Annotated in this window: 103 protein-coding genes and 1 tRNA gene (2 of these 104 only partly in view); 70 read left to right on the top strand and 34 right to left on the bottom strand. The window is 56.1% G+C overall.

The genetic code is table 11. The features are described from left to right. A protein-coding gene (gene mnmC / locus ACQG19_RS17520) for a bifunctional tRNA (5-methylaminomethyl-2-thiouridine)(34)-methyltransferase MnmD/FAD-dependent 5-carboxymethylaminomethyl-2-thiouridine(34) oxidoreductase MnmC (protein ID WP_246931964.1) crosses the window boundary here: on the bottom strand, positions 1 to 1,422 show its 5' portion. It extends 576 nt beyond the left edge of the window; the window shows 1,422 of its 1,998 coding nt (coding positions 1–1,422); the start codon lies at positions 1,420 to 1,422; its stop codon lies off the left edge, out of view. 158 nt (positions 1,423 to 1,580) lie between these two features. Here mnmC and fabB point away from each other — a divergent pair, with 158 nt between their 5' ends. Both fabB and ACQG19_RS17510 read left to right on the top strand, forming a co-directional pair. Further along, complete coding sequence (gene fabB / locus ACQG19_RS17515; protein ID WP_013098145.1) at positions 1,581 to 2,798, top strand: beta-ketoacyl-ACP synthase I; 1,218 nt, start codon at positions 1,581 to 1,583, stop codon at positions 2,796 to 2,798. Positions 2,799 to 2,866: 68 nt separating this feature from the next. Next, positions 2,867 to 4,045 carry an MFS transporter gene (locus tag ACQG19_RS17510; protein ID WP_013098144.1) on the top strand — a complete coding sequence of 393 codons (1,179 nt, stop codon included), beginning with the start codon at positions 2,867 to 2,869 and terminating at the stop codon, positions 4,043 to 4,045. A 90-nt stretch (positions 4,046 to 4,135) separates the two neighbouring features. On the opposite strand, the gene flk is transcribed toward ACQG19_RS17510, so the two are convergent. Then, positions 4,136 to 5,140 (bottom strand): flagella biosynthesis regulator Flk, encoded by a 1,005-nt coding sequence (gene flk, locus ACQG19_RS17505; protein ID WP_222168732.1) that lies wholly within the window; start codon positions 5,138 to 5,140, stop codon positions 4,136 to 4,138. 113 nt (positions 5,141 to 5,253) lie between these two features. Here flk and pdxB point away from each other — a divergent pair, with 113 nt between their 5' ends. The 15 genes from pdxB to hisP all read left to right on the top strand — a co-directional run bounded on the left by pdxB (position 5,254) and on the right by hisP (position 19,322). Further along, positions 5,254 to 6,390, top strand: coding sequence for a 4-phosphoerythronate dehydrogenase PdxB (gene pdxB, locus ACQG19_RS17500; RefSeq protein ID WP_047352184.1), 1,137 nt, complete (start codon positions 5,254 to 5,256; stop codon positions 6,388 to 6,390). 67 nt (positions 6,391 to 6,457) lie between these two features. Further along, a complete protein-coding gene (locus ACQG19_RS17495) occupies positions 6,458 to 7,471 on the top strand; it encodes an aspartate-semialdehyde dehydrogenase (RefSeq protein ID WP_222168733.1) in 1,014 nt (337 codons plus the stop codon). Then, positions 7,471 to 8,283, top strand: a complete 813-nt coding sequence (gene truA / locus ACQG19_RS17490) for a tRNA pseudouridine(38-40) synthase TruA (RefSeq protein WP_130626360.1) — start codon at positions 7,471 to 7,473, stop codon at positions 8,281 to 8,283. Before ACQG19_RS17495 ends, truA begins: the two co-directional genes overlap by 1 nt. 28 nt (positions 8,284 to 8,311) lie before the next feature. Continuing rightward, a complete protein-coding gene (locus ACQG19_RS17485; RefSeq protein WP_013098139.1) occupies positions 8,312 to 8,971 on the top strand; it encodes a DedA family protein in 660 nt (219 codons plus the stop codon). A gap of 154 nt (positions 8,972 to 9,125) precedes the next feature. After that, a complete protein-coding gene (accD, locus tag ACQG19_RS17480) occupies positions 9,126 to 10,031 on the top strand; it encodes an acetyl-CoA carboxylase, carboxyltransferase subunit beta (RefSeq protein WP_013098138.1) in 906 nt (301 codons plus the stop codon). A gap of 70 nt (positions 10,032 to 10,101) precedes the next feature. After that, positions 10,102 to 11,370, top strand: a complete 1,269-nt coding sequence (folC, locus tag ACQG19_RS17475) for a bifunctional tetrahydrofolate synthase/dihydrofolate synthase (RefSeq protein ID WP_114518873.1) — start codon at positions 10,102 to 10,104, stop codon at positions 11,368 to 11,370. Next, complete coding sequence (dedD, locus tag ACQG19_RS17470) at positions 11,360 to 12,055, top strand: cell division protein DedD (protein WP_014832787.1); 696 nt, start codon at positions 11,360 to 11,362, stop codon at positions 12,053 to 12,055. The genes folC and dedD overlap by 11 nt, the downstream gene beginning before the upstream one ends. A 213-nt stretch (positions 12,056 to 12,268) precedes the next feature. Continuing rightward, positions 12,269 to 12,757, top strand: coding sequence for a colicin V production protein (gene cvpA, locus ACQG19_RS17465; protein ID WP_013098135.1), 489 nt, complete (start codon positions 12,269 to 12,271; stop codon positions 12,755 to 12,757). Between the two features lie 36 nt (positions 12,758 to 12,793). After that, positions 12,794 to 14,311: an amidophosphoribosyltransferase gene (gene purF / locus ACQG19_RS17460; RefSeq protein ID WP_014832786.1), complete on the top strand. Its 1,518-nt coding sequence runs from the start codon at positions 12,794 to 12,796 to the stop codon at positions 14,309 to 14,311. 90 nt (positions 14,312 to 14,401) lie between these two features. Continuing rightward, positions 14,402 to 14,971, top strand: a complete 570-nt coding sequence (locus tag ACQG19_RS17455; protein ID WP_020690624.1) for a UbiX family flavin prenyltransferase — start codon at positions 14,402 to 14,404, stop codon at positions 14,969 to 14,971. A 290-nt stretch (positions 14,972 to 15,261) separates the two neighbouring features. Continuing rightward, a complete protein-coding gene (gene argT, locus ACQG19_RS17450) occupies positions 15,262 to 16,044 on the top strand; it encodes a lysine/arginine/ornithine ABC transporter substrate-binding protein ArgT (RefSeq protein ID WP_246931962.1) in 783 nt (260 codons plus the stop codon). A gap of 226 nt (positions 16,045 to 16,270) precedes the next feature. Then, positions 16,271 to 17,053 (top strand): histidine ABC transporter substrate-binding protein HisJ, encoded by a 783-nt coding sequence (gene hisJ / locus ACQG19_RS17445; protein ID WP_008502592.1) that lies wholly within the window; start codon positions 16,271 to 16,273, stop codon positions 17,051 to 17,053. A gap of 87 nt (positions 17,054 to 17,140) precedes the next feature. Continuing rightward, positions 17,141 to 17,827, top strand: coding sequence for a histidine ABC transporter permease HisQ (locus ACQG19_RS17440; protein ID WP_013098131.1), 687 nt, complete (start codon positions 17,141 to 17,143; stop codon positions 17,825 to 17,827). Beyond that, complete coding sequence (locus tag ACQG19_RS17435; protein ID WP_246931960.1) at positions 17,824 to 18,540, top strand: ABC transporter permease; 717 nt, start codon at positions 17,824 to 17,826, stop codon at positions 18,538 to 18,540. The genes ACQG19_RS17440 and ACQG19_RS17435 overlap by 4 nt, the downstream gene beginning before the upstream one ends. An 8-nt stretch (positions 18,541 to 18,548) precedes the next feature. After that, complete coding sequence (gene hisP / locus ACQG19_RS17430) at positions 18,549 to 19,322, top strand: histidine ABC transporter ATP-binding protein HisP (protein WP_020690627.1); 774 nt, start codon at positions 18,549 to 18,551, stop codon at positions 19,320 to 19,322. 125 nt (positions 19,323 to 19,447) lie between these two features. Here hisP and ACQG19_RS17425 read toward each other — a convergent pair whose 3' ends face one another. From ACQG19_RS17425 to yfcG, 4 genes are all read right to left on the bottom strand, one after another. Then, complete coding sequence (locus ACQG19_RS17425) at positions 19,448 to 19,957, bottom strand: GNAT family N-acetyltransferase (RefSeq protein ID WP_013098129.1); 510 nt, start codon at positions 19,955 to 19,957, stop codon at positions 19,448 to 19,450. Between the two features lie 44 nt (positions 19,958 to 20,001). Beyond that, entirely contained in the window at positions 20,002 to 20,895 is an 894-nt protein-coding gene (locus ACQG19_RS17420; protein ID WP_038984394.1) for a TIGR01777 family oxidoreductase, read from the bottom strand. Positions 20,896 to 20,908: 13 nt separating this feature from the next. Next, positions 20,909 to 21,277 (bottom strand): dihydroneopterin triphosphate 2'-epimerase, encoded by a 369-nt coding sequence (gene folX / locus ACQG19_RS17415; RefSeq protein ID WP_013098127.1) that lies wholly within the window; start codon positions 21,275 to 21,277, stop codon positions 20,909 to 20,911. 75 nt (positions 21,278 to 21,352) lie between these two features. After that, positions 21,353 to 21,982: a GSH-dependent disulfide bond oxidoreductase gene (yfcG, locus tag ACQG19_RS17410; RefSeq protein WP_023621684.1), complete on the bottom strand. Its 630-nt coding sequence runs from the start codon at positions 21,980 to 21,982 to the stop codon at positions 21,353 to 21,355. 140 nt (positions 21,983 to 22,122) lie between these two features. Here yfcG and yfcF point away from each other — a divergent pair, with 140 nt between their 5' ends. The 3 genes from yfcF to yfcD are packed head-to-tail and all read left to right on the top strand — an operon-like array spanning position 22,123 to position 23,985. Continuing rightward, positions 22,123 to 22,767: a glutathione transferase gene (yfcF, locus tag ACQG19_RS17405; RefSeq protein WP_013098125.1), complete on the top strand. Its 645-nt coding sequence runs from the start codon at positions 22,123 to 22,125 to the stop codon at positions 22,765 to 22,767. Positions 22,768 to 22,823: 56 nt separating this feature from the next. Further along, positions 22,824 to 23,375, top strand: a complete 552-nt coding sequence (yfcE, locus tag ACQG19_RS17400; protein WP_045903393.1) for a phosphodiesterase — start codon at positions 22,824 to 22,826, stop codon at positions 23,373 to 23,375. A gap of 55 nt (positions 23,376 to 23,430) precedes the next feature. Next, complete coding sequence (yfcD, locus tag ACQG19_RS17395) at positions 23,431 to 23,985, top strand: NUDIX hydrolase YfcD (RefSeq protein ID WP_013098123.1); 555 nt, start codon at positions 23,431 to 23,433, stop codon at positions 23,983 to 23,985. A gap of 3 nt (positions 23,986 to 23,988) precedes the next feature. Here the strand turns inward: yfcD and ACQG19_RS17390 are convergent, their stop codons facing one another. Further along, complete coding sequence (locus ACQG19_RS17390; protein WP_013098122.1) at positions 23,989 to 25,008, bottom strand: LacI family DNA-binding transcriptional regulator; 1,020 nt, start codon at positions 25,006 to 25,008, stop codon at positions 23,989 to 23,991. A 235-nt stretch (positions 25,009 to 25,243) separates the two neighbouring features. On the opposite strand from ACQG19_RS17390, the gene ACQG19_RS17385 reads away from it, so the two are divergent. The 5 genes from ACQG19_RS17385 (at position 25,244) to ACQG19_RS17365 (ending at position 29,226) form a co-directional block, all read left to right on the top strand. After that, entirely contained in the window at positions 25,244 to 25,687 is a 444-nt protein-coding gene (locus ACQG19_RS17385) for a PTS sugar transporter subunit IIA (protein ID WP_040022368.1), read from the top strand. 80 nt (positions 25,688 to 25,767) lie between these two features. After that, on the top strand, positions 25,768 to 26,040 hold the full coding sequence (locus tag ACQG19_RS17380) for a PTS sugar transporter subunit IIB (protein ID WP_013098120.1): 273 nt from the start codon (positions 25,768 to 25,770) through the stop codon (positions 26,038 to 26,040). 21 nt (positions 26,041 to 26,061) lie between these two features. Further along, the gene (locus tag ACQG19_RS17375) at positions 26,062 to 27,453 is read left to right on the top strand and encodes a PTS ascorbate transporter subunit IIC (RefSeq protein WP_023622509.1); all 1,392 of its coding nucleotides are present in this window, start codon (positions 26,062 to 26,064) and stop codon (positions 27,451 to 27,453) included. Next, the gene (locus ACQG19_RS17370) at positions 27,450 to 28,280 is read left to right on the top strand and encodes a transketolase (RefSeq protein ID WP_029881737.1); all 831 of its coding nucleotides are present in this window, start codon (positions 27,450 to 27,452) and stop codon (positions 28,278 to 28,280) included. Before ACQG19_RS17375 ends, ACQG19_RS17370 begins: the two co-directional genes overlap by 4 nt. Then, complete coding sequence (locus ACQG19_RS17365) at positions 28,273 to 29,226, top strand: transketolase family protein (protein ID WP_013098117.1); 954 nt, start codon at positions 28,273 to 28,275, stop codon at positions 29,224 to 29,226. The genes ACQG19_RS17370 and ACQG19_RS17365 overlap by 8 nt, the downstream gene beginning before the upstream one ends. Before the next feature lie 110 nt (positions 29,227 to 29,336). On the opposite strand, the gene pta is transcribed toward ACQG19_RS17365, so the two are convergent. Then, positions 29,337 to 31,478: a phosphate acetyltransferase gene (gene pta / locus ACQG19_RS17360; protein WP_013098116.1), complete on the bottom strand. Its 2,142-nt coding sequence runs from the start codon at positions 31,476 to 31,478 to the stop codon at positions 29,337 to 29,339. A 76-nt stretch (positions 31,479 to 31,554) separates the two neighbouring features. Next, a complete protein-coding gene (gene ackA / locus ACQG19_RS17355; RefSeq protein WP_013098115.1) occupies positions 31,555 to 32,757 on the bottom strand; it encodes an acetate kinase in 1,203 nt (400 codons plus the stop codon). 336 nt (positions 32,758 to 33,093) lie between these two features. Here ackA and yfbV point away from each other — a divergent pair, with 336 nt between their 5' ends. From yfbV to ACQG19_RS17335, 4 genes are all read left to right on the top strand, one after another. After that, complete coding sequence (gene yfbV / locus ACQG19_RS17350) at positions 33,094 to 33,549, top strand: terminus macrodomain insulation protein YfbV (protein WP_013098114.1); 456 nt, start codon at positions 33,094 to 33,096, stop codon at positions 33,547 to 33,549. A gap of 92 nt (positions 33,550 to 33,641) precedes the next feature. After that, on the top strand, positions 33,642 to 34,136 hold the full coding sequence (locus ACQG19_RS17345) for a YfbU family protein (protein WP_013098113.1): 495 nt from the start codon (positions 33,642 to 33,644) through the stop codon (positions 34,134 to 34,136). An 11-nt stretch (positions 34,137 to 34,147) separates the two neighbouring features. Further along, a complete protein-coding gene (locus tag ACQG19_RS17340) occupies positions 34,148 to 34,807 on the top strand; it encodes a sugar phosphatase (RefSeq protein WP_023621503.1) in 660 nt (219 codons plus the stop codon). A gap of 75 nt (positions 34,808 to 34,882) precedes the next feature. Next, a complete protein-coding gene (locus tag ACQG19_RS17335; RefSeq protein ID WP_013098111.1) occupies positions 34,883 to 36,715 on the top strand; it encodes an SLC13 family permease in 1,833 nt (610 codons plus the stop codon). 53 nt (positions 36,716 to 36,768) lie between these two features. On the opposite strand, the gene yfbR is transcribed toward ACQG19_RS17335, so the two are convergent. Both yfbR and alaA read right to left on the bottom strand, forming a co-directional pair. Next, entirely contained in the window at positions 36,769 to 37,368 is a 600-nt protein-coding gene (yfbR, locus tag ACQG19_RS17330) for a 5'-deoxynucleotidase (protein ID WP_013098110.1), read from the bottom strand. Between the two features lie 117 nt (positions 37,369 to 37,485). Beyond that, a complete protein-coding gene (alaA, locus tag ACQG19_RS17325) occupies positions 37,486 to 38,700 on the bottom strand; it encodes an alanine transaminase AlaA (RefSeq protein WP_013098109.1) in 1,215 nt (404 codons plus the stop codon). A gap of 946 nt (positions 38,701 to 39,646) precedes the next feature. Between alaA and lrhA the strand changes: the two genes are divergently transcribed. The 14 genes from lrhA (at position 39,647) to nuoN (ending at position 56,155) form a co-directional block, all read left to right on the top strand. Next, entirely contained in the window at positions 39,647 to 40,585 is a 939-nt protein-coding gene (gene lrhA, locus ACQG19_RS17320; protein WP_028028060.1) for a transcriptional regulator LrhA, read from the top strand. 630 nt (positions 40,586 to 41,215) lie between these two features. Then, positions 41,216 to 41,656, top strand: coding sequence for an NADH-quinone oxidoreductase subunit NuoA (gene nuoA, locus ACQG19_RS17315; protein WP_014171000.1), 441 nt, complete (start codon positions 41,216 to 41,218; stop codon positions 41,654 to 41,656). A 15-nt stretch (positions 41,657 to 41,671) separates the two neighbouring features. Continuing rightward, entirely contained in the window at positions 41,672 to 42,346 is a 675-nt protein-coding gene (gene nuoB, locus ACQG19_RS17310) for an NADH-quinone oxidoreductase subunit NuoB (RefSeq protein WP_003861482.1), read from the top strand. A gap of 89 nt (positions 42,347 to 42,435) precedes the next feature. Next, complete coding sequence (gene nuoC, locus ACQG19_RS17305; RefSeq protein WP_013098106.1) at positions 42,436 to 44,238, top strand: NADH-quinone oxidoreductase subunit C/D; 1,803 nt, start codon at positions 42,436 to 42,438, stop codon at positions 44,236 to 44,238. A gap of 2 nt (positions 44,239 to 44,240) precedes the next feature. Further along, the gene (gene nuoE, locus ACQG19_RS17300) at positions 44,241 to 44,741 is read left to right on the top strand and encodes an NADH-quinone oxidoreductase subunit NuoE (RefSeq protein WP_003861486.1); all 501 of its coding nucleotides are present in this window, start codon (positions 44,241 to 44,243) and stop codon (positions 44,739 to 44,741) included. After that, positions 44,738 to 46,075, top strand: coding sequence for an NADH-quinone oxidoreductase subunit NuoF (gene nuoF / locus ACQG19_RS17295; protein ID WP_003861487.1), 1,338 nt, complete (start codon positions 44,738 to 44,740; stop codon positions 46,073 to 46,075). Before nuoE ends, nuoF begins: the two co-directional genes overlap by 4 nt. 54 nt (positions 46,076 to 46,129) lie before the next feature. Next, the gene (gene nuoG, locus ACQG19_RS17290; RefSeq protein ID WP_023621514.1) at positions 46,130 to 48,853 is read left to right on the top strand and encodes an NADH-quinone oxidoreductase subunit NuoG; all 2,724 of its coding nucleotides are present in this window, start codon (positions 46,130 to 46,132) and stop codon (positions 48,851 to 48,853) included. Continuing rightward, entirely contained in the window at positions 48,850 to 49,827 is a 978-nt protein-coding gene (gene nuoH / locus ACQG19_RS17285; RefSeq protein WP_246931958.1) for an NADH-quinone oxidoreductase subunit NuoH, read from the top strand. Before nuoG ends, nuoH begins: the two co-directional genes overlap by 4 nt. Positions 49,828 to 49,840: 13 nt before the next feature. Continuing rightward, on the top strand, positions 49,841 to 50,383 hold the full coding sequence (gene nuoI / locus ACQG19_RS17280; protein WP_003861491.1) for an NADH-quinone oxidoreductase subunit NuoI: 543 nt from the start codon (positions 49,841 to 49,843) through the stop codon (positions 50,381 to 50,383). A gap of 10 nt (positions 50,384 to 50,393) precedes the next feature. Further along, positions 50,394 to 50,948 (top strand): NADH-quinone oxidoreductase subunit J, encoded by a 555-nt coding sequence (gene nuoJ / locus ACQG19_RS17275; protein WP_008500212.1) that lies wholly within the window; start codon positions 50,394 to 50,396, stop codon positions 50,946 to 50,948. Then, a complete protein-coding gene (gene nuoK / locus ACQG19_RS17270; RefSeq protein ID WP_003861496.1) occupies positions 50,945 to 51,247 on the top strand; it encodes an NADH-quinone oxidoreductase subunit NuoK in 303 nt (100 codons plus the stop codon). Before nuoJ ends, nuoK begins: the two co-directional genes overlap by 4 nt. After that, positions 51,244 to 53,085 carry an NADH-quinone oxidoreductase subunit L gene (nuoL, locus tag ACQG19_RS17265; protein WP_014832758.1) on the top strand — a complete coding sequence of 614 codons (1,842 nt, stop codon included), beginning with the start codon at positions 51,244 to 51,246 and terminating at the stop codon, positions 53,083 to 53,085. The genes nuoK and nuoL overlap by 4 nt, the downstream gene beginning before the upstream one ends. A 76-nt stretch (positions 53,086 to 53,161) precedes the next feature. Beyond that, positions 53,162 to 54,691: an NADH-quinone oxidoreductase subunit M gene (nuoM, locus tag ACQG19_RS17260; protein WP_222168737.1), complete on the top strand. Its 1,530-nt coding sequence runs from the start codon at positions 53,162 to 53,164 to the stop codon at positions 54,689 to 54,691. Between the two features lie 6 nt (positions 54,692 to 54,697). Further along, positions 54,698 to 56,155 carry an NADH-quinone oxidoreductase subunit NuoN gene (gene nuoN, locus ACQG19_RS17255; protein WP_014832756.1) on the top strand — a complete coding sequence of 486 codons (1,458 nt, stop codon included), beginning with the start codon at positions 54,698 to 54,700 and terminating at the stop codon, positions 56,153 to 56,155. A gap of 92 nt (positions 56,156 to 56,247) precedes the next feature. Here the strand turns inward: nuoN and ACQG19_RS17250 are convergent, their stop codons facing one another. Continuing rightward, the gene (locus ACQG19_RS17250; RefSeq protein WP_013098100.1) at positions 56,248 to 57,252 is read right to left on the bottom strand and encodes a chemotaxis protein; all 1,005 of its coding nucleotides are present in this window, start codon (positions 57,250 to 57,252) and stop codon (positions 56,248 to 56,250) included. Positions 57,253 to 57,316: 64 nt separating this feature from the next. Further along, entirely contained in the window at positions 57,317 to 58,234 is a 918-nt protein-coding gene (gene rbn / locus ACQG19_RS17245; RefSeq protein ID WP_100168257.1) for a ribonuclease BN, read from the bottom strand. 70 nt (positions 58,235 to 58,304) lie between these two features. On the opposite strand from rbn, the gene ACQG19_RS17240 reads away from it, so the two are divergent. The 8 genes from ACQG19_RS17240 (at position 58,305) to menE (ending at position 66,225) form a co-directional block, all read left to right on the top strand. After that, positions 58,305 to 58,766: a GNAT family N-acetyltransferase gene (locus ACQG19_RS17240; protein ID WP_038983959.1), complete on the top strand. Its 462-nt coding sequence runs from the start codon at positions 58,305 to 58,307 to the stop codon at positions 58,764 to 58,766. 53 nt (positions 58,767 to 58,819) lie between these two features. Next, a complete protein-coding gene (gene elaB / locus ACQG19_RS17235) occupies positions 58,820 to 59,125 on the top strand; it encodes a stress response protein ElaB (RefSeq protein ID WP_028028061.1) in 306 nt (101 codons plus the stop codon). A 95-nt stretch (positions 59,126 to 59,220) separates the two neighbouring features. Further along, positions 59,221 to 60,516: an isochorismate synthase MenF gene (menF, locus tag ACQG19_RS17230; protein ID WP_013098096.1), complete on the top strand. Its 1,296-nt coding sequence runs from the start codon at positions 59,221 to 59,223 to the stop codon at positions 60,514 to 60,516. Between the two features lie 88 nt (positions 60,517 to 60,604). Then, complete coding sequence (menD, locus tag ACQG19_RS17225; protein WP_058678194.1) at positions 60,605 to 62,275, top strand: 2-succinyl-5-enolpyruvyl-6-hydroxy-3-cyclohexene-1-carboxylic-acid synthase; 1,671 nt, start codon at positions 60,605 to 60,607, stop codon at positions 62,273 to 62,275. Continuing rightward, entirely contained in the window at positions 62,272 to 63,048 is a 777-nt protein-coding gene (menH, locus tag ACQG19_RS17220) for a 2-succinyl-6-hydroxy-2,4-cyclohexadiene-1-carboxylate synthase (protein ID WP_048972298.1), read from the top strand. The genes menD and menH overlap by 4 nt, the downstream gene beginning before the upstream one ends. Next, entirely contained in the window at positions 63,045 to 63,902 is an 858-nt protein-coding gene (menB, locus tag ACQG19_RS17215) for a 1,4-dihydroxy-2-naphthoyl-CoA synthase (RefSeq protein ID WP_013098093.1), read from the top strand. The genes menH and menB overlap by 4 nt, the downstream gene beginning before the upstream one ends. Then, on the top strand, positions 63,902 to 64,867 hold the full coding sequence (gene menC / locus ACQG19_RS17210) for an o-succinylbenzoate synthase (protein WP_058678193.1): 966 nt from the start codon (positions 63,902 to 63,904) through the stop codon (positions 64,865 to 64,867). Before menB ends, menC begins: the two co-directional genes overlap by 1 nt. After that, the gene (gene menE / locus ACQG19_RS17205) at positions 64,864 to 66,225 is read left to right on the top strand and encodes an o-succinylbenzoate--CoA ligase (protein WP_058678192.1); all 1,362 of its coding nucleotides are present in this window, start codon (positions 64,864 to 64,866) and stop codon (positions 66,223 to 66,225) included. Before menC ends, menE begins: the two co-directional genes overlap by 4 nt. Here the strand turns inward: menE and ACQG19_RS17200 are convergent, their stop codons facing one another. From ACQG19_RS17200 to ACQG19_RS17190, 3 genes are read right to left on the bottom strand one after another with little or no spacing between them, the layout of a single operon-like run. Beyond that, positions 66,226 to 67,737, bottom strand: coding sequence for a tripartite tricarboxylate transporter permease (locus ACQG19_RS17200; protein WP_013098090.1), 1,512 nt, complete (start codon positions 67,735 to 67,737; stop codon positions 66,226 to 66,228). Positions 67,738 to 67,748: 11 nt separating this feature from the next. Next, positions 67,749 to 68,180 carry a tripartite tricarboxylate transporter TctB family protein gene (locus tag ACQG19_RS17195; protein WP_013098089.1) on the bottom strand — a complete coding sequence of 144 codons (432 nt, stop codon included), beginning with the start codon at positions 68,178 to 68,180 and terminating at the stop codon, positions 67,749 to 67,751. 11 nt (positions 68,181 to 68,191) lie between these two features. Next, positions 68,192 to 69,172: a Bug family tripartite tricarboxylate transporter substrate binding protein gene (locus ACQG19_RS17190; RefSeq protein WP_029881726.1), complete on the bottom strand. Its 981-nt coding sequence runs from the start codon at positions 69,170 to 69,172 to the stop codon at positions 68,192 to 68,194. 141 nt (positions 69,173 to 69,313) lie between these two features. Between ACQG19_RS17190 and tctD the strand changes: the two genes are divergently transcribed. The 4 genes from tctD to ACQG19_RS17170 all read left to right on the top strand — a co-directional run bounded on the left by tctD (position 69,314) and on the right by ACQG19_RS17170 (position 73,349). Next, entirely contained in the window at positions 69,314 to 69,988 is a 675-nt protein-coding gene (tctD, locus tag ACQG19_RS17185; RefSeq protein WP_013098025.1) for a transcriptional regulator TctD, read from the top strand. Then, a complete protein-coding gene (locus ACQG19_RS17180) occupies positions 69,975 to 71,384 on the top strand; it encodes a sensor histidine kinase (protein ID WP_029881725.1) in 1,410 nt (469 codons plus the stop codon). Before tctD ends, ACQG19_RS17180 begins: the two co-directional genes overlap by 14 nt. 132 nt (positions 71,385 to 71,516) lie before the next feature. After that, positions 71,517 to 72,056: a YfaZ family outer membrane protein gene (locus ACQG19_RS17175; protein WP_013098023.1), complete on the top strand. Its 540-nt coding sequence runs from the start codon at positions 71,517 to 71,519 to the stop codon at positions 72,054 to 72,056. Between the two features lie 93 nt (positions 72,057 to 72,149). Next, positions 72,150 to 73,349: a nicotinamide mononucleotide deamidase-related protein YfaY gene (locus ACQG19_RS17170; protein WP_020690657.1), complete on the top strand. Its 1,200-nt coding sequence runs from the start codon at positions 72,150 to 72,152 to the stop codon at positions 73,347 to 73,349. 32 nt (positions 73,350 to 73,381) lie between these two features. Here the strand turns inward: ACQG19_RS17170 and glpC are convergent, their stop codons facing one another. Genes glpC through glpA form a run of 3 tightly spaced genes read right to left on the bottom strand, consistent with a single transcriptional unit; the run spans position 73,382 to position 77,404 of the window. Beyond that, positions 73,382 to 74,572, bottom strand: a complete 1,191-nt coding sequence (glpC, locus tag ACQG19_RS17165) for an anaerobic glycerol-3-phosphate dehydrogenase subunit GlpC (protein ID WP_222168738.1) — start codon at positions 74,570 to 74,572, stop codon at positions 73,382 to 73,384. After that, positions 74,569 to 75,786 carry a glycerol-3-phosphate dehydrogenase subunit GlpB gene (glpB, locus tag ACQG19_RS17160; protein ID WP_222168739.1) on the bottom strand — a complete coding sequence of 406 codons (1,218 nt, stop codon included), beginning with the start codon at positions 75,784 to 75,786 and terminating at the stop codon, positions 74,569 to 74,571. The genes glpC and glpB overlap by 4 nt, the downstream gene beginning before the upstream one ends. Further along, positions 75,776 to 77,404 (bottom strand): anaerobic glycerol-3-phosphate dehydrogenase subunit A, encoded by a 1,629-nt coding sequence (glpA, locus tag ACQG19_RS17155; protein WP_246932199.1) that lies wholly within the window; start codon positions 77,402 to 77,404, stop codon positions 75,776 to 75,778. Before glpA ends, glpB begins: the two co-directional genes overlap by 11 nt. 255 nt (positions 77,405 to 77,659) lie before the next feature. On the opposite strand from glpA, the gene glpT reads away from it, so the two are divergent. Next, positions 77,660 to 79,012, top strand: a complete 1,353-nt coding sequence (glpT, locus tag ACQG19_RS17150) for a glycerol-3-phosphate transporter (protein ID WP_013098018.1) — start codon at positions 77,660 to 77,662, stop codon at positions 79,010 to 79,012. An 11-nt stretch (positions 79,013 to 79,023) separates the two neighbouring features. After that, positions 79,024 to 80,082, top strand: a complete 1,059-nt coding sequence (gene glpQ, locus ACQG19_RS17145) for a glycerophosphodiester phosphodiesterase (RefSeq protein ID WP_023621542.1) — start codon at positions 79,024 to 79,026, stop codon at positions 80,080 to 80,082. Between the two features lie 103 nt (positions 80,083 to 80,185). On the opposite strand, the gene yfaE is transcribed toward glpQ, so the two are convergent. The 4 genes from yfaE to ubiG form a co-directional block, all read right to left on the bottom strand. Next, the gene (yfaE, locus tag ACQG19_RS17140) at positions 80,186 to 80,440 is read right to left on the bottom strand and encodes a class I ribonucleotide reductase maintenance protein YfaE (RefSeq protein ID WP_014832737.1); all 255 of its coding nucleotides are present in this window, start codon (positions 80,438 to 80,440) and stop codon (positions 80,186 to 80,188) included. After that, on the bottom strand, positions 80,440 to 81,570 hold the full coding sequence (nrdB, locus tag ACQG19_RS17135) for a class Ia ribonucleoside-diphosphate reductase subunit beta (RefSeq protein WP_161657594.1): 1,131 nt from the start codon (positions 81,568 to 81,570) through the stop codon (positions 80,440 to 80,442). The genes yfaE and nrdB overlap by 1 nt, the downstream gene beginning before the upstream one ends. Before the next feature lie 107 nt (positions 81,571 to 81,677). Continuing rightward, positions 81,678 to 83,963: a class 1a ribonucleoside-diphosphate reductase subunit alpha gene (nrdA, locus tag ACQG19_RS17130; protein ID WP_246932201.1), complete on the bottom strand. Its 2,286-nt coding sequence runs from the start codon at positions 83,961 to 83,963 to the stop codon at positions 81,678 to 81,680. 348 nt (positions 83,964 to 84,311) lie between these two features. Next, complete coding sequence (gene ubiG / locus ACQG19_RS17125; RefSeq protein ID WP_013098010.1) at positions 84,312 to 85,040, bottom strand: bifunctional 2-polyprenyl-6-hydroxyphenol methylase/3-demethylubiquinol 3-O-methyltransferase UbiG; 729 nt, start codon at positions 85,038 to 85,040, stop codon at positions 84,312 to 84,314. A 146-nt stretch (positions 85,041 to 85,186) separates the two neighbouring features. On the opposite strand from ubiG, the gene gyrA reads away from it, so the two are divergent. Both gyrA and rcsC read left to right on the top strand, forming a co-directional pair. Then, a complete protein-coding gene (gene gyrA / locus ACQG19_RS17120; RefSeq protein WP_013098009.1) occupies positions 85,187 to 87,823 on the top strand; it encodes a DNA topoisomerase (ATP-hydrolyzing) subunit A in 2,637 nt (878 codons plus the stop codon). 135 nt (positions 87,824 to 87,958) lie between these two features. Next, positions 87,959 to 90,805, top strand: coding sequence for a two-component system sensor histidine kinase RcsC (rcsC, locus tag ACQG19_RS17115; RefSeq protein WP_227160152.1), 2,847 nt, complete (start codon positions 87,959 to 87,961; stop codon positions 90,803 to 90,805). A gap of 88 nt (positions 90,806 to 90,893) precedes the next feature. Here the strand turns inward: rcsC and rcsB are convergent, their stop codons facing one another. Next, positions 90,894 to 91,544 (bottom strand): response regulator transcription factor RcsB, encoded by a 651-nt coding sequence (rcsB, locus tag ACQG19_RS17110; protein WP_003859405.1) that lies wholly within the window; start codon positions 91,542 to 91,544, stop codon positions 90,894 to 90,896. Between the two features lie 16 nt (positions 91,545 to 91,560). Beyond that, positions 91,561 to 94,233, bottom strand: coding sequence for a phosphotransferase RcsD (gene rcsD / locus ACQG19_RS17105; RefSeq protein WP_350362805.1), 2,673 nt, complete (start codon positions 94,231 to 94,233; stop codon positions 91,561 to 91,563). A gap of 742 nt (positions 94,234 to 94,975) precedes the next feature. Between rcsD and ACQG19_RS17100 the strand changes: the two genes are divergently transcribed. From ACQG19_RS17100 to mgtE, 6 genes are all read left to right on the top strand, one after another. Beyond that, positions 94,976 to 96,091, top strand: coding sequence for a porin OmpC (locus tag ACQG19_RS17100; protein ID WP_023619744.1), 1,116 nt, complete (start codon positions 94,976 to 94,978; stop codon positions 96,089 to 96,091). Between the two features lie 115 nt (positions 96,092 to 96,206). Further along, positions 96,207 to 97,262 carry an FAD:protein FMN transferase ApbE gene (apbE, locus tag ACQG19_RS17095; protein WP_102752057.1) on the top strand — a complete coding sequence of 352 codons (1,056 nt, stop codon included), beginning with the start codon at positions 96,207 to 96,209 and terminating at the stop codon, positions 97,260 to 97,262. 72 nt (positions 97,263 to 97,334) lie between these two features. Further along, entirely contained in the window at positions 97,335 to 98,393 is a 1,059-nt protein-coding gene (gene ada / locus ACQG19_RS17090) for a bifunctional DNA-binding transcriptional regulator/O6-methylguanine-DNA methyltransferase Ada (RefSeq protein WP_246932240.1), read from the top strand. Then, positions 98,393 to 99,049, top strand: a complete 657-nt coding sequence (gene alkB, locus ACQG19_RS17085; RefSeq protein WP_045903369.1) for a DNA oxidative demethylase AlkB — start codon at positions 98,393 to 98,395, stop codon at positions 99,047 to 99,049. The genes ada and alkB overlap by 1 nt, the downstream gene beginning before the upstream one ends. Positions 99,050 to 99,118: 69 nt before the next feature. Continuing rightward, positions 99,119 to 100,762, top strand: coding sequence for a multidrug ABC transporter permease/ATP-binding protein (locus ACQG19_RS17080; protein WP_029883099.1), 1,644 nt, complete (start codon positions 99,119 to 99,121; stop codon positions 100,760 to 100,762). Between the two features lie 148 nt (positions 100,763 to 100,910). Further along, positions 100,911 to 102,347 (top strand): magnesium transporter, encoded by a 1,437-nt coding sequence (mgtE, locus tag ACQG19_RS17075; protein ID WP_426725965.1) that lies wholly within the window; start codon positions 100,911 to 100,913, stop codon positions 102,345 to 102,347. Here the strand turns inward: mgtE and ACQG19_RS17070 are convergent. Next, complete coding sequence (locus ACQG19_RS17070) at positions 102,310 to 103,599, bottom strand: SulP family inorganic anion transporter (protein WP_020690674.1); 1,290 nt, start codon at positions 103,597 to 103,599, stop codon at positions 102,310 to 102,312. The genes mgtE and ACQG19_RS17070 overlap by 38 nt on opposite strands. A 188-nt stretch (positions 103,600 to 103,787) precedes the next feature. On the opposite strand from ACQG19_RS17070, the gene mqo reads away from it, so the two are divergent. After that, positions 103,788 to 105,437 carry a malate dehydrogenase (quinone) gene (mqo, locus tag ACQG19_RS17065; protein ID WP_058651749.1) on the top strand — a complete coding sequence of 550 codons (1,650 nt, stop codon included), beginning with the start codon at positions 103,788 to 103,790 and terminating at the stop codon, positions 105,435 to 105,437. A gap of 135 nt (positions 105,438 to 105,572) precedes the next feature. On the opposite strand, the gene eco is transcribed toward mqo, so the two are convergent. Continuing rightward, entirely contained in the window at positions 105,573 to 106,082 is a 510-nt protein-coding gene (gene eco / locus ACQG19_RS17060; protein WP_029883097.1) for a serine protease inhibitor ecotin, read from the bottom strand. 202 nt (positions 106,083 to 106,284) lie between these two features. On the opposite strand from eco, the gene ACQG19_RS17055 reads away from it, so the two are divergent. Further along, positions 106,285 to 106,545 (top strand): DUF2534 family protein, encoded by a 261-nt coding sequence (locus tag ACQG19_RS17055; protein WP_013097997.1) that lies wholly within the window; start codon positions 106,285 to 106,287, stop codon positions 106,543 to 106,545. Between the two features lie 90 nt (positions 106,546 to 106,635). Here ACQG19_RS17055 and ACQG19_RS17050 read toward each other — a convergent pair. The 3 genes from ACQG19_RS17050 to ACQG19_RS17040 all read right to left on the bottom strand — a co-directional run bounded on the left by ACQG19_RS17050 (position 106,636) and on the right by ACQG19_RS17040 (position 108,792). After that, positions 106,636 to 106,712: transfer RNA gene (locus ACQG19_RS17050), tRNA-Pro, on the bottom strand. 72 nt (positions 106,713 to 106,784) lie between these two features. Next, positions 106,785 to 108,545 (bottom strand): LPS biosynthesis-modulating metalloenzyme YejM, encoded by a 1,761-nt coding sequence (gene yejM / locus ACQG19_RS17045; RefSeq protein WP_029883096.1) that lies wholly within the window; start codon positions 108,543 to 108,545, stop codon positions 106,785 to 106,787. A gap of 19 nt (positions 108,546 to 108,564) precedes the next feature. Next, positions 108,565 to 108,792 (bottom strand): YejL family protein, encoded by a 228-nt coding sequence (locus ACQG19_RS17040; protein WP_001135586.1) that lies wholly within the window; start codon positions 108,790 to 108,792, stop codon positions 108,565 to 108,567. Between the two features lie 134 nt (positions 108,793 to 108,926). Here ACQG19_RS17040 and yejK point away from each other — a divergent pair, with 134 nt between their 5' ends. Then, positions 108,927 to 109,934, top strand: coding sequence for a nucleoid-associated protein YejK (gene yejK / locus ACQG19_RS17035; protein WP_013097995.1), 1,008 nt, complete (start codon positions 108,927 to 108,929; stop codon positions 109,932 to 109,934). A gap of 52 nt (positions 109,935 to 109,986) precedes the next feature. On the opposite strand, the gene rplY is transcribed toward yejK, so the two are convergent. From rplY to ACQG19_RS17015, 4 genes are all read right to left on the bottom strand, one after another. Next, complete coding sequence (gene rplY, locus ACQG19_RS17030) at positions 109,987 to 110,271, bottom strand: 50S ribosomal protein L25 (protein ID WP_013097994.1); 285 nt, start codon at positions 110,269 to 110,271, stop codon at positions 109,987 to 109,989. 118 nt (positions 110,272 to 110,389) lie between these two features. After that, positions 110,390 to 111,262, bottom strand: a complete 873-nt coding sequence (locus ACQG19_RS17025) for an alpha/beta fold hydrolase (protein ID WP_246932205.1) — start codon at positions 111,260 to 111,262, stop codon at positions 110,390 to 110,392. A 52-nt stretch (positions 111,263 to 111,314) separates the two neighbouring features. Further along, entirely contained in the window at positions 111,315 to 111,908 is a 594-nt protein-coding gene (locus ACQG19_RS17020) for a TetR/AcrR family transcriptional regulator (protein ID WP_013097992.1), read from the bottom strand. Between the two features lie 71 nt (positions 111,909 to 111,979). Then, positions 111,980 to 113,737 carry a DEAD/DEAH box helicase gene (locus ACQG19_RS17015; protein WP_246932207.1) on the bottom strand — a complete coding sequence of 586 codons (1,758 nt, stop codon included), beginning with the start codon at positions 113,735 to 113,737 and terminating at the stop codon, positions 111,980 to 111,982. 151 nt (positions 113,738 to 113,888) lie between these two features. On the opposite strand from ACQG19_RS17015, the gene rsuA reads away from it, so the two are divergent. Next, positions 113,889 to 114,596 (top strand): 16S rRNA pseudouridine(516) synthase RsuA, encoded by a 708-nt coding sequence (gene rsuA / locus ACQG19_RS17010; protein ID WP_013097990.1) that lies wholly within the window; start codon positions 113,889 to 113,891, stop codon positions 114,594 to 114,596. Between the two features lie 15 nt (positions 114,597 to 114,611). Beyond that, positions 114,612 to 115,343, top strand: the 5' portion of a protein-coding gene (locus ACQG19_RS17005; RefSeq protein WP_013097989.1) for a Bcr/CflA family multidrug efflux MFS transporter. 465 nt of this gene lie beyond the right edge of the window; only the first 732 of its 1,197 coding nucleotides appear in the window; it begins with the start codon at positions 114,612 to 114,614; its stop codon lies beyond the right edge, outside the window.

Below are 115,343 nucleotides of genomic sequence, written 5' to 3'. Positions count from 1 at the left end.
GGGCAATGTCTCTGTCTGGACAAACTGATTGATGTGATGTCCGTTTGCCAGCACAACGCTGGCATGCGTGGCCTCTTTGCCATCGGCAAAGCGCAGGGTCCAGTGGGTTTTCCGGCTAAGCGATGCAACCTTATGAGCATAATGCACCGTCAGCCCGCGTGACTGTGCCAGGGTAATCGCCGCAGTGGTCAGTTCGGCAGGGCACAGCCAGCCGCCGAGCGGATACTGAATACCGCCGCAGCCCGTCTCAACGCCGGTGGTGTCTGTCACCGTTTTCGCACTTACCGCGCGGGCAATCTCTTCCGGCAGGCCCAGCGACAGCATCTGCGCGATTTTTTGCTGGCTCTTTTCATCCCAGCCGAGCTGCGTCACGCCGCACCAGTCATGATCGAACGCCACCGGAAGGGTGTCGTATACGCGACGGGCAAAGGTAAAGGCCGCGGGGAAAAACTGGAACAGCGCCGGGTCGTGCGCGCTTAAAAGCGGATAAAGGGCTCCCTGACGGTTGCCGGAGGCGCCGTTTGCCGGAGCCGGGTCAGCACAGTAGAGCGTCACCTCCCAGCCACGGTGTAAAAGCGCGAGCGAAAGCAGTGCGCTGGCAATCCCTCCGCCGATTATCGCCACCTCACGGGAGGCGCTGGCGCGGCGTGCAAACCAGGGCGCCCGGGCGGGGATCGCCAGCGTCTGCTCCATCGTCCCGACCAGCATGTCGCGCTTGCGGCCAAACCCTTTGGTTTTTCGCATCGTAAAGCCTGCTTCCTGTAAGCCGCGGCGGACAAACCCCGCCGAGGTAAAGGTCGCGAGCGTTGCGCCAGGCCGCGCCAGACGCGCCATGGCGCTAAACAGATGCTGACTCCACATCTCCGGGTTTTTGGCTGGCGCAAACCCGTCAAGGAACCACGCGTCCACCTTCTGGTTCATCGAATCATCAAGCTTATCGGTCAGTTCGTTGATATCGCCGAGCCATAAGTCCAGCGTGACGCGTCCACCGTCCAGCAGCAGACGATGGCAACCGCCGATGGCGGGCGGCCACTGCGCCTGAAGTTGTTCAGCCCACGGGGCAAGCTCCGGCCAGCGCTGGTGCGCCAGGTGCAGGTCGTGCGCGGTGAGTGGAAATTTTTCGAAACTGATGAAATGTAATCTTTGTAGCGTAGCCTCAGGATGGGCAGCGTGAAACTGGTCGAAAGCCTGCCAGAGGGTCAAAAAATTCAGGCCGGTACCGAACCCGCTCTCTGCGACGACAAACAGACTGCGCGGATGGGCGGGAAAGCGTGCGCTGAGCTGATTTCCGTCGAGGAAAACATAGCGGGTTTCTTCCAGTCCGTTATCATTAGAAAAATAGACGTCATCAAAATCTCGGGAAACAGGTGTACCCTCAGCGTTGAATTCGAGGTTGGCGGGTTGTATAGCGTTTTGTTTCACGTAAGTTACTCGTCTGACAGGCAGTGGCACGATCTTAACGATGTGAGTCCATCGGTGCAAATTTCCGCAGAAAATGTCTGATCGGACTTGTTCGGCGTACAAGTGTACGCTATTGTGCGACTCGAAACTTACTATAGTGCGACTTACAGAGGTATTGAATGAAACGTGCAGTGATTACTGGCCTGGGCATTGTTTCCAGCATCGGTAATAACCAGCAGGAAGTCCTGGCATCTCTGCGTGAAGGACGCTCCGGGATCACTTTCTCTGAAGAGTTTAAAGATTCAGGTATGCGTAGCCACGTATGGGGTAACGTCAAACTGGACACCACCGGTTTGATTGACCGTAAAGTGGTTCGTTTCATGAACGATGCCTCTATTTATGCTTATCTCTCCATGCAGGAAGCGATCAAAGATTCTGGCCTGAGCGAAGAGGTTTACCAGAACAACCCGCGCGTGGGTCTGATTGCCGGTTCCGGTGGTTCATCCAAAGCGCAGGTATTCGGTGCTGACGCCATGCGTAGCCCGCGTGGTCTGAAAGCAGTAGGTCCGTACGTGGTAACCAAAGCCATGGGGTCTGCGGTTTCCGCGTGCCTGGCAACCCCATTCAAAATTCACGGTGTGAACTACTCCATCAGCTCTGCATGTGCGACGTCCGCACACTGCATCGGTAATGCTGTTGAGCAGATCCAACTGGGTAAACAGGACATCGTATTTGCTGGCGGCGGTGAAGAGCTGGGCTGGGAAATGGCCTGTGAATTCGACGCGATGGGTGCCCTGTCTACTAAATACAATGAAACTCCGGCTAAAGCATCCCGTACCTATGATGCGCACCGTGACGGTTTTGTTATCGCAGGCGGCGGCGGTATGGTTGTGGTTGAAGAGCTGGAACACGCTCTGGCACGTGGCGCGCACATCTACGCTGAGATCGTGGGCTACGGTGCCACGTCTGACGGCGCTGACATGGTTGCTCCATCCGGCGAAGGCGCGGTGCGCTGCATGAAGATGGCGATGCACGGCGTTGATACTCCAATCGACTACCTGAACTCCCACGGGACTTCTACGCCGGTAGGCGATGTGAAAGAACTGGGTGCGATCCGTGAAGTCTTCGGCGACAACAGCCCGGCAATCTCCGCGACCAAAGCCATGACCGGTCACTCTCTGGGTGCAGCTGGCGTGCAGGAAGCAATCTACTCTCTGCTGATGCTGGAAAATGGCTTTATCGCGCCAAGCATCAACATCGAAGAGATGGACGAGCAGGCAGCGGGCCTGAACATCGTGACCGAAACCACCGAACGTGAGCTGACGACCGTAATGTCCAACAGCTTCGGTTTTGGCGGCACCAACGCCACGCTGGTCATGCGCAAGCTGAAAGCGTAAGCGTTTGAAGGTATAGTAGAAGGGAGCCGCGAGGCTCCCTTTTTTTATGCCTGAACACGGAGTTACGCATGAAGGCCGTTATCCCTGAGAAGAGTACCCCTTCCGGGAACCTTTCCCTTTTCCGTATCGCCTTTGCGGTATTTCTGACCTACATGACCGTTGGCCTGCCGCTGCCTGTTATCCCGCTGTTTGTTCACCAGGAGCTGGGCTACGGCAATACCCTGGTTGGCATCGCCGTGGGTATTCAGTTTTTAGCTACCGTATTAACCCGCGGCTACGCCGGGCGTCTGGCGGACCAGCACGGTGCCAAACGCTCAGCGCTGCAGGGCATGTTTGCCTGCGGGCTGGCGGGCGCAGCGTGGCTGCTTGCCGCGCTTCTGCCGGTCGACGCGGCGTATAAATTTGCCCTGCTGGTGGTGGGACGTTTGATTCTCGGCTTTGGTGAAAGCCAGCTGCTGACCGGCACCCTGACCTGGGGAATGGGGCTGGTAGGCCCTGCGCGCTCGGGCAAGGTGATGTCCTGGAACGGTATGGCTATCTATGGCGCACTCGCGGCAGGTGCGCCGCTGGGGCTGTTGATCCACAGCCAGTTCGGTTTTGCCGCGCTGGCGGCCACCACCATGCTGTTACCGCTGCTGGCATGGGCATTTAACGGCTCGGTGCGCAAAGTACCTGCCCATAAAGGTGAGCGTCCTTCCCTGTGGAGCGTAATAGGTCAAATCTGGCAGCCGGGGCTGGGGCTGGCGCTACAGGGCGTGGGCTTCGCGGTGATTGGGACATTCGTTTCGCTGTACTTTATGAGCCGCGGCTGGGCGATGGCGGGCTTTACGCTAACCGCCTTTGGTGGCGCGTTTGTCCTGATGCGCGTGCTGTTCGGCTGGATGCCGGATCGCTTTGGTGGCGTGAAGGTGGCCGTGGCGTCGCTGGTGATTGAAACCCTCGGTTTGCTGCTGCTGTGGTATGCCCCTGTGGCCTCCGTTGCCCTTCTCGGAGCGGCACTGACCGGCTGCGGCTGTTCCCTGATCTTCCCGGCGCTGGGGGTTGAGGTGGTAAAACGCGTCGCGCCACAGGTGCGCGGTACGGCGTTGGGCGGTTATGCGGCGTTTCAGGACATCTCATACGGTGTCACCGGACCGCTGGCGGGGCTCCTGGCCACGTCGTTTGGTTATCCCTCTGTCTTCCTTGCGGGAGCCGTTTCAGCCGTTGTTGGGATCGTGGTGACGCTGGTGGCGTTTCGCAGGTCTTGAGCCGTTGTTGCCGGGTGGCGGCTTCGCCTTACCCGGCCTACCGTTCGGGTCGTTGTAGGCCCGGTAAGCGCAGCGCCACCGGGCAAAACATCAGGCAACGAGCCAGAAAATCGCGAGTGCAATCAGTAACGCAATAAACAGTAATCCCGGACGCGCAGAGAGGGTTCTGAAGGTCTCCACCACCGGCGCAAACAGCGGGCTATAGATCGGTTGAATATCCCTGACTTCCGGCACGCCGCCTTCGCGCTCGGCGCGGCGAATAAAGATCTGATTCAGCAAATCTTGCACCTGCGCGGTGGTCAGTACCGTTTGCGGCGTGGCCTGCCAGGTCTGCTGGGCGTAATCCCGAATCACCTCAAATTCATGCAGCTCCAGCGGCTGCTTCAGTGCCGCCTGTAGCGTATGCAGGGTAGGGGTACTTTGGGTGCTCAGCGTCTGGCGAGCCTGTAGCCAGGTGACCAGATGCGTAAACTGTTTGGCCGGGATCAGCTCGCCCGCTTTCACGCCGGAAAGCTCGAGCATCGACTGCCAGATAAGCTTTGTTGATTCGCCGGTGGCGGCGGCCAGCCTGGTCACCATCTGATTCAACGTATTGTGTTCAGCAGGCAGCAGCGGACGCTCGGTTGACGGACGCTGTTGCGGTTGCGGGATGGTCAGCTGATTGGTTTGCAGCAGCGTCAGCACGGTTTTCAGCTGCTCTGGCGTTAGCTGGCTCAGGGCGGTCTGGCCAAACTGCTGTCGAATGAAATCACTGACTGCCTGACGGTTGTTGCCCTGGCTCAACAACTCGGTCAGTTGTGAAACTATCTGGCGAGTGGTGTGATTTTGCTGTGCGGTGGTAATACGCTGATTCAGATTTTGCTCGGCCGCAGGGAAGTGGCGCGACTGCAACGGTGCATCGTTGCGGACGCCTAAATCATGCTTTACCCCGGCCCAGACTTCCGCATTTTGCTGTGAAGTGAGCGCGATCAGGCGCGTGATCAGGCGCTCCAGCACGGTGCGCTGTTGCGTGGAAAGCGGTTGTTCACCTGCAACGTTTGGCGTGACAGGGCCTTCACCCGGAGGGCGTGGTGGCGTACCTGAAATAGGCTGCATCGTCAAAAATCCTTAAAGTCAAAACTCAGCGTAAACCCGGCATGCATATATGCCTGGCGGCCAGATTATGGCACACTTGGCAGGTTTTCTTCCTCTCAAACAGGTACTCAGACGTGAAAATCCTCGTTGATGAAAATATGCCTTACGCCCGCGAGCTCTTTAGCCGCCTTGGTAATGTTAAGGCTGTCCCTGGTCGACCCATTCCGGTAAACGAGCTGGATGATGCCGATGCCCTGATGGTGCGCTCGGTGACCAAAGTAAATGAGGCGTTGCTCTCCGGCAAAGCGATTAAATTCGTCGGAACCGCAACGGCCGGGACGGATCATGTGGATGACAAATGGCTTACGCAGGCGGGGATCGGGTTTTCCGCCGCGCCTGGCTGTAACGCCATTGCGGTAGTGGAATACGTTTTCTCTTCTCTGCTGATGCTGGCAGAGCGCGACGGTTTTGCGCTGAAAGACCGCACCGTAGGCATTGTCGGGGTGGGCAACGTGGGAGGACGCCTGCAAAAACGCCTTGAGGCGTTAGGCATTCGCACCCTGCTGTGTGATCCGCCGCGTAAAGACAACGGTGATGAAGGCGACTTCCGCCCCCTGGATGAGCTGGTTGAAGCATGTGACGTCATCACCTTCCATACGCCCCTCTTCAAAGAGGGGGCCTATAAGACGCTCCATCTTGCTGACGAGGCGCTGATCCGTCGTCTGAAGGCTGGCACTATTCTGATAAATGCCTGTCGTGGCCCGGTCGTCGATAACGCCGCGTTGCTGAAATGTCTGGAAGAGGGGCAGGATCTCAGCGTGGTGCTGGACGTCTGGGAGCCGGAGCCCGATCTCAACGTTGCCCTGCTGAACAAGGTCGACGTTGCAACCGCGCATATAGCGGGTTACACGCTCGAAGGAAAGGCCCGTGGCACCACCCAGGTCTTTGAGGCCTATAGCGCCTTTATTGGCCGTCCGCAGCAGGTGGCGCTGGACACTTTACTCCCCGCGCCTGAATTTGGCCGCATTACCCTGCATGGCCCGCTCGATCAGGCAACGCTGAAAAGGCTGGTTCATTTGGTGTATGATGTGCGCCGCGATGATGCGCTGCTGCGTAAAGTGGCGGGGATCCCGGGGGAGTTTGACAAGCTGCGCAAGAATTACGTTGAGCGCCGTGAATGGTCTTCTCTGTATGTGATGTGCGATGACGCGTCGGCGGCAGCGCTGCTGCATAAACTGGGTTTTAACGCCGTTCATCACCCGGCGCATTAATGTCTTCTTAACGCTCCCTGTTGGATACTCCGACAGGGACGCTTTTTTATTTCTGGAGTAAACCACCATGTCTGAAGGCTGGAACATTGCCATTTTAGGTGCCACGGGTGCCGTGGGTGAAGCCCTGCTCGAAACCCTTGCTGAGCGTCAGTTCCCGGTGGGTGATATCTATGCACTGGCGCGCACTGACAGCGCCGGTGAGCATCTGCGTTTTGGCGGCAAATCCGTCATGGTTCAGGATGCCGCCGAATTCGACTGGACGCAGGCGCAGCTGGCCTTTTTTGCGGCAGGTGCTGAAGCCACCGCGTCGTACATTGAAGACGCGACGAATTCTGGCTGTCTGGTGATCGACCTGAGCGGCCTGTTCTCGATGGAGCCGGATGTCCCGCTGGTGGTGCCGGACGTGAACCCGTTTGTCCTGGCCGACTACCGTAACCGCAATATCATTGCGGTTCCCAATAGCCTGACCAGCCAACTGCTGACCGCTCTTAAACCTTTAATCGACGATGGCGGTCTGTCGCGTATCACCGTGACCAGCCTGCTTTCCGCTTCTGCGCAAGGCAAAAAGGCCCTCGACGCGCTGGCCGGACAGAGTGCGAAGCTCCTGAACGGCATCCCGATTGACGAAGACGATTTCTTCGGCCGTCAGCTGGCATTCAATATGCTGCCGCTGCTGCCGGATCGTGAAGGCTCCGTGCGTGAAGAGCGCCGTATCGTCGACGAAGCGCGCAAAATTCTGCAGGACGAGGGGCTGATGATCTCCGCAAACGTCGTGCAGTCGCCGGTCTTTTACGGTCATGCGCAGATGGTAGGTTTCGAAGCCCTGCGTCCGCTGGCCGCAGAAGAAGCGCGTGATGCGTTCGGCCGCGGTGAAGACATTGTGCTCTCCGAAGAGAGTGAATTCCCGACGCAGGTTGGCGATGCCACCGGCAGCGCACACCTCTCGGTGGGCTGCGTACGGAATGATTACGGTATGCCGGAGCAGGTTCAATTCTGGTCCGTAGCCGATAACGTGCGCTTCGGCGGCGCGCTGATGGCGGTCAAAATCGCTGAAAAACTGGTGCAGGAGTATCTGTACTGATGTCAGACGTGGAACAAAAGCCGGTTCATAAAGTCGCCCTCGGTATCGAGTACGACGGCAGTAGATATTATGGCTGGCAGCGTCAAAATGAGGTGCGCAGTGTCCAGGAAAAACTGGAGAAAGCGCTCTCTCAGGTGGCGAACGAACCGATTAACGTCCTGTGTGCAGGACGCACTGACGCCGGTGTCCACGGAACGGGGCAGGTGGTTCACTTTGAAACCACCGCCGTGCGCAAGGACGCTGCCTGGACGTTGGGTGTAAATGCGAATTTACCTGGTGACATTGCGGTGCGCTGGGTGAAAGCTGTGCCGGATGATTTTCATGCGCGTTTCAGCGCCACTGCGCGCCGTTATCGCTATGTCATCTACAATCAGCGTCTTCGTCCGGCGGTGTTAAGCCAGGGCGTGACGCATTTTTATGAACCGCTGGATGCAGAACGTATGCATCGTGCGGCGCAGTGTCTGATTGGTGAAAATGACTTTACCTCGTTTCGTGCGGTGCAGTGTCAGTCCCGCACGCCGTGGCGTAACGTCATGCACATAAACGTCAGCCGTTTTGGCGCGTATGTGGTGGTGGATATCAAAGCCAATGCCTTTGTACATCATATGGTGCGGAATATTGTGGGCAGCCTGATGGAAGTGGGCGCCGGACACCAGCCGGAGAGCTGGATTGCAGAACTGCTGGCAGCGAAGGACAGAACGCTTGCGGCAGCAACGGCGAAAGCGGAAGGGCTGTATCTGGTCTCGGTGGACTATCCGGACCGGTTTGACCTGCCAAAACCGCCAATGGGCCCGCTGTTTCTGGCGGACTAAACAAAGGTGCAATTAAGGCTTAGACAATATGGACGTAATACGTTTTCTGATTGATTTCATTCTGCATATTGATGTTCACCTGGCGGAGCTGGTCGCGCAGTATGGCGTCTGGGTGTATGCCATTCTGTTCCTCATTCTGTTCTGTGAAACCGGTCTGGTAGTCACGCCATTTCTGCCGGGGGATTCGCTGCTGTTCGTCGCGGGGGCGTTATCTGCGCTGCCTGGCAACGATTTGAATGTGCACATAATGGTGGTGCTGATGGTGATCGCCGCAATTGTCGGTGACGCGGTCAACTACACCATTGGACGGGTCTTCGGTGAGCGCTTATTCAGCAATCCGGACTCAAAAATTTTCCGTCGTAGCTATTTAGATAAAACCCACGCGTTTTATGAGCGCCACGGTGGAAAAACCATTATCCTTGCGCGTTTTGTGCCTATTGTGCGTACATTTGCGCCATTTGTGGCGGGAATGGGGCACATGTCCTATCGTCATTTTGCGGCATACAACGTCATTGGCGCGCTGCTGTGGGTGCTGCTCTTTACCTATGCAGGCTACCTGTTTGGCGATCTCCCTGTAGTTCAGGAAAACCTTAAGTTACTGATTGTAGCGATTATTGTGCTTTCTGTTTTACCGGGTGTTATCGAAATCATTCGTCACAAGCGCGCGGCAGCAAAGCAAGCGAAGTAAATGCACGCAGGCGGTTCGACCACTTTTTTATCCAAAGTTTCGGGCTGTTATGTTTTAATGTGCAACATTCATGGTCTGTTGGAGGCAAAAATGGCATTATTCGCCTCTTACAGCAAAACTGGCATACGACCAGGTTCAGGCAGAAAGGTTATCAATGAGCTGGATTGAACGAATTAAAAGCAACATTACCCCAACGCGTAAAGCGAGCATTCCTGAAGGGGTATGGACGAAGTGTGATAGCTGTGGTCAGGTTCTGTATCGCGCAGAACTGGAACGCAATCTTGAGGTGTGTCCGAAGTGTGACCACCACATGCGCATGACGGCGCGTAATCGCCTGCACAGCCTGCTGGACGAAGGTTCTCTGGTAGAACTGGGTAGCGAGCTTGAGCCAAAAGATGTGCTCAAGTTCCGTGATTCCAAAAAATATAAAGATCGCCTGGCCTCTGCACAGAAAGAGACCGGCGAGAAAGACGCGCTGGTCGTGATGAAAGGCACCCTGCACGAGATGCCGGTAGTGGCCGCCGCGTTTGAGTTCTCCTTCATGGGTGGCTCAATGGGTTCCGTGGTCGGTGCGCGCTTTGTGCGTGCTGTTGAGCAGGCACTGGAAGACAACTGCCCGCTGATCTGCTTCTCCGCCTCTGGCGGTGCACGTATGCAAGAAGCGCTGATGTCCCTGATGCAGATGGCGAAAACCTCTGCTGCGCTGGCTAAAATGCAGGAGCGCGGTCTGCCGTACATCTCTGTACTGACCGACCCAACCATGGGTGGCGTTTCTGCAAGCTTTGCGATGCTGGGCGATCTGAACATCGCTGAGCCAAAAGCGCTGATCGGCTTTGCTGGTCCTCGCGTTATCGAGCAGACCGTACGTGAAAAACTGCCGCCGGGCTTCCAGCGCAGTGAGTTCCTCATTGAGAAAGGCGCGATTGACATGATCGTCCGCCGCCCGGAAATGCGCCTGAAACTGGCGAGCATCCTGGCGAAGCTGATGAATCTGCCGGCGCCGAACCCGGATGAGCCGCGCGAAGGCGTGGTAGTACCGGATCAGGAACCCGAGGCCTGATAACTGAAAAGGGCAGGGCCGGTTGGCGCTGCCCTTTTGCTTTATAAACTGTTAATGACAACCGGGCATCATGGAAAATAAAAGCATTCCCCAAGCCACGTCGCCCCTGGCCACGTGGCTTTCTTATCTGGAAAACCTGCACAGTAAAACCATTGATATGGGGCTTGAACGCGTAAGCCAGGTTGCTGCGCGTCTCGATGTGCTGAAACCTGCGCCGTTTGTTTTTACCGTCGCCGGAACCAACGGTAAAGGCACCACCTGCCGTACGCTTGAAGCTGTCCTGATGGCTGCCGGTTACAAGGTTGGTGTCTACAGCTCTCCGCACCTGGTACGTTATACCGAGCGGGTTCGCATGCAAAACAGCGAACTGCCAGAGTCTGCGCATACGGCGTCGTTCGCAGAAATTGAAGCGGCGCGCGGTGAGATTTCATTAACCTATTTCGAATACGGCACTCTGTCGGCGCTGTGGCTGTTTAAACAGGCGCAGCTGGACGTGGTGATTCTGGAAGTGGGCCTCGGCGGGCGTCTGGATGCCACCAATATGGTGGATGCCGATGTGGCGGTGGTCACCAGCATTGCCCTGGATCATACCGACTGGCTCGGCCCCGATCGCGAAAGTATTGGCCGTGAGAAGGCCGGTATTTTCCGCACGAATAAGCCCGCGGTGGTTGGCGAGCCGGATATGCCGCACACCATTGCCGACGTGGCGAAAGAGAAGGGCGCTCACCTGCTGCGCCGGGGTGTGGACTGGCAGTATGAGGTTCAGAACAACGGCTGGCGCTATCGCGATGCGCAGGGAACGCTGGAGAATCTGCCCCTGCCGCAGGTACCGCAACCTAATGCCGCCACCGCCCTGGCGGCACTGCGCGCAAGCGGGCTGGCGGTGAGCGAACAGGCCATCCGCGACGGTATTCAGAATGCGATTCTGCCCGGGCGTTTTCAGATTGTCAGCGACGCTCCGCGGCTGATACTGGATGTCGCACATAACCCGCATGCTGCGGCGTATCTCGCCGCGCGTCTCAAATCGTTACCAAAAACCGGGCGCGTGCTGGCGGTTATCGGTATGCTTCATGATAAAGATATCGGCGGTACGCTGGCCTGCATGGAGAGTGTGGTCGATAGCTGGTATTGTGCTCCTCTGGAGGGGCCGCGCGGTGCGACGGCCGAGCAGTTGCTGGAACATCTCGGCAAAGGCGCAATCTACAATAGCGTGGCTCAGGCCTGGCAAGCTGCGATGGCGGATGCTAAACCAGAAGATACCGTGCTGGTGTGTGGTTCGTTCCACACGGTGGCACATGTCATGGAAGTGATGGACGCGGGGAGAACCGGTGGCGAGTAAGTTTCAGAACCGTTTAACAGGAACCATTGTGCTGGTCGCGCTCGGGGTGATTATCCTCCCGGGTCTGCTCGACGGGCAGAAAAAGCATTACCAGGATGAATTTGCAGCCATTCCGCTGGTGCCGAAGCCGGGCGATCGCGACGAACCGGATATGCTGCCTGCGGCGACCCAGGCGCTGCCTGCTCAGCCGCCGGAAGGGGCGGCTGAAGAAGTGCGTGCCGGGGATGCGGCCGCGCCGTCCCTCGATCCGTCTCGTCTGGCGGCGAATAACAACATCGAAATCGATCCGGTGCCGGTAGAGCAGCCGAAGCCGGTTGAAAAACCGAAGCCGGTGGAAAAAACACAGCCGAAACCGCAGCGGGATAAAGCAGCAGAACAGCTGGCCGCGGCTTCAGAGACGCCGCCTGCGGCAAAACCGGCCCAGCAAGAGGCTGCACCGACGGGTAAAGCCTACGTTGTGCAGTTGGGTGCGCTGAAAAATGCCGATAAGGTCAATGAGGTAGTGGGTAAGCTGCGCAGTGCGGGTTATCGCGTTTACACTTCACCTTCCACGCCGGTGCAGGGTAAAATCACCCGTATCCTTGTGGGGCCAGAAGCGTCTAAGGATAAGCTCAAAGGCTCGCTCGGTGAGCTGAAGCAGATCTCTGGCCTGAGCGGTGTGGTGATGAACTACAGCGCGAACTGATAAGGTTCCCCTCACCCCGGCCCTCTTCCCAAAGGGGTGAGGGTGAGGGGGAGTGGCAGACGTCCAAAGAGACGTAATAAGCCAACGGCGTTGAACATTTTTTCAGCGCCTTTTTTATTTACGCGCGGGAAGGAAATCCCTACGCAAACGTTTTCTTTTTCTGTTAGAATTCGCCCCGAACTGGATGACAGGGCGTTAAATCGTGGGACACATATGGTCTGGATTGATTACGCCATCATTGCGGTGATTGGTTTTTCCTGTCTGGTTAGCCTGATCCGTGGCTTTGTTCGTGAAGCGTTATCGCTGGTGACTTGGGGTTGTGCTTTCTTTGTTGCCAGTCATTACTACACTTACCTGTCTGTCTGGTTCACGGGCTTTGAAGATGAACTGGTCCGAAATGGAATCGCCATCGCGGTGCTGTTTATCGCGACGCTGATTGTCGGCGCTATCGTAAATTACGTGATAGGTCAGCTGGTCGAGAAAACCGGTCTGTCAGGAACGGACAGGGTGCTCGGGATCTGTTTCGGGGCATTACGAGGCGTGCTGATTGTGGCCGCGATACTGTTCTTCCTGGATACCTTTACCGGGTTTTCCAAAAGTGAAGACTGGCAGAAATCGCAGCTCATTCCAGAGTTCAGCTTCATCATCAGGTGGTTCTTTGACTATCTGCAAAGCTCGTCGAGTTTCTTGCCCAGAGTGTAACCCGCTCTGAGATGTGGCTTAACGAGGAAAAGACGAATGTGCGGTATTGTCGGTATCGCCGGTTTCATGCCGGTAAACCAGTCGATTTATGACGCGTTAACGGTGCTTCAGCACCGTGGGCAGGATGCTGCGGGTATCATCACCATTGATGCAAACAACTGCTTCCGTTTACGTAAGGCGAATGGCCTGGTAAACGATGTGTTTGAAGCCCGCCATATGCAGCGTCTGCAAGGTAATATGGGGATCGGTCACGTTCGTTATCCTACTGCTGGCAGTTCCAGCGCCTCTGAGGCACAGCCTTTCTACGTCAACTCACCGTATGGCATCACGCTTGCTCACAACGGCAACCTGACCAACGCGCATGAGCTGCGTAAAAAGCTGTTTGAAGAGAAACGTCGCCACATTAACACCACCTCTGATTCAGAAATCCTGCTCAACGTGTTCGCGAGCGAGCTGGATAACTTCCGCCACTATCCGCTGGAAGCAGACAATATTTTTGCCGCCGTTGCTGCGACAAACCGCCAGATCCGCGGTGCCTACGCCTGCGTGGCGATGATTATCGGTCACGGAATGGTCGCTTTCCGCGATCCAAACGGTATCCGCCCGCTGGTGCTCGGTAAGCGTGACCTGGGTGATGGTCGTACCGAATATATGGTTGCCTCTGAAAGCGTGGCGCTGGACACCCTGGGCTTCGAATTCCTGCGTGATGTAGCCCCTGGCGAAGCGGTCTATATCACTGAGAAGGGCCAGCTGTTTACCCGCCAGTGTGCAGACAACCCGGTCAGCAACCCGTGCCTGTTCGAATACGTGTATTTCGCCCGTCCGGACTCGTTTATCGATAAGATCTCCGTCTACAGCGCCCGCGTGAATATGGGTACCAAGCTGGGTGAGAAGATTGCCCGCGAGTGGGACGATCTGGACATCGACGTGGTCATTCCTATCCCGGAAACGTCCTGCGATATCGCGCTGGAAATCGCCCGCATTCTGGATAAGCCATACCGTCAGGGCTTCGTGAAGAACCGCTACGTTGGCCGTACCTTTATCATGCCGGGTCAGCAGCTGCGCCGTAAGTCCGTGCGTCGTAAACTGAACGCTAACCGCGCTGAGTTCCGCGACAAGAACGTGCTGCTGGTGGATGACTCCATTGTGCGTGGCACCACCTCAGAGCAGATTATCGAGATGGCGCGTGAAGCCGGTGCGAAGAAAGTGTATCTGGCCTCTGCGGCACCGGAGATTCGCTTCCCGAACGTGTATGGCATTGATATGCCTACCGCGAACGAGCTGATTGCCCACGGCCGTGAAGTGGACGAGATTCGCCAGATCATCGGTGCCGATGGCCTGATTTTCCAGGATCTGAACGATCTTATCGACGCGGTGCGCGCCGAGAACCCGGATATTCAGCAGTTTGAATGTTCCGTGTTTAACGGGGTTTACGTCACCAAAGATGTTGATCAGCAGTATCTGGACTATCTCGATTCACTGCGCAACGACGATGCGAAAGCCGTCCAGCTGCAAAACGATCTCGAAAGCTTAGAGATGCACAACGAAGGTTAATTGTGCAGGCAAGTGAGGGCCTTCGCCCTCACTTGCAACTCCCCGCAAAATCCTGCACAGTCTGCCCTGAAATCAGTAAGGGCGAAAATCATGAAACGACTCATTGTTGGGCTTAGCGGCGCCAGTGGCGCGATCTACGGCGTGCGTCTGTTGCAGGTGCTGCGTGACGTGGCGGAAGTTGAAACCCATCTGGTGATGAGCCAGGCGGCGCGTCAGACCCTCTCCCTCGAAACCGATCTCTCGCTGCGCGATGTCCAGGCGCTGGCGGATGTGGTACACGATGCCCGCGATATCGCTGCCAGCATCTCCTCCGGCTCGTTTAAAACCGCGGGCATGGTGATATTGCCCTGTTCAATAAAGACCCTATCCGGCATCGTGAACAGCTATACCGACACGCTGGTGACGCGTGCGGCGGACGTGGTGCTGAAGGAGCGTCGTCCTCTGGTGCTTTGCGTGCGCGAAACGCCGCTGCATCTGGGGCATCTGCGTTTAATGACCCAGGCCGCTGAACTGGGCGCGGTGATCATGCCGCCGGTGCCGGCGTTTTATCATCGTCCGGCCTCGCTCGATGACGTGATTAATCAGACAGTGAACCGCGTGCTGGATCAGTTTGATATCGACCTGCCCGAAGACCTCTTCACCCGCTGGCAGGGCGCCTGATTCTGTGCACAAACAGCGTGCATGAACAGAGACGATGCCCTGTTTCAGGGCAAAATTGCAACGGCGATCATATCCTCGACATTTAATTCGTTTTTTCCCTTTTTCTCTTTCCGGTTCGTTCGGCAGACCTGCTATCTTTCACCATTAAGGCAATATCGCAACGTTTTATTAACATATTTAACGCCGAAGTTTTGACCCGACGGCAATGTGGCATAAGACCTGCAAGAGAAGCCTGCAACACAACACACAACACAATACATAATAAAATCACGGTACTTGAGGGTAAATGTATGAAGAAGACGGTTCTGGCTCTGTCTTTGCTGGTGGGGTTAAGTGCAGCCGCAGGTAGCTATGCAGCGCTTCCACAGACAGTGCGTATCGGTACAGACGCAACCTACGCGCCATTCTCTTCCAAGGATGCGAAAGGCGATTTCGTAGGGTTTGATATCGATCTGGGTAATCAGATGTGCAAACGCATTGCGGTGAAATGCACATGGGTGGGCAGCGACTTTGACGCGTTAATTCCGTCGCTGAAAGCCAAGAAAATCGACGCCATTATCTCTTCTCTTTCCATCACCGAAAAACGTCAGCAGGAGATTGCCTTCTCTGACAAGCTCTACGCCGCGGATTCCCGTCTGATTGCGGCAAAAGGCTCCCCCATTCAGCCAACCATTGACTCCCTGAAAGGTAAGCATGTCGGCGTGCTGCAGGGGTCGACTCAGGAAGGTTATGCCAATGCAAACTGGCGTGAGAAGGGCGTTGACGTGGTGGCTTACCAGAACCAGGATCTGATTTATTCTGACCTGGCGGCCGGTCGTCTGGATGCGGCATTCCAGGATGAGGTTGCCGCAAGTGAAGGCTTCCTGAAACAGCCGGCAGGTAAAGACTACGCCTTTGCTGGCCCGTCCGTGAAAGACAAAAAATACTTTGGTGACGGCACCGGTATTGGCCTGCGTAAAGATGATACCGAGCTGAAAGCCGCCTTCGACAAAGCGTTTGCAGAACTGCGCAAAGACGGTACCTACGACAAACTGGCGAAGAAATACTTCGACTTCAACGTCTACGGTGATTGATACTCGATGATTGTGCACTGTTCTGGTGCATTGCGGGTGTGATTGATCCAATATGGTGCGTTTCGTGCACCGTATTGGATCGCTGTGTGCATACTTACGCATTTATCATGCAAAAAATCTCGCCTGAAAGGCATTAATCTTTGCCTGATGGCGTGGATTGATGGCACATTAGCACCACCCCGTCGTCGTAAAAATCACGTAAGAAGACAGTTTGTTGAGGACAGATATGAAAAAACTCGTGTTGTCGTTATCTCTGGTGCTGGCCTTTTCCAGCGCTACCGCGGCGTTCGCAGCAATTCCGCAGAAAATTCGTATTGGTACCGACCCTACCTATGCCCCGTTCGAATCTAAGAATTCGAAGGGTGAACTGGTCGGTTTTGACATTGATCTGGCCAATGAGCTGTGCAAACGCATCAAAGCGCAGTGTACCTACGTTGAGAACCCGCTGGATGCGCTGATCCCTTCGCTGAAAGCAAAAAAAATCGACGTTATCATGTCCTCACTTTCCATCACTGAAAAACGTCAGCAGGAGATTGCCTTCACCGACAAACTCTATGCGGCAGATTCTCGTCTGGTGGTGGCTAAATCGTCTGACATCCAGCCAACCCTCGAATCACTGAAGGGCAAACGCGTGGGCGTGCTGCAGGGCACTACCCAGGAAACCTACGGTAATGAACACTGGGCACCGAAGGGGATTGAAATCGTCTCTTATCAGGGCCAGGAAAATATCTACGCTGATCTGACGGCAGGCCGTATCGACGCCGCTTTCCAGGATGAAGTCGCTGCGAGCGAAGGCTTCCTGAAGACGCCGGTAGGTAAAGATTACAAATTTGGCGGTCCATCCATTAAAGATGTGAAGTTGTTTGGTGTCGGCACCGGTATGGGTCTGCGTAAAGAAGACAACGAGCTGCGCGAAGCGCTGAACAAAGCGTTTGCTGAAATGCGCGCTGATGGCACGTACGACAAACTGGCGAAAAAGTACTTCGATTTTAATGTTTACGGCGGCTAATCGCCCCGTCAAATAACGTGCGGCCCCTCCCGCTCAGGGAGGGGATAAGACACGGTCCATCACTCACGATACGACAGGGCTCGCGGTATGCTGTACGGATTTTCTGGCGTTATTTTACAGGGCGCGCTTGTCACCCTTGAGCTGGCTATCAGCTCCGTGGTGCTGGCGGTGCTGATAGGTCTGGCAGGCGCAGGGGCGAAGCTTTCGGCTAACAAACCGCTGGCGCTGATTTTTGAAGGTTATACCACGCTGATTCGCGGCGTTCCCGATCTGGTGCTGATGCTGCTTATCTTTTACGGGCTGCAGATCGCGCTTAACAGCGTGACGGACGCCATGGGAATGGGGCAGATCGATATCGACCCGATGGTGGCCGGTATTATCACTCTCGGTTTTATCTACGGCGCGTACTTTACCGAAACTTTCCGCGGCGCTTATATGGCGGTACCGAAAGGACACATAGAAGCGGCGACCGCCTACGGTTTTACCTCCTCCCAGACGTTTCGCCGGATTATGTTCCCGGCCATGATGCGCTACGCGCTTCCGGGCATTGGCAACAACTGGCAGGTTATCCTCAAGGCCACGGCGCTGGTCTCTCTGCTGGGTCTGGAAGATGTGGTTAAGGCCACGCAGCTTGCCGGTAAAAGTACCTGGGAGCCGTTCTACTTTGCGGTGGTGTGTGGCGTGATCTATCTGGTCTTTACGACCGTCTCCAATGGTGTGCTGCTTCTGCTCGAACGTCGCTACTCCGTGGGTGTGAAGAGGGCTGACCTGTGATTGAGATTATTCAGGAATACTGGAAATCGCTGCTGTGGACGGACGGCTATCGCTTCACCGGCGTGGCCATTACGCTGTGGCTGCTGATCTCTTCGGTGGTGATGGGTGGCATTCTGTCGGTGTTTCTTGCCATTGGCCGCGTGTCGAACAATAAATTTATTCAGTTCCCGATCTGGCTGTTTACCTACGTATTCCGTGGTACACCACTTTACGTACAGCTGCTGGTGTTCTATTCGGGCATGTATACGCTGGAGATTGTGAAAGGCACCGAGATGCTGAACGCCTTCTTCCGCAGCGGCCTGAACTGTACGGTGCTGGCGTTGACGCTCAACACCTGCGCCTACACCACCGAGATTTTCGCCGGGGCCATCCGCTCCGTTCCTTACGGAGAAATCGAAGCGGCGCGCGCTTACGGTTTCTCGTCGGTGAAACTGTACCGTTGCATTATTCTACCCTCGGCGCTGCGTATCGCATTGCCAGCCTACAGTAACGAAGTGATTTTAATGCTCCACTCCACCGCGCTGGCCTTTACCGCCACGGTGCCGGACCTGCTTAAAATCGCCCGCGATATTAACTCTGCGACCTATCAGCCGTTTACCGCGTTTGGCATTGCGGCAGTGCTCTATTTGATTATTTCATACGTCCTGATTAGCCTGTTCCGTAAGGCAGAAAAGCGCTGGTTGCAGCATATAAAACCCTCTTCGACGCACTGAGAATGATGATGGCTGAGAACAAATTAAACGTAATTGATTTGCACAAACGCTACGGCGAACATGAAGTGCTGAAAGGGGTGTCGCTGCAGGCAAATGCAGGCGACGTGATCAGTATTATCGGATCATCCGGCTCGGGGAAAAGTACCTTCCTGCGCTGCATCAACTTCCTCGAAAAGCCGAGTGAAGGCTCAATTGTGGTGAGCGGGCAGAATATCAATCTGACCCGGGATAAAGACGGCCAGCTTAAGGTGGCAGATAAGAACCAGCTGCGCCTGCTGCGCACGCGGCTGACAATGGTGTTCCAGCACTTCAACCTCTGGAGCCACATGACGGTGCTGGAGAACGTGATGGAAGCGCCGGTTCAGGTGCTGGGTTTAAGCAAGCAGGAGGCCCGTGAGCGCGCGGTGAAATACCTGGCGAAAGTGGGTATCGATGAGCGACAGCAGATAAAGTACCCGGTGCATCTCTCTGGTGGTCAGCAGCAGCGTGTCTCTATCGCCCGTGCGCTGGCGATGGAGCCTGAAGTATTGCTGTTCGACGAACCGACCTCAGCACTTGACCCGGAACTGGTTGGTGAAGTACTGCGCATCATGCAGAAGCTGGCCGAAGAGGGTAAAACCATGGTTGTGGTAACGCACGAGATGGGCTTTGCCCGCAACGTCTCGAACCACGTGATCTTCCTGCATCAGGGAAAAATCGAAGAGCAGGGGCATCCGGATGAGGTGCTGGCGAATCCGCAAAGCCCGCGTTTGCAGCAGTTCCTGAAGGGCTCTTTGAAGTAAGTTTTGCCTCCTCTCCCCGTGGGAGAGGGCCGCGGTGCAGCCCAATCGCCCGGTGGCGCTTCGCTTACCGGGCCTACAGGCTGGGTTTTCTCCCTCTCCTGTGGGAGAGGGCCGGGGTGAGGGCATCAGACCGCACCGCACTCCAGCCGATACACCCAGTCGTCATACCGTACGCCGTCAATCTCGTACGCCTTCTCCAGCACCTGCGTACGCACAAACCCCGCTTTCTCCAGTACCCGCACCGACCCGCCGTTGTCCGCCAGCACGTAGGCGTTAATCGCTTTCACGCCGGTCTGGTTAAACGCATATTCACATACCGCGCGCAACGCCTCACTGGCGATACCTTTCCCCTGCGCGGCAGGCACAACCGTATAGCCAATATCAGCCTCTTCACGATTCTCTGGGCTGATCTGCAGGCCGATATCGCCCAGCGGCGTGTCATCATCATGAAAACGAATCACAAAAACGTGCGCCGCCGTTAAGCGCGCAGCAAATACGCGCCGGGTCTCTTTTTCCGGCGCGATGGCGGCCATGTAACGCATGATATTGCGATCTTCCCGCAACGAGCGGAAGAAGGCCCAGTCAGTGGGTTCGAAAGGGGTGAGGTGAAGCCGGGGTGTGGTGATGGTTGCCATAGTTACGCCATTTCATCGGGACATGGCATACAAATGTAACATATTCACCCCACCACATCCCTCAACGCCTCTTCTAAGTCATACCAGCGAAACGCAAACCCGGCCGCTTCCAGCCGTTTAGGCAGCGCGCGCTGCCCGCCCAGCGCCAGCACGGACGCTTCACCCATCATCAGGCGAATCACGGTTGCGGGCACGCGCAAAATCGCCGGGCGATGCAGAGCATGACCCAGCGCGTGGGCAAACTGCTCGTTACGCACCGGGTACGGCGCAACCATATTGAACGGCCCACGCAGATCGTTATCCAGCAGCCAGAGAATACCGTTGACCATATCGTCGATGTGGATCCACGGCAGATACTGACGACCATTACCGATGGGGCCGCCCAGTCCGAGCCGGAACGGAGGAAGCATCTTCGCCAGAATGCCGCCTTTCGGCGCGAGAACGACGCCGGTACGCAGCAGGCACACGCGGGTATTATCGCTCTGGGCAGCACAGGCAATACGTTCCCACTGGGCGCAGAGCTTATGGGTAAACTCGTTGTGCGGCGGCTCTTCTTCGGTCACGACCACCTCACCGAGATCGCCGTAATAGCCTACCGCAGAACCGGAAATCAGTACCGATGGCGGGGTATGGCTGTTACGGATGAGCTCGACCAGCTTTTCGGTGATGTTCCAGCGGCTGCTGCATAACAGCTGTTTTTGCTCTTCCGTCCAGCGTTTGTCGGCGATAGGTTCACCGGCCAGGTTGATGACGGCGTCAAAACCGTCCAGATTCTGCCGGTCAGCCAGATTTTTCCAGATGTCGATACCGGCACCCAGCACCTGGCGCGCTTTCTCAGGGCTGCGCGTTACCACGGTAATGTCGTGATGTAACGCCTGCAGGCGCGCAATGAGATGACGGCCAATCAGGCCTGTACCGCCGGTCAGCAGAATCTTCATACAACCTCCAGGTTTACGCCCGGCGCTGCCAGCTTAACGTCATGGAGACGGAGTCGGCATAACGCAGGGCGTGAAGTTTATCGATCTCTACTTCAGCATAAGTGACCCAGTGATGTTCGCGTGCGATGTCGAGCACATCCTGAGTTAATTTTTCCAGCAGAGAGAAGCGGTTATTTTCCACGTACTGAATGATGCTTTTCGTAATCGTGCGATAGTTCAGCGCGTCATTGATATCTTCACTGCCTCTCGCTTTGTCTGCCGGATAGTGGATAACCACATTAATCACGATATCCTGACGGTTGGCGATCTCCTCGTCTTTGATACCGATAAAAGTACGTAAGCGTAAATTTTTTATACGAATAATAGCGTCATGCTGCGACATTGCAGGTCTTCTCCGTGTCAGTATTTCCTCCCCATAATACATGAGAGCCTGACACGCGCCCAACCGGGCGCAGGCCTAAATCTCCTGGATTTTTTTCATCGCACGCTCGGTCGCCGGGCGGGTGCGGATACGTTCAAACCAGTTGTTAACCGCCGGGTAAGAGGCTAAATCAATACGGTGACGTTCATGGGTATTGACCCACGGCCAGCAGGCGATATCGGCGATACTGTAATGATCGCCCCCGAGCCACGGTGATTTTTCCAGACGACGGTTCAGTACGCCGTACAGCCGCTGCGTTTCCACCTGATAGCGCTCTATCGCATACGGGATGGGTTGTGGCGCGTAAGCGGTAAAGTGGTGGTTCTGCCCCAGCATCGGGCCCAGGCCGCTTGTCTGCCAGAACAGCCACTGTAGCGTGTGGTGACGCTCGCGCAGTTCCCCGCTCAGCAGTTTGCCGGTTTTCTCCGCCAGATAGAGCAAAATCTCCCCCGATTCAAACAGGCTCAACGGTTTGCCGCCATCAGCTGGCAGGTTATCGATGATGGCCGGGATTTTGTTGTTCGGTGAGATGGCCAGAAAGAGAGGCCTGAACTGATCGCCTTTGCTGATATCCACGCGGATGATCCTGTATTCCAGCTCGGCTTCTTCAAGAAAGAGGGTGATCTTATGGCCGTTTGGAGTAGGGGCGTAATAAAGGTCGATCATTCTCAACTCCTGTCAGTGTGAAGTGTAATGCCATGACCAATCAGTATAGGTGGTTGTGCAAAATCGTGAGTTTTCATCAAGTGACAGCGGCGTAAAGAGACTATATGTTGAGGGAATACCGATCAGCCGATGAGGATGTTATGAACCAGCCTGTAATCACGTTGTGGTCCGATGCCCAATTCTTTTCACCCTATGTCATGAGCGTGTACGTGGCGCTGGCGGAAAAAGGGCTGTCATTTAGCCTGAAAACCGTTGATCTGGACGGCGGTGAACACCTGAAACCGCAGTGGCAGGGTTACGATCTGACCCGGCGCGTGCCGGTACTGGACATTGATGGCTTCGCGCTGAGTGAATCGTCGGCGATCGATGAATACCTGGAAGATCGGTTCGCACCACCAGAGTGGGAGCGTATTTATCCTCACGATCTGCAAAAGCGGGCCCGGGCACGGCAAATCCAGGCGTGGCTACGCAGCGATTTGGTGCCGATTCGCGTTGAACGCTCCACGGATGTGGTATTTGCGGGTGTGAAAAAGCCCGCCCTGAGTACTGAGGGGGCGCAGAGCGCGCAAAAGCTGATTGACACCGCCACCTCGCTGCTGGCCCACGGTAACCCGAACCTGTTTGGCGAATGGTGTATTGCCGATACCGACCTGGCGCTGATGCTGAACCGCTTGATCCTTAACGGCGATGACGTCCCCCAGCTGCTGGTGGATTACGCCACTTTCCAGTGGCAACGTGCGTCGGTGCAGCGCTATGTGGCACTCTCCGCTAAGCGCGTCGGCTGATAAGCCCTGGCGCTTAAGGTATGATAAGGGCAGTCTGTTTTTCTGAGGAGTGACTGATGAAACTGATGTTTGCGTCGGATATCCATGGATCGCTGCCCGCGACCGAGCGCGTTCTTTCCCTGTTCGCACAAATTGGGGCGCAGTGGCTGGTTATTCTGGGTGACGTGTTGAACCATGGTCCACGTAACGCATTGCCGGAAGGCTATGCCCCTGCGCAGGTGGTGGAAAAACTCAACCCGTATGCCTCGCGCATTATCGCCGTGCGCGGTAACTGCGACAGCGAAGTGGATCAGATGCTGCTGCACTTCCCCATGACCGCTCCGTGGCAACAGGTGCTGCTGGAAAAATGCCGTCTGTTCCTCACACATGGTCATCTTTTTAGCCCGGATAATCTCCCGGCGCTGGCCGCTGGCGATGTCCTGGTTTACGGCCATACTCATATTCCGGTAGCAGAAAAACGCGGGGAGATTTATCACTTCAACCCAGGTTCGGTCAGCATCCCGAAAGGCGGATACCCGGCGAGCTATGGCATGCTTGATGAGCATACGTTAAGCGTTATCGCACTTAATGATCAGCAAGTTATTGCACAGGTAGCGATTAATCCGTAAGTTACACCTCAACTGTAAACGCGCCGTAAGAGCGCTTAGACGAGAAGGTTTCCCGATGGTGGAGCAGAGTCATTTGGCAAGTACAGAGTGGGTTGACATTGTCAACGAAGAGAATGAAGTGATCGCGCAGGCCAGCCGCGAACAAATGCGCGCTGAACGCCTGCGTCATCGTGCGACGTATATTGTTGTTCATGACGGCATGGGCAAAATTTTGGTTCAACGCCGCACGGACACCAAAGATTTTCTCCCTGGTATGCTGGATGCCACTGCGGGCGGTGTCGTTCAGGCGGATGAGGTCCTGCTGGATTCCGCACGCCGTGAAGCGGAAGAAGAGTTAGGCATTGCGGGCGTACCGTTTGCCGAGCATGGACAGTTCTATTTTGAAGACGAACATTGCCGTGTCTGGGGCGGGCTGTTTAGCTGCGTTTCCCACGGGCCGTTCGCCCTGCAGGAAGAAGAAGTAAGCGAAGTGAGCTGGATGACGCCGGAAGAGATCACCGCGCGTTGTGACGAGTTCACGCCGGATTCGTTAAAAGCACTGGCGCTGTGGATGACCCGCAACGCCAAAAACGAATCGACTAAATCTGAGAAAGAAGAAGAGGCCGAATAAGCTTTAGCAGCTCTCCCTCAGACACAGACTGGATGCGATGGGTTTCTGATCGCGCCAGTCTCCGTCATTCAGACGTTCCAACAATGCACGTCCCGCTTCAATACCAATCTTACGATGGGGTACTGCCATCGTCGTCAGCGGCGGCTGACAGACACGGCTGACGTCGCTGTCGCCAAACCCGACCACGGCCAGATCGTCCGGCACCTTGATACGCCTGCGCTGGCACTCGTACAGCGCGCCACAGGCCAGTTCATCTGAGACGCAAACCAGCGCATCCAGCTCCGGCCACGCCAGCAGAAATTCAGGAAGTTGTGCGGCCCCCGTTGAAAAGCTCGGCGGCATGGCGGCGTTAATCACCCGGTTAGGCGACATATGGTGGCGCAGCATCGCTTTGTACCAGCCCTGCAAATGCTGCTGGAAAATCCACTGCTCCTGGTTGGCACACAGCAGGCCGATGTTCTGGTAGCCGCGTTTGATGACCATTTCCGTAAGTTCATACATGGCCGCGACGTTATCAATCCCGATATTCATATCGATAGGATCGGCGCGCATGGCGCCCATCTCCATCACCGGAATCGAGGCGTTTTTTAGCCAGTGACGCACGGTGTCAGTATGTTCGACGCTGAGCAATATCGCTGCGGCGATATTTGACGCCAGCAGCGTTTCCAGCAATTTCTCTTCCTGTTCAAGACGATGCTGGGATTCGGCCAGCATGATCTGATAGCCGGCGGGCTGTAACACCTGCTGGAGCCCGGCGAACATTTCGGAACAACCGGCTTCGGAAAGATTGGGGACGACCATCGCAATCGTCCATGACGAGGCCGAAGCCAGCGCACTGGCTGCAAGATTGGGCATATAGCCTAACTCTTGTACCGCGGCTTCTATTTTTTCTCGCAGTTTATCGGAAACCTGTTCAGGCGTGCGGAGAGCACGGGACACGGTCATTGTGCCCACACCGGCAAGCTGTGCGACATCGGCAAGTGTCACTTTACCGGTACTGCGCCGTTTTCGGGTTAGAGACATACACCTTCCTGCTGACAGGACGCCACTCATTTCATCCTTCGCTTCACGTGACAGGCAGTATACGCCTTAAATCCCTTTTTTTGCTGTGATTTCGCGCCAGGATGTTAATTTGATAGCGCTATCACACTTCTGAATGTTAGATCTTGGTAGCGCTATCTTTGTGATCCCGATCGCAGCCAATTCGTTATGCGTTGAATAAAGTTTGTTCATCTTTAGCGCGATGTCGGGAGGGAAAATGCTCAAAAAGTGGATATATGATACAACCATCACGCTGCAGGATAGCGTTGAGAGTTGGCCGCAGGCGCTGGAGATATGCGCGAAACCGTTGCTGGAGCTGCAGGTCATTGCGCCGGGATACGTAACGGCCATCATTGAGCAGCACCACACTTTAGGACCCTATTATGTGCTGGCACCAGGGCTGGCCATGCCGCATGCGCGGCCGGAAGAGGGGGCAAAAGGACTGGGCCTCTCATTATTAAAACTCAGGAAGGGCGTTTCATTCGGTGCAGGCGAATTTGATCCCGTCGATGTGATCGTTATGCTGGCGGCACCGGATAAACACAGCCATATCGAAATGATCTCCGCGCTGGCTGAATTATTTTCAAGCGATGAGGATATGGCAGAATTACATCAGGCGAATACCCTGGAGGAAATAAAAAAGATAATCGACCGCTTCTGATTTAATTATTTAATCCGACTCGTCACACACATTACGCGCAAGCGTGATGGGACATACTCTACGCAAAAAAGGGGACAACAATGAAAATCATGGCTATATGCGGTTCTGGCCTGGGCAGTAGTTTTATGGTCGAAATGAATATTAAAAAAGTGCTTAAGAAGCTGGACATTGACGCCGAGGTTGAGCACTCCGATCTCTCTTCAGCCACGCCCGGTGCGGCCGATCTTTTCGTGATGGCGAAAGATATTGCCTCCAGCGCCAGCGTGCCGGAAAACCAGTTGGTGGTGATCAACAACATCATCGATATCAACGAACTTGAAGCGCAGCTGCGTGCCTGGTTCGAAAGACAATAACCCTGATAAGGCGAGGTGGATATGTTTATCCTTGAAACGCTGAATTTCGTTGTCGATATTTTAAAAGTCCCTTCCGTGCTGGTAGGCCTGATTGCCTTAATTGGTCTCGTTGCGCAGAAAAAAGCCTTTTCTGACGTTGTAAAAGGGACCATTAAAACTATTCTCGGGTTTATTGTGCTGGGCGGTGGCGCCACCGTGCTGGTGGGGTCTTTAAATCCATTAGGCGGTATGTTTGAACACGCCTTTAATATTCAGGGCATTATTCCCAATAATGAAGCGATTGTTTCCATTGCGCTGGAAAAATATGGGGCCTCGACTGCGCTGATTATGGCGTTTGGGATGGTGGCCAATATTCTCGTCGCCCGCTTTACCCGTCTGAAGTATATCTTCCTGACCGGACACCACACGTTCTACATGGCGTGCATGATTGGGGTGATCCTCACGGTTGCGGGCTTTGAAGGGGTAGGTCTGGTCTTTACGGGGTCGCTGATCCTCGGGCTGGTCATGGCCTTCTTCCCGGCGATTGCGCAGCGTTACATGAAGCGCATTACCGGCAACGATGATATTGCTTTCGGCCATTTCGGCACCCTGGGCTACGTGCTGTCCGGCTGGATTGGCAGTAAGGTCGGCAAAGGTTCACGTTCAACCGAAGAGATGAACCTGCCGAAGAACCTGAGCTTCCTGCGTGACAGCTCGATCTCCATCTCTCTGACCATGATGATTATCTACCTGATCATGGCGGTGAGCGCCGGGCGTGAATACGTCGAGGCGACCTTCAGCGGCGGTCAGAACTACCTGGTCTACGCCATTATCATGGCAATCACCTTCGCCGCAGGGGTGTTCATCATCCTGCAGGGTGTACGCCTGATTCTGGCAGAAATCGTCCCGGCCTTTACCGGCTTCTCAGAAAAACTGGTGCCCAATGCGCGTCCGGCCCTGGACTGCCCGGTGGTCTATCCGTATGCGCCCAACGCGGTGCTGATTGGCTTCCTGTTCAGCTTCCTCGGGGGAATTGTGGGGTTAATTATCTGCGGCCAGTTTAACTGGGTGCTGATCCTGCCGGGCGTGGTGCCGCACTTCTTCACCGGCGCAACCGCGGGCGTGTTTGGTAACGCCACCGGTGGACGTCGCGGGGCAATGATTGGCGCCTTTGCCAACGGGCTCTTAATCACCTTCCTGCCGGTGCTGCTGCTGCCTGTACTGGGAGCCATTGGCTTTGCCAATACCACTTTCTCGGACGCTGATTTCGGCGCCGTCGGGATTGTGCTTGGCAACCTGGCGCGCTTCCTGTCACCGCTGGCCATCACCGGGCTTGTCGTTGCGTTGTTCGCGCTGCTGGTGGCGTACAACGTGTTCGCGAAAAACAAATCTGCGGGTGGTAATGCGCAGGAAAACACCGGAGCCAAATCATGAATGAGAATGAGATAACCGAACTCGCGCGTCAAATTCGACTCGAGACCCTGAAATCGCTGACGCAGCTGGGATTTGGTCACTACGGCGGCAGTATGTCGGTCGTCGAAACCCTGGCCGTACTGTACGGCGCGGTAATGAAAATTGACCCGGCAGACCCGGACTGGCCAGAACGAGACTACTTTGTTCTGTCGAAGGGCCATGCGGGACCGGCCCTGTACAGTACGCTGGCGATTAAGGGCTATTTCCCGATGGAAGAGCTGAGCACGCTTAACCAGAACGGCACACGCCTGCCAAGCCATCCGGACCGGCTAAAAACACGCGGTGTGGATGCCACGACCGGTTCGCTTGGCCAGGGGATCTCCATCGCGGGCGGCATGGCGCTGTCGCATAAGCTGGCCGGGCGGTCAAATCGGGTCTTTTGCATCGTCGGTGACGGCGAGCTGAACGAAGGGCAGTGCTGGGAAGCGTTCCAGTTTATTGCCCACCATCGTCTTAACAACCTGACGGTGTTTGTGGACTGGAATAAACAACAGCTTGATGGCGAGCTGGATGAGATCATCTGCGCGTTCGATCTGGAAGGGAAATTCCGCGCCTTTGGTTTTGACGTGGTGACGGTGAAAGGAGATGACATCCCGGCACTGCTGAAGGTCACTGCACCGGTTCCGCCAGCGGATGCGCGTCCGCGGGTGGTGATCCTCGACAGCATCAAAGGACAGGGAGTGGCGTATCTGGAACAGCTGGGTAACTCGCACCATCTGCGATTGACCCCGGAGAGCAAAGCGGCCCTCGACGAGGCGATCCGCCAGCTGGAGGTAACTCATGATTAAAGTTGCACCTGCAGGACAGAAAGATGCCATAGAGATGCGTAAGATCTACGCGGGCTTTGTGGCAAAACAGATTGAAGCCGGGAGCGAGATCATCGCCCTGGAAGCGGATCTGATGAGCTCAATGGCGATGGACGGCGTGGCGCGCGATTATCCGCAACATGTGATCAACTGCGGCATTATGGAGGCCAACGTGATCGGTACCGCGGCCGGGCTGTCACTCACCGGCCGCAAGCCGTTTGTTCATACTTTTACCGCCTTTGCCAGCCGTCGCTGCTTCGACCAGCTGTTTATGTCCCTGGACTACCAGCGTAATAACGTGAAGGTGATTGCCTCGGATGCGGGCGTGACGGCCTGCCACAACGGCGGGACGCATATGTCGTTCGAGGATATGGGCATTGTGCGCGGTCTGGCGCATTCGGTAGTGCTGGAGGTGACCGACGCGGTGATGTTTGAAGACATACTGCGCCAGCTTATCGACCTCGACGGGTTCTACTGGGTACGTACTATCCGTAAGCAGGCGCCAAGCGTGTATGCCCCGGGTTCAACGTTTACCATCGGCAAAGGCAATGTGCTGCGCGAAGGAAGCGACATTACCCTGATTGCAAACGGCATTATGGTGGCCGAAGCACTGGAAGCGGCCCGTCAGCTTGAGCAGGAGGGCGTTAGCGCGGCAGTGATAGACATGTTTACCCTGAAGCCCATCGACCGGATGCTGGTGAAAAACTACGCCGAGAAAACCGGGCGGATCGTGACCTGCGAAAACCATAGCATTCACAACGGGCTGGGCTCGGCGGTGGCGGAAGTGCTGGTGGAGACCTGCCCGGTGCCGATGCGTCGGGTGGGGGTGAAGGAGCGTTACGGCCAGGTAGGGACGCAGGACTTCCTGCAGAAGGAGTATGGCCTGACGGCGCATGACATTGTTTCAGCGGCGCGAGAGCTGCTGTAAATAAAAAAGGCGACCCGTGAGTGGTCGCCTTTCTTGCCGGATGGCGCTTCGCTTATCCGGCCTACAAAACCGTAGGCCCGGTAAGCGTTAGCGCCACCGGGCTTTTTTACTTACTGCTGCTGCGAAGACTGGATCGCCGTCAGCGCGATGGTGTAGACGATATCGTCTACCAGCGCGCCACGGGACAGGTCGTTCACAGGTTTGCGCATACCCTGCAGCATTGGCCCGATGGAGATCAGGTCTGCTGAACGCTGTACCGCTTTGTAGGTGGTGTTACCGGTGTTCAGATCCGGGAAGATGAACACGGTAGCGCGACCTGCAACCGGGGAGTTTGGCGCTTTGGATTTCGCAACGTCAGCCATAACTGCGGCATCGTACTGCAGCGGGCCGTCGATCATCAGATCAGGGCGTTTTTCCTGTGCAATACGGGTCGCTTCACGCACTTTCTCTACGTCGCTACCTGCACCAGAGGTACCGGTGGAGTAGGAGAGCATCGCGACGCGTGGTTCGATACCGAAGGCAATCGCGGAGTCCGCGGACTGGATTGCTATTTCAGCCAGCTGCTCTGCAGTTGGATCCGGGTTGATCGCACAGTCGCCGTAAACGTAAACCTGTTCAGGCAGCAGCATGAAGAACACGGAGGAAACCAGAGAGCTGCCTGGAGCCGTTTTGATCAGCTGCAGCGGTGGACGGATGGTGTTCGCGGTAGTGTGAACCGCACCGGATACCAGGCCGTCAACTTCGTCCTGCTCCAGCATCAGCGTACCCAGCACCACGTTGTCTTCCAGCTGCTCACGCGCAACGGCTTCGGTCATGCCTTTGTTCTTACGCAGTTCGACCAGACGGGCAACGTAGCTTTCGCGAACCACTTCTGGATCAACGATTTCGATGCCAGCACCCAGCTCAACGCCCTGGGATGCCGCAACGCGGTTAATCTCATCCGGGTTACCCAGCAGCACACAGGTCGCGATGCCGCGCTCTGCACAGATAGCTGCCGCTTTCACGGTACGTGGTTCGTCGCCTTCTGGCAGAACAACACGTTTGCCCGCTTTACGCGCCAGCTCGGTCAGCTGGTAACGGAAGGCCGGAGGAGACAGACGACGGCTGCGCTCGGAGGTCGCGGTCAGGGATTCGATCCAGTCTGCGTTGATGTAGCTTGCAACGTATTCCTGAACTTTCTCGATACGCTCGTGGTCATCAACCGGCACTTCCAGGTTGAAGCTCTGCAGGCTCAGGGAGGTCTGCCAGGTGTTGGTATTAACCATGAATACCGGCAGGCCAGTCGCGAACGCGCGTTCGCACAGTTTGCTGACGCGTGGATCCATCTCGTAAGCACCGGTCAGCAGGATAGCACCGATTTCTACGCCATTCATCGCGGCCAGGCAGGCAGCAACCAGCACGTCTGGACGATCTGCGGAGGTCACCAGCAGGGAACCTGCACGGAAGTGCTCCAGCATGTGCGGAATGCTGCGGGCGCAGAAGGTCACGGATTTCACGCGGCGGGTATTGATGTCGCCTTCGTTGATCACGGTGGCGTTCAGGTGGCGCGCCATATCGATGGCACGGGTGGCAATCAGATCGAAGCTCCACGGCACCGCGCCCAGAACCGGCAGCGGGCTGGATTCCTGCAGTTTAGCCGGGTCAACTTTAATGACTTTCGCTTTGGAAGAGTCGTCGAAGATCTCGGACAGGTCAGGACGCGTACGGCCCTGCTCATCCACAGGCGCATTCAGTTTGTTGACGATTACGCCCGTGATGTTGGTGTTTTTAGTACCACCGAAGCTGCTGCGGGTCAGTTCGATACGCTCTTTAAGCTGCTCTGGGGTATCTGTGCCCTGAGACATCACAAAGACGATCTCGGCGTTCAGGGTTTTCGCAATTTCGAAGTTCAGCGACTGGGCAAACTGGTGTTTGCGGGTCGGAACCAGGCCTTCAACCAGCACCACTTCCGCGTCTTTTGTATTGGCGTGGTAGTTGGCGATGATCTCTTCCATCAGCACGTCTTTCTGGTTGCTGGAGAGCAGAGATTCAACGTGGTTCATCTTCAGCGGTTCGGCCGCTGGCAGATTGGAGTTCTTACGAACGATGGTGGTGGTCTGGTCTGGCGCATCGCCACCGGCACGTGGCTGGGCGATTGGCTTAAAGACGCTCAGACGAACGCCTTTGCGTTCCATAGCACGGATCACGCCAAGGCTGACGCTGGTCAGGCCGACGCTGGTTCCGGTAGGGATCAGCATAATAGTACGGGACACGGTTTATCCTCTTTCGTTACCGCCTGATTGTGGCGGGTGACAAAACAGCACCGCCAGCAGAGCTGGCGGTGTGGAATCAAGCAGTCAGACGGTGCGCGTCTTGCGCGATGACCAGCTCTTCGTTTGTTGGGATAACGAGAGCAGGGCGGGTGCCTTCTTTGTTGATGAAGCCAGACTTGCCGAAGCGGGCAGCCAGGTTACGCTCGTGATCAACCTCAAAGCCCAGAACGCCCAGTTTGCCCAGGGACAGTTCGCGAACCATTGCCGCGTTCTCACCGATACCACCGGTGAAGACAACAGCGTCAAGACGGCCATCCATCAGCGCAGTGTAAGAGCCGATGTATTTCGCCAGACGGTGGCAGTAAACGTCCATTGCACGTTTAGCGTCTTCTTTCTCTGCGTAGTTGTCTTCAACGTAACGGCAGTCGCTGGTGACTTCGGTCAGACCCAGCAGGCCAGACTCTTTGGTCAGCATTTTGTTGATCTGGTCAACGCTCATGCCCAGGGTGTCGTGCAGGTGGAAGATGATCGCCGGGTCGATGTCACCGGAACGCGTACCCATCACCAGACCTTCCAGCGGGGTCAGACCCATGGAGGTATCAACACATTTACCGTTGCGGATTGCAGAAACAGAACCACCGTTGCCCAGGTGGCAGGTGATGATGTTCACTTCTTCAACCGGTTTGTTCAGCACTTTTGCCGCTTCCTGAGTCACATAGAAGTGGCTGGTGCCGTGCGCGCCATAGCGACGAACACCGTGCTCTTTGTAGAGGCTGTATGGCAGGGCATAGAGGTAAGACTCTTCCGGCATGGTCTGATGGAACGCGGTGTCAAACACGGCCACGTTTTTGTCTTTCAGATTCGGGAAGGATTTCAGCGCTTCAGCGATACCGATCAGGTGCGCCGGGTTGTGCAGCGGTGCAAAAGATGCAGAGTCTTTGATGCCCTGGATAACAGAGTCGTCAATCACGACGGAACTGGTGTATTTCTCGCCACCATGGACGATACGGTGACCAATCGCAGTCAGCTGAGCAGACAGTTCTGGTTTTTGTGCCAGAATAGTGTTAACGATAAAGTTCAGCGCTTCACTGTGAGCGGCGCCTGCACCTAAAGCCGCTTCTTGTTTGCTGCCGTCCATCTTCCACTTGATACGTGCTTCAGGCAGATGGAAACATTCGGCCAAACCAGAGAGGTACTCGTCACCGTTGAGCGCATCGATGATGGCGAATTTCAGTGAGGAGCTACCGCAGTTCAGAACCAGTACTAACTTACTCGACATGGAAGTACCTATAATTGATACGTGGCTAAAAAAACGTCAAAGAGTCTAAAAGCGTAACGCATGCTGACCCAGACATTTATGATTAACATCATGCCAAACGAACATTCTGGCAGGATGGAAGAAATACCTATGATTTTAAGCCATTTTGAACATTTTTCAGACAATGGCATAATATGCGATAATTTGACGAGTTAACGATTCTCGTCTACGGCCCTATCAGGCTGGCACAGGATACCCGATACGGGGTAGTGATGACAAAATATTTTGAACGTTGTCATAGCTTGTTGTGGTTTTGCACGAAAATTTTAATTTTTATATGTGAAGTTGAGGTATGCCATGTCGACACCTGAGATCCCGTCCGTGAATTTTTTTAGTCTGTTTCGTCGGGGACAGCATTACGCGAAGACGTGGCCGATGGAAAAACGCCTTGCGCCCATGTTCATTGAGAATCGCACAATCCGCGCCACGCGCTACGCGATTCGCTTCATGCCTCCTGTCGCTATTTTTACCCTCTGCTGGCAAATTGCGCTGGGCGGACAGCTCGGCCCTGCCGTGGCGACGGCGCTTTTTGCGTTGAGCCTGCCGATGCAGGGGCTGTGGTGGTTAGGTAAGCGTTCAATCACACCTCTGCCGCCTTCTGTTTTACACTGGTTTTATGACGTTCGCGGGAAACTGGAAGAAGCCGGTCAGGCACTCGCTCCGGTTGAAGGCAAGCCCGATTATCAGGCGCTGGCTGACACGCTTAAGCGAGCTTTTAAGCAACTTGATAAAACATTCCTCGATGATTTGTGATTGATCATCGAAACGACTAATAAAAGAAGGCACAGTAACACACCGTTACCGTGTCTTTTTTTTCAAGTGCCATGCGCTACAGGAGTCGAAAGATGGAAATGACCCATGCTCAACGTCTGATTTTGTCCAACCAGTACAAAATGATGACTATGCTTGATCCCGATAACGCTGAGCGCTACAGCCGCCTGCAGACCATCGTCGAACGCGGCTTTGGTTTGCAGATGCGTGAACTGGACCGCGAGTTTGGCGAGCTGAAAGAAGAAACCTGCCGCATCGTGATCGACATTATGGAGATGTACCACGCGCTTCACGTGTCCTGGACCAACCTGAAAGATCAGCAGTCCATTGACGAGCGCCGCGTCACTTTCTTAGGCTTTGATGCCGCAACGGAAGCGCGCTATCTGAGCTATGTCCGCTTTATGGTGAATACAGAAGGGCGTTATACGCACTTTGATGCTGGCACCCACGGCTTTAACGCGCAGACCCCTATGTGGGAAAAATACCAGCGCATGCTGAGCGCATGGCACGCCTGCCCGCGCCAGTACCACTTAAGCAGCAACGAAATTCAACAAATCATTAATGCCTGACGGAGGTGCGTGTGCAGTGTAGAGGTTTTCTGTTTGATCTGGACGGTACGCTGGTGGATTCGCTACCGGTTGTAGAGCGTTCATGGTGCCATTGGGCGGACAGACATGGCATCGACCATCAGGACGTGCTGAATTTTATCCACGGCAAACAGGCCATAACCTCGCTCCGCCATTTTCTGGCGGGACGCTCTGAGGACGAAATTCAGGCAGAGTTTAAATATCTGGAACACATTGAAGCCACCGATACGGACGGCATTACTGCGTTACCCGGTGCTCGTGAACTGCTTGAGCATTTGAATGAAGCGCAAATTCCGTGGGCCATTGTCACCTCCGGCTCGGTTCCCGTGGCTCACGCTCGTCATAAGGCGGCGGGTTTACCCACGCCGGACGTGTTCATTACCGCTGAGCGCGTGAAACGCGGCAAACCGGAGCCTGATGCCTTTTTGCTGGGTGCAGAACTGCTGGGCATCCCCCCGGCGGAGTGCGTGGTGGTGGAAGATGCGGCAGCGGGTGTGCTGGCCGGGTTGAACGCTGGCAGCCACGTTATCGCCGTCAACGTACCGGCCGATTCTCCCCGGCTGGACGAGGCGGACTTTGTGCTCAATACGCTGACCGCGCTTGATATCGCTAAGGCGCCAGACGGTATTGTAACCGTCTCGCTAAAAGTGTAATCCCATGATTTAGCCCCACGCTGCTGGGGCTTTTTTATGGCACAATTTCGCATCTCTCTCTGACAAGGACATGTTGTGAACGGTGAACTGATTTGGGTGCTCAGCCTGCTTTTAATCGCCATCATTCTGTTTGCTACAGGCAAAGTGCGCATGGATGCCGTCGCTTTGTTTGTTATCGTTGCGTTTGCGCTGAGCGGTACGCTCACGCTGCCGGAAGCCTTCTCGGGGTTTAGCGATCCTAACGTCATTCTGATTGCCGCGCTGTTTATTATCGGCGACGGGCTGGTGCGCACCGGCGTGGCGACACTCGTGGGGGCATGGCTGGTGAGGGGGGCTGGCAACAGCGAAACCAAAATGCTGATCTACCTCATGCTTACGGTCGCCGGGCTGGGAGCCTTTATGAGCTCGACGGGCGTCGTTGCCATCTTTATCCCGGTGGTGTTGAGCGTCTCCATGCGGATGCAAACCTCACCGTCGCGCCTGATGATGCCCCTGAGCTTTGCCGGGCTCATCAGCGGCATGATGACCCTGGTGGCCACGCCGCCAAACCTGGTGGTCAACAGCGAGCTGATACGTGAAGGGCTGGAGGGCTTTAGCTTCTTCAGCGTCACCCCGCTTGGGCTGGTCATTTTGTTGATGGGTGTGGTGTATATGCTGCTGACTCGCTTCGCCCTGAAAGGCGAGAAGCAGGATAAAACTAAAGATGGCTGGAAACGACGCACCTTCCGCGATTTGATTAAAGAGTACCGTCTGGCCGGCCGCGCCCGCCGTCTGGCCATTCGTCCCGGTTCGCCAATGGTCGGCCAGCGCCTGGATGACCTGAAGCTGCGAGAACGGTATGGCGCGAACGTGATCGGCGTGGAGCGCTGGCGTCGCTTTCGCCGGGTCATCGTCAACGTGAACGGGGTGTCCGAATTCCGGGCGCGTGACGTTCTGCTGATCGATATGTCCACCGCAGAGGTCGATCTGCGTGAGTTTTGCAGTGAGCAGCTGCTGGAGCCGATGGTGCTACGCGGAGAGTATTTCTCCGACCAGGCGCTGGATGTGGGTATGGCGGAAGTGTCGCTGATCCCGGAATCGGAATTGTTGGGCAAAACCGTGCGTGAAATGGGGTTCCGTACCCGCTACGGCCTTAATGTCGTCGGCCTGAAGCGTGATGGCGTGGCGATGGAAGGGGCAGTGGTGGATGAGCCCATCCTGCTGGGCGATATTTTTCTCGTGGTGGGTAACTGGAAGCTTATCAGCCAGCTCGGCCAAAAAGGCCGCGATTTTGTGGTACTCAACATGCCCGTTGAGGAGAGCGATGCCTCTCCGGCCCACAGCCAGGCGCCTCACGCCATTTTTTGTCTGGTGCTGATGGTGGCACTAATGCTCACCGACGAGATCCCGAACCCGGTGGCGGCGATTATTGCCTGCCTGTTAATGGGCAAGTTTCGCTGTATTGATGCCGAGAGCGCCTATAAAGCAATTCACTGGCCAAGCATCATTTTGATTGTCGGGATGATGCCATTCGCCCTTGCCCTGCAAAAAACCGGTGGGGTGGATTTAGTGGTTAAAGGGCTCATGGACATCGGCGGGGGATACGGTCCGTATATGATGATGGTGTGCCTGTTCGTGATGTGCGCCACGATAGGGCTGTTCATTTCCAATACCGCCACGGCGGTGCTGATGGCGCCTATTGCACTGGCGATGGCGAAATCAATGGGCGTGTCGCCGTACCCCTTTGCGATGATGGTGGCGATGGCGGCCTCTGCGGCGTTTATGACGCCGGTCTCTTCGCCGGTTAACACGCTGGTACTGGGGCCGGGGAATTACCGTTTTAGCGATTTCGTGAAGATTGGCGTACCGTTCACCATACTGGTGATGCTGGTATGTGTGGTGCTGATTCCGGTGTTATTCCCGTTTTAGCGTGAGCGCAGAAACGTTGGCCGGGTAAGGCGAAGCCGCCACCCGGCGAAAAATTACAACGGAGAATCCTGGCTGATCTCATCCAGCGATAAATGGAAGCTCGGCACAAACACCTGCATAAAATAATCCATCTCTTCGCTGCGGCGGGATTCCAGCGTTTTTTCCAGACGCGTTTTGGCCAGTAAAAACTCGTTATTCCCCGCAGACAACTCTTCCAGACATTTCAGGTAGGCGCAGAGCGCGTCCGCCTGCTTCACCAGTGACTTTTCCTCTTCCGTATACTGATGTTCGTCAATCAGCGGCTCAAAGACGTCGCGTAGCTCTTCCGGGACCATCTCAATCAGTTTCTGCTGGGCAATCTTCTCAATGGCCTTATATTCCTGTGCAATCTGCGAATTGAAGTATTTCACCGGCGTGGGGAGATCCCCGGTCAGCACTTCTGACGCATCGTGATACATCGCCAGCAGCGCGATACGTTCCGCATTGACCTGACCGTTGAATTTGCGGTTTTTAATGGCCGCAAGGGCATGCGCGACCATTGCAACCTGCAGACTATGTTCTGAGACATTTTCGGTGCGCACATTGCGCATCAAAGGCCAGCGGTTGATGAGTTTCAGGCGGGAGAGGTGGGCAAAAAAATGACTCTGACTCATAGGTTACCTTTTGTCTTCACTGCGACAGACTTCATTGTGCGGGGAGGGGAGGGAAGATGCAAATTTGCGGATTTTGAAGGCCGGGTTAGCGCAGCGCCACCCGGCAGAATGATTGTGTTACTGGTGGTAGCCAGAGAGGAATCGCCCGAAGCGGCTGATGGCCATTTCGAGGTCGTCTTCGCGCGGCAACGTCACGATACGAACGTGATCCGGCCATGGCCAGTTAAAGGCCGTGCCCTGAACCAGCAGCACTTTTTCCTGCAGCAGGAAATCAAGCACCATTTTTTGGTCATCGTGAATGTTGAAGCGCTTCGCGTCGATTTTCGGGAACATGTAAAGCGCACCGTTAGGCTTCACGCATGAGACGCCAGGGATGTCGTTGATCAGCTCCCAGGCGCGGTTACGCTGTTCGTACAGGCGGCCGCCGGGCACGATGAACTCGCTGATGCTCTGATAACCGCCCAACGCCGTCTGGATCGCGTGCTGGGCCGGAACGTTGGCACACAAACGCATGGAAGCCAGCATCTCCAGCCCTTCAATGTAACCTTTCGCATGTTTTTTCGGGCCGTTCAGGACCATCCAGCCCTGGCGGAAACCGGCCACACGGTAAGTTTTAGACAGGCCGTTAAAGGTGACGGTCAGCAGGTCTGGTGCCAGCGCGGCGATAGAGTGGTGCTGCGCGGCGTCATACAGGATCTTGTCGTAAATTTCATCAGCGAAGATGATCAGGTTATGCTGACGGGCGATCTCCACGATCTCCATCAGCAGCGCTTTAGAGTAGACGGCACCCGTCGGGTTGTTCGGGTTAATAATCACGATGCCGCGCGTACGCGGGGTGATTTTCGCACGAATATCATCGAGGTCCGGGAACCAGTCAGAGGATTCGTCGCAGAGATAGTGCACCGCCTTACCGCTGGAGAGTGATACGGCCGCCGTCCACAGCGGGTAATCCGGGGCGGGTACCAGCATTTCGTCGCCGCTGTTCAGCAATGCCTGCATGGCCTGCACGATCAGCTCAGAGACGCCGTTGCCGATATAAATATCCTCAACGGTAACGTCACGCATACCGCGTGCCTGGTAGTGCTGCATAATGGCTTTGCGTGCGGAGTAGAGTCCTTTTGAATCACAATAGCCTTGTGCAGTAGGAAGGTTGCGGATCACATCAACCAGGATTTCATCCGGCGCTTCAAAACCAAACGGCGCAGGGTTACCAATGTTGAGTTTCAGAACCTTATTGCCTTCTTCTTCCAGGCGTTTTGCCTCTTTGAGAACCGGGCCACGGATGTCGTAACAGACGTTATCTAGCTTGCTGGATTTTTCGATAGGGGACATGAACCTTTAACCTTTTCGCTATTATTGCCGCTCCCTGCCGTGGAAGTCAGCACGGAACAATGTACTCCCCCCTCGCTTCGTTTTGAAGGGTAAACAGAAGAAGATTTTGTGCAATAGAAAAAATTCTGTTGAATCTCTTTCGCTGCCTGCGTTGAAATTTTCTGGTCTAAAGTTATGCATGAAAGCGTTTTATTAGGTTAATTGTGCTGTTAATTTTAATCTTTGTTGCATATTGTGCTATTAAAAATAAAATAGCGGCCAGGGTTAAGGCGGAAGTTTACCTGAGTGACTTTTCGTAAAATCTGAGTGCTTCAATAGATCACGCTGTAATAGCAGGCTTTGGTTAAAAGTTGCTCATGTGAAATTAATGTTAAGTGTTATTAATGATTGGCTTTAATCTAAATTAAAATTTATTTATTATTAACCTACAAAATGCAACTTTAGTTAATTTTAATAAAATTAGTTTAGAAGCCTAACAACAACCTTTAATCCTGAATATTGCGATAAGACTTATAAATAAAGTGGATTTGAGTTAAGATGTCTTTAAGGAAAGCAGAGGAAAGACGTATGTGATTTGTATATCTTGCCCTGATTTTCTGAATTAATTGATTGTTATTGTTGGAGTTATCTCTGGCTGGCGTGTGCAAAGCACAACCTGCAACGTTGACAGCGCTGCGATAAAGATGGCAGAAAAGGTGTCATACCTTTAATGTAATTTACATTAACCTGCGAACATCTAAATATCCTGAACGTTTAAGAGAATAAAAATAACGTCATGAAACGTGCTTTCTGACTGTTGATATATACACTAAAGCAGCACAATAACTATCTGTCAGGCAGTCTGCCGGGCCGGGATGCGAGGGAAAACTCCAGAAGGAATTGCTTAACTGTTACACACAGCTTCAACCCGGGCAGCTCCGCACGAGCAACCTGAAAGTGAATAGATATGATAAATGCAAATCGTCCGATAATGAATCTCGACCTCGATCTGCTGAGAACGTTTGTTGCGGTCGCAGACCTCAACACTTTTGCAGCAGCTGCTGCCGCAGTTTGCCGAACCCAGTCCGCCGTCAGTCAGCAAATGCAGCGTCTGGAACAACTGGTTGGTAAAGAGCTTTTTGCCCGTCATGGCCGTAATAAGCTCTTAACGGAACACGGTATTCAGCTACTGGGTTATGCCAGGAAAATACTTCGCTTTAATGACGAAGCATGTATGTCATTAATGTTTAGCAACCTTCAGGGTGTGCTAACGTTAGGTGCATCTGATGAGTCAGCGGATACTATATTGCCGTTCCTTCTTAATCGAATCAGTTCGGTTTATCCGAAGCTTGCGCTGGATGTTAGCGTGAAGCGTAATGCTTTTATGATTGAGATGTTAAAAGAGAACGAGGTTGACCTCGTGGTCACCACGCATCGTCCCGGCCAATTTAATTGCCTGACGCTGCGAACGTCTCCTACGCACTGGTATTGCGCGGCGGAATATGTGCTTCAGCAAGGCGAGCCGGTTCCTCTGGTCTTACTGGACGATCCGAGCCCATTCCGCGATATGGTGCTGGCGGCGCTCAACGAGGCCAACATTCCGTGGCGACTGGCGTATGTGGCCTCCACATTGCCTGCCGTTCGCGCAGCGGTCAAAGCCGGCCTTGGCGTAACGGCGCGTCCGGTGGAGATGATGAGCCCGGATCTGCGGGTGCTGGGAAAATCCGATGGACTCCCTTCGCTGCCGGATACGGAGTATCTGCTGTGCCACAACACGTCCAGTAACAACGAGCTGGCGAAAGTGGTGTTTGAAGCAATGGAGAACTATCATAACCCGTGGCAGTTCGAGCATGTTACCCACGAAGGAGGGGATGACTCCCTGATCGTTGAAGGTGACTTTGAGTGATCGAGAGCTCAAAATTCTGGTAACAAAATGTAAGTGTAAAAAAATGCCACTCGCGCGATTTTCGCATGGAGTGGCTTTTTTTTTGCACAAATTCTCTCCGCTAATGAGAGTGAAATGAAAAGAGTTCTTAATTATCAATGAGTAAAATACAGTTGATTAAAGTCTGAACAAATTCTTTTCTCACTTTCTTCCCGCGCCCGGCATGTTAATAAAACAGGAAAGATGTTGCCGTTTTACTGGTTGAATTAACAAAAGCGTGTCTCAGATCAAGAAAATACTCCCATTTAGGGGGAGGAATCGTTGGCAAATCCTGTCAAAATAGGAGGGTTATTTTTTTTACTTCCAAAACGGACACGATTCAACAACATGCATTTGACGAAAAGTCAGGTAACCACCAGGGTTAAAGGGCACCAAATGTTAATGAGAATCGCTCGATGTAATTTAATGTGAAGAAACCTTTGTTAAAGTTGACAATAGGTTATAGAAAGGAGTAAAAAACCCCATCATTTTGCTGTCTACGTCTCATTTCTGACAGTTAGTGTAAGGTTATTTGTTCCTCCCCATGAATCGATGTGATGCCCATCTGCCAGCAAGAGCAGTGTCGTTGGTATCACTTTTGATGAGTAAGCAATGAGTATGTCAACATCCACAGAAGTCATCGCTCATCACTGGGCATTCGCAATCTTTCTTATTGTAGCCATTGGCCTGTGCTGCCTGATGTTAGTCGGCGGCTGGTTCCTGGGCGGTCGCGCCCGCGCAAGGCACAAAAACACCCCTTTCGAATCAGGTATTGATTCAGTAGGTTCCGCTCGCTTACGCCTGTCTGCCAAGTTCTATCTGGTAGCCATGTTCTTCGTCATCTTTGACGTGGAAGCGCTTTACCTTTTCGCATGGTCGACCTCCATCCGCGAAAGTGGTTGGGTAGGCTTTGTCGAGGCCGCAATTTTCATTTTAGTGCTACTGGCCGGTCTGGTTTATCTGGTGCGTATTGGCGCGCTTGACTGGACGCCTGCGCGTTCACGTCGTGAACACATCAACCCGGAAAACAGTATCTCTAATCGTCAGCAGTAACAGCGAGGCAATAAGATGGATTATACGCTCACCCGCATAGATCCTAACGGTGAGAATGACCGTTACCCCCTGCAAAAACAGGAGATCGTAACCGACCCCCTGGAGCAAGAAGTCAATAAAAGCGTGTACATGGGCAAGCTCGAACATGCCATGCACGATATGGTCAACTGGGGTCGTAAGAACTCCATCTGGCCATACAACTTTGGCCTTTCCTGCTGCTACGTTGAAATGGTGACGTCATTCACTGCGGTGCATGACGTTGCGCGTTTTGGGGCAGAGGTACTGCGTGCATCCCCACGTCAGGCTGACCTGATGGTGGTGGCCGGTACGTGCTTTACCAAGATGGCACCGGTTATTCAGCGTCTTTATGACCAGATGCTGGAGCCAAAATGGGTTATCTCCATGGGCGCATGTGCAAACTCTGGCGGTATGTACGACATTTATTCCGTTGTGCAGGGCGTAGATAAGTTTATTCCAGTGGATGTATACATCCCGGGTTGCCCGCCACGTCCGGAAGCTTACATGCAAGCGCTGATGCTGCTGCAGGAGTCTATCGGTAAAGAACGCCGCCCGCTGTCGTGGGTTGTTGGCGATCAGGGTGTCTATCGCGCGAACATGCAGTCTGAGCGCGAGCGTAAACGTGGTGAACGTATTGCCGTCACCAACCTGCGTACGCCTGACGAAATTTAATTTGCGCCTGTGGGCCTGGAGAACACCTTCGCATATCACTACTCAAATAGCGCGAAGCCAGGCTTAACAGTCACCACGGACCATTTGCAATGGTGAACAATATGACCGACTTAACCGCGCAAGAAGCCGCCTGGCAGACCCGGGATCATCTGGATGACCCCGTCATTGGCGAACTGCGCAACCGTTTTGGGCCGGATGCCTTTACTGTTCAGGCGACCCGCACCGGGGTACCCGTTGTTTGGGTGAAGCGTGAACAATTGCTGGAAGTTGTCGATTTCCTCAAGAAATTGCCAAAACCTTACGTCATGCTGTTTGACTTACACGGCATGGATGAACGTCTGCGCACGCACCGCCAGGGTCTCCCTGCTGCGGATTTTTCCGTTTTCTACCACCTGATCTCAATAGACCGCAATACGGATATCATGCTCAAGGTGGCATTGTCTGAAAACGACATGCATCTGCCGACGCTCACCAAACTTTTCCCGAACGCCAACTGGTACGAGCGTGAAACCTGGGAAATGTTCGGTATGACCTTCGACGGCCACCCGCATCTGACGCGCATCATGATGCCGCAGACCTGGACCGGCCATCCGCTGCGTAAAGACTACCCGGCACGTGCGACTGAATTCGATCCGTTTGAGCTGACCAAAGCCAAGCAGGATCTGGAGATGGAAGCGCTGACCTTCAAGCCGGAAGACTGGGGCATGAAGCGTGGTACCGAAAACGAGGACTTCATGTTCCTCAACCTCGGTCCAAACCACCCGTCTGCGCACGGTGCATTCCGTATTATTCTTCAGCTTGATGGCGAAGAGATTGTCGACTGCGTTCCGGATATCGGTTACCACCACCGTGGTGCTGAGAAAATGGGCGAGCGTCAGTCCTGGCACAGTTACATTCCGTATACCGACCGTATCGAGTACCTCGGCGGCTGCGTAAACGAAATGCCTTACGTGCTGGCCGTTGAGAAACTGGCAGGCATCACCGTGCCGGATCGCGTTAACGTGATTCGCGTTATGCTGTCAGAACTGTTCCGTATTAACAGCCATCTGCTGTACATCTCCACGTTCATTCAGGACGTTGGCGCGATGACCCCGGTCTTCTTCGCCTTTACCGACCGTCAGAAAATTTACGATCTGGTGGAAGCGATTACCGGTTTCCGTATGCACCCGGCCTGGTTCCGTATCGGCGGTGTGGCACACGATCTGCCGCGCGGCTGGGACCGTCTGCTGCGTGAATTCCTCGACTGGATGCCGAAACGTCTGGCCTCGTACGAGAAAGCCGCGCTGCGTAACTCCATCCTGAAAGGCCGTTCCCAGGGCGTTGCTGCCTACGGCGCGAAAGAGGCGCTGGAGTGGGGGACCACCGGTGCTGGCCTGCGTGCGACCGGTATTGATTTCGACGTGCGTAAAGCGCGTCCTTACTCTGGCTATGAGAACTTCGACTTTGAAGTCCCGGTTGGCGGCGGTGTTTCCGACTGCTATACCCGCGTGATGCTGAAAGTAGAAGAGCTGCGCCAGAGTCTGCGCATCCTTGAGCAGTGCCTCAACAACATGCCGGAAGGCCCATTCAAGGCGGATCACCCGCTGACGACGCCGCCACCGAAAGAGCGCACGCTGCAGCATATCGAAACCCTGATCACCCACTTCCTGCAGGTTTCCTGGGGCCCGGTCATGCCGGCACAAGAATCCTTCCAGATGATCGAAGCGACCAAGGGTATTAACAGTTACTACCTGACCAGTGACGGCAGCACCATGAGCTACCGTACCCGCGTGCGTACGCCGAGCTTTGCGCACCTGCAGCAGATCCCGTCCGCCATCCGCGGCAGTCTGGTCTCCGACCTGATTGTGTATCTGGGTAGTATCGATTTTGTTATGTCAGATGTGGACCGCTAATTATGCACGAGAATCAACAACCACAAACCGAGGCTTTTGAGCTGAGTGAAGCAGAGCGTGCCGCCATTGAGCACGAGATGCACCACTACGAAGACCCGCGTGCGGCGTCCATTGAAGCGCTGAAAATCGTACAGAAACAGCGTGGTTGGGTGCCGGATGGGGCGATCTATGCGATCGCAGAAGTGCTGGGTATCCCGGCCAGTGACGTAGAAGGCGTAGCCACATTCTACAGCCAGATCTTCCGTCAGCCGGTGGGCCGCCATGTGATCCGCTACTGTGACAGCGTTGTCTGCCACATTACCGGTTATCAGGGCATTCAGGCTGCGATTGAGAAAAAACTCAATATCAAGCCGGGCCAGACCACGTTCGATGGTCGCTTTACTCTGCTGCCAACCTGCTGCCTGGGTAACTGCGACAAGGGGCCGACCATGATGATTGATGAGGATACTCACAGCCATCTGACGCCGGAAGCCATTCCTGACCTGCTGGAGCAGTACAAATGAAAACTGTAATTCGTACTGCTGAGACGCATCCGCTGACCTGGCGTCTGCGCGATGACAAACAGCCGGTATGGCTCGACGAATACCAGAGCAAAAACGGCTATGCCGGGGCGCGTAAAGCCCTGGGCGGCATGGCGCCAGACGACATCGTTAACGCGGTGAAAGAGTCGGGTCTGAAAGGTCGCGGCGGCGCGGGCTTCTCCACCGGTCTGAAGTGGAGCCTGATGCCAAAAGATGAATCCATGAACATCCGTTACCTGCTGTGTAACGCGGATGAAATGGAGCCGGGTACCTATAAAGACCGTCTGCTGATGGAGCAACTGCCGCACCTGCTGGTGGAAGGCATGTTGATCTCCGCGTTCGCGCTGAAAGCGTACCGTGGTTACATCTTCCTGCGCGGTGAGTACATCGAAGCGGCGGAAAACCTGCGTCGCGCGATTGCCGAAGCGACCGAAGCGGGCCTGCTTGGCAAAAACATTCTCGGCACCGGGTTTGACTTCGAGCTGTTCGTGCACACCGGTGCAGGGCGTTATATCTGCGGTGAAGAGACCGCGCTGATTAACTCCCTGGAAGGCCGCCGTGCGAACCCGCGTTCCAAGCCGCCGTTCCCGGCAAGCTCCGGCGTGTGGGGTAAACCGACCTGTGTGAACAACGTCGAAACCCTGTGTAACGTTCCGGCTATCCTCGCCAACGGCGTGGAGTGGTATCAGGGCATCTCCTCAAGCAAAGATGCCGGTACCAAGCTGATGGGCTTCTCCGGCCGCGTGAAAAACCCTGGCGTCTGGGAACTGCCGTTCGGTACCACCGCCCGCGAAATTCTTGAAGACTACGCCGGTGGCATGCGCGATGGCCTGAAATTTAAAGCCTGGCAGCCGGGTGGGGCAGGGACAGACTTCCTGACCGAAGCCCACCTTGACCTGCCGATGGAATTCGAAAGCATTGGTAAAGCAGGTAGCCGTCTGGGTACGGCGCTGGCGATGGCCGTCGACCACGAGATCGGCATGGTCTCGCTGGTGCGTAACCTGGAAGAGTTCTTCGCCCGTGAGTCCTGCGGCTGGTGTACACCGTGCCGTGACGGTCTGCCGTGGAGCGTGAAGATCCTGCGTGCTATCGAACGCGGCGAAGGCCAGCCTGGTGATATCGAGACACTTGAGCAACTGTGTCGATTCTTAGGGCCGGGCAAAACCTTCTGTGCCCACGCACCGGGTGCCGTCGAGCCGCTGCAGAGCGCGATTAAATATTTCCGCGACGAATTCGAAGCAGGCATCAAGCAGCCGTTCAGCAATACCCATTCAATCAATGGTATTCAGCCGAACCTGCTGAAAGCACGCTGGTAAAAACAGAATTTTGATTAACGCTCGAAGCAATTCGAGACAACTGGAAGCATGCTAATGGCTACGATTCATGTAGACGGCAAAGAATACGAAGTCAACGGGGCGGACAACCTGCTGGAAGCTTGTCTGTCTCTTGGCCTCGATATTCCGTACTTTTGCTGGCATCCGGCGCTGGGCAGCGTCGGTGCTTGCCGCCAGTGTGCGGTGAAGCAATATCAAAACGCGGAAGACACGCGTGGTCGCCTGGTGATGTCCTGTATGACGCCAGCCACCGAAGGCACCTTTATTTCGATTGATGACGAAGAAGCAAAACAGTTCCGTGAAAGCGTTGTGGAATGGTTGATGACCAACCACCCGCACGACTGCCCGGTCTGTGAAGAGGGCGGCAACTGCCACCTTCAGGATATGACCGTAATGACCGGTCACAGCTTCCGTCGCTATCGCTTTACTAAACGTACGCACCGTAACCAGGACCTGGGGCCGTTCATCTCTCACGAAATGAACCGCTGCATCGCCTGCTACCGCTGCGTGCGTTACTACAAAGATTACGCAGACGGTCAGGATCTGGGCGTGTATGGCGCACATGACAACGTCTACTTCGGTCGTCCGGAAGACGGTACGCTTGAGAGCGAATTCTCCGGTAACCTGGTAGAAATCTGTCCGACCGGCGTATTCACCGATAAAACTCACTCCGAGCGTTACAACCGTAAGTGGGACATGCAGTTTGCACCAAGCATCTGCCAGCAGTGTTCGCTGGGCTGTAACACCAGCCCGGGTGAGCGCTACGGCGAACTGCGTCGTATCGAAAACCGTTACAACGGTACCGTAAACCATTACTTCCTGTGCGACCGCGGTCGTTTCGGCTATGGCTATGTAAACCTGAAAGACCGTCCGCGTCAGCCGGTTCAGCGCCGTGGCGACGACTTTATCACCCTGAACGCTGAACAGGCGATGCAGGGTGCGGCAGATATTCTGCGTCAGTCGAAGAAAGTGATCGGTATCGGCTCCCCGCGTGCCAGCATCGAAAGCAACTTCGCGCTGCGTGAGCTGGTGGGGGCGGAAAACTTCTACACCGGTATCGCTCAGGGCGAGCAGGAACGTCTGCAGCTGGTACTGAAAGTGCTGCGCGAAGGCGGTATTCATACCCCTGCGCTGCGCGAAATCGAATCGTATGATGCGGTTCTGGTGCTGGGCGAAGATCTGACGCAGACCGGCGCTCGCGCGGCTCTGGCGGTTCGCCAGGCGGTGAAGGGTAAAGCACGTGAAATGGCAGCGGCACAGAAAGTGGCTGACTGGCAGATTGCGGCAATCCTTAACATCGGCCAGCGCGCGAAGCATCCTCTGTTTGTGACGAACGTCGACAACACCCGTCTGGACGATATCGCCGCGTGGACCTACTGCGCGCCGGTTGAAGATCAGGCGCGTCTTGGCTTTGCCATTGCCCATGCGCTGGACAATAACTCTCCGGCCGTTGAACTGGATCGTGACCTGCAAAGCAAAGTCGACGTGATTGTTCAGGCGCTGGCGGGGGCGAAGAAACCACTGATTATCTCCGGGACTAACGCCGGTAGCGCCGAGATCATTCAGGCTGCAGCGAACGTCGCCAAAGCCCTGAAAGGCCGCGGTGCGGACGTTGGTGTCACCATGATTGCCCGTGCGGTGAACAGCATCGGTCTGGGTATGATTGGCGGCGGCTCGCTGGAAGAAGCGTTAAGCGAACTGGAGTCCGGTGCTGCTGACGCCGTTGTGGTGCTGGAAAATGACCTGCATCGCCATGCCTCTGCCGCGCGCGTTGACGCTGCGCTCTCTAAAGCACCGCTGGTGATGGTAATCGACCATCAGCGCACCGCGATTATGGATAAAGCGCACCTGGTGCTCTCTGCGGCAAGCTTCGCAGAAAGCGACGGTACGGTTATCAACAACGAAGGCCGCGCACAGCGTTTCTTCCAGGTTTATGACCCGGCGTACTACGACAGCAACACCGTGATGCTGGAAAGCTGGCGCTGGCTGCACTCCCTGCACAGCACCGTGCAAAGCCGTGAAGTGGACTGGACGCAGCTCGACCACGTTATCGATGCGGTAGTCGAAAAACTGCCTCAGCTGGCGGGCATTAAAGATGCTGCGCCTGAAGCGAGCTTCCGTATTCGCGGCCAGAAACTGGCGCGTGAACCGCACCGTTACAGTGGCCGTACCGCGATGCGTGCCAATATCAGCGTGCACGAACCGCGTCAGCCGCAGGATAAAGACACCATGTTCGCCTTCTCCATGGAAGGGAACAACCAGCCGTCTGCGCCGCGTTCACAGATCCCATTCGCATGGGCGCCGGGCTGGAACTCCCCGCAGGCGTGGAACAAGTTCCAGGCGGAAGTGGGCGGTTCACTGCGTCACGGCGATCCGGGCGTGCGTCTGATTGAAGCCTCCGAAACCGGTCTGGACTTCTTCACCACCGTTCCGGCGAGCTTCCAGGCGCAGGACGGTAGCTGGCGTATTGCGCCGTACTACCATCTGTTTGGTAGCGACGAGCTGTCCCAGCGTTCACCGGTATTCCAGCAGCGTATGCCGCAGCCGTACATCAAGCTCAACCCGGCAGACGCCGCGAAGCTTGGCGTGAACGCGGGTGCGAACATTGCCTTTAGCTACGAGGGCCAGACCATCAGCCTGCCGCTGATTATCTCTGAAAGCCTGACAGCAGGGCAGGTCGGTCTGCCGATGGGTATGCCTGGCATCGCGCCGGTACTGGCGGGTGCGCGTCTTGATAACCTGCAGGAGGCAAAAGCATGAGTTGGTTAACGCCGGATCTTATCGACAACCTGCTGAGCATTCTGAAAGCGATTGTCATTCTGCTGGTGGTGGTCACCTGTGGTGCGTTCATGAGCTTTGGTGAACGTCGTCTGCTTGGTCTGTTCCAGAACCGTTATGGACCAAACCGCGTTGGCTGGGGGGGATCACTCCAGCTGGTCGCGGACATGATCAAGATGTTCTTCAAAGAGGACTGGATCCCACGCTTCTCGGATCGCGTGATCTTTACGCTGGCACCGATGATCGCCTTCACCTCGCTGCTGCTGGCGTTTGCTATCGTTCCTGTCAGCCCGACCTGGGTGGTGGCTGACCTGAACATCGGCATTCTGTTCTTCCTGATGATGGCAGGACTCGCGGTTTACGCGGTACTGTTCGCAGGCTGGTCCAGTAACAACAAATACTCGCTGCTGGGTGCGATGCGTGCTTCCGCGCAGACGCTGAGCTACGAAGTGTTCCTGGGGCTCTCCCTGATGGGCGTGGTGGCGCAGGCCGGTTCATTCAACATGACCGACATCGTTAACAACCAGGCCGACATCTGGAACGTTATCCCGCAGTTCTTTGGTTTTGTTACCTTTGCTATCGCGGGCGTGGCGGTGTGTCACCGTCACCCGTTTGACCAGCCAGAAGCCGAACAGGAACTGGCCGACGGTTACCACATTGAATATTCCGGTATGAAATTCGGTCTGTTCTTCGTGGGCGAGTACATCGGTATCGTCACCATTTCCGCGTTGATGGTAACGCTGTTCTTTGGTGGCTGGCATGGCCCGTTCTTACCGCCGTTCATCTGGTTCGCGCTGAAAACCGCGTTCTTCATGATGATGTTCATTTTGATTCGCGCAGCGTTACCGCGTCCGCGTTATGACCAGGTAATGTCCTTCGGCTGGAAAGTGTGCCTGCCGCTGACGCTCGTCAACTTGTTGGTAACGGCGGCTGTCATTCTCTGGCAGCAGCCATAAGGGGCTATAGACCATGACCTTAAAAGAATTACTGGTAGGCTTCGGTACCCAGGTACGCAGTATCTGGATGATCGGCCTGCACGCGTTTGCCAAACGCGAAACCCGGATGTACCCGGAAGAGCCGGTATATCTGCCGCCGCGCTACCGTGGCCGTATCGTGCTGACGCGCGACCCGGACGGCTCCGAGCGCTGCGTTGCCTGTAACCTGTGTGCGGTAGCGTGTCCGGTAGGCTGTATCTCTCTGCAGAAAGCAGAGACGGTAGACGGCCGCTGGTACCCTGAGTTCTTCCGCATCAACTTCTCACGCTGCATCTTCTGTGGTCTGTGTGAAGAAGCGTGCCCAACCACGGCGATTCAGCTCACCCCGGACTTCGAACTGGGTGAATACAAGCGTCAGGACCTGGTGTACGAGAAAGAGGATCTGCTGATTTCCGGTCCGGGCAAATACCCGGAATATAACTTCTACCGGATGGCGGGTATGGCAATCGACGGCAAAGATAAGGGCGAAGCAGAGAACGAAGCCAAGCCTATCGACGTCAAGAGCCTGTTACCGTAAGGAGAGGGCAATGGAATTCGCTTTTTATATCTGTGGCCTTATCGCCATCCTGGCTACGCTACGAGTGATTACGCACACCAATCCGGTGCATGCGCTGCTGTACTTAATCATTTCGCTGCTGGCTATTTCCGGGGTGTTCTTTGCGCTCGGCGCGCACTTTGCCGGTGCGCTGGAAATCATCGTTTACGCCGGTGCCATCATGGTGCTGTTCGTCTTCGTGGTGATGATGCTGAACCTGGGCGGCTCTGAAATTGAGCAGGAACGTCAGTGGTTAAAACCGCAGGTGTGGATTGGCCCGGCAATTTTGTCGGCCATCATGCTGGTGGTGATTGTTTATGCCATTCTCGGCGTGAACGACCAGGGCATCGACGGTACGCCAATCGGCGCGAAAGAAGTGGGTATCACGCTGTTTGGCCCATACGTTCTGGCGGTTGAACTGGCCTCTATGCTGCTGCTGGCGGGTCTGGTTGTTGCCTTCCACGTTGGCCGCGAAGAGCGTGCTGGTGAGGTGCTGAGCAACCGCACTGACGACCGCGCGAAAAGAAAAACGGAGGAACGCGCATGATCCCCTTAACACATGGACTGATCCTCGCTGCGATTTTATTCGTTCTGGGCTTAACCGGTCTGGTTATCCGCCGCAATCTGCTGTTTATGCTGATCGGTCTGGAAATCATGATTAACGCCTCCGCGTTGGCCTTCGTGGTCGCCGGAAGCTACTGGGGCCAGACCGATGGTCAGGTGATGTACATTCTCGCCATCAGCCTCGCGGCTGCCGAAGCGAGTATTGGCCTGGCGCTGTTGCTGCAGCTCCATCGTCGCCGCCAGAACCTGAACATCGATTCAGTAAGTGAGTTGCGTGGATGAACATGCTTGCCTTAACCATTATTTTTCCGCTGATTGGCTTCGTGCTGCTGGCGTTTTCTCGCGGCCGCTGGTCTGAGAATCTGTCTGCGACCGTCGGCATGGGATCTGTCGGTCTGGCTGCGCTGGTAACAGCGTATGCGGGTATCGATTTCTTCAACAACGGGCGTCAGGCCTTCAGCGTGCCGCTGTGGACCTGGATGTCGGTCGGTGATTTCAACATCGGTTTTAACCTGGTGCTGGATGGTCTCTCGCTGACCATGCTCTCCGTGGTGACCGGCGTGGGCTTCCTGATCCATATGTTCGCCTCCTGGTACATGCGCGGTGAAGAGGGCTACTCCCGCTTCTTCGCCTACACCAACCTGTTTATCGCCAGCATGGTGGTTCTGGTGCTGGCCGATAACCTGCTGCTGATGTATCTGGGCTGGGAAGGCGTGGGTCTCTGTTCGTACCTGCTGATCGGGTTCTACTACACCGATCCGAAGAATGGCGCAGCGGCCATGAAAGCGTTCGTCGTGACCCGTGTGGGTGACGTCTTCCTCGCGTTCGCGCTGTTCATTCTCTACAACGAACTGGGCACGCTGAACTTCCGCGAAATGGTGGAACTGGCGCCTGCACACTTCGCCGCAGGCAACAACATGCTGTGGTGGGCAACGCTGATGCTGCTGGGTGGTGCTGTGGGTAAATCTGCACAGCTGCCGTTGCAGACATGGCTGGCCGACGCGATGGCGGGTCCAACCCCTGTCTCCGCGCTGATCCACGCCGCGACCATGGTCACCGCCGGTGTGTACCTGATTGCGCGTACCCATGGCCTGTTCCTGATGACCCCGGAAATTCTGCATCTGGTGGGTATCGTCGGTGCGGTCACGCTGGTGCTGGCAGGCTTTGCCGCGCTGGTGCAGACCGACATCAAACGCGTTCTTGCTTATTCCACCATGAGCCAGATTGGCTACATGTTCCTGGCGCTGGGCGTTCAGGCGTGGGACGCGGCGATTTTCCACCTGATGACGCACGCGTTCTTTAAAGCGCTGCTGTTCCTCTCATCCGGTTCCGTGATCCTGGCCTGCCATCACGAGCAGAACATCTTCAAGATGGGCGGACTGCGTAAGTCCATCCCGCTGGTGTATGTCTGCTTCCTGGTGGGCGGCGCGGCGCTGGCGGCACTGCCGCTAATTACCGCGGGCTTCTTCAGTAAGGACGAAATCCTTGCCGGTGCCATGGCGAATGGTCATATCAATCTGATGGTTGCGGGTCTGGTCGGTGCGTTCATGACCTCCCTGTATACCTTCCGTATGATTTTCATCGTATTCCACGGTAAAGAACAAATTCACGCTCATGCAGGGAAGGGGATTACTCACCACCTGCCGCTGATTGTGCTGCTGGTCCTGTCCACCTTCGTTGGCGCGATGATTGTGCCGCCGCTGCAGGGTGTACTGCCAGACACCACCGAGCTTGAGCACGGCCGCGTTCTGACGCTTGAAATCACCTCTGGTGTGGTCGCTATCGCGGGTATCCTGATTGCTGCATGGCTGTGGCTGGGCAAACGCACGCTGGTGACAGCCGTTGCCAACAGTGCGCCAGGCCGCCTGCTGGGCACCTGGTGGTACAACGCGTGGGGCTTCGACTGGCTGTACGACATGATCTTCGTTAAGCCGTTCCTGGGCATTGCGTGGCTGTTGAAGCGCGACCCACTGAACAGCCTGATGAATATCCCGGCGATCCTCTCCCGCTTTGCAGGTAAAGGCCTGCTGTACAGCGAGAACGGTTACCTGCGCTGGTATGTGGCGTCCATGAGCATCGGTGCGGTTGTCGTGCTGGCGCTGCTGATGGTGTTGCGTTGATCGTAAAGTGAATTTTATTCGAATTCGTTGAAAATCAGGCCCCTTCTGGGGGCCTTAAAAAGGAATGTAAATCGCCATGTTACTACCCTGGCTAATATTAATTCCCTTCATCGGCGGCTTCCTGTGCTGGCAGACTGAACGCTTTGGCGTGAAGATGCCGCGCTGGATCGCGCTGATCACCATGGGATTGACGCTCGCGCTTGGTCTGCAACTTTGGTTGCAGGGTGGCTACTCCCTGACCCAGTCTGCGGGCATTCCGCAGTGGCAGTCTGAGTTTATCCTGCCGTGGATCCCGCGTTTCGGCATTACGATCCACCTGGCGATTGACGGTCTGTCGCTGCTGATGGTGGTGCTGACCGGTCTGCTCGGCGTTCTGGCGGTACTTTGCTCCTGGCGAGAAATCGAAAAATACCAGGGCTTCTTCCACCTGAACCTGATGTGGATCCTGGGCGGCGTAATCGGCGTGTTCCTTGCCATCGACATGTTCCTGTTCTTCTTCTTCTGGGAGATGATGCTGGTGCCGATGTACTTCCTGATCGCGCTGTGGGGCCATAAGGCGTCCGACGGTAAAACGCGTATCACGGCGGCCACTAAGTTCTTCATCTATACCCAGGCGAGTGGTCTGGTGATGCTTATTGCCATTCTGGCGCTGGTGTTTGTGCACCACAATGCGACCGGTGTCTGGACCTTCAACTACGAAGACCTGCTGAAGACCCCGATGTCTCACGGTGTGGAATACCTGCTGATGCTCGGCTTCTTCATCGCCTTCGCGGTGAAAATGCCGGTCGTACCACTGCACGGCTGGCTGCCAGACGCGCACTCTCAGGCGCCAACGGCAGGTTCTGTTGACCTGGCGGGCATCTTGCTGAAAACAGCAGCCTACGGTCTGCTGCGTTTCGCGCTGCCACTGTTCCCGAACGCGTCCGCTGAGTTCGCACCGATTGCCATGTGGCTGGGGGTGATTGGTATCTTCTACGGTGCCTGGATGGCATTCACGCAGTACGACATCAAACGTCTGATTGCGTACACCTCCGTTTCCCACATGGGCTTCGTGCTGATTGCTATCTACACCGGCAGCCAGCTGGCGTACCAGGGCGCGGTGATCCAGATGATTGCGCACGGTCTGTCCGCAGCCGGTCTCTTCATCCTCTGTGGTCAGCTGTACGAACGTCTGCACACCCGTGACATGCGTATGATGGGCGGTCTGTGGAGCAAAATTAAGTGGCTGCCGGCGCTGTCTATGTTCTTCGCGGTGGCGACCCTGGGTATGCCAGGTACCGGTAACTTCGTCGGCGAATTTATGATTCTGTTCGGCAGCTTCAAAGTGGTACCGATGATTACCGTCATCTCCACCTTTGGTCTGGTGTTCGCGTCCGTCTACTCGCTGGCGATGCTGCACCGTGCTTACTTCGGTAAAGCGAAGAGCGAAATTGCTGCACAAGAACTGCCGGGGATGTCGCTGCGTGAGCTGTTCATCATCCTGCTGCTGGTCGTACTGCTGGTGCTGCTGGGCTTCTTCCCGCAGCCGATTCTGGATACCTCGCACTCCGCGATGGGTAATATCCAGCAGTGGTTTGTTAATTCTGTTTCTACTACAAGGCCGTAATTCGCCATGACAATAACTCCACAACAACTGATCGCGCTGCTACCGCTGCTGATCGTCGGATTGACGGTGGTGGTTGTGATGCTCTCCATTGCGTGGCGACGCAATCACTTCCTGAATGCCACGCTGTCGGTCATCGGATTGAACGCCGCGTTAGTCTCTCTCTGGTTTGTTGGCCAGGGTGGGGCGATGGACGTCACCCCGCTGATGCGCGTTGACGGCTATGCCATGCTGTACACGGGGCTGGTTCTGCTGGCGAGCCTGGCGACCTGTACCTTTGCCTATCCGTGGCTCGAAGGCTACAACGACAACAAAGAAGAGTTTTACCTGCTGGTACTGATTGCCGCACTCGGCGGCATTCTGCTGGCGAATGCAAACCATCTGGCTGCGCTGTTCCTCGGCATTGAGCTTATCTCTCTGCCGCTGTTCGGCCTGATTGGTTACGCCTTCCGTCAGAAGCGCTCTCTGGAAGCGAGCATCAAGTACACCATCCTGTCTGCTGCTGCCTCGTCCTTCCTGTTGTTTGGTATTGCGCTGCTGTACGCGCAGACCGGTAACCTTTCGTTCATGGCGCTTGGCAAGAGCCTCGGCGACGGCATGCTGCACGAGCCGCTGCTGCTGGCGGGTCTGGGCATGATGATTGTTGGCCTCGGCTTTAAACTCTCTCTGGTTCCGTTCCACCTGTGGACCCCGGACGTTTACCAGGGCGCACCGGCGCCAGTTTCTACCTTCCTGGCGACGGCGAGCAAAATCGCCATCTTCGGTGTGGTCATGCGCCTGTTCCTGTACGCACCGGTAGGTGACAGCGAAGCAGTTCGCACGGTGCTGGGGATTATCGCGTTCGTCTCCATCATCTTCGGTAACCTGATGGCGCTGAGCCAGACCAACATTAAACGTCTGCTGGGTTACTCCTCCATCTCTCATCTGGGCTACCTGCTGGTGGCACTGATTGCGCTGCAGAGCGGTGAGATGTCGATGGAAACCGTAGGCGTTTACCTGGCCGGTTACCTGTTCAGCAGCCTCGGCGCGTTCGGCGTGGTGAGCCTGATGTCCAGCCCGTACCGTGGCCCGGATGCAGATTCACTGTTCTCCTACCGTGGCCTGTTCTGGCACCGTCCGATCCTGTCTGCGGTGATGACCGTGATGATGCTCTCTCTGGCGGGTATCCCAATGACGCTGGGCTTCATCGGTAAGTTCTACGTGCTGGCTGTCGGTGTGCAGGCGCACCTGTGGTGGCTGACTGCGGGCGTGGTTATCGGCTCGGCAATCGGTCTGTACTACTATCTGCGTGTGGCCGTGAGCCTGTACCTGAGCGCGCCTCAGCAGCTCAACCGCGACGCACCAGGCAACTGGCAGTACAGCGCCGGTGGTATTGTGGTGCTGATCTCCGCGCTGCTGGTGCTGATCTTTGGTATCTATCCGCAGCCGCTGATTGATATCGTGCAGCGAGCAATGCCGCTGATGTAAAAGCAAAAAACCCGCCTCGGCGGGTTTTTTTATGGTTTTCGCCCTCTCCTACAGGGAGAGGGGCGGGGTGAGGGCACCAGCCCGCACCAGACTTAAGCCAGCTGTTTCCTGCTAATCAACGGCCCGTCAATCTTCTTCATCGAACGGTCCAGCACCTCTTCAATCACCGACGACAGCTCGTTCAGCTCAAACTTCGCCACGTAGCCGTCGGCCTTCACTTTACGAATATGATCTTCGTTGGCGTTGCCCGAAAGCGAAGAGTGGATCACAACAGGAATATCTTTCAGCAGCGGGTCGGTTTTGATTTTGCGCGTCAGCGTGAAACCGTCCATCTCTGGCATTTCGAGGTCGGTCAGCACCAGGGCAATTTTATCGGTGATCGGCACCCCTTCAGCCTGCGCCTGCGCGGCCAGCACGCCAATTTTCTCCCATGCGTCTTTACCGGTGATATGCAGTTGCGCCGGGATCTCCATAGCCTGTAATCCCTTCTCCAGCATGGAGCGCGCGACTTTGGAATCTTCCGCTACAATCGCCACAGCGCCAGGCTTGATGTGGAACTTAGTGGTCTGCAGATTCGTGGCGTGCAGATCGTGGTTGGCCGGCGTGATGTCATACAGGATCTGCTCAACGTCCAGCACCATCGCCAGCTCGTTGGTATCGGTCTTTTCGTCCAGACAGGCGATACTGGTGATGTAACGTCCGCTGACGGCGGTTTCCGCCGCGTGAACCTGCTTCCAGTCGAGGCGCATGATGTTCTCAACCGATTCCACCGCAAACGCCTGCACGCTGCGGGCATATTCGGTGATCAGCAGGATGTTGAGCCCCGTCGTCGGCTTACAGCCCGCCACGGCGGCCAGGTCGATCACCGGGATCACCTGATCGCGGATATTCACCATCCCCATCAGCGGGGACTTCATCCCTGCGGGTTTGGTGAACTCCGGCATCGGCACAATTTCACGCAGCTTAAAGACGTTAATGCCAAACAGCTCGGATTTATTTTCATTCAGAGACGTGCCCAGACGGAACAGCAACAGCTCAAAACGATTCGACAGGGTGAGATTTGCCCTGTCATCAATATCTTTCTGGAAATTATCCATTCTACCCTCAAGTGAAATGCTGCCCTTTTAATCGTTATCGGCATCCTGAGAGAAAAATGAAGGACTAAACGCTGACCTGAGTGAAATCGTTGGCCAGCTCACATGCCGGGAACACGTCGCGGCACTCTGCCAGCAGTTTTTCACAGCCGTGGGCGTCATAGCGCGAGCTGACATGGGTGACAATCAATCTTCCGACGTTCGCTTCACGGGCAAGCGCCGCCGCCTGACGTGTTGAGCTGTGACCCCGGCTGTTGGCTTTCTCTTCCATCGCCGTTTCAAGCGTGGCTTCGTGCACCATCACATCCACCTCTCGCGCCAGTTGCAGGGCCGCAGGGCAGGGCGCGGTATCGCCAAAAATCGCCAGTTTTTTCCCTGGCTGCGGTGGGGCGAGATAGTCCTGGCCATTAATCGTGCGGCCGTCCTCAAGCGTGACGGTTTCGCCCTGTTTCAGGCGCTGAAAAAGCGGTCCGGGCTTCACACCATCGGCAATCAGCGCAGCGGCGTCGAGCGCGCCGGGCTTATCATGCGCTTCGATGCGGTAGCCATAGCACTCAACCGGATGGTTGAGCGGCCGGGCGGTGACGGTATAGTCCCCGTCATCCAAAACCAGCCCCTCGGTTATCTCAATCACCTCCAGCGGATAATCTGTCCACGACCCGCTCAGGCGCAGCGTGGTTTCAACAAACTCACCAGTACCCGCCGGTCCGTAAATCGTCAGCGGGTTGGCATTACCCGCCATCGAACGGCTGCACAGCAGGCCCGGCAGGCCAAACAGGTGATCGCCATGCAGATGCGTGATAAAGATCTTATCCAGCTTACCGGGATGATAAGCGGTGTGTAACAGCTGATGCTGCGTTCCTTCGCCACAGTCAAACAGCCACAGTCCGCCACGGGTTGGGTGCTGCAGATCCAGCAGGATCGCGGTCACGTTTCGTGTGCGTGTTGGCACGCCAGCGGACGTACCCAGAAAAATCAGTTCCATAACGCAATCAGCCCTTTGCCGAATGGGGGAGGGTTTAGTATAACGTGATGAACCCAGGAAGGAGACCGACATGATCCAGTGGCAAGATTTACACCATAGTGAACTCACCGTTCAGACACTGTACGCCCTGCTCAAACTGCGCTGCGAAGTGTTTGTTGTGGAACAAACCTGCCCGTATCAGGACATCGATGGTGATGATCTGGTGGGCGAGAACCGTCATATTCTCGGCTGGAGGGATAACGAGCTGGTGGCGTATGCGAGGATTCTGAAAAGCGAGGACGATTTTGAGCCTGTCGTTATTGGTCGCGTCATTATTAGCGGCAAGGCGCGCGGTGAAAAACTGGGCTATCAGCTGATGGAAAAAACGCTGGAGGCATGCCAAAAACAGTGGCCAGACAAGGCGTTATACCTTGGCGCACAGGCGCACCTTCAGTCTTTCTACGGCCACTTTGGCTTTATGCCGGTCACGGACGTGTACGACGAAGACGGCATTCCTCATATCGGTATGGCGCGGGAAGTGAAACAGGCGTAATGGCAGGTCGTTGGCTATAGTTAGCGGACTGGTGTACTAACATGGAGAAAAATATGTCATTTCAATCCTGGGATACCCGTGTCGATGACGACCTGACGTTACTGAGCGAAACGCTGGAAGAGGTGTTACGTTCGTCCGGCGACCCTGCCGATCAGAAATATATCGAACTCAAGGCACGTGCCGAACAGGCGCTACATGACGTCAAAACCCGCGTCAGCCATGCGTCCGACAATTACTACTACCGCGCAAAAAAAGCGGTGTATCGCGCCGATGATTACGTCCATGAAAAACCGTGGCAAGGCATTGGTGTCGGAGCGGCGGTGGGGCTGGTGCTGGGGCTGCTTCTGGCCCGTCGTTAACCCCTGAATCGGACGCTTAACCCCTCCCTATACGTGGGTACTGATATTTCTGATGGTACCCCGTATACTAAGCGTTTTTACAGGGAGAGGTTCGCGTGCATTCGATTTCCAACGCGCTGGAACGTCTGCGTACTCAGCTTGCGCAAGCGTTACCCGCTACACCCGGCTTACGTCACGTTGACGTCTCTTTCCCGTTAAACGACGCTTTCGACCCTCTCGCCTGGCTTGGTGCTCAGTGCCTCTTTCCCCAGTTTTACTGGCAGCAGCGTAACGGTGATGAAGAGCTGGCTGCGCTGGGCGCCGTCATCCATTTTTCCTCCCTGGCTCAGGCTTCGCAGTTTTTACAGCAACAGCCTGTAGCGAACGACACGCGGATCTGCGGCCTGAATGCCTTCACCCCGGAGCAGGGCAGTCTCTTTTTACCCCGCCTGCTGTGGCGACGTTCTGCCGGGACCGCCACGTTGCGTCTGCAGCTGTGGAGTGACCGTTCCCTTCAGGAGGATGCCGACGCGGCGCTGGCGTTCTTACAGCAGCTTCGCGATGCCCGCCCAATCCGCCCGCTCTCCGCCCAGGTAGTGCAGGAGACCCATCAGCCGCAAAAACCGGAATGGCTGCGCCTTATCCGTCAGGCGACAGAGACCATTGCGCGCGGCGAAGTCGAAAAGGTGGTGCTCGCCCGGGCAACCGATCTGCAGTTCAGTCAGCCTGTGAATGCCGTGGCGCTGATGGCGGCCAGCCGTGCCCTGAATCTGAACTGCTATCATTTCTGCATGGTTTTCGATGCCAGCAACGCGTTTCTTGGCTCCACACCTGAACGGCTGTGGCGGCGGCGCGGCAACCTGCTGCGTACCGAAGCGCTGGCCGGTACCGTCGCCAGCCATCCCGATGACAAGCAGGCCCGCCTTCTGGGCGACTGGCTGATGAACGATGATAAAAACCAGCGTGAAAACATGCTGGTGGTAGAGGATATCTGCCAGCGGCTGCAGCACCATACCCGGACGCTGGAGGTCCTGCCAGCACAGGTTATGCGGTTGCGCAAAGTGCAGCATCTTCGCCGCTGCATCTGGACCGAGCTCAAGCATGCGGATGATGAGCAATGTCTGCATGTGCTGCAGCCGACGGCTGCGGTTGCCGGGTTACCGCGCCAGCCAGCACGCGAATTCATACACCGCGTTGAACCTTTCGACCGGGAATGGTATGCCGGATCCGCCGGATATCTGTCGCCAGAACAAAGCGAGTTCTGCGTGGCCCTGCGCTCGGCGCGCGTCCATGACGCCACCGTCCGTCTTTACGCCGGGGCGGGGATCGTCAGCGGTTCCGATCCGGAACAGGAATGGCAGGAGATCGAAAATAAAGCCGCAGGCTTGCGCTCTCTGCTCCTGAAGGATTAGTACTGATTCGCGCAATCCCGATTCATATCAAAATTCTATTTTTTTCTATTATTTATACTGTGTCGCATTCTTGATACCGGACAATCTCATGTCAGTAAGTTCTTTTAACCGACGCTGGGCGACGGTGATCCTTGAAGCCCTGACTCGCCATGGCGTCAGGCATGTGTGTATTGCGCCGGGCTCACGCTCCACACCGCTGACGCTGGCGGCAGCAGAGAACCGGGCATTTATTCACCACACCCATTTTGACGAGCGCGGCCTGGGCCACCTGGCTCTGGGGCTGGCAAAGGTCAGCAAGGAACCGGTGGCGGTGATCGTCACCTCCGGTACTGCCGTGGCAAACCTCTATCCGGCCCTTATCGAAGCCGGGCTGACCGGTGAGAAACTGGTGCTGCTGACGGCCGATCGCCCGCCCGAGCTTATTGACTGCGGAGCGAACCAGGCTATTCGTCAGCCGGGCCTCTTTGCCTCGCATCCTTCGCAGACGGTTTCGTTACCCCGACCCACGCAGGACATTCCCGCAAGCTGGCTGGTCTCGACCGTCGATCACGCCATGGAGACGTTGCGCAGCGGGGCGTTACATATTAACTGTCCGTTTGCCGAGCCGTTGTACGGCGAAATGGACGACACTGGTCTTGCCTGGCAGCAGCAGCTTGGCGACTGGTGGGAGAGCGAAAAGCCGTGGCTGCGCGAGCAGACACACCTTGAGAGCGCAAAGCAACGTGACTGGTTTTTCTGGCGACAAAAACGCGGCGTGGTTATTGCCGGGCGCATGAGCGCTGCCGAAGGCAGGCAGGTGGCCGAATGGGCACACACCCTTGGCTGGCCGCTGATTGGCGACGTGCTGTCCCAGACCGGACAGCCGCTGCCGTGTGCCGATCTCTGGCTCGGGAATGCGAAAGCGGTGACTGAGCTGGCGCAGGCGCAGATTGTGGTTCAGCTGGGCGCAAGCCTGACCGGCAAACGGTTACTGCAGTGGCAGGCAACCTGTAGCCCGGAAGAGTACTGGCTGGTGGATCCGCTGGAAGGGCGGCTCGATCCGGCGCACCATCGCGGTCGTCGTCTGGTGAGCGACATTGACGCCTGGCTGGCGCTCCACCCGGCGGAAAAGCGCGCCCCGTGGGCCGTTGAGATCCCGGCGCTGTCGCGTCAGGCGTGGGAGTTGACCCGTGCAAAATGCGAAGAGTTTGGTGAAGCGGAGCTGGCGCACCGTATTTACCGGTATCTGCCGGAGCAGGGGCAACTGTTTGTCGGCAACAGCCTGGTGGTGCGTCTGATTGATGCGTTCTCAAAACTGCCTGCGGGCTATCCGGTCTACAGTAACCGGGGAGCCAGCGGCATTGACGGGCTGATCTCCACGGCGGCGGGTGTGCAGCGAGCCAGCGCGAAATCCACGCTGGCGATCGTGGGCGATCTTTCGGCGCTGTACGATCTCAATGCGCTGGCGCTGCTGCGGCAGGTGTCGGCGCCGTTTGTGCTGATTGTGGTCAACAATAACGGCGGGCAGATCTTCTCCCTGCTGCCGACACCGCAGAGCGAACGCGAGCGCTTCTATCTGATGCCGCAGAACGTGCAGTTTGAACATGCCGCAGCGATGTTTAACCTGAAATACCACCGCCCGGAAAACTGGGAAGCGCTGGATGCAGTCCTGAGCAGCGCCTGGCGACAGCCCGGTGCAACGCTGATTGAACTGGTCGTCAACGAGGCTGACGGTGCGCAGAAGCTGCAAAGTCTGCTGGCGCAGGTGAGCCACCTGTGATCCTCGCAGGCGCGCAACAGGCCGGTAAGCCAGGTTACCCCTGGCTGGTCTTTTTGCATGGATTTTCTGGCGATTGCCGCGAGTGGCAGACGGTCGGCGAGGCGCTCAGCGATTATCCCCGGCTTTATCTCGACCTGCCGGGGCATGGCCGGTCCGCCAGTATGGCCGTCACGGGGTTCGAAGAGATGAGTGACGTGCTTACCCGAACCCTTGTTAGTTACAACATACTTAACTACTGGCTGGTGGGGTACTCCCTTGGCGGCCGCATTGCGATGTTTCATGCCTGCCAGGATCCTGCGGGGCTTTGCGGCATCATGGTGGAAGGCGGACATCCGGGCCTGAAGGGGGTCGCAGCACGAGAGGCAAGAGCAGCATCCGACCATCTGTGGGCGCAGCGTTTTCGCACGCAGCCCCTCTCAAACGTCTTTGCCGACTGGTATCAACAGCCTGTCTTTGCCTCCCTGACGGACAGCCAGCGCAGGGCGCTCATCGCCCTGCGCTGTCGCAACGCGGGCACAAACCTGGCGATGATGCTTGAGGCAACCTCGCTCGCCGTGCAACCAGACCTGCGTGCCGCCCTCAGCGCGCGAAATTTCCCTTTTGATTATCTCTATGGCGAACGTGACGAGAAGTTCGCGGCCCTGGCCGCTGAACTGAACGCTGTTCGCCATGTCATTCCAAACGCCGGACACAACGCCCACCGGGAAAATCCCGGGGCGGTTAGCGCGAGTCTGGCTCAGATACTGCGTCGTCGAATAAAGGACACTCTATGATCTATCCTGATGAAAACATGCTCTATGCACCGGTTGAATGGCAAGACTGCTCCGAAGGTTACACCGACATTCGTTACCACAAATCGGCTGACGGTATCGCCAAAATCACCATTAATCGTCCGCAGGTGCGTAACGCCTTCCGTCCCCTGACCGTAAAAGAGATGATTCAGGCCCTGGCGGATGCGCGCTATGACGACAACATCGGCGTTATCGTCCTGACCGGGGAAGGCGAAAAAGCGTTCTGCTCCGGTGGCGATCAGAAAGTACGCGGTGACTACGGCGGATACCAGGACGATGCGGGTACCCATCACCTGAACGTGCTTGATTTCCAGCGTCAAATCCGTACCTGCCCAAAACCCGTGGTGGCCATGGTGGCAGGCTACTCCATCGGCGGCGGCCACGTGCTGCACATGATGTGCGATCTGACCATTGCCGCAGAGAACGCCATCTTCGGTCAGACGGGCCCGAAAGTCGGCTCTTTTGACGGCGGCTGGGGGGCTTCTTACATGGCGCGCATTGTCGGTCAGAAAAAAGCCCGCGAAATCTGGTTCCTGTGCCGTCAGTACAACGCCCAGGAAGCGCTGGATATGGGCCTGGTTAACACCGTGGTGCCGATTGCCGATCTCGAAAAAGAGACCGTTCGCTGGTGTCGCGAAATGCTGCAGAACAGCCCAATGGCGCTGCGCTGCCTGAAAGCGGCCCTGAACGCTGACTGTGACGGTCAGGCGGGGCTGCAGGAGCTGGCGGGTAACGCCACTATGCTGTTCTACATGACCGAAGAGGGTCAGGAAGGACGCAACGCGTTTAACGAAAAACGCCAGCCAGACTTCAGTAAATACAAACGGAACCCGTAATGCGTCGCGCGCAGGTTTACCGCTGGCAGATACCGATGGACGCGGGCGTGGTGCTGCGTGAACGGCGGTTAAAAACCCGTGATGGCTTCTTCGTGCAATTGCAGCAGGGTGAAGGGCAGGGCTGGGGCGAGATTTCGCCTCTGCCGGGCTTTAGCCTGGAGTCGCTGGAGGAGGCGCAGGCTGCGCTGATGGCATGGGTAGAGGAATGGCGTACAGGCCTGAATCCGCCGCTGCCCGATCTCCCTTCCGCCGCATTTGGCATCAGCTGCGCGCTCGCGGAGCTCGACGGCAGCCTGCCTGATGAGGCCGATTACCGTGCCGCGCCGCTCTGCACGGGCGATCCGGACGAGCTGTTTGCCTTGCTCATCGCAATGCCCGGCGAGAAAGTGGCGAAAATCAAAGTCGGTCTTTACGAAGCGGTACGCGACGGCATGGTCGCTAACCTCTTGCTGGAGGCGATCCCCGATCTGCGCCTGCGTCTGGATGCCAACCGCGCCTGGACGCCGCTTAAGGCGCAGCAGTTCGCGAAGTACGTCAACCCGGCGTACCGCAGCCGCATCGCTTTTCTGGAAGAGCCGTGTAAAACCCGTGAGGATTCACGCGCTTTTGCCCGAGAAACCGGCATTGCCATCGCCTGGGATGAAAGCCTGCGCGAGGCGGACTTTGCCTTTAGCGCCGAGCCAGGCGTCAGCGCCGTGGTCATAAAACCGACGCTAACGGGCAGTCTGGCGAAGGTGCGCGAACAGGTGGCGGCAGCGCATGAGGCAGGGCTGACGGCGGTGATCAGCTCCTCCATCGAATCCAGCCTTGGGCTGACGCAGCTGGCGCGCATTGCCGCCTGGTTAACGCCCGACACCATCCCGGGGCTGGATACGTTAAACCTGATGCAAACCCAGCTCATTCGCCCGTGGCCGGGGAGCGCGCTGCCGTGCGCGGGCGTTGAGGCGCTGGAGCCGTTGCAATGAGTTTTAGCGACTGGCCGTGGCGGCACTGGCGCGAGCAGCGTGCTGATACACCGGCTCTGCGTCTAAACGACGAGGTGCTGAGCTGGCAACAGCTCTGCACCCGCATCGACAATCTGGCTGCAGGGTTTCATCAGCAGGGCGTGGAGGCGGGTGACGGCGTGCTGCTGCTCGCCCATAATCACCCGCAGACCCTGCTGGCATGGCTGGCGCTGCTCCAGTGCGGCGCGCGAATTCTTCCGGTTAATCCCCAGCTCCCGCATCCCCTGCTGGAGGTATTACTTCCTCAGATGACGCTGCGTTTTGTGCTGGTGCTGGACGGTCACTATGACGGGCTCGCCGCGCTTAGCGTGCATGCTCCGTCCGGCGAATACCGCGTGGCATGGCAGCCTGAGCGGCTGGCCTCGATGACGCTCACCTCCGGCTCCACCGGGCTGCCGAAAGCGGCCGTTCATACCTGCGGGGCGCATCTTGCAAGCGCTGAGGGCGTCCTCGCGCTGATGCCCTACGGCGACGATGACGACTGGCTGCTTTCGCTGCCGCTGTTTCATGTCTCCGGGCAGGGGATTTTATGGCGCTGGCTGCAGGCTGGCGCGCGCTTAACCGTACGCGAGAAGCAGCCGCTGGAGCAGGCCTTGCAGGGGTGTACGCATGCCTCGCTGGTGCCAACCCAGCTCTGGCGTCTGCTCAATACCCACCAGCGGATCGCGCTGAAAGCGGTACTGCTGGGCGGGGCCGCCATCCCCGTTGAGTTGACGCAACAGGCGCGCGCGCAGGGTATTTCTACGTTTTGTGGCTATGGCCTGACGGAGTTTGCCTCTACCGTCTGCGCGAAAGAGGCTGACGGTGAGCCGGACGTGGGCAGCGCATTGCCGGGCAGGGAGGTTCAGGTCGTTAACGGTGAAGTGTGGATCAAGGCGCAAAGCATGGCCTCAGGCTACTGGCGCGACGGCGCGTTGCTGCCGCTCACGAATTCAGAGGGCTGGTTTGCCACCCGCGATCGCGGCGAACTGCATGACGGTCGCCTGACGATCCTCGGTCGGATGGATAACCTCTTTTTCAGCGGAGGCGAGGGCATTCAGCCGGAGAGTCTTGAGCGGATTATCGCGACCCATCCGCACATCAGCCAGGTCTTCATTGTTCCGCTGAATGACGCCGAATTTGGTCAGCGTCCGGTAGCGGTGGTGGAGTGTGAACCGGGAACGGATATCACCCGCTTGCCGGAATGGGTACAGGGCAAACTGGCACGATTTGAACAGCCCGTCCACTGGCTGGTACTGCCTGCGGAGTTAAAAAATGGCGGGATTAAGATCTCCCGCCAGGCGTTAAAACAGTGGGTGAATGCCCAGCTGTCTGGTTAATTAGCCGACATCGGGCTGCGGCTTACGCTGACGACGCAGCAGGCGCAGCACCGGCGGCACGACCACCACCACAATAGCCAGCACCAGCAGGATCTTCGCCACATTGCTGTCCCACAGAATGGCGACATCGCCATTGCTGATGGACAGGGCGCGGCGCAGGTTCTGCTCCAGCATCTCACCCAGCACAAAGCCCAGAATCAACGGCGACATCGGGAAGTGCATTTTACGCAAGATGTAGCCGAACACCCCCAGCACCACCATCAGAATCAGGTCGAAGGTGGTGCTGTGTACCGCATACACCCCCACCGCCGAGACGGCTGCGATTGCGGGTACCAGGAACCACAGCGGAATGGTCAGCATACGGGTGAACAGGCCAATCAGCGGAATGTTCATGACCAGCAACATCACGTTGGCAATCAGCAGTGCCGCAATCAGCCCCCAGACGATATCCGGCTGTTCGGTGAACATCGCCGGTCCTGGCGTGATGTTATAGAGCGTCAGCGCCCCCATCATCACCGCCGTGGTACCGGAGCCGGGCACGCCGAGCGTCAGCATGGGAATAAACGAGCCACAGGCCGAGGCATTGTTAGCCGCCTCGGGTGCGGCGACGCCGCGAATATCGCCTTTACCAAAGCTGTCGCTGTTGCCGCTGAGTTTTTTCTCCGTCATGTAGGTGATGGCGCTGGCGATGGTCGCCCCGGCGCCCGGCAGAATGCCAACAAAGAAGCCAATGACCGCTGAACGCAGCGTGGTACCGATACACTGCACCCCCTCTTTGGCGTTAAAGAGCATCCGGCCAGTTTTACGCACCAGCGTCTGCCCGCTGCTGGTATGTTCCAGCATCAGTAAGATCTCAGAGACAGAGAACAGACCAATCACGACCACGATAAACTGCACGCCGTCGGACAGGTGAACGCTGTCGAAGGTAAAGCGATAGACCCCGGTGTTGGCATCCACGCCGACGGTGGCTAACCCTAAGCCAATCAGCGCAGACAAAAACGATTTCAGTGGGTTTTGTGCCATCATGCTGCCGAGACAGGCAATGGCGAAGACCATCAGGGCAAAATACTCTGCCGGACCAAACGCCAGCGACCACTGGGCCAGCGCAGGCGCAAACAGAATGATGCCGCCAATGGCAATCAGCGAGCCAAAGAACGAACTGACGGCGGAAATAGACAGCGCCACGCCGCCGCGCCCCTGCCGCGCCATCGGGTAACCATCCAGCGCGGTCATAATGGCCGCCGCATCCCCGGGCACGTTGAGCAGTATTGACGAGATTCGGCCGCCATATTCACAGCCGATGTAGACCGTCGCCAGCAGGATCAGCGCTGATTCCGCAGGCAGATGCAGGGCAAACGCCAGCGGGAGCAAAATAGCGACCCCGTTGATGGGCCCAAGCCCAGGCAACAGACCGACGATCGTCCCGACGAAGCAGCCGATCAGGGCGATCACCAGGTTTTCCGGGGTCATCGCCACAGCGAACCCCTGTGAGAGGTAAATCCAGGTATCCATAGCGTGCTCCGTTAATTAAGCCAGGCGCCAAGCGGCAACGTCACATCCAGCAGGCGGTCAAAGGCGTACCACAGGAAAATGCCCATTACCACGCCCGAGATCCCCGCCGCAGGCAGGCTGGCGTTAAACAGCGTGCCGATGACCATCGTCAGGATGGCGGTCGCCACCGGGAAGCCGAGCCATTCAAAGCCCCAGGCATACATCAGCAGCACAATGACCATCACCAGCAGCCGCTGCAAAATGCGCTTAGGCGGCCACTCTACGGTATCCGGGTGGCGTAACAGCATGGCCACCGAGCAAAGCAGCATCAGGCCGACAATGCCCATTGGAAAGGGGCGGGGCCCCACGGGTTCATAGCTGTATTCGCTGTGGATCTGCCAGGCGACGAACATCCCGCCAATGCAGAGCAACAACCAGATCCCGGCAAAAATGCGATCGCTCATAGCGCCTCCGGTTATTTGGCCAGGCCAAACGCTTTTGCTTTCTCGCGGTAGTCATTCACCTGTTTTTTGACATACTCGTCCAGCTGCTTGCCGTTCAGGTTGAACTCAAACAGCCCGCGCAGATCGCGCTGCTTTTTAAATTCGTCTGTCTGCTGCAGTTTGTTAAAGGTATCGACCCACCACTGGTATTCGGCATCGGTCACTTTTGGCCCGACAAAGAAGCCGCGGATAATCGGCCAGACGAGGTCATAACCCTGTTCTTTTGCAGTAGGCACGTTTGCCAGCTGTCCCGGCAGACGGTTTTCGGAGAAGACCGCCAGCACGCGGATTTTATCGCCGTTCAGGTAGGGCACCATTTCACTGAGGTCACCGGAAACTGCCTGCACGTGGTTGCCCATCAGCGCCGTCACCGGCTCACCGCCGCCCTCAAACGCCACGTAACGCATTTTGTGCGGATCCACTTTCGCCTGCTGCGCCAGCAGGGCGGCTTTCATCCAGTCCTGGCTGCCGATGGAGGCGCCTGCACCAATCACCACGCTGTTAGGGTCTTTTTCCATGGCGGTGAGCAAATCTTTCAGGGATTTCCACGGGGAATCTGCACGCACGGCAATCATGCCGTAGTCGGTACCGACGGTGGCCAGCCAGCGCACGTCATCCACGCCGTAGCGGCCAAACTTGCCCTGGGAGAGGTTAAGCAGCGAGCCGCCGGAGAAGGCCACCACTGTGCCGGCTTCCGCCGGACGTTGCGCGACAATCGCGTTATAGGCCACCGCGCCCACGCCGCCTGGCATGTAGGTCACGCGCATCGGTTTTTCAATGGCCTTCGTCTCCAGCAGGCTGACCTGAATCAGCTTGCAGGTGAGATCGAAACCGCCGCCCGGTTTGGCCGGAGCGATACATTCGGTGCGGGACGGGGCGTCCTGCGCCTGGACAACAGAGGCACTCAACATTAATACGCTTGCAGCAATCGTTGAAAGTAATTGTTTTTTCATCGTTTATCCTCACGCCGGGGGTACGGGTACGGGTTTTTTTCTGATTATGTGAACCACCTTGTAGCGGTTCCGTTGCGTGATTGTTAAAACAATAACCTTTCATTTCCCTTTCAACGCGACACCAACTTTACAGGATGTGATATGCGTCTCTTACTGGCGGAAGATAATCGTGAGCTGGCTCACTGGCTGGAGAAAGCGCTGGTGCAGGAGGGCTTTGCCGTAGACTGCGTTTCTGACGGGCGCGCGGCCGATCATCTGCTGCAGGGGGAAAATTACGCGGTGGCGATACTGGACATCGGTATGCCCGGTTTTGACGGCCTGGAGGTGGTGCACCGTTTACGTAAACGCGGCCAGACCTTGCCGGTGCTGTTTCTCACCGCACGCAGCAACGTGGCGGATCGGGTGAAAGGCCTGAACGCCGGGGCGGATGATTATCTGCCAAAACCGTTTGAGCTGGAGGAGCTGGACGCCAGGCTTCGCGCCCTGCTGCGCAGAAGCGAGGGGAGAACCCAGGAACGCCAGCGCCTTGGGGAGCTGGAGTATGACGACGACGGTTTTTTCCTGCTGCGCGACGAGCCGCTCTCGCTCACCCCGCGCGAACTGTCGCTGCTGAAGGTGCTGATGCATCGTCGCACCCGCCCCGTTTCCCGGCAGCAGTTGTTCGATCAGGTGTTTAGCCTGAACGACGACGTCAGCCCGGAGAGTCTCGATCTTTACATTCATCGCCTGCGCAAAAAGCTGAGCGGCAGCGGCGTGCGGATCACCACCCTGCGCGGACTGGGCTATGTGCTGGAGTGCGGCGATGAAGTGGGTTAAGCCTCAGTCGCTTTATCTGCAGCTGCTGCTTTTTCTCGGCCTGCCGCTGCTGTTGTTATGGGGATTATCGGCTTTTAACAGTTACGTCAGCGCCCTGCAGGCGGCGACCCAGGCGTACGACCGCACGCTGTTATCTTCGGCGCGTACCGTCTCTGAGCGGCTGGAGGTGCACAACGGCAAGCTGCTGGTTGATGTTCCCTGGGTGGTGCTCGACAGCTTTGAGCTGAACATGAACGATCGTCTCTATTACAAGGTGGTTGACCCGGAGGGGCGGGTGATCTCCGGCTATGACGATCTGCCGAACATGCCCCCCTCCACGTCGCGCACCACGCACTATCCCGCGCTGGCCTGGTTTTATCATACTGAGTATCGCGGCCAGGCGATCCGCGTGGCGAAGCTACTCCAGCCGATTAACGAAGACAATGTTTCCGGTATGGCGGAGATCTACGTCGCCGAAACCTTGCAGTCGCGGCGCTATCTCGCCACTCAGCTTCTGTTTTCTTCGCTCGTTTCGCAGGGACTGCTGGTGCTGCTGACGCTGGTCTTAACCGCCTGGCTGCTGCGCCGCGTGCTGCGCCCGATGCGTCAGCTCTCTTCGCTGATGGTGCGCCGTGAGCCAGGGCTGCTGGCCCCGCTGCCGGAGCTGCTGCCCTGGTCGGAAACGCGGCTGCTGATCGTGGCCTTTAACCGTTATATCGACAGGTTACGCGGCGTACTTTCCCGCCAGGAGCGCTTCAACGCCGATGCGTCTCACCAGCTCAAAACGCCGCTGGCGGTGCTCAAAACCCAGGTTTCCGTTGCCCTGACGCGAAACGATCCGGCCCTGTGGCAGGAGAGTTTACGCGCCATGAACGTGACGCTGGATAACACCATCGTCCTCACCGAACGGCTGCTGCAACTCTCCACGGTGAGGCGCAAAGAGCAGGGGGATCGCCAGTTTGCGCCGGTGGACCTGGTTCAGGTGGTGCAGAACTGCTGTTTCTCCAGACTGACGCAGGCGCGCAGCAAGGCGATCGATTTGGGTTATGACGGCATTCAGCAACCCGTCTTGATAGACGGTGATGAGGTGCTGCTGGGGGAGCTGTGCGCCAACCTGCTTGAGAACGCGATCAAGTACACCCCGGCAGGAGGCATTGTCACCGTGTTCCTGCACACCGACGCGGGCGGCGTTGAGCTCAGCGTGGAGGATAGCGGGCCCGGCATCGAAGACAGCCAAATTCATCAGGCAATACTGCCTTTCCATCGGCTCGACAACGTCGGGGACGCCAGCGGATCGGGTATCGGGCTGGCGCTGGCGAGCGATATCGCCCGGCTTCACCGAAGCCACCTGCAGCTTTCCCGCAGTGAGGCTCTGGGAGGGCTGAGCGTAAAAATGCGCTTTCTGTTGCTGACGTAAAAAAAACCGCGCGTTTCAAATCGTTACAATCTACTTGCCCGCCGCACGCAGAGTGCTTGATCGCCAGGCGTCTCAGGTTAAAATCTCGCGGTTTTTTTGGGACTTTTCTATAAATTGCGCGGGAACACGATAATGAAAAAAGTGGCATTGATGGGCTTAGGCCTGATATTCGTTTCGGCGGCGGCTAACGCCATCAGCTTTAACGGCTCAGCGGGTCAGGATTACACCCATCTGGGCTTTGGCCTGGGTACCGAGACCGCCGGTCTGGCGATGACCGGCGGCTGGACGCATAACGACGACGATGGCGATGCGGCAAGCCTCGGCCTGGGTCTGAATATTCCTCTTGGCCCGTTCCTGGCCACCGTCGGCGGTAAAGGTATCTACACCAACCCGAACGACGGCGACGAAGGGTACGCGGCAGCGGTGGGCGGCGGTCTGCAGTGGAAAATTGGCGACAGCTTCGGCCTGTTTGGTGAGTACTACTACTCGCCGGACTCCCTCTCCAGCGGTATCGACAGCTATGAAGAAGCCAACGCGGGTGCGCGCTGGACCATCATGCGCCCAATTACCATTGAAGCGGGTTATCGTTATCTGAATCTGGCGGGCAAAGACGGCAACCGCGACAACGCGCTGGCTGACGGCCCGTACGTGGGCGTCAGCGCAGGCTTCTAACCCCTCCGGCGCGGCGTCCGTCGCGCCAGTTTCTCTCCTCTCCATGCCGGTGATTGCGCTATAGTGTTTTCACCATATAAGCGGGAGAACACAATGATTAATGTGGAGATGTTATCCACCGGCGACGAAGTGCTGCATGGACAGATTATTGATACCAATGCTGCCTGGCTTGCCGATCTTTTCTTTGAGCAAGGATTACCGTTAACGCGCCGCAATACCGTAGGCGACAGTCTTGAGTCGCTGGTGACCGTTCTGCGCGAGCGTAGCGAACACTGCGACGTGCTGATTGTGAACGGTGGGCTCGGCCCCACCAGCGACGATCTCAGCGCGCTGGCTGCCGCGACCGCCAAAGGCGAAGGGCTGGTGTTGCACGAGGAGTGGCTGGCCCACATGGAGCGTTTCTTCTCCGAACGTGGCCGCGTGATGGCCCCCAGCAACCGCAAACAGGCTGAAATCCCGGCCAGCGCCGAACTGGTCGATAACCCGGTGGGTACCGCCTGCGGTTTCGCCGTTCAACTGAACCGCTGCCTGATGTTCTTCACGCCGGGTGTCCCGTCTGAATTTAAAGTGATGGTCGAACAGCAGATCCTGCCGCGCCTTCGCCAACGTTTTACCCTGCCTGAACCGCCAGTCTGCCTGCGCCTGACCACCTTTGGCCGTTCGGAAAGCGATCTGGCGCAGAGCCTCGATCACCTGCCGCTGCCGCCGGGGGTATCCATGGGCTATCGCTCTTCCATGCCGATCATTGAACTCAAGCTCACCGGGCCTGCCACGCAGAAAGCGGCGATGCTGGCGCTCTGGCCGGAAGTGCAGCGCGTGGCGGGCGAAAGTCTGATTTTCGAGGGCACGGAAGGGCTACCGGCGCAGATTGCGAAGCATCTGCAGTCGCGCCAGCTGAGCGTCACCCTCAGCGAGCAGTTCACCGGCGGCCTGCTGGCGCTGCAATTGTCGCGCGTTAATGCTCCGCTGCTGGCCAGCGAGGTGGTGCCGTTCCAGCAGGAGACGCTGGCGCAGACGGCGCGCTGGGCGTCAGAACGTCGGGTCAACCATTTTGCCGGGCTGGCGCTGTTTGTCGGGGGGATGGATGAGGAATATCTCAACTTTGCGCTGGCTACGCCGGAAGGGACGCATGCCTTAAGAGTCAAAATGAGTATCACCCGCCACAGCCTGGCGGTGCGTCAGGACGTCTGCGCCATGATGGCGCTGAACATGCTGCGTCGCTGGCTGGCAGGTAAAGAGGTGGCCAGCGAGCACGGCTGGATCAACGTGGTGGAATCGCTGTTCGTTGAGTGACCGGTTTGCCGGGGCGGCGGCCCCGGCGATACCTAACCCAGGGCCTTCGCCAGCAACGTGATCGGATGCTCGCAGCGCTTGCTGGTGGACATCTCTATCTGCCACTTGCAGGTTTCGCAGTCGGTCACCACGATATCCGCGCCGCTCTCCTCAATCTGGCGGAACAGCGGCGCGCCAATTGCCTGTGATGTTTCGTAATTTTCACGCTTAAAGCCGTAGGTCCCCGCAATGCCGCAGCAGCGCGAATCCAGCACCGTCAGCTCCAGCCCCGGAATTAACCGCAACAGTTCCAGCGTGTAAAGCGCCCAGCCCATTTTTTCCATATGGCACGGCGTGTGGTAGACCACTTTCAGGGGTAAATTTTTCAGCGGTAGCGTCTGCCCGCTGTCCAGCTTGCGCCACAGGAAACGGGTTGCCAGCTCGATATGTTCGCGCAGGCCGGTATTGTCCACGTCCAGCAGGTGCGGATACTCATCGCGCAGCGTGAAGGTACAGGTCGAGGAGGTGGCCAGCACCGGAATGCCTTTATCGACGATGGCCTCGCGCAGCGACGAGACGTTGCTTCTGGCCTGTTTGCGTGCTTTATCGGTAAACCCGTTGGCGATCAGCGGCACGCCGCAGCATTTCTCCTTGTTCAGTAACTGCACGCCTGTACCCATGGCGTTCAGCACTTTCAGCAGATCTTTACCCAGTTGCGGATGGTTGTAGTTCACGTAGCAGCCATGGAAGAACGCGACCTGGTCGGCATACCGCGCCTGGTCTGCCGCTACGGATTTGTACCAGCGGCGGAAAGTGCCGTGGGAATATTTGGGCAGACTGCGGTGATGGTCGATCTTAAGCGTGATATCCAGCAGTTGGCGCACCGGTTTCAGTGAGGTCGCGGCGTTCACCAGCGGGGCAAACGGCGTGGAGACGCTGCCCATCAGATCGGTATGGCTAAGAATGGCATCGCGCAGCGACGGTTTTTGCGTGCTATAGCGTGCCCGGGCGCGCTGAATAATGTCGCCGATTTTCACATCCGACGGACAGGCGACTTCACAACGTTTGCAGTTGATGCAGTATTTCAGCGCGTCATCGTACAGCGCGCCGTCCTTCAGACGCAGGCGCTCGCCGTCCGGCCCGGCCTGTTTCGGCCCGGGATAGCGCGGGTTAACGCCGCTGACCGGGCAGACGGTGGTGCAGACCGTGCATTTGATGCAGCTTTCAAAGCGGGAATCGTTCATTGTTCAGCCTCCGTGCGCTGGCAAATCTGCTCTGCCACATAGAGCGCCGTTATGGCGCAGACGCCGCCGCCGCAGCCCTGGGCGATAGGATCGTATCCACCCAAAAGCGAGCCGATGGCGTAGAGATTCGGTACTGACTTTCCTGAAAGTTGCGGATGCAGCTGGTTATCCACGATTACACCGAACTGCTGCCACGGCTGCGGGGCAAAGAAATCGCTCTGATACCAGTCCGCGCGAGAGGCGCTCTGGCGGACGTCCAGCCCCATAATCGCCTCGCGAATGCCGTCCCGGCTGCTCAGCAGACCGTTGCTGAAGAAACTGCCGCTTGCCAGCACCGCGTAACGCGTACGAAGCGGAATATCGTCGTGGTTGCGGGTCCAGATTTCGCTCACCGAGCCGTCAGTCAGGGTGATTTTTTTCACTTCATCACCCCCCATCCACACGCCTCCCTGGGCCACAAACTGGCGCTGAAGCTGGGTATGCAGGCGAATGCCGGGCACCGACGGAGGAAGCGTTGGCAGCAGGCCGAGCGAGCAGGGCAGGCGGTCGGACAGCCAGCGCCACAGCCGGTTGTCCTGTAAGCCAAAGCAGGCGGGCATAAACAGCGCATCGCATCCCTCTGCAAGCGGTTTGAGCGCCTCATACAGCAGCGGCCATTTCTCTTCGTTATCGAGCAAACGGGCAATATTCACCGCGCGGAACTCGCTGGGGTTGTCGCGCAGGACATCCAGCTCAGGAAGGTCAATCTCTGCCGTTTCAGCGTTGACCCCCTGGCGACTGAGCGAGGCCGCTGCCAGATGGGGCTGAAAATCCAGAAAACCGCTAATGCCCACCACCCGCACGCTCGTGGCCTTGAACGGGGCAACGGGCACCTCCTCCGGGCTGAGCCAGGCGGAACGCAGGGTGCCAAGCGGCGTGACGCGCGCGTGATTTTGCCTGGCACTCCCCTGCATAAGTGCGCCGCAATCAGCCAGCAGCGCTTCGGTCTCCAGGGCAAAGCGGTCAATGTGCTGCGCGCCAGTCAGGTGATAAGGATGCTCTGCCGGCAGTTTTTCGCGGTACGTTTCGTCCACCAGATCCAGCGAGCCCGACGAGAAGTGCAGGGCGCTCTGGCCCCGGGTGATAATGGCGCAGCGCAGTCCCTGCTTCGTGAGTTTGATGCCACAGAGCAGACCCGCCAGCCCGCCGCCGACGATCACCGTATCAAATTTCATCGCGTTGCTCCTTCTCAAGACCGCAAAGCCCTTGGTACACCCAGCGGGTAAATTCGCTTTCACGCAGGGCATCGCCCCAGGCGACAGGCTGAATGCCTTTCCAGCGCTCGTTCAGAAAATCGCTGAGCTGATCGAGCGACTGGGTGGCGGTGGTGGTATGAAAACGCTGCAGCAGCCCGGCGGCACGGCAGGCACACAGCTCCCCCTGACAGGTGCCCATCCCGACACGGGTGCGGCGGCGGAGATCGAGCAGGCTATTCACCGTCAGATTCTCCACCGCGTATTGCACTTCCCCGGCGGTAACGGCCTCGCACTCGCATACCAGACTGCGGCTCAGCCGCCCTTCACCCAGCCAGACCGGTGTTCTGTCGCCATGGCGATAGACAGCCGAACCACGCAGGGGGGCAGGCAGGGAGATAATTTTTTGCAGCGTTTTCTCGGTGGACTGGCGCGAGCCGGGCAGGGGCTGTTCTGCGGTCACGCACGGTTCGCTATTGCCCAGTTTGCGGCAGACAGCATCCGTCGCCCATTCGGCCATCAGGCGGTAGGTCATCAATTTACCGCCGGTGATGGTGATGAAGCCGTCCAGCCCGTCGCGCGCGGCATGGTCAAGCAGCACAATGCCGCGGCTGACATTGCGTCCGCTCGGGTCGTTATCGCTGGCGACAAGCGGACGCACACCCGCGTAGGCGCGCAGGATGCGGGTCTGGGCCATCACCGGCGCCAGTTTTTCTCCTTCGCGCAGCAGGATGTCGACCTCTTCTGCGGTGACCCGATTGTAGTCAATCTCGCTGTAGTCAACATGGGTGGAGGTGGTTCCGATTAACGAAATGGTATCGCCGGGGACAAGGATGTCTGCGTCAGACGGTTTACGGCAGCGGTTGATGACATGGTTATTAATGCGGTGGTCGAGGATCAGCAGCGAGCCTTTGGCCGGGAACATGCGCACAGATAAATCGGCGTATTCTGCGATGCGTTGCCCCCAGATCCCCGCCGCGTTGACCACCACGGCGGCATACAGCTCGCTGTGTTCGTTGTACTGCGTATCCAGGACCCGCACGCCCACGATGCGATGCCCCTCACGGATAAGCCCGGTGACCTGATGGCCGGTCAGGATCCGCGCGCTGTGCTCGCGGGCGTCCAGCATGTTGGCCGCCGTCAGACGAAACGGATCCACGGTGCCGTCCGGGACTTTTACTGCACCCGTCAGTGCCGGATTAACCGAAGGTTCGATGCGGCGTGCAAGGGCCGGGTCAATGGCTTGTGCCTGAATTCCCGCGGCCTGGCAGGCGGTAATGAAAGTTGACTGAAAGGCGAGATCGTCTTCGGGAAGCGTAATAAACAGGCCGTTGGTCGGTTCAATACAATGGCGGGCGATACGTCGCAGGATCTGATTTTCGGCGATACATTCGCGTGCCGATTCGCCGTCGGTGACGGCGTAGCGGGCGCCGCTGTGCAGCAGGCCATGATTGCGTCCGGTAGCGCCGGTCGCAATATCATGGCGCTCCAGGAGCGTGACGCTCAGCCCTCTGAGCGCACAGTCGCGTGCGATGCCAGCGCCGGTCGCGCCCCCGCCAATGATAATCACATCGCTGTAGCGTGGATCGTGAATTGTCATTGTCATCCCTCTGTGTTCGTTTTTTATCATTTAGCCACATGAAAACTGTGGTTTGTTTGATTTCGAACACAAACGAGCGAAATTCGAAAGTGAAACGTGATTCCATGCGCTTTTTTGCGCATGTTGTCATATTTCTGTAACAATTTGTGCGTTGATTCACAGTAACAATCACCGTGATTTCTTAACATCCCCGCCTTGCTGGAGTTTGGGGCAGTTAAACCCCTGTAAATTCAATACATGGCCACGGAGGCTGTCATGCTCAGTATCTTTAAACCTGCGCCGCACCGGGCGCGTCTGCCTGAGGCAGAAATAGATCCGCTTTACCGCCGCCTGCGCTGGCAAATTTTCCTGGGGATCTTCTTCGGGTATGCGGCGTATTACCTTGTGCGTAAAAACTTTGCCCTCGCCATGCCTTATCTGGTTGAGCAGGGCTTTTCGCGTGGCGATCTCGGGTTCGCGCTGTCGGGGATCTCCATCGCCTACGGCTTTTCGAAATTCATCATGGGATCGGTGTCGGATCGCTCGAATCCGCGCGTGTTCCTGCCAGCCGGTCTGATCCTGGCGGCGGCGGTGATGCTGTTTATGGGCTTTGTGCCATGGGCAACGTCCAGCATCGCCATTATGTTTGTGCTGTTGTTCCTGTGCGGCTGGTTCCAGGGGATGGGATGGCCGCCATGCGGGCGTACCATGGTGCACTGGTGGTCGCAAAAGGAGCGTGGCGGCATCGTGTCGGTGTGGAACTGCGCGCACAACGTGGGTGGCGGCATTCCGCCTCTGCTGTTCCTGCTGGGGATGGCCTGGTTCAACGACTGGCACGCTGCGCTCTATATGCCTGCCTTTGGCGCCATTCTGGTGGCGATTATCGCCTTTGCGCTGATGCGCGATACACCGCAGTCCTGCGGCCTGCCGCCGATTGAGGAGTACAAAAACGACTATCCGGATGATTACAGCGAGAAGCACGAAGAAGAGCTGACGGCAAAGCAGATCTTCATGAAGTACGTGTTGCCGAACAAACTGCTGTGGTACATCGCGGTTGCGAACGTGTTTGTTTACCTGCTGCGCTACGGCATCCTCGACTGGTCACCGACCTACCTGAAAGAGGTGAAGCATTTCGCGCTGGATAAATCCTCCTGGGCCTACTTCCTGTACGAATACGCGGGGATTCCGGGGACGCTGATTTGCGGCTGGATGTCGGACAAAGTATTTAAGGGCAACCGTGGCGCAACGGGCGTCTTCTTTATGACGCTCGTGACCATTGCCACCGTCGTCTACTGGCTCAACCCGCCGGGCAACCCGGGCGTGGATATGACCTGTATGATCGTCATCGGCTTCCTGATTTATGGTCCTGTTATGTTGATCGGTCTGCATGCGCTGGAACTGGCACCGAAAAAAGCAGCCGGTACGGCGGCAGGCTTTACCGGTCTGTTCGGCTACCTGGGCGGTTCGGTCGCGGCGAGCGCCATTGTGGGCTATACCGTTGACTTCTTCGGCTGGGACGGCGGCTTTATGGTGATGATCGGCGGCAGCGTGCTGGCGGTACTGCTGCTGATTGTTGTGATGATCGGTGAAAAACGTCACCACGCGGACGTGCTGGCGCGTCGTCAATAAGGAGCATTGCCATGAAATTAACTCAATTAGCGACCGGTCTGCTGCTGGCGGGCCTGATGACCGGCTCCGCACTGGCGGCGGATAAAATCGTTATTGCCCATCGCGGCGCAAGCGGCTATCTGCCGGAGCATACGCTGCCGGCGAAAGCGATGGCCTACGCGCAGGGGGCCGATTATCTTGAGCAGGATCTGGTGATGACAAAGGACGACCAGCTGGTCGTCCTGCATGACCACTATCTTGATCGCGTGACCGATGTGGCGGAGCGTTTCCCGGACCGCGCCCGTAAAGATGGTCGTTTTTACGCCATCGATTTTACTCTGGATGAAATCCGCTCTCTGAAGTTTACCGAAGGCTTCGAGATTGAAAACGGCAAGAAGGTGCAGGTTTATCCGGGACGTTTCCCGATGGGTAAATCTGACTTCCGTATCCATACCTTCCAGGAAGAGATTGAGTTTGTTCAGGGGCTGAACCACTCGACGGGCAAAAATATCGGCATCTATCCGGAAATTAAAGCCCCGTGGTTCCATCACCAGGAAGGGAAGGATATTGCCGCGAAGACGCTGGAGGTGCTGAAGCAATACGGCTACACCAGCAAGAAGGACAAAGTTTATCTCCAGTGTTTTGACGCCGCAGAACTGAAGCGCATCAAAAGCGAGCTGGAGCCTAAGATGGGGATGGATCTCAATCTGGTCCAGCTGATAGCCTATACCGACTGGAACGAAACCCAGGAGAAGCAGGCAGACGGCAAGTGGGTAAACTACAACTACGACTGGATGTTCAAACCGGGCGCCATGAAGCAGATCGCGCAGTACGCCGATGGGATCGGGCCGGATTACCACATGCTGGTGGCGGAAGGTTCAACCCCGGGCCACGTGAAGCTGACGGCGATGGTAAAAGAGGCACACGCCAGCAAGATGCAGGTGCATCCGTATACGGTGCGTGCTGACCAGTTACCGCCGTACGCCACGGACGTGAATCAGCTTTACGAGGTGTTGTATAAGCAGGCGGACGTAGACGGGTTGTTTACGGATTTCCCGGATAAAGCAGTCGAATTCATTCACCGGAAGTAGGTTTTGTAGGTCGGGTAAGGCGAAGCCGCCACCCGACAATCAGGCTCTGCGGCCTGATGCCCTCACCCTAACCCTCTCCCACCGGGAGAGGGAACCAGGGCAATCACATCTCGATTTCAATATCACCTTTTGCCCGGCAGCAGCAGGGCAAAATTTCCCCTTCATTGATAAAGGCCAGCGGTTCGGTCAGCCAGTCCACCTGGCCGGTGACCAGGCGGCAGCGGCAGGAGCCGCAATAGCCTTCACGACACTGATACTCTACCGTCACCTGATTCGCCTCAAGGGCTGCCAGCAGGGAAGGGTGCTCTTCCTGGCACAGCACTTCTGTGCCCGAAAGACTCAGCGTTACGCGCGTCATCAGAGCTGGAAATTGCTCAGGTCGTCAGTGTTGACTTCAGAATCAATCTGACCGACCAGGTAAGAACTTACTTCCACTTCCTGTGGCGCTACCTGCACGTTATCGGACACCAGCCAGGTGTTGATCCACGGGATCGGGTTGGAGCGCGTCTGGAATGGCAGATCGAGACCGACCGCCTGCATACGGATGTTGGTGATGTACTCAACGTACTGGCACAGAATGTCTTTGTTCAGGCCAATCATGGAGCCGTCGCGGAACAGGTAGTCTGCCCACTCTTTCTCCTGCTGTGCGGCCAGCACGAACAGGTCGTAGCACTCCTGCTTGCACTCTTCAGCGATTTCCGCCATCTCCGGGTCGTCTGCGCCGCTGCGCAACAGGTTCAGCATGTGCTGGGTACCAGTCAGGTGCAGGGCTTCGTCACGGGCGATCAGACGGATGATTTTGGCGTTACCTTCCATCAGCTTGCGCTCGGCAAACGCAAAGGAGCAGGCAAAGCTCACGTAGAAGCGGATGGCTTCCAGGGCGTTAACGCTCATCAGGCACAGGTACAGCTGCTTTTTCAGCGCGCGCAGGTTCACGGTGACGGTTTTGCCGTTCACGTTGTGGGTCCCTGCGCCCAGCAGGTGCCAGTAGCTGGTCATCTCGATCAGCTCGTCGTAGTAGTGGGCAATCCCTTCCGCGCGTTTCTGAATCTGCTCGTTGGTGACGATATCGTCAAACACCACCGCCGGATCGTTAACGATATTGCGGATAATGTGGGTGTAAGAGCGGGAGTGGATCGTCTCCGAGAACGCCCAGGTTTCCACCCAGGTTTCCAGTTCCGGAATGGAGATCAGCGGCAGCAGGGCAACGTTCGGGCTACGGCCCTGAATGGAGTCCAGCAGCGTCTGGTACTTCAGGTTGCTGATGAAAATGTGTTTTTCATGCTCCGGCAACGCCTGGAAATCGATACGATCGCGGGAAACGTCAACTTCTTCCGGACGCCAGAAGAAGGAGAGTTGCTTTTCAATCAGCTTTTCGAAGATGTCATATTTTTGCTGATCGTAGCGTGCCACATTGACCGGCTGGCCGAAGAACATCGGCTCTTTGAGCTGGTCGTTTTTCGTCTGTGAAAAGGTGGTATATGCCATGAGTGTGTCCTGTGGTGTTATTTCCCCCTCATCCCGGCCCTCTCCCACAGGGAGAGGGGGAAAGAGTTCCCTCCCCCTGTGGGAGAGGGTTAGGATGAGGGGATTTATTAGATCTTACATGCGCCGCTTTCGCAGCCATCATCCTGAATTGACGGTGCCAGATCGTCCTGCGCGTCTTCTGCACCATCACGGGTGTTGTGATAATACAGGGTTTTCACGCCAAATTTGTACGCGGTGAGCAGGTCTTTCAGCAGTTGCTGCATTGGCACTTTACCAGACGGGAAACGCGTCGGGTCGTAGTTGGTATTGGCAGAGATCGACTGATCGATGAATTTCTGCATGATACCCACCAGCTGCAGATAGCCGTCATTGTTTGGCATTTCCCACAGCAGCTCGTAGTTGTCTTTCAGCAGTTCGTAATCCGGCACCACCTGGCGCAGGATACCGTCTTTCGACGCTTTAATGCTGACGTGACCGCGCGGCGGCTCGATGCCGTTGGTGGCGTTAGAGATCTGCGAAGAGGTCTCAGACGGCATCAGGGCAGAGAGCGTGGAGTTGCGCAGGCCGTGAGTCTTAATGGACTCGCGCAGTGCTTCCCAGTCCAGATGCAGCGGCGCGTTTGCAATCGCATCCAGGTCTTTCTTGTAGGTGTCGATTGGCAGAATGCCTTTCGCATAGGTGGTTTCGTTAAACCACGGGCATGCGCCTTGCTCTTTCGCCAGCTCGTTAGACGCTTTCAGCAGGTAATACTGGATCGCTTCGAACGTTTCGTGGGTCAGGTTGTTCGCGCTGCCGTCGGAGTAACGCTTACCGTGTTTCGCCAGCCAGTAGGCGAAGTTGATGACGCCGATACCCAGCGTACGACGGCCCATTGCGCCGCGTTTCGCCGCCGGGATTGGGTAATCCTGGTAGTCCAGCAGGGCGTCGAGCGCACGGACGGCCAGCACTGCCAGCTCTTCCAGTTCGTCCAGGCTCTTAATCGCGCCCAGGTTGAACGCAGACAGCGTACACAGCGCGATTTCGCCGTTTTCGTCGTTCACGTCTTCCAGCGGTTTGGTCGGCAGGGCGATCTCCAGGCACAGGTTAGACTGGCGCACTGGCGCAACAACCGGATCAAACGGGCTGTGGGTGTTGCAGTGGTCAACGTTCTGGATGTAGATACGGCCGGTAGAGGCACGTTCCTGCATCATCAGGGAGAACAGATCGACCGCCTTCACGCGCTGTTTACGGATGCTGTCGTCTTTTTCGTATTTGGTGTACAGACGTTCAAACACGTCCTGATCGGCGAAGAACGCGTCATACAGACCCGGGACATCGGACGGGCTGAACAGGGTAATGTCTTCACCTTTCAGCAGACGGGTGTACATCAGTTTGTTGATCTGCACGCCGTAGTCCATGTGACGCACGCGGTTACCTTCAACACCACGGTTGTTTTTCAGTACCAGCAGGCTTTCGACTTCCAGGTGCCACATTGGGTAGAACAGGGTTGCCGCACCACCGCGCACGCCGCCCTGAGAGCAGGATTTTACTGCCGTCTGGAAGTGCTTGTAGAACGGGATACAACCGGTATGGAACGCTTCACCGCCGCGAATTGGGCTGCCCAGGGCGCGAATGCGACCGGCGTTGATACCGATACCGGCACGCTGGGAGACGTATTTGACAATCGCGCTGGAGGTCGCATTGATGGAATCCAGGCTGTCACCGCACTCGATCAGTACGCAGGAGCTGAACTGACGGGTTGGGGTACGCACGCCAGACATAATCGGCGTCGGCAGAGAAATCTTGAACGTAGAGACCGCATCATAGAAACGCTTAACGTATTCCAGACGGGTGTCACGCGGGTAGTTAGAGAACAGGCAGGCGGCCACCAGAATATAGAGGAACTGGGCGCTCTCGTAGATTTCGCCCGTGACACGGTTCTGGACCAGGTATTTGCCTTCGAGCTGTTTCACCGCTGCGTAGGAGAAGTTCATATCACGCCAGTGATCGATAAACCCGTTCATCTGCTCGAACTCTTCTTCCGTATAGTCTTCCAGCAGATGCGTGTCGTATTTACCCAGCTCAACCATTTTCACCACGTGGTCGTAAAGCGCAGGCGGCTCGAACTGGCCGTAGGCTTTTTTACGCAGGTGGAAAATCGCCAGACGTGCAGCGAGGTACTGATAATCCGGCGCTTCGCGGGAGATCAGATCCGCCGCCGCTTTGATGATGGTTTCGTGGATATCAGACGTTTTGATGCCGTCGTAGAACTGAATATGGGAACGCAGTTCAACCTGGGAGATAGATACGTTGTTCAGGCCTTCTGCTGCCCAGTCGAGAACTCGATGGATTTTGTCCAGATTGATACGCTCGGTAGTACCGTCGCGCTTTGTCACCAGCAGACTCTGATTCATGTGGGTTTTACCTGTCCGTGAAATAAAAAAATATCCCCCGTTTATCCACAGATCCGCCTTGTGACTAACTCTGTGGATAAATACTACATATAGGGGGTTTGCGATAAGAGAAACGCTATATGGTGAGTATTCTAGTAAGGATTCTTTTCAGTACAAGGGTTGATTTTGACGTTAAATTGAGGTTGTGAAAGGGTAAAAAAGGCTAAGTCCTCATGCTGTAAGGCCTGGAAGAGATGTCAATAATTAAGAAAAAAAATTCAAAATTTGATCGAGTGCTGATTTCTTCAACGGGAGGTCAGAATTGCGCAACATGATGTCGCGCAATCTTTATAAGAATAATGGATGACGTTAGTCGTTTTTGGCGGTGGTGTGCAACATATAGTTAACATCCACGCCCGGGGCGAGTTTGAATTTATCGGTCAGCGGATTGTAGTGCAGACCGGTGATGTGCTGCTCCTTGAGCCACGTCTGGTCAACCCAGCCCAGTAACTCGGCAGGCTTGATGAATTTCTTCACGTCGTGTGTGCCTTTGGGCACCATGCGCAGTAAATACTCTGCACCGACGACGGCCATCAGCCAGGCTTTGCCGTTACGGTTGATGGTGGAGAAGAAGACCTGGCCGCCCGGTTTCACCAGTTTTGCGCAGGCGTTGACGACGGACTGCGGGTCGGGAACGTGCTCCAGCATCTCCATGCAGGTGACCACGTCGTACTGGTGCGCATGTTTTGCCGCGTGTTCCTCAACGGTTTCCTGTACGTACTCCACCTGAATCCCGGACTCCAGCGCATGCAGACGGGCAACCTGCAACGGTTCAAAACCCATATCCAGGCCGGTGACAGTGGCTCCTTCGCGCGCCATGCTCTCTGCCAGGATGCCGCCGCCGCAGCCGACGTCGAGCACTTTTTTACCGAACAGACCGCCGGAACGCTCCGCGATATAGCCCAGACGCAGCGGGTTGATGCGATGCAGAGGTTTGAACTCACCTTCGAGATCCCACCAGCGGGACGCCACCGCTTCAAATTTGGCAATCTCTTCGTGGTCTACGTTGTGAGCCACCGGGGATTTTTCGGCATTCATGGGCGCTTTTACTCCTTATTTAGCAAGACGAATGAGTATATCAGGCAATCCCTGTGAATAAAGCGTATAGGTTTACCTGTATCACCGCGGCTGTGTTATAATTTGCGACCTTTGAATCCGGGATACAGTAGAGGGATAGCGGTTAGATGAGCGACCTTGCGAGAGAAATTACACCGGTTAACATCGAGGAAGAGCTGAAGAGCTCCTATCTGGACTATGCGATGTCGGTCATTGTTGGCCGTGCGCTGCCGGACGTCCGCGATGGCCTGAAGCCGGTACACCGTCGCGTACTATACGCCATGAACGTATTGGGCAATGACTGGAATAAAGCCTACAAAAAATCTGCCCGTGTCGTTGGTGACGTAATCGGTAAATACCATCCCCATGGTGATTCCGCGGTGTACGACACCATCGTTCGTATGGCGCAGCCTTTCTCGCTGCGTTACATGCTGGTAGATGGTCAGGGTAACTTTGGTTCTATCGACGGCGACTCCGCCGCGGCAATGCGTTATACGGAAATCCGTCTGGCGAAAATTGCCCATGAGCTGATGGCCGACCTGGAAAAAGAGACGGTTGATTTCGTTGATAACTACGACGGCACGGAAAAAATTCCTGACGTCATGCCAACGAAGATCCCTAACCTGCTGGTGAACGGTTCGTCCGGTATCGCCGTAGGGATGGCGACCAACATTCCGCCGCACAACATCACCGAAGTGATCAACGGCTGCCTGGCCTATATCGACGATGAAGACATCAGCATTGAAGGGCTGATGGAACACATCCCGGGCCCGGACTTCCCGACGGCGGCCATCATCAACGGTCGTCGTGGTATTGAAGAAGCGTACCGCACCGGTCGCGGCAAGATTTACATCCGTGCTCGCGCCGAAGTGGAAGCAGATGCCAAAACCGGCCGTGAAACCATCATTGTTCACGAGATCCCGTATCAGGTGAACAAAGCGCGACTGATTGAAAAAATCGCCGAGCTGGTAAAAGAAAAACGTGTTGAAGGCATCAGCGCGCTGCGTGACGAGTCTGATAAAGACGGTATGCGCATCGTGATTGAAATCAAACGCGACGCGGTGGGCGAGGTTGTGCTGAACAACCTGTACTCTCAGACCCAGCTGCAGGTCTCCTTCGGTATCAACATGGTTGCACTGCACCATGGTCAGCCGAAGATCATGAACCTGAAAGAGATCCTGAGCGCGTTTGTCCGTCACCGCCGCGAAGTGGTGACCCGTCGTACTATTTTCGAACTGCGTAAAGCGCGTGACCGTGCCCACATCCTTGAGGCACTGGCCGTGGCGCTGGCCAACATCGACCCGATCATCGAGCTGATCCGTCGCGCGCCAACCCCGGCGGAAGCGAAAACCGCGCTGATTTCCCGTCCGTGGGATCTGGGCAACGTTGCGGCAATGCTGGAGCGTGCCGGTGATGACGCCGCGCGTCCTGAGTGGCTGGAACCTGAATTCGGCGTGCGTGATGGTCAGTACTACCTGACTGAACAGCAGGCCCAGGCGATTCTGGATCTGCGTCTGCAGAAACTGACCGGCCTTGAGCATGAAAAACTGCTCGACGAATATAAAGAGCTGCTGGAGCAGATCGCTGAACTGCTGCACATCCTGGGCAGCGCAGAGCGTCTGATGGAAGTGATCCGCGAAGAGCTGGAGCTGATCCGCGATCAGTTCGGTGATGAGCGTCGCACCGAAATCACCGCCAACTCCGCAGATATCAACATCGAAGACCTGATCAACCAGGAAGACGTTGTTGTGACCCTGTCTCACCAGGGCTACGTGAAGTATCAGCCGTTAACTGACTACGAAGCACAGCGTCGTGGTGGTAAAGGCAAATCTGCGGCACGTATTAAAGAAGAAGACTTTATTGACCGTCTGCTGGTGGCGAACACCCATGACACCATCCTCTGCTTCTCCAGCCGGGGTCGTCTGTACTGGATGAAGGTCTACCAGTTGCCGGAAGCGAGCCGTGGTGCACGTGGTCGTCCGATCGTTAACCTGCTGCCGCTGGAAGCGAACGAACGTATCACTGCTATTCTGCCGGTACGCGAGTACGAAGAGGGCGTGAACGTCTTTATGGCGACCGCCAGCGGTACCGTGAAGAAAACCGCGCTGACCGAGTTCAGCCGTCCACGTTCTGCCGGTATCATCGCGGTGAACCTGAACGAAGGCGATGAGCTGATTGGCGTCGATCTGACTTCAGGCAAAGATGAAGTCATGCTCTTCTCCGCAGCCGGTAAAGTGGTGCGCTTCAAAGAAGACGCCGTCCGCGCAATGGGTCGTACCGCAACGGGCGTTCGCGGTATCAAACTGGCGGGCGAAGACAGCGTCGTTTCTCTGATTATTCCGCGCGGGGAAGGGGCTATCCTGACCGTGACGCAGAATGGTTACGGTAAACGTACCGCGGAAGGGGAATACCCAACCAAGTCGCGTGGCACGCAGGGCGTTATCTCTATCAAGGTGACCGAGCGCAACGGTTCCGTTGTGGGCGCGGTGCAGGTAGACGATGCCGACCAGATCATGATGATCACCGATGCCGGTACGCTGGTGCGTACCCGCGTGTCGGAGATTAGCGTGGTAGGTCGTAATACCCAGGGCGTTATCCTCATCCGTACGGCGGAAGATGAAAACGTGGTGGGTCTGCAACGTGTTGCTGAGCCGGTGGACGACGAAGAGCTCGACTCCATCGACGGTAGCGTCGCGGAAGGTGATGATGACATCGCACCGGAAGTGGACACCGACGATGATGCAGCGGATGACGCTGACGAGTAATGTCTCCTGACGCATAAAGGGCCGGATTCCGGCCCTTTTCTTTTGCAGATGCAGACAAGTCAACGTTGCGACAAGCCGCGTTTACCGCTACCTTAACCACATTCTTTTTGACCCCGACGGCGGAGCCTCGCCCCTTTGAAATACCTCGTCTCCTTTCGAACCACGCTGAAAGTCTCTCGCTATCTGTTTCGGGCGCTGGCGCTCTTGCTTTGGTTACTGGTGGCCTTGTCCTCGGTGTTTTACATCGTTAACGCGCTGCACCAGAAAGAAGCGGAGATCCGTCAGGAATTTAACCTAAGTTCCGATCAGGCCCAGCGCTATATTCAGCGCACCTCCGACGTGATGAAGGAGCTGAAGTACATTGCCGAAAATCGCCTGACGGCGGAAAACGGTATTCTTGCCATCCGCGGGCGTAATGACAAAACCGAAGTACCGGATTTCGAGCCGCTGTTCCCGGATTCCGACTGCTCCGCCATGAGCAACACCTGGCGCGGTTCCCTGGAATCGCTCTCCTGGTTTATGCGCTACTGGCGCGACAACTTCTCCGCCGCCTATGACCTGAACCGCGTGTTCCTGATTGGCAGCGAAAACCTCTGCATGGCCGACTTTGGCCTGCGCGATGTGCCCGTCGAACGTGATGATGCGCTGAAAAGCCTGCATGAACGCATTTTGAAATACCGCAATGCGCCGCAGGACGAGCGCGGGAATAACATCTTCTGGATAAGCCAGGGGCCGCGCATGGGCGTGGGCTATTTCTATGCGCTGACGCCGGTTTATCTGGGCAATCGCCTGCAGGCGCTGCTGGGCATTGAACAGACCATCCGCATGGAAAACTTCTTCACGCCGGGCAGCCTGCCGATGGGAGTGACCATTCTGGATGAGAACGGCCATCCCCTGATTTCACTCACCGGGCCGGATAATCGTCTGAAAATCGATCCGCACTGGATGCAGGAGCGTTCGTGGTTTGGCTATACCTCAGGATTCCGTGAGCTGGTGCTGAAGAAAAGCTTACCGCCATCGTCGCTGAGTATCGTCTATTCCCTGCCGGTGGATATGGTGCTTGAGCGGATCCGTATTCTTATCATGAATGCCATCCTGCTGAACGTGCTGGCCGGTGGCGCGCTGTTTACCCTGGCGCGGATGTATGAGCGGAAGATTTTTATCCCCGCTGAAAGCGATGCCCAGCGTCTGGAGGAACACGAGCAGTTTAACCGTAAGATTGTTGCCTCCGCACCGGTGGGGATCTGTATCCTGCGCACCCAGGACGGCACCAATATCCTCAGTAATGAACTGGCGCATAACTACCTGAACATGCTGACGCACGAGGACCGGCAAAGGCTGACGCAAATTATCTGTGGTCAGCAGGTGAATTTTGTCGACGTGCTGACCAGCACCCACACCAACTTACAGATAAGCTTCGTGCATTCGCGCTATCGCAATGAAAACGTGGCAATTTGCGTGCTGGTGGATGTCTCCGCACGTGTGAAGATGGAAGAGTCTTTGCAGGAGATGGCCCAGGCGGCAGAGCAGGCCAGCCAGTCGAAATCCATGTTCCTTGCCACCGTCAGTCACGAACTGCGTACGCCGCTGTACGGGATTATCGGCAACCTCGATCTGCTGCAAACCAAAGAGCTGCCGAAAGGCGTTGATCGCCTGGTGACGGCGATGAACAACTCCTCAAGCCTGCTGCTGAAAATCATCAGCGACATTCTCGATTTCTCGAAAATTGAGTCCGAGCAGCTGAAAATTGAACCGCGCGAGTTCTCTCCGCGCGAGGTGATGAACCACATCAGCGCCAACTATCTGCCGCTGGTGGTACGTAAACAGCTGGGTCTCTATTGCTTTATTGAGCCAGACGTACCGCTGACGCTGCATGGCGATCCTATGCGTCTGCAGCAGGTCATTTCGAACCTGCTCAGTAACGCCATCAAGTTCACCGACATCGGCTGTATCGTGTTGCATGTGTGCCGGGCAGGGGACTACCTGAGCATTCGTGTGCGTGATACTGGCGTTGGGATCCCGGCGAAGGAAGTGGTTCGTCTGTTTGACCCGTTCTTCCAGGTTGGTACCGGCGTGCAGCGTAACTTCCAGGGGACCGGACTGGGGCTGGCAATTTGTGAGAAGCTCGTCAGCATGATGGACGGCGATATCTCGGTGGATACCGAACCCGGTATGGGTAGCCAGTTCACCATTCGTATTCCGCTCTATTCTGCGCAGTATCCGGCGAAAACGACGGTTGACGGCCTGAGCGATAAGCGCTGCTGGCTGGCGGTGCACAACGCCTCGCTGAATGATTATCTGACGGCACTGCTGAACCACAGCGGCGTGCGGGTTTCCCGTTATGAAGGCCAGACGCCGGACGTGGACGATGTGCTGATCACCGATGACACGCTGGCGCAACCGTGGCAGGGAAGGGGCGTGGTGATGTTCTGTCGTCGTCACATCGGTATTCCGGTTGAGCGTGCGCCGGGCGAGTGGGTTCACAGTGTGGCGACGCCACATGAGCTGTTGGGGCTCCTGGCGCGCATCTACAGCGTGCAGCTCGAAGAGAACGATGGCGCGGCGACCCTGCCGTCACCGGAATCGCTGGCGTCGGTGAACGACGATATGATGATTCTGGTCGTGGATGACCATCCGATTAACCGTCGCCTGCTGGCTGACCAGCTGGGCTCGCTGGGTTATCAATGTAAAACCGCCAATGACGGCGTGGATGCGCTGAATGTGCTGAGTAAAAACCATATTGATATCGTTCTCAGCGACGTGAATATGCCCAATATGGACGGCTATCGTCTGACGCAGCGTATCCGCCAGCTTGGTCTGACGTTGCCGGTGGTTGGCGTCACGGCGAATGCGCTGGCGGAAGAGAAACAGCGCTGCCTGGAGTCAGGAATGGACAGCTGTCTGTCGAAACCGGTTACGCTGGACGTACTGAAGCAGACATTGTCGATATACGCGGATCGCGTGAGAAAAACGCGGACATAAAAAAGGCCCGTAAGGGCCTTTTACTTTTCACCCTCTCCCCGTGGGAGAGGGACGGGGTGAGGGCATCAGAACGCACACCCGTTCTGGATCAATCCTTATCCGTCGCGCTCAGCGTCACGGAGGAGAGATAGTTCAGCAGCGCGATATCGTTGTCCACGCCCAGTTTCATCATGGCTGATTTCTTCTGGCTACTGATGGTTTTAATACTGCGGTTCAGCTTCTTGGCAATCTCGGTCACGAGGAAACCTTCAGCGAACAGACGCAGAACTTCGCTCTCTTTTGGCGACAGGCGTTTGTCACCGTAGCCACCTGCACTGATTTTTTCCAGCAGACGAGAGACGCTCTCAGGGGTGAATTTTTTGCCTTTCTGCAGCGCAGCCAGCGCTTTAGGCAGGTCAGTTGGTGCGCCCTGTTTCAGTACAATCCCTTCGATATCCAGATCCAGCACGGCGCTCAGAATCGCCGGGTTGTTATTCATGGTCAGAACAATGATCGAGATGTCCGGGAAGTGACGTTTAATATATTTGATGAGCGTGATCCCATCACCGTATTTGTCTCCAGGCATGGAGAGATCGGTAATGAGCACGTGTGCATCAAGTTTTGGGAGGTTATTGATCAGTGCTGTAGAGTCTTCAAATTCACCGACTACATTCACCCACTCGATCTGTTCAAGTGATTTGCGAATACCGAACAGTACAATCGGATGGTCATCGGCAATAATTACGTTCATATTGTTCATGTATTAGGCTACCTTGCTACAGCAAGCTTTTGACGTAGGCGTCAATGTCGCTGATGTATTTTTCAATGCCAGAGGCATCTTTCTCACGAATTAGATGTTCCAGCGTTTCACATAACTGCTTGCCGGGAACCAGATTAAGCATGGCAAACACCCCTTTAAGCCGGTGTGCTGTCTGCGCCAGCGCTGCAAAATCATTCGCAGCGGACTCAGTATACAACCGCTTAACATCATCTGGTACTGTATCAACAAAGAGTGAATAATATCCGCTGGCGTGAAGCTCGGCATTTTCATTGCCGCCTAACGGGGATTCCGCTATCTCTTCCTGCGCCAGTTGCTCTTCTATTAGTTGTAGTACAGCTTCCTGCATCGCATTGCTTATATTAAAGTTGACGCGCAGCTGGCCTGGGCCGATTTTTCGCACGCCTGGCTCATCATCGCTTAAAAGCAAGCCGGAGGCAGTAAGATTAGACGGATTATCAGTTAAAAACAGATCAAATTCTTGACTTGAGAGTCTTTCATCCGGCGTGATGCAGGCCGCACCCCAGTTTTCCAGCAGGCGTACCACGATATTGCGGATCTCGTTCGAGGTCACATCCACCATCACAACCACATCGTCCAGCAGGCGTTCTTCATCTTCTTCCTGAGGATTGGCGGCCATTTTTACGTGCAGCGAATAACGGGTGCCAAGCGATTCACGGGCTTTAATGTTCAGATGGCCGCCAAGCTTACGCGCCAGCTGATCGCACAGCCAGAAGGTCAGGGCATTGGCCTTACCGTAGCGATCGCTTTGGGTATCGTTCAGGAACGGGAAGTGCAGATTATCAATCTCACTGGTTGTAACGCCTTCACCGGTATCGAGGATACGGAACGTCAAACGATCCTCCGCGGACTCGTCGGTATTGACCTCAAGCGTGATTTTGCCAATTTGCGTGGTGGTGACGGCGTACTGAATAATCATCAGCAGAATTCGACGCAGCGCCTCGCGATCGCCGCGACGTTCGTCGTTGGCCGGCAGGTGGTTGTTGATCAGCAGCTGCAGACCTTTGCGCTTAATCACCGGCAGAACTTCCGGCACCACTTCGTCAATCAGATCCTGAATCGAGAAGAGGGTCGGCGTGCCTTTCCAGAAGTCGTTCTCAAGCATGTTCGCGAGTTGGATCTCATCCACCATCCGCACCAGCGAATCCGCCTGGCTTGCCAGCTGTTGGCTTTCAGGCGTGCTCAACGCCGCCGCCTGCGTCGCCAGCGTTCTTAATGGCTGTTTGAAGGCATCACCAATATTTTGCATAAACGCGGCGCGACCCTGCTGATTTTTCTCATACAGTCTTTGCGCCTGCTTCAGTTTTTTGTTCACCAGTACTTCGCGATCCTGATCGCGAATAATGAAGATCTGCGTGCGGGAGGCGACCTGGCTGCGGAACTGACGGATCTCGTACAGTTCATTATTGATGGTGGCCTGAATCACCCCCTGATGCTGATCCGCCATGGTGGTGATGTTCTGCAGGTTAAGATGCGGCAGCAGATGGTCGGCAATTTTATTGCTCATCACCGTGCGGTTGGCTTCCTGGTCGTGAACCAGCACACCCAGCGGCAGTACTGAGATGATTTCTTCATTCAGGGCGCGTAATACGCGCAATTCATTACTGGTTCCGGCCGGGACCGTTGAGGCATCGCTCTGACGCCCGGGCTGGAAACGGAACGTACTGTAGCCAAACAGCGCCAGCGCCAGTAGCCCAATATTCAGCAGCAGCGGTAACAGGATATTTTGCAGGGTGTCGAGCAGCAGCGTGCCAAACGGCACCTGCCACACCAGGCGCATACCGGTTGAGTTCAGCGAAGAGGCAATTTCAATCTTCGAGCCGTTAAAGGAGATAGAAACGCTTTCTGCGGCCTCTTTATCCGAGGCAGCACGCATGTTCTGGGTACTGCTGTCCGGCTCCAGGCGGAAGCTGTCGAGCGGCATATCCGGCGGGATCAGATCGTTAATCGGCAGATCGAACGCCACAACCGTCGCCAGATGTCCTGGCTGGTTAAAGGTGGTGCGCAGGGTAAAGTAATGGCCATTTTGCCAGGCCAGACGGCGCAGGGAAGAGAAGCTCTCGCGTTCATCAAGGGCGTTCGCCTGCTGCAGCATTTCTGCCCGGCGGGAATCGACTATGCTGCCCACGGTCGTCTCTTTAAAACCCGAGGAGAGATCTTTAAGCGGCAGGGTTGAGATCAGGATCATGCTGTTATCCTGACCGTTCAGATAGTACATCGACCATGGCACCGTCTCGGCACCCCAGAGGGTATCGAGATAGGTCGAAATGCGCTGCGTCATCTCAAGCGTCGCGCTGTCGTGCGAGCCGAAAATAAGCGCTTCCGTTTTGCGCTGCGGCTTTTCCAGGTAGTAAACGTCCTGTTTCAGGCGCGTTTCCTGCAGCCCTTCACCTGAGGATGTCGCCGGGGCGGCTGCGATATTGTCGTAAATCTGCCAGGTGGCGTAGCGCCAGGTGTCAATGCGCTTGTGCACGGCATGCGTGATATCAACGACCTGATAGCTCTTATCCTTCAGCCAGGCGTTCACCGCGCTCTGAACCATAACCCCCATCGTGACCAACAGCACAACGATCAAAAGAAGAAAGAAACGGGTGATGCTCCCGGGGAGAAGGGAGAATTTGCTCGGGGCGGTAGTTTCAGTCTGACTCATTGATATGTTTAACCCGTAATGGCCGTGCTTTATGGCGATAGGGCAGTATAAAGGGTAATAACTGAATTTCCAGCCTCATAGCCTTTGAACACGCGACTTTTTCCTCTGTGAGTACTACTGAATGGTCTGTATTAAATGTGTACATACCCGAGGTGAATGTACAGATTACGCTCGATATCAGACAGAGAATAGCACGAATAAACAAGAAATTATGATTTGTTGCGTTGCGTTTTATGCGGGAGGGGTTTCAGGTGAATTTAGTTAATAGTCGTTATGATTTCTGTGCGGTAGCACAAAAAAAAGAATAATTACGTAAAGAAAGGTAAAAAAAAACCGAATGCGAAGCATTCGGTTGAATTAGGGATAAACAGACATTCAAAGCTGAATGACGGTAATAAATAAAGTTAATGATGATAGCGAGAGTTATTTTAGTGATTACGCACGATCTTGTTTTGTCATTCAGTGCTGTAATTTTCTTTATCGCAAGCGATTGATTTATATTGGCTTATATTTTCGCTTGATTATTAGTGCTAATTTTCTAAGCGCTTTGTGCTTTGTAAAAGTTCCTTGATGTTTACAAATTGAAACATCTTGATAGTGAAATGAAACATTTTCAAAGTTTTCGTATCATATTCCTGTTGGATTATTCTGTAATTTTGAGGAGAATGAAATTGCCGACTGGTTAAGAGGGTTAACCGGTAAGCAGTGGTAATAATAAGGCATATAACAGAGGGTTAATAAAATGAAAGTTAAAGTACTGTCCCTCCTGGTACCAGCACTGCTGGTAGCAGGCGCAGCAAATGCGGCTGAAATTTATAACAAAGACGGCAACAAATTAGATCTGTACGGCAAAGTCGATGGTCTGCACTATTTCTCTGATGACGACGGTCAGGATGGCGACCAGACCTACATGCGTCTTGGCTTCAAAGGCGAAACTCAGGTTAACGATCAACTGACCGGTTACGGCCAGTGGGAATACCAGATTCAGGGTAACACGACTGAAAGCGACAACCAGGCCTGGACGCGTGTGGCGTTCGCGGGTCTGAAATTCGCTGACGCGGGTTCATTCGATTATGGTCGTAACTATGGCGTGATCTACGACGTAACCTCCTGGACTGACGTTCTGCCAGAATTCGGCGGCGACACTTATGGTTCAGATAACTTCCTGCAATCCCGTGCTAACGGTGTAGCAACTTACCGTAACCAGGACTTCTTCGGTCTGGTTGATGGCCTGAACTTTGCTCTGCAGTATCAGGGTAAAAACGGCAGCGTAAGCGGTGAAAACGACACCGGCCGCAGCACCCTGAAACAGAACGGTGACGGTTACGGTGCGTCCCTGACCTATAACCTGGGTGAAGGCTTCAGCATCGGTGGTGCAATGTCTTCTTCCAAACGTACTGCTGACCAGAACAACACCGCTAACCCTGCGCTGAAAGGCGAAGGCGATCGCGCTGAAGTCTATTCTGGTGGTCTGAAATACGACGCCAACAACATCTACCTGGCGGCGCAATACTCCCAGACCTACAACGCAACCCGTTTCGGCAACTCTCAGAGCAGCAGCGATATTTACGGCTTTGCTAACAAAGCGCAGAACTTCGAAGTGGTTGCTCAGTACCAGTTCGACTTCGGCCTGCGTCCATCCGTGGCATACCTGCAGTCCAAAGGTAAGGACATTGAAGGTTACGGCGATCAGGATCTGCTGAAATATGTTGATGTGGGTGCGACTTACTACTTCAACAAAAACATGTCTACCTATGTGGACTACAAAATCAACCTGCTGGATGACAAAGAGTTCACCCGTAACGCAGGTATCAGCACTGACGATATCGTAGCACTGGGTCTGGTTTACCAGTTCTAATCGCTTTTCAGTGTAACAAAGGGGCCGGCTGGCCCCTTTTTATTGCCTTTTTTAAGGCCTTTCAATTCCCGCATTTTGGTGTACTCTTGCCGCCCTGGCATGAGGATAATAATGAATGGACATGACTTTTTTACGCGCCAGCGTCCTGGCAACCTTTTTTTTCCTGACCGCATGTGACTCTTCCACGCCTGTGGCACACACCGACGCGCCAGCGGCGACGGTGCTGGAAGGCAAAACGATGGGGACATTCTGGCGCGTCAGCGTAATGAACCTTGATAAAGCACGCGCAGAAGAACTTCGCGGCAAAATTCAGTCTCAGCTGGATGCCGACGATCAGCTGCTATCCACCTACAAAAACGACTCGGCGCTGATGCGCTTTAACCTCTCTACCAGCACGTCCCTGTGGCCAGTGAGCGAGGAGATGGCCGATATCGTGACCGAATCGATGCGCGTGGGCTATAAAACCCACGGTGCGATGGACGTGACCGTGGGGCCGTTAGTTAACCTCTGGGGATTCGGACCAAATAAGCAACCGGTGATCACCCCCGATCAGGCGGCCATTGACGACGCCCGTGCCCGGACAGGGCTTCAGCACCTGACGGTGATCAACCAGTACGGGCAACAGTATCTGCAAAAAGACATCCCCGATCTGTTTGTTGACCTGTCGACAGTCGGGGAAGGTTATGCGGCGGATCATCTGGCCGCACTGATGGCTCAGGAAGGCATCCCGCGTTATCTGGTCTCCGTGGGTGGCGCATTGGTTAGCCGGGGGATGAACGCCAGCGGCAAACCGTGGCGTGTGGCGATTCAAAAACCGACCGACCAGCAAAATGCGGTGCAGGCGATTGTCGATATTAACGGCCATGGCATCAGCACCTCCGGCAGCTACCGTAACTATTACGAGCTCGACGGGAAGCGGATCTCGCATGTCATTGACCCCCAGACCGGGCGACCCATTACGCATAATCTGGTCTCGGTTACGGTGATTGCCCCGACGGCGCTGGAAGCCGATGCCTGGGATACCGGGTTAATGGTGCTCGGTACAGAGAAAGCCAAAGAGGTGGTTCGCCAGCAAGGGCTGGCGGTGTATATGATCACCAAAGAGGCCGACGGCTTTAAGACCTGGAGTTCACCGCAGTTCGACAGCTTCCTGGTGAGCGAAAAGAATTAAAAAGCAAGGTTGCGGGTTTTTGATTGCTGGCGCTCAGGCAAGCTGTAGGTATGCTTGTAAGAGGAGCCGATGATGAAAAACCCGACCTATATGACCGATGAGGATCGCTGGCAGGCCGTGCTGGCCCGCGATCCGCGTGCTGACGAACAATTTGTCTTTGCCGTCCAGACGACAGGGATCGTATGTCGTCCGTCCTGCCGCGCCCGACACGCGCTGCGTAAAAATGTCCACTTTTACCCCGATGTGCACCATGCTGTTCAGGCAGGGTTTCGGCCGTGCAAGCGTTGCCGACCGGACAAACGCGACCCGCAGGAAGAGAAGCTGGCAAAAGTGGAGCGCGCCTGCCGCCTGCTGGAGCAGGATCCCGCGTTAACGCTGGAAATGCTGGCGCAGCAGGTTGCCATGAGTCCTTTCCATTTTCACCGCCTGTTTAAATCCGTAACCGGGATGACGCCAAAAGCCTGGCAGCAGGCAGCGCGAGGACAGCGCCTGCGCAATGCGCTTGCCCACGGGGATAAAATAACCGATGCCGTGCTGGCGGCAGGGTTCCCGGACAGCAGCAGCTACTATCGTAAAGCCAACGACGCGCTGGGCATGACGGCAAAGCAGTACCGTAAAGGGGATGTCGCAGTGCGCTATGCCATCAGCGAGTGTGCCTTAGGCCGCTGTCTGGTGGGCGAAAGCGAGCGGGGGATCTGCGCAATATTGCTGGGCGATGATGATGCCAAAGTCACCCAGGAGATTTTGTCGCTGTTTCCGGACGCTGAACGCGCGCCGCTGGAAGGCGAATTTGCCCGACGTATTGATCAGGTTATCCATACCATCGATAACCGTGGCGTGCCGCTGGCTCTGCCGCTGGATATTCGCGGAACCGCTTTCCAGCAGCAGGTCTGGCAGGCCCTGCGCAATATTCCCTGCGGTAAAACAGCCAGCTACCAGCAGGTGGCGCAGGTGATTGGCAAACCTGGCGCGGTACGTGCGGTGGCCGCAGCGTGTGCCGCAAATAAACTGGCGATCGTCATCCCTTGTCATCGTGTCGTACGCCAGGACGGAGCGCTTTCGGGCTATCGCTGGGGGACGGAACGAAAGGCGCTATTATTGAAACGTGAGTCCAGGAATCAGGAGGGATAATGCTCGATCTCTTTGCGGATGCAGAACCCTGGCAGGAGCCGCTAGCGCCTGGCGCAGTGATCCTGCGCCGGTTTGCACTCTCCCGGGCCTCGGCGCTGCTGGCCGGGATCCATGACGTCGCGGCCGTTTCGCCATTCCGACATATGGTGACGCCTGGCGGCTACACCATGTCGGTGGCGATGACCAACTGCGGTACGGCAGGATGGGCAACCAACGAACGGGGCTATCTCTATGCCCCGGACGATCCCGTCACCGGCAAGCCCTGGCCGCCCATGCCTGCGGTTTTTCAGGCGCTCTGCCATGATGCCGCCGTCGAGGCCACCTATCCCGATTTTCAACCGGATGCCTGTCTTATCAACCGCTATGGTGTTGGAGCGAAACTCTCGCTGCATCAGGATAAAGATGAACCCGATCTGCGTGCGCCGATCGTCTCGGTATCCCTGGGTCTGCCCGCCATATTCCAGTTCGGCGGATTACGCCGCAACGATCCTCTCCAGCGTCTGATGCTGGAGCATGGGGATGTGGTGGTGTGGGGCAGGGAGTCGCGGCTCTATTACCATGGCATTCAGCCACTGAAGCCTGGCGTCCATCCGCAGACGGGCGAGTTCCGCTTTAACCTGACTTTTCGCCAGACCGCGCCAGGCAAACAAAAATAAGAATTATTCTTGATGTAAACGCAGGGCAGTTTACACTGCTGGCTGATTTTTATTGTCCGGATTGCCTGCATGCAACTACTTCTTCTTGTCTGGCGTCAGTATCGCTGGCCCTTTATTGCGGTAATGGCGCTAAGCCTTGCCAGCGCCGCATTAGGTATTGGTCTTATCGCCTTCATCAACGTGCGTTTGATCGAAATGGTCGACACCTCGCTGTCCGTTCTGCCGGAATTTCTGGGGTTGTTATTGCTGCTGATGGCGGTCACGCTGGGTTCCCAACTGGCGCTGACGGCTCTCGGGCATCATTTCGTCTTCCGCCTGCGCAGCGAGTTTATCAAGCGGATCCTGGATACCCAGGTGGAGCGCGTCGAGCAGCTCGGCAGTGCCTCTTTGCTGGCGGGACTGACCAGCGACGTGCGCGCCATCACCATTGCGTTTGTCCGTCTGCCGGAGCTGGTGCAGGGCATTATCCTGACCGTTGGCTCGGCGGCCTATCTCGCCTGGCTCTCCAGCAAGATGCTGGCCGTTACGGCACTGTGGATTACTATCACCATCTGGGGTGGTTTTCTGCTGGTTTCCCGCGTCTACAAACACATGGCGGTACTGCGTGAAACCGAGGACAAACTCTATAACGATTACCAGACGGTACTGGAAGGGCGTAAAGAGCTGACCCTTAACCGCGAGCGTGCCGAGCATATCTTCAACAACCTCTACATCCCGGACGCGCGTGAATACCGGCACCATATTATCCGTGCCGATACCTTCCACCTGAGCGCGGTTAACTGGTCGAACATTATGATGCTGGGCGCGATTGGCCTGGTCTTCTGGATGGCCAACAGCCTGGGCTGGGCCGATACCAATGTAGCGGCAACTTACTCCCTGACGCTGCTGTTTTTGCGCACACCGCTGCTCTCTGCCGTCGGCGCATTGCCCACCTTGCTGAGCGCGCAGGTGGCGTTTAATAAGCTCAAAAAGTTCGACCTTGCGCCGTTCAAAGCCGAGTTCCCGCGCCCTCAGGCCTTCCCGAACTGGCAAACGCTGGAACTGCGTAACGTCACATTCCGCTACCAGGACAACGCCTTTTCCGTGGGGCCGGTCAATCTGACGATTCATCGCGGCGAACTGCTGTTTCTCATTGGCGGTAACGGCAGCGGGAAATCGACGCTGGCGATGTTGCTGACGGGGTTATATCAGCCGCAATCGGGTGACATTCTGCTGGATGGCCGCGCGCTCAGCGCAGAGAAGCCTGAGGATTATCGCAAGCTGTTCTCGGCGGTATTCACCGATGTCTGGCTCTTCGACCAGCTGCTGGGGCCGGAAGGGCAACAGGCTAACCCGGCGCTGGTGGAGAAGTGGCTGGCGCATCTGCAGATGTCGCACAAGCTTGAGCTGCAGGACGGCAAGATCCTGAACCTGAAGCTCTCGAAAGGCCAGAAAAAGCGCGTGGCGCTGCTGCTGGCTCTGGCGGAAGAGCGCGACATCATTCTGCTGGACGAGTGGGCAGCGGATCAGGACCCGCATTTCCGCCGCGAGTTCTACCAGGTGCTGCTGCCGCTGATGCAGGCGATGGGCAAAACCATCTTTGCCATCAGCCATGACGATCACTACTTCATTCACGCCGACCGGCTGCTGGAGATGCGTGACGGCAAGCTGAGCGAACTGACCGGTGAAGAGCGCGATGCGGCGTCTCGCGATGCGGTGGCGCGCACGGCCTGATGCCTTCACTCTAACCCTCTCCCACGGGGAGAGGGGATAAATCGTGCATGTTATGCCGATTTTTTCTCCATCCCGCCCCGTTGTTTATTCTTATTTACATATCTCCGCGCTATGCTTAAAGCCAACTTATTTCATGGATTTATGATTAATGTCGGTTTTAAAGAAAAACAGTGCCAGGCAGCGCGACCAGGAACGTGCGCGTCTCATCTGGCTCCTCACGACGGATAAAGCGGTCACCTCTGCGTTACTGGGCAAACTGACCCTGGCTGAGCAATATGATGTCGGCACGCTGGCCGACGATATTGCTGAGGTAGGTGCGCTGGTTGCTCATTTACCTCCGCCGGATCTGGCGGATACCCTGGAAGCCCTCCCCTCGGAAGAGCGTCACGCCCTGTGGCGGCTGGTGCAGGATCACGAGCGCGGGCAGGTGTTGCTGGAAGCCTCTGAAAACGTCTGGGACGATCTCATTGATGAGATGAGCGACCGGGATATCCTCGATGCCCTGCAGACGCTGGACATTGACGAGCAGATTTACCTCGTTCAGCACCTGCCGCGAAACCTGACCGGGCGACTGCTGGCTTCGCTGCCTGCAGAAGAGCGGGCACGCGTGCGTCAGGTGATGCACTATGACAAACACAGCGTGGGCGCCATTATGGAGTTTGGCGTCATCATGGTGCGCCCGGATGTAACTCTCGGTACGGTGCAGCGCTATCTGCGTCGCCTGGGCAGCATGCCGGACAACACCGATAAACTGTTCGTCACCTCCCGGGATAAAACCCTGCTTGGCGAGCTGGAGCTTAAAACGATCCTGCTCAACAGCACCCAGCGGCGGGTGAGTGAGGTGATGGAAACCGAGCCGATGGTCTTCTCCCCGGAAGACGACGCGGAAAAAGCGGCCCGTACCTTCGAACGTGACGACCTTGTGAGCGCGGCGGTCGTTGATTCTGTGGGTAAACTGATGGGGCGTCTGACCATCGATGAGATCGTTGACGTGGTTTACGAAGAGACCGATAACGATTTACGTGCGCTCGGCGGGATCAGCGCCGAAGATGACGTCCACGCCTCCGTCGGCAAGGCGGTGAAAACCCGCTGGGCATGGCTCGCCATTAACCTCTGCACTGCATTTATCGCCTCACGGGTGATCGACGGCTTTGAACACACCATTTCACAACTGGTCGCGCTGGCCTCGCTGATGCCGATTGTGGCCGGCATTGGCGGCAACACCGGCAACCAGACCATTACCATGATCGTCCGTGCACTGGCGCTGGAGAACATTCAGCCGGGTAACTTCGCCTTCCTGATCTTCAGGGAGATGGGGGTGGCGCTGATTAACGGCCTGGTGTGGGGCGGCATTATGGGCGGCATTACCTGGTGGCTGTACGATGATATGGCGTTAGGCGGGGTGATGATGCTGGCGATGGTGCTGAATCTGCTGGTGGCCTCCATGATGGGGGTCATTATCCCCCTGACGATGACCAAACTGGGGCGCGACCCCGCGGTGGGGTCGAGCGTGATGATTACCGCCATCACCGATACCGGCGGTTTCTTTATTTTTCTTGGGCTTGTAACGATTTTTCTTCTTTAAGCCGACGCTTGAGCCGGGCGGGAAGCAATGCCATCACAATAATCCCGCCCAGTACGCCAATGGCCAGGTTACCGGTTGAAACCGTTGCTGCAACGGTAATCAGCATCACAACCGTTTCGGCAATGGGCGCACTTTTTAACGTGGCAGGCTGAAGGCTGTGCCAGTTAAACGTTTTGATGGCAACAATCGCCATGATCCCGGCCAGAACGGCCATAGGGATTTTTGCCATCACCTCACTGAGGGCGGTGACCAGCACCAGCAGCACCATGCCCGCTGCAAAAGTTGAGACGCGACTGCGACCTTTGCCCATCTCCACGTTGACGATGGTTTGTCCGATCATGGCACAGCCCGCGATCCCGCCGTACAACCCGGCAAGAATATTCCCTGCGCCCAGACCAATACTTTCACGGCGTTTGCTGGACGTCGTCGCGGTCAGTTCATCCACCAGTTTTGCCGTCAGCAGTGATTCCAGCAGGCCGACAAAAGCGATACTCAGCGCGCATGGCCAGATGATGCTGAGCGTTTCCATGTTCAGCGGAACGAGCAGCTGTGTCAGCCCTGGCAAACCACTGCTCATAGAACCTTCATCCCCCACCGTCGGGAGAACCTGTCCGCTGGTCACGGTGAACAGGGTGAGCAATACAATCGCAATAAGCGGTGACGGGATGCTTTTAACAAAGCGCGGCACCCACAGCACAATCAGCAGCGTCAGCACGAACAGGCCCACAATCAGCGGGCTGCGGCTCCAGAAGTGGGGAACCTGTGCGAAGAAAATTAACAATCCCAGCGCATTTACGAAACCGGTCATCACCGACTGGGGAATAAAGCGCATCAGGCGCGCCATTCCGAACACGCCGAACAGAATCTGGATTATCCCCGCCATCAGGACCGCCGGCAGGATGTACTGCACCCCGTGCTGATGCACCATCGGGCCAATCACCAGCGCGACGGAGCCCGCAGCTGCTGTGACCATCGCACGACGACCGCCGAACGCTGAAAGGGTCAGACACAGCACCACAGAGGCAATCAGGCTGACCTTTGGGTCAACGCCTGCGACCACGGAAAAGGAGATCACCTCAGGAATGAGGGCCAGAGCGGTAATTACGCCTGCCAGCGTTTCGCGTAGCAGCAGTTGAGGGGAACGCAGCACCGTGGCGACCTGGTCTTCACGGGAAAGAGAAGCATGGGGTAATGACATAACAATTCGCAGATTAGGGCGGGCTTCCGTGCGCGCGATCACAAAGTGCAGCATAGTAACCAGAAATAACGCGCCTTGCCAGTTTCATCCGGCAATCCCACACAAACAATCCATCATTAAATTTCACAATTACAATAATTTCGTAACCTTTAAACAATATTTAAAAGTTGCTACCGTTCCCCCCGCAGCTTTTTTCACCTGCAATTTCCACGCTTCAAGCACTACTCAACTAAGGCAAAATTATGAAAAAAATGACTGCCATGCTCTTTTCTCTGGCCGTGGGGCTGAACACCGTCTCCTTGGCGGCGAAAGCTGACGCACCAAAAGAGCAGGAAACGGACGTCCTTTTAATTGGCGGCGGCATCATGAGCGCCACGCTGGGAACCTATCTGCAAGAGCTTCAGCCGGACTGGTCAATGACCATGGTCGAGCGCCTCGATGGCGTGGCGCAGGAAAGCTCAAACGGCTGGAATAACGCCGGTACCGGACATTCGGCACTCATGGAACTGAACTATACGCCGCAGAAAAAGGACGGTTCCATTAGTATCGAGAAGGCGGTAGAGATCAACGAAGCATTCCAGATTTCTCGCCAGTTCTGGTCTCACCAGGTGAACAGCGGCGTGTTGCACGATCCGCACTCCTTCATCAACACCGTGCCGCACATGAGCTTTGTGTGGGGCGAGCAGAACGTGAACTTCCTGCGCGCACGCTACGCGGCGCTGCAGCAGAGCACGCTGTTCCGCGGCATGAAATATTCTGAAGATCACGCGCAGATCAAAGAGTGGGCACCGCTGGTGATGGAAGGCCGTGACCCGAACCAGAAGGTGGCGGCAACCCGTACTGAGATTGGTACTGACGTCAACTATGGCGAAATCACCCGTCAGCTGGTGGCCTCTCTGAAGAAAAAAGAGAACTTCAATCTGCAGCTCAGCACCGAAGTGCGTGGCTTTAAGCGCAACGCTGACAACAGCTGGAGCGTGACCGTTGCCGATCTGAAAAACAACGAAGCCGAGCATGTCATCAAGGCAAAGTTTGTCTTTATTGGTGCGGGCGGTGCGGCGCTGAAACTGCTGCAGGAGTCCGGTATTCCGGAAGCGGACGACTACGCGGGCTTCCCGGTGGGCGGTCAGTTCCTGGTATCGGAAAACCCGGAAGTGGTGAACCGTCATCTGGCAAAAGTGTATGGTCAGGCCTCCGTGGGGGCGCCGCCAATGTCCGTTCCACACATCGATACCCGTATGCTTGATGGTAAGCGTGTGGTGCTGTTCGGGCCGTTTGCAACCTTCTCCACTAAGTTCCTGAAAAACGGCTCGTTGTGGGATCTGCTGAGCGCAACCACCACCTCAAACGTGAAGCCAATGATGGATGTCGGGCTGGATAACTTCGATCTGGTGAAATACCTGATTAGTCAGGTGATGCTTTCTGATGAAGAACGCTTCGAGGCGCTGAAAGAGTACTATCCGCAGGCGAAGAAAGAAGACTGGCGTCTGTGGCAGGCGGGTCAGCGCGTACAGATCATCAAACGCGATCCGAAAGAGGGCGGTGTGCTGCGTCTGGGTACCGAAGTGGTAAGCGATAAAGACGGCACTATTGCCGCCCTGCTGGGGGCTTCCCCTGGCGCCTCTACCGCTGCACCTATCATGCTGCACCTGATGGAAAAAGTGTTTAAAGATAAAGTCGCCACGCCGGAATGGCAGGCGAAGCTGAAAACGATTATTCCATCCTACGGTACGAAGCTGAACGGTAACGTGGACGCGACGGAGCAGGAGCTGGAATACACCAGCCGCGTGCTGCAGCTGCAATACGTTAAGCCGCAGGCTGCTGATGCTGCACCAAAAGCGGAGCTGAAGCCGCAGGCAGAAAACAAACCGGTGGCGGATATCGCGCTGTAAGGTAAAAGCAAAACGGTAACATCCGTTACCGTTTTTAGTGTTTTCTCCCTCTCCCGGTGGGAGAGGGTTGGGGTGAGGGCACCAGAGCACACCCATTCCGGGTCGGGTAAGGCGAAGCCGCCACCCGACTTATTCTTAACGTACTACCGCTTGTCCGATGTTTTCATCCGCCTTCCACACGCGATATTTCACTTCCACGTTTTCCGGCGTATACACCACGATTGGCAGCTTGCTGTTGTAGCGTAACAGGCTGTTATCACCCAGATACGCGGTCACGAATTTCTTCTCTTTCTTGCCATCCGGGCAGGCCATCATGGTGGAAACCGGTGACGTCACTTTATCAAAGATAAAGTAGTCGTAGCCCCAGCCTTCCAGCGTTTTGCTTTCCAGCTGTCCGCCGAGACGATGCTGGTTGCAATCCACTTCCAGCGTCTGGCCGATCAACAGTTCCACTTTGAAATTCGCTTCATTTTGCTGAGCCGGTAACTGGATCACCTGACGCTTCATGCCTTTTTCCGCTTGCGGATAAGGCGCGATTTTTTCCAGAGGTTGTACCTTCTGGCTTTCAGTTGCGAAGGCGCTGGTGCTGACGCACGCGGCGGCGATCAGGGCAAGGGCAAATTTAGGTGCGTTTTTCACAGTCATTCCTTTATGTCAAAACCATCCTGATGAGATTAGCATAACGCCCATGAATGATTAGCGTGATTTACTTACATTTTCAATAAAAGCAGTGTAATGAGCTAATTCAGTGCCATTTTTGTGGTGATTTGTACTTCTGTGGAGTCTCGTGGCAGATCGTGTTATTTTAAGGCATACATAATGTTATTCATCTGTAAAGGGAAGAGAGATGATTCGTGCAAAACTGAAAACACCTGAAGGCCGTAAGTTCCTCCTGGCGCTGCTGGTTGTGTTTATGATTGCGGCCGCGTGCGTGGGCCGGGCAACCATTGTCGGCGTCATCGAACAGTACAACATTCCACTCTCTGCGTGGACGACCAGCATGTATGTCCTGCAGTCGGCGATGATCTTCGTTTACAGCCTGGTGTTCACCGTCCTGCTTGCCATTCCGCTGGGTATTTTCTTCCTTGGCGGGCGCGACAAGCACTAAGCGTTCACTTGCGATCTCAAAAGCCAGCCTGCGGGTTGGCTTTTTTTGTGCACAAAAAAACCAGCCATATGGCTGGTTTTTAAATAGTTTTGGTCGGCACGAGAGGATTTGAACCTCCGACCCCCGACACCCCATGACGGTGCGCTACCAGGCTGCGCTACGTGCCGACGCATGAAATGAATACTACTCGATTCCGTTTTGAATGCAAGGGAATCTGAGGCTAACTGGTTTATAATTAATCAGTTAGCGATAAACCGTTTCTCATCCGTCAGAACCTGTAGCAGCAGATTCAACTGCGGTTTCTGGTCTTTCAGCCGTTCACCCTGCAGATTATACGTCTGATAGTTTCCGTTATTGTTCAATACCAGCGTCAGCATTGGCGTGGTGACCGCCAGCGTATCATTGCCCGCTGCCGTGACCCAGTTGTGGCGACGCGTGGCGCTGAAGAGATCCTGCCCCTGTGAATACTCATTTGCCGGCGTACTGACGTGCAGCAGCCGTTGCATCAGCGTGGTCATCACATCTTTATGTTCGGTGAGCATGTTAATGCGCTGAGCGGGGGTGCCCGGCCAGTGGATCACCAGCGGAACATGCAGATTCGGCCGCGACCAGCTCATACTCTTCGCTTCGTCGCCCAGCGGTACGCCGTGGGCTGCCGTCACGATCACCACGGTGTTTTCGAGCTTGCCGGATTCGCGTAAGGCATCAAGCACGCGGCTAATCTGGTCATCAACATTGCCTGCTGCACGGCTGTAGCGGCGCGCAAAGCCTTTCTGATTGCTGTCATCGAGCGTGGTGCCATTAAAGGCAACCCAGGAGAACCAGCGGTTATCTTCCTGCGCATAACGCTGCAGCCAGTTAATCCACTGACTGGCGGTCTGCTCGTCCGACTGGCTTTCTGCGGCTGGCAGGGAGAAATCAGACAGCAGCGCCTGGCGGTACAGCGCGCTGTTAAAGCCGTCTGAGGAGAACAACCCTAACTGATATCCCTGCTGATTGAGCCCGGTGATCAGCGCGGCAGGAATGCGCGCAGAAAGCACGCCGTCCATGTAGGCGGCAGAAATGCCATAGAACAGGCCAAAAATGCCCGCATCGGCGGTGTTGCCGGAGCTCATATGCTGGGTGAACGTCACGTTCTTGCTGGCGAATTCGGCCAGCGCGGGCATCTGCTTCTCGTAACGGGAGTAGTTCAGACCATCGACGGTGATCAGCAGGACGTTCTGTCCGCGTCCCATATCGCGATAGCGCAGATCGCTCAGCGGATACTGCACGCTAACCGCTTCCGGATTCCCTTGCTCAATCAGACGACGCTGGTACTCCTGCGCGTCCAGCAGCCCGTGCTTCTCAAGGAAACGACGCGCCGTCATTGGATAAGAGAGCGGCAGGTTCGCCCGCTGCATGGTGATCGGACGATAGAAGTTAGCATCCGCCCAGATATACATGATGTGCGAACTGATAAAGGAGATGAAAAAGATCGCGGCCACCGGTTTCGCGTAATGGCGTCGGCGGGTCAGGCTGCGCAGTTTTTGCCAGCTCCAGGTGGCAAACAGCATCTCTATCAGAAGGATCACCGGAACGCTGATAAACATCAGCTGCCAGTCACGGGCCGTTTCGTTCTGATCGGGGTTAATCACCAGCTCCCAAACGATGGGATTGAGATGCAGGTGGAAGCGGGTGAACACTTCACTGTCGATAAGCAGCAGCGTCATCCCTGCCGTTGCAAGGATGGCGGATAAAAATCGCATCAGACGCTGCGACATGACGATAAACGTCAGCGGGAAGAGGATCAGCAGATAGGTGGCGAAAACCAAAAAGCTAAAGTGCCCTACAACGCTTATCCAGGAGTAAATACGCCCGGTTAGCGTCGTCGGCCAGTCTGCGACAAACAGATAACGACAGCCGATAAGCGTCGCCAGCAGAATGTTGAACAGGGCAAACCAGTGCCCCCAGCTGACCATCTGGGAGACTTTTTCACGGTAGCGCTGACGATTCGTCACCATAAACTGTTGTTCGTTTCCCTTAATGGGCCTGGTCGTCGCTAACGGAAGACTGTAAAGCCTGGGCGAAAGATTTGGCGATCGCCTGACGCTGAGCCGGAGCAACGCTGGTATTGATAAGGTTGGTGACCATATTTCCCAAAACCATCAGGGAGAGATCGGTCGGTGTTTTATGTTTTTCCAGTACGTTGACCAGCTCACTGAGCAATTGTTCAACGTGTTCATCACTGTAGCGGGAATGTTGTGGCATAAATCAAAATCAGTTTGTTGATGAAAGGGCAACATATTACCGTAGCAACAGCTTTTTTTCCCCTTTTTTATCAGTTGTTGCACACATGTCCTGGTGGTGGTTGAATACCGCCCGGTCTAAAAGGAGAGTTTATCATGAGTCTGGAAATCAACCAGATTGCCTTGCACCAGCTTATCAAGCGTGATGAGCAAACCCTTGAAGTGGTGCTGCGCGATTCGTTACTGGAACCCACGGCAACCGTTGTGGAAATGATGGCGGAACTGCACCGCGTCTACAGTGCAAAAAATAAAGCCTATGGTCTGTTCAGCGACGAGAGTGAACTGGCTGATAGCCTGCGCCTGCAACGCCAGGGTGAAGAAGATTTCCTGGCGTTTAGCCGCGCGGCAACCGGGCGTCTGCGCGACGAACTGGCAAAATACCCGTTTGCCGACGGCGGTATCGTTCTGTTCTGCCACTATCGCTACCTGGCGGTCGAGTATCTGCTGGTCACCGTGCTGAACAATTTAAGCAGTATGCGCGTGAATGAGCAGCTGGATATCAGCTCCACCCATTATCTGGATATCAACCATGCGGATATCGTTGCGCGTATTGATTTGACCGAGTGGGAAACCAATCCGGAGTCGACGCGCTACCTGACCTTCCTCAAAGGGCGTGTTGGCCGTAAAGTGGCCGATTTCTTTATGGACTTCCTCGGTGCCAGCGAAGGTCTCAACGCCAAAGCGCAGAACAAAGGGCTGTTGCAGGCGGTGGATGACTTCACGGCGGAAGCGCAGCTCGATAAATCTGAGCGCCAGAACGTGCGTCAGCAGGTTTACAGCTACTGCAACGAACAGCTGCAGGCGGGGGAAGAGATTGAGCTGGAGTCGCTGTCAAAAGAGCTGGCCGGCGTCAGTGAAGTCAGTTTCCAGGAATTTACTGCTGAGAAAGGGTATGAGCTGGAAGAGAGCTTCCCGGCGGATCGCAGTACGCTGCGTCAGTTAACCAAATTTGCCGGAAGCGGCGGCGGGTTAACCATCAACTTTGATGCCATGCTGCTGGGGGAACGTATCTTCTGGGATCCGGCCACCGACACGCTGACCATTAAAGGTACGCCACCCAACCTGCGCGATCAGCTGCAGCGTCGCACCGCTGGCGGTAAATAACCGCCATAAAAAAACCCCGCCGAAGCGGGGCTTTTTTTCGACATGTTTGCGATTACGCGCGAACGAAGTCGATGTGAGTCAGTTTTGGCTTGAACGCGTGACGCTGAACAGCCTGAACTTTCACTTTTTCTTCTTTACCGCCAACAACGATGGTCAGAACTTCGCTGTAGAATTCAGCTTTGGTCTGCATGTTCCATACTTTGTCGTGATCCAGTTCGATAGAAACTGGAGCAGCTTCGCCACCGTAAACGATAGCCGGGAACTTGTTAGCGGTACGCAGGCGGCGGCTCGCACCCTTACCCTGCACGTTACGTACTTCTGCTTCGATAGTGAACATTGATTTCTCTCTGTATTTAAAACCCTACTACAGGCGACCCAGCAGCAGGTGAGTGTTCTGCTTTGCGGATGCAAAAGCGGGCGGCATTATAGCCCCCAATCCACCTCAGGGCAATGAATTAATCCCCACTAAAAAAACCGCTTAGGGCGTCGGCGACGGCCTGAGGCTGCTCTTCTGGCTGAAAATGGCCGCAACGGGGGATCACGTGCCCGTCAACGCGTTCTGCAAACGCCCTCAGCGGCGAGGCCATATCAGGAATCGAACCCTGCTCGGCACTGAGTGCCAGAACGGGTACGGAGAGTTTACCCCGTTCGCTAAGCGCCCGGTTTTGCGCAGCGGAGAGGGCGGCAGCGCGATAGTAAGCCAGCCCTGCGCGCAAGCCACCTTCGCGCGTAAAAATGCGCAGATACTCGTCAAGATCCGCCTCGCTGAAGGTGAGGGGATTTGCCGCTTTGCGACGCAGAAACCACTCCAGATAGCCACGTTCTTTGCCCCTGATGAGGAATTCAGGCAGGTCGGCAATCACGTGAAAGGCAAAATGCCAGGTGCGCCAGGCGCGGTCCGCGGTGACGGGGAGGGCATCGGGTAAGGTAATACCCGGAATGCCGGCGTCCAGCAGCGCCAGCTTTATCACCTCATCGCTGTACATCGCCGCATAAGGCCAGGCAACCCAGGCTCCCACGTCGTGACCGGCCAGATAGTAGCGATGTACACCAAGCTGGGTCAGCAGTTCATGAACATGGCTGGCGAGGGTGTGGGTGTCATACCCCTCTGACGGACAATCGGTATCACCCTGTCCGGGTAAGTCCGGGGCGATCACATGGTAACGCTCGGCCAGCAAAGGGATAACATGGCGCCAGGCGTACCAGCTTTCGGGGAAACCTGCCAGCAGGACAACCGTCTGCGCGTGCTGTTCTCCGGCGGTGACGTAGTGCGTGCGGATGCCATTGATGAGCGTGAAGTGGTGCTGCGGGGCGATGGGCATGGTCATAACGATCTCCAGAATAATAGGAAATAATCGTTTCCTAATTGGTTAAAAAAACTCAGCCGAGCAGGCTGAGTGCCGCGTTAACGGCGCTATTGATTTCGTCCTCAGACAGGCCTTTTTTGCCGATCACGCGGTAACCCTGCAGCAGCGCGAAAAGATTACGTGCCGTTTGCTCCGTGGGCAGCGCGCGGGAAAGGCTACCGTCCCGCTGGCCCTCTTGAACCAGTTCGAGCAACAGCTGCTCGGTACGCTGCATGGCGGCTTTGATGTACTGCGCGGTTGCCTCATCAAAAACCGCCAGCTCAGTCGCGCTGGCGACCACCAGACAGCCGCGTATGCCCTCAGGACCGTGGCTGCTCTCGGCGTAGAAACGTAACACCGCCGCGATTTTATCTCGCCCGCTGCGTGCCGCCTCGGTACGCTGGCGCAGGGCGGCGCTGCGCGTCCGGGTGTAACGATCGAACGCCGCGAGAAACAGGCCATTCTTGCTGCCAAAGGCTTTATACAGGCTTCCCGCCGTAAGGCCCGTCGCGTCACTCAGCTCTTTGATTGAGGTAGCATGGTAGCCGCGCTCGCGGAAAACGAGCAGGGCGCTGTCGATGGCAGCGTCGGTGTCAAATTCACGCGGGCGACCGGGAAGACGTGACATGAGTGAGTCCTGTTGTAACGCGATAATACATAATAGGAAACAATCGTTTCCTATTCAAGGCCTGCCTGTCGTTAACGCAGTTCGTTGGCCCGACGAAAACGGCCTTCATAGTCAAAAACCTTTTCACGGACTTGCCAGTACTGGCCTTTCTTGCGGGCGACAACAAAATCCGGATGGCGCAGCAGCACCTGCTGATGCACGATATCCGCTACGGTTATCCAGCGCAGCGGTACGCCCGGTGTGCGGGTATGCGGGCGGATAAAGAGCTGTTCGAAAGCCGTGCGCTGAGCCGGAGTGTGCACCCGGAAGCGCTCGCTGACGTCGGCGCCGTCCTCATCGTAATAGGTGATTTTCAGCCATTCGCCTTTTTCATCCGCTCCCGGTTGCAGCGCCATGCCAGAGCAGCGCAGCACCAGGGCATCCTTTAACTTCAGCGCGGCCTTCAGCATGTCATCAGGGTCGACCAGAACCGTGTCACATTCGCGACAGCGGCGGGCGGCAATATCATTTTCAGCGTTGCACTGGGGGCAGTTTTTAAAGCGGAAACGGAAATCGCACTGCTCGCGATGCCCTTCATCATCTTCAAACCAGCCCTGACAGCGGCGGCCAAAATGTTCGATCAGCGTACCGTCAGCCGTCGTCTTGCCCCAAAAAGTGTTGGCAAAGCCACAGGCAGGACAGAAGACCTGTACCGGCACGTTGTCACTTTTTCCTTTCGGGGTACCCACTTCAGGCGAGTAGAGATCGTGCGGGTTACCGGCGTAATCCAGGATCAGGCAGTCGGTTTTACCGGGAGCCAGACGCAGACCGCGGCCAACGATTTGCTGATACAGGCTGACCGATTCGGTCGGACGCAGAATAGCAATCAGGTCGACGTGGGGGGCATCAAACCCGGTGGTGAGTACCGAGACGTTTACCAGATAGCGAAACTGCTGCGCTTTAAACGCCTCAATCAGGCTGTCGCGCTCCGGACCGGGCGTCTCGCCGGTGATCAGCGCCGCGTCGCCAGAGGGCAGTAAGCCGGTGATTTCGCGCGCATGCTCAACGGTGGCGGCAAAAATCATTACCCCTTTGCGCGTTTCAGCGAACTCTTCAATCTGGCTGATAATGTGCGGAGTGATGCGCTTTTGCTTTTTCAGCTCCTGGTTCAAATCCGCTTCGCTAAATAAGCCGTTGCTCTGCGCCAGTAAGCGGCTGAAATCGTACTGGACGACCGGCATATCCAGCCGTTCAGGCGGGGTCAGGTAGCCGTGTTTAATCATATAGCGCAGCGGAAGTTCATAGATACAGTCGCTGAACAGCGCCTTCTCATCCCCTCGCACCATACCGTGATAATGAAAGCGGTAAATCCAGCCTTTACCCAGGCGAAATGGGGTTGCCGTCAGGCCCAGCAGGCGTAAGTGAGGGTTCACCTCTTTCAGGTGAGTGAGGATTTGCTGATACTGGCTATCGTCGTCATCACTGATGCGATGGCACTCGTCGACAATCAGCAGCGAAAATTCGCTGCGAAACAGCTCAAGGTTGCGGGCAACAGACTGCACGCTGCCGAACACCACTTTGCCGTGGCTCTCTTTCCGCTTTAGCCCGGCGGCGAAGATATCGGCCTCCAGACCAAGCGCACAATACTTGGCATGGTTTTGCGCAACCAGCTCTTTGACGTGCGCCAGCACCAGCACGCGGCCGCGCGCCAGGCGGGCAAGTTCGGCGATCACCAGGCTTTTGCCTGCGCCAGTCGGGAGCACAATGGCCGCGGGCTCACGGTGTTTGCGAAACCAGGCCAGGGTGGCGTCAACGGCTTCCTGCTGATAGGGGCGAAGTGTAAAAGTCATGGGGTCTCTGTATCGTTATTCCGCATATAGTATGCCACGAAACTTTTTCCCTTGAGTGGCGCAACCAGACCATTATACTGAACCGTTCCTGACTGCTTCTTTTTCGGACGCATTGTCCGACTTCCAGCACCATTAAGGCTAAAAAGATTTCATGCGACTTGATAAGTTTATCGCTCAGCAACTCGGCGTAAGCCGTGCTATTGCCGGGCGCGAGATCCGCGCCAGCCGCGTTACCGTGGATGGCGACATTGTGAGAGACAGCGCGTTCAAACTGCAACCTGACCATCAGGTGGAGTATGACGGCAACCCGCTCACCCAGCAGCACGGCCCGCGCTATTTCATGCTCAATAAGCCGGAAGGCTACGTCTGTTCTACGGACGATCCGGATCACCCGACGGTGCTCTATTTCCTCGACGAACCGGTTGCGCACAAGCTGCATGCGGCTGGCCGCCTCGATATCGACACCACCGGTCTGGTGCTGATGACCGATGACGGTCAGTGGTCCCACCGCATTACCTCTCCGCGTCATCACTGTGAAAAAACCTATCTGGTGACGCTGGAATCGCCGGTGGCAGATGACACGGCAGAACAATTTGCCAAAGGCGTTCAGCTGCATAATGAAAAAGACCTCACCAAACCGGCGGTGCTGGAAGTCATTACCCCGACCGAAGTCCGTCTGACCATCAGCGAAGGGCGTTATCATCAGGTGAAACGTATGTTCGCCGCGGTGGGTAACCACGTTGTCGGTCTGCATCGTGAACGTATTGGGGCAATTGAACTCGATCCCGATCTGGCGCCTGGCGAATATCGCCCGCTGACGGAAGAAGAGATCGCCAGCGTCGGTCTGCCCTCGCATTAATTTCAGGAGAACCCTGTGACCACCAGGCCACACTCGTCTTTCAAAATCGTGTTCATTCTTGGCCTGCTGGCCATGTTAATGCCGCTGTCGATTGATATGTATCTGCCTGCGCTGCCGGTGATTTCGGCGCAGTTTGGCGTACCGGCAGGCAGCGCACAGATGACGCTCAGTACCTATATTCTCGGTTTTGCCCTCGGCCAGCTGTTTTATGGCCCGATGGCCGACAGCCTCGGGCGTAAGCCGGTTATTCTGGGCGGAACGCTGATCTTCGCAGCCGCAGCCGTGGCCTGTGCGCTGGCACAGAGTATCGATCAGCTGATCGTGATGCGTTTATTCCACGGCCTCGCGGCGGCGGCGGCAAGCGTGGTGATTAACGCCCTGATGCGTGATATCTACCCGAAAGAAGAGTTCTCCCGCATGATGTCATTTGTCATGCTGGTGACCACCATTGCGCCGCTGGTGGCGCCGATGGCCGGTGGCGCGGTGCTGGTATGGTTCAGCTGGCATGCCATTTTCTGGATCCTGGCGCTTGCCGCACTGCTGGCCTCGGCGATGATTTTCTTCTTTATTGATGAAACGTTAGCCGTCGAGCGCCGCCAGAAATTCCACATCCGTACCACAATGGGGAATTTTGCCTCGCTGTTCCGCCACAAGCGCGTGCTGAGCTACATGCTGGCAAGCGGCTTCAGCTTTGCCGGCATGTTCTCCTTCCTGAGCGCCGGGCCATTTGTCTATATTGAGCTGAAC

The sequence above is a fragment of the Enterobacter cloacae complex sp. 277I4 genome, from assembly GCF_050031465.1.
GTDB classification, from domain to species: domain Bacteria; phylum Pseudomonadota; class Gammaproteobacteria; order Enterobacterales; family Enterobacteriaceae; genus Enterobacter; species Enterobacter cloacae.
This window is presented reverse-complemented; position numbering and strand designations above follow the sequence as displayed.

Excerpts from the sequence above, each read along its gene's own strand:
- fabB (WP_013098145.1), top strand. The coding sequence starts at position 1,581 with ATGAAACGTGCAGTGATTACTGGCCTGGGCATTGTTTCCAGCATCGGT.
- ACQG19_RS17510 (WP_013098144.1), top strand. The coding sequence starts at position 2,867 with ATGAAGGCCGTTATCCCTGAGAAGAGTACCCCTTCCGGGAACCTTTCC.
- flk (WP_222168732.1), bottom strand. The coding sequence starts at position 5,140 with ATGCAGCCTATTTCAGGTACGCCACCACGCCCTCCGGGTGAAGGCCCT.
- ACQG19_RS17495 (WP_222168733.1), top strand. The coding sequence starts at position 6,458 with ATGTCTGAAGGCTGGAACATTGCCATTTTAGGTGCCACGGGTGCCGTG.
- truA (WP_130626360.1), top strand. The coding sequence starts at position 7,471 with ATGTCAGACGTGGAACAAAAGCCGGTTCATAAAGTCGCCCTCGGTATC.
- ACQG19_RS17485 (WP_013098139.1), top strand. The coding sequence starts at position 8,312 with ATGGACGTAATACGTTTTCTGATTGATTTCATTCTGCATATTGATGTT.
- accD (WP_013098138.1), top strand. The coding sequence starts at position 9,126 with ATGAGCTGGATTGAACGAATTAAAAGCAACATTACCCCAACGCGTAAA.
- folC (WP_114518873.1), top strand. The coding sequence starts at position 10,102 with ATGGAAAATAAAAGCATTCCCCAAGCCACGTCGCCCCTGGCCACGTGG.
- cvpA (WP_013098135.1), top strand. The coding sequence starts at position 12,269 with ATGGTCTGGATTGATTACGCCATCATTGCGGTGATTGGTTTTTCCTGT.
- purF (WP_014832786.1), top strand. The coding sequence starts at position 12,794 with ATGTGCGGTATTGTCGGTATCGCCGGTTTCATGCCGGTAAACCAGTCG.
- ACQG19_RS17455 (WP_020690624.1), top strand. The coding sequence starts at position 14,402 with ATGAAACGACTCATTGTTGGGCTTAGCGGCGCCAGTGGCGCGATCTAC.
- argT (WP_246931962.1), top strand. The coding sequence starts at position 15,262 with ATGAAGAAGACGGTTCTGGCTCTGTCTTTGCTGGTGGGGTTAAGTGCA.
- hisJ (WP_008502592.1), top strand. The coding sequence starts at position 16,271 with ATGAAAAAACTCGTGTTGTCGTTATCTCTGGTGCTGGCCTTTTCCAGC.
- ACQG19_RS17440 (WP_013098131.1), top strand. The coding sequence starts at position 17,141 with ATGCTGTACGGATTTTCTGGCGTTATTTTACAGGGCGCGCTTGTCACC.
- hisP (WP_020690627.1), top strand. The coding sequence starts at position 18,549 with ATGGCTGAGAACAAATTAAACGTAATTGATTTGCACAAACGCTACGGC.
- ACQG19_RS17425 (WP_013098129.1), bottom strand. The coding sequence starts at position 19,957 with ATGGCAACCATCACCACACCCCGGCTTCACCTCACCCCTTTCGAACCC.
- ACQG19_RS17420 (WP_038984394.1), bottom strand. The coding sequence starts at position 20,895 with ATGAAGATTCTGCTGACCGGCGGTACAGGCCTGATTGGCCGTCATCTC.
- folX (WP_013098127.1), bottom strand. The coding sequence starts at position 21,277 with ATGTCGCAGCATGACGCTATTATTCGTATAAAAAATTTACGCTTACGT.
- yfcG (WP_023621684.1), bottom strand. The coding sequence starts at position 21,982 with ATGATCGACCTTTATTACGCCCCTACTCCAAACGGCCATAAGATCACC.
- yfcF (WP_013098125.1), top strand. The coding sequence starts at position 22,123 with ATGAACCAGCCTGTAATCACGTTGTGGTCCGATGCCCAATTCTTTTCA.
- yfcE (WP_045903393.1), top strand. The coding sequence starts at position 22,824 with ATGAAACTGATGTTTGCGTCGGATATCCATGGATCGCTGCCCGCGACC.
- yfcD (WP_013098123.1), top strand. The coding sequence starts at position 23,431 with ATGGTGGAGCAGAGTCATTTGGCAAGTACAGAGTGGGTTGACATTGTC.
- ACQG19_RS17390 (WP_013098122.1), bottom strand. The coding sequence starts at position 25,008 with ATGTCTCTAACCCGAAAACGGCGCAGTACCGGTAAAGTGACACTTGCC.
- ACQG19_RS17385 (WP_040022368.1), top strand. The coding sequence starts at position 25,244 with ATGCTCAAAAAGTGGATATATGATACAACCATCACGCTGCAGGATAGC.
- ACQG19_RS17380 (WP_013098120.1), top strand. The coding sequence starts at position 25,768 with ATGAAAATCATGGCTATATGCGGTTCTGGCCTGGGCAGTAGTTTTATG.
- ACQG19_RS17375 (WP_023622509.1), top strand. The coding sequence starts at position 26,062 with ATGTTTATCCTTGAAACGCTGAATTTCGTTGTCGATATTTTAAAAGTC.
- ACQG19_RS17370 (WP_029881737.1), top strand. The coding sequence starts at position 27,450 with ATGAATGAGAATGAGATAACCGAACTCGCGCGTCAAATTCGACTCGAG.
- ACQG19_RS17365 (WP_013098117.1), top strand. The coding sequence starts at position 28,273 with ATGATTAAAGTTGCACCTGCAGGACAGAAAGATGCCATAGAGATGCGT.
- ackA (WP_013098115.1), bottom strand. The coding sequence starts at position 32,757 with ATGTCGAGTAAGTTAGTACTGGTTCTGAACTGCGGTAGCTCCTCACTG.
- yfbV (WP_013098114.1), top strand. The coding sequence starts at position 33,094 with ATGTCGACACCTGAGATCCCGTCCGTGAATTTTTTTAGTCTGTTTCGT.
- ACQG19_RS17345 (WP_013098113.1), top strand. The coding sequence starts at position 33,642 with ATGGAAATGACCCATGCTCAACGTCTGATTTTGTCCAACCAGTACAAA.
- yfbR (WP_013098110.1), bottom strand. The coding sequence starts at position 37,368 with ATGAGTCAGAGTCATTTTTTTGCCCACCTCTCCCGCCTGAAACTCATC.
- alaA (WP_013098109.1), bottom strand. The coding sequence starts at position 38,700 with ATGTCCCCTATCGAAAAATCCAGCAAGCTAGATAACGTCTGTTACGAC.
- lrhA (WP_028028060.1), top strand. The coding sequence starts at position 39,647 with ATGATAAATGCAAATCGTCCGATAATGAATCTCGACCTCGATCTGCTG.
- nuoA (WP_014171000.1), top strand. The coding sequence starts at position 41,216 with ATGAGTATGTCAACATCCACAGAAGTCATCGCTCATCACTGGGCATTC.
- nuoB (WP_003861482.1), top strand. The coding sequence starts at position 41,672 with ATGGATTATACGCTCACCCGCATAGATCCTAACGGTGAGAATGACCGT.
- nuoC (WP_013098106.1), top strand. The coding sequence starts at position 42,436 with ATGGTGAACAATATGACCGACTTAACCGCGCAAGAAGCCGCCTGGCAG.
- nuoE (WP_003861486.1), top strand. The coding sequence starts at position 44,241 with ATGCACGAGAATCAACAACCACAAACCGAGGCTTTTGAGCTGAGTGAA.
- nuoF (WP_003861487.1), top strand. The coding sequence starts at position 44,738 with ATGAAAACTGTAATTCGTACTGCTGAGACGCATCCGCTGACCTGGCGT.
- nuoG (WP_023621514.1), top strand. The coding sequence starts at position 46,130 with ATGGCTACGATTCATGTAGACGGCAAAGAATACGAAGTCAACGGGGCG.
- nuoH (WP_246931958.1), top strand. The coding sequence starts at position 48,850 with ATGAGTTGGTTAACGCCGGATCTTATCGACAACCTGCTGAGCATTCTG.
- nuoI (WP_003861491.1), top strand. The coding sequence starts at position 49,841 with ATGACCTTAAAAGAATTACTGGTAGGCTTCGGTACCCAGGTACGCAGT.
- nuoJ (WP_008500212.1), top strand. The coding sequence starts at position 50,394 with ATGGAATTCGCTTTTTATATCTGTGGCCTTATCGCCATCCTGGCTACG.
- nuoK (WP_003861496.1), top strand. The coding sequence starts at position 50,945 with ATGATCCCCTTAACACATGGACTGATCCTCGCTGCGATTTTATTCGTT.
- nuoL (WP_014832758.1), top strand. The coding sequence starts at position 51,244 with ATGAACATGCTTGCCTTAACCATTATTTTTCCGCTGATTGGCTTCGTG.
- nuoM (WP_222168737.1), top strand. The coding sequence starts at position 53,162 with ATGTTACTACCCTGGCTAATATTAATTCCCTTCATCGGCGGCTTCCTG.
- nuoN (WP_014832756.1), top strand. The coding sequence starts at position 54,698 with ATGACAATAACTCCACAACAACTGATCGCGCTGCTACCGCTGCTGATC.
- ACQG19_RS17250 (WP_013098100.1), bottom strand. The coding sequence starts at position 57,252 with ATGGATAATTTCCAGAAAGATATTGATGACAGGGCAAATCTCACCCTG.
- rbn (WP_100168257.1), bottom strand. The coding sequence starts at position 58,234 with ATGGAACTGATTTTTCTGGGTACGTCCGCTGGCGTGCCAACACGCACA.
- ACQG19_RS17240 (WP_038983959.1), top strand. The coding sequence starts at position 58,305 with ATGATCCAGTGGCAAGATTTACACCATAGTGAACTCACCGTTCAGACA.
- elaB (WP_028028061.1), top strand. The coding sequence starts at position 58,820 with ATGTCATTTCAATCCTGGGATACCCGTGTCGATGACGACCTGACGTTA.
- menD (WP_058678194.1), top strand. The coding sequence starts at position 60,605 with ATGTCAGTAAGTTCTTTTAACCGACGCTGGGCGACGGTGATCCTTGAA.
- menB (WP_013098093.1), top strand. The coding sequence starts at position 63,045 with ATGATCTATCCTGATGAAAACATGCTCTATGCACCGGTTGAATGGCAA.
- menC (WP_058678193.1), top strand. The coding sequence starts at position 63,902 with ATGCGTCGCGCGCAGGTTTACCGCTGGCAGATACCGATGGACGCGGGC.
- menE (WP_058678192.1), top strand. The coding sequence starts at position 64,864 with ATGAGTTTTAGCGACTGGCCGTGGCGGCACTGGCGCGAGCAGCGTGCT.
- ACQG19_RS17200 (WP_013098090.1), bottom strand. The coding sequence starts at position 67,737 with ATGGATACCTGGATTTACCTCTCACAGGGGTTCGCTGTGGCGATGACC.
- ACQG19_RS17195 (WP_013098089.1), bottom strand. The coding sequence starts at position 68,180 with ATGAGCGATCGCATTTTTGCCGGGATCTGGTTGTTGCTCTGCATTGGC.
- ACQG19_RS17190 (WP_029881726.1), bottom strand. The coding sequence starts at position 69,172 with ATGAAAAAACAATTACTTTCAACGATTGCTGCAAGCGTATTAATGTTG.
- tctD (WP_013098025.1), top strand. The coding sequence starts at position 69,314 with ATGCGTCTCTTACTGGCGGAAGATAATCGTGAGCTGGCTCACTGGCTG.
- ACQG19_RS17180 (WP_029881725.1), top strand. The coding sequence starts at position 69,975 with ATGAAGTGGGTTAAGCCTCAGTCGCTTTATCTGCAGCTGCTGCTTTTT.
- ACQG19_RS17175 (WP_013098023.1), top strand. The coding sequence starts at position 71,517 with ATGAAAAAAGTGGCATTGATGGGCTTAGGCCTGATATTCGTTTCGGCG.
- ACQG19_RS17170 (WP_020690657.1), top strand. The coding sequence starts at position 72,150 with ATGATTAATGTGGAGATGTTATCCACCGGCGACGAAGTGCTGCATGGA.
- glpC (WP_222168738.1), bottom strand. The coding sequence starts at position 74,572 with ATGAACGATTCCCGCTTTGAAAGCTGCATCAAATGCACGGTCTGCACC.
- glpB (WP_222168739.1), bottom strand. The coding sequence starts at position 75,786 with ATGAAATTTGATACGGTGATCGTCGGCGGCGGGCTGGCGGGTCTGCTC.
- glpA (WP_246932199.1), bottom strand. The coding sequence starts at position 77,404 with ATGACAATTCACGATCCACGCTACAGCGATGTGATTATCATTGGCGGG.
- glpT (WP_013098018.1), top strand. The coding sequence starts at position 77,660 with ATGCTCAGTATCTTTAAACCTGCGCCGCACCGGGCGCGTCTGCCTGAG.
- glpQ (WP_023621542.1), top strand. The coding sequence starts at position 79,024 with ATGAAATTAACTCAATTAGCGACCGGTCTGCTGCTGGCGGGCCTGATG.
- yfaE (WP_014832737.1), bottom strand. The coding sequence starts at position 80,440 with ATGACGCGCGTAACGCTGAGTCTTTCGGGCACAGAAGTGCTGTGCCAG.
- nrdB (WP_161657594.1), bottom strand. The coding sequence starts at position 81,570 with ATGGCATATACCACCTTTTCACAGACGAAAAACGACCAGCTCAAAGAG.
- nrdA (WP_246932201.1), bottom strand. The coding sequence starts at position 83,963 with ATGAATCAGAGTCTGCTGGTGACAAAGCGCGACGGTACTACCGAGCGT.
- ubiG (WP_013098010.1), bottom strand. The coding sequence starts at position 85,040 with ATGAATGCCGAAAAATCCCCGGTGGCTCACAACGTAGACCACGAAGAG.
- gyrA (WP_013098009.1), top strand. The coding sequence starts at position 85,187 with ATGAGCGACCTTGCGAGAGAAATTACACCGGTTAACATCGAGGAAGAG.
- rcsB (WP_003859405.1), bottom strand. The coding sequence starts at position 91,544 with ATGAACAATATGAACGTAATTATTGCCGATGACCATCCGATTGTACTG.
- rcsD (WP_350362805.1), bottom strand. The coding sequence starts at position 94,233 with ATGAGTCAGACTGAAACTACCGCCCCGAGCAAATTCTCCCTTCTCCCC.
- ACQG19_RS17100 (WP_023619744.1), top strand. The coding sequence starts at position 94,976 with ATGAAAGTTAAAGTACTGTCCCTCCTGGTACCAGCACTGCTGGTAGCA.
- apbE (WP_102752057.1), top strand. The coding sequence starts at position 96,207 with ATGGACATGACTTTTTTACGCGCCAGCGTCCTGGCAACCTTTTTTTTC.
- ada (WP_246932240.1), top strand. The coding sequence starts at position 97,335 with ATGAAAAACCCGACCTATATGACCGATGAGGATCGCTGGCAGGCCGTG.
- alkB (WP_045903369.1), top strand. The coding sequence starts at position 98,393 with ATGCTCGATCTCTTTGCGGATGCAGAACCCTGGCAGGAGCCGCTAGCG.
- ACQG19_RS17080 (WP_029883099.1), top strand. The coding sequence starts at position 99,119 with ATGCAACTACTTCTTCTTGTCTGGCGTCAGTATCGCTGGCCCTTTATT.
- mgtE (WP_426725965.1), top strand. The coding sequence starts at position 100,911 with ATGTCGGTTTTAAAGAAAAACAGTGCCAGGCAGCGCGACCAGGAACGT.
- ACQG19_RS17070 (WP_020690674.1), bottom strand. The coding sequence starts at position 103,599 with ATGCTGCACTTTGTGATCGCGCGCACGGAAGCCCGCCCTAATCTGCGA.
- mqo (WP_058651749.1), top strand. The coding sequence starts at position 103,788 with ATGAAAAAAATGACTGCCATGCTCTTTTCTCTGGCCGTGGGGCTGAAC.
- eco (WP_029883097.1), bottom strand. The coding sequence starts at position 106,082 with ATGACTGTGAAAAACGCACCTAAATTTGCCCTTGCCCTGATCGCCGCC.
- ACQG19_RS17055 (WP_013097997.1), top strand. The coding sequence starts at position 106,285 with ATGATTCGTGCAAAACTGAAAACACCTGAAGGCCGTAAGTTCCTCCTG.
- yejM (WP_029883096.1), bottom strand. The coding sequence starts at position 108,545 with ATGGTGACGAATCGTCAGCGCTACCGTGAAAAAGTCTCCCAGATGGTC.
- ACQG19_RS17040 (WP_001135586.1), bottom strand. The coding sequence starts at position 108,792 with ATGCCACAACATTCCCGCTACAGTGATGAACACGTTGAACAATTGCTC.
- yejK (WP_013097995.1), top strand. The coding sequence starts at position 108,927 with ATGAGTCTGGAAATCAACCAGATTGCCTTGCACCAGCTTATCAAGCGT.
- rplY (WP_013097994.1), bottom strand. The coding sequence starts at position 110,271 with ATGTTCACTATCGAAGCAGAAGTACGTAACGTGCAGGGTAAGGGTGCG.
- ACQG19_RS17025 (WP_246932205.1), bottom strand. The coding sequence starts at position 111,262 with ATGACCATGCCCATCGCCCCGCAGCACCACTTCACGCTCATCAATGGC.
- ACQG19_RS17020 (WP_013097992.1), bottom strand. The coding sequence starts at position 111,908 with ATGTCACGTCTTCCCGGTCGCCCGCGTGAATTTGACACCGACGCTGCC.
- ACQG19_RS17015 (WP_246932207.1), bottom strand. The coding sequence starts at position 113,737 with ATGACTTTTACACTTCGCCCCTATCAGCAGGAAGCCGTTGACGCCACC.
- rsuA (WP_013097990.1), top strand. The coding sequence starts at position 113,889 with ATGCGACTTGATAAGTTTATCGCTCAGCAACTCGGCGTAAGCCGTGCT.